This window comes from Hymenobacter lutimineralis, assembly GCF_008271285.1.
Classification (GTDB): Bacteria; Bacteroidota; Bacteroidia; order Cytophagales; family Hymenobacteraceae; genus Hymenobacter; species Hymenobacter lutimineralis.
Genome location: NZ_VTHL01000009.1, coordinates 1 through 115343, shown reverse-complemented (window position 1 = coordinate 115343; position 115343 = coordinate 1). Strand labels below are relative to the sequence as shown.

At 59.9% G+C, this 115343-nt stretch carries 95 protein-coding genes and 1 riboswitch (1 of these 96 running past the window's edge); of the genes, 44 read left to right on the top strand and 51 right to left on the bottom strand.

All coding sequences use genetic code 11. The annotated features are described in order from the left end of the window. From FY528_RS10350 to guaB, 4 genes are all read right to left on the bottom strand, one after another. Nucleotides 1-17, bottom strand: partial view of an ATP-binding protein gene (locus FY528_RS10350; RefSeq protein ID WP_149070928.1) — the 5' end (the start) only. The gene continues 394 nt to the left of window position 1, outside the view; 17 of the gene's 411 nt are visible here — the first part of the coding sequence; its start codon is at nt 15-17; the stop codon falls past the left edge of the window. Nucleotides 18-45: 28 nt separating this feature from the next. Next, nucleotides 46-375, bottom strand: a complete 330-nt coding sequence (locus tag FY528_RS10345; RefSeq protein ID WP_149070927.1) for an STAS domain-containing protein — start codon at nt 373-375, stop codon at nt 46-48. A 14-nt stretch (nt 376-389) separates the two neighbouring features. Beyond that, nucleotides 390-2474 (bottom strand): PP2C family protein-serine/threonine phosphatase, encoded by a 2085-nt coding sequence (locus FY528_RS10340; protein WP_149070926.1) that lies wholly within the window; start codon nt 2472-2474, stop codon nt 390-392. Between the two features lie 197 nt (nt 2475-2671). Next, complete coding sequence (gene guaB / locus FY528_RS10335) at nt 2672-4144, bottom strand: IMP dehydrogenase (protein WP_149070925.1); 1473 nt, start codon at nt 4142-4144, stop codon at nt 2672-2674. Between the two features lie 180 nt (nt 4145-4324). Here guaB and FY528_RS10330 point away from each other — a divergent pair, with 180 nt between their 5' ends. Both FY528_RS10330 and FY528_RS10325 read left to right on the top strand, forming a co-directional pair. Next, the gene (locus FY528_RS10330) at nt 4325-5170 is read left to right on the top strand and encodes an oxidoreductase (RefSeq protein WP_149070924.1); all 846 of its coding nucleotides are present in this window, start codon (nt 4325-4327) and stop codon (nt 5168-5170) included. Between the two features lie 228 nt (nt 5171-5398). Further along, nucleotides 5399-6238 (top strand): FRG domain-containing protein, encoded by an 840-nt coding sequence (locus FY528_RS10325; RefSeq protein ID WP_149070923.1) that lies wholly within the window; start codon nt 5399-5401, stop codon nt 6236-6238. Nucleotides 6239-6262: 24 nt separating this feature from the next. Here the strand turns inward: FY528_RS10325 and FY528_RS10320 are convergent, their stop codons facing one another. From FY528_RS10320 to FY528_RS10310, 3 genes are all read right to left on the bottom strand, one after another. Then, entirely contained in the window at nt 6263-7033 is a 771-nt protein-coding gene (locus FY528_RS10320; protein ID WP_149070922.1) for a DUF2490 domain-containing protein, read from the bottom strand. A gap of 123 nt (nt 7034-7156) precedes the next feature. Then, complete coding sequence (gene hrpB / locus FY528_RS10315) at nt 7157-9685, bottom strand: ATP-dependent helicase HrpB (RefSeq protein WP_149070921.1); 2529 nt, start codon at nt 9683-9685, stop codon at nt 7157-7159. A gap of 98 nt (nt 9686-9783) precedes the next feature. Beyond that, the gene (locus tag FY528_RS10310; RefSeq protein WP_149070920.1) at nt 9784-10107 is read right to left on the bottom strand and encodes a rhodanese-like domain-containing protein; all 324 of its coding nucleotides are present in this window, start codon (nt 10105-10107) and stop codon (nt 9784-9786) included. Nucleotides 10108-10248: 141 nt separating this feature from the next. Between FY528_RS10310 and pnuC the strand changes: the two genes are divergently transcribed. The 4 genes from pnuC to FY528_RS10290 all read left to right on the top strand — a co-directional run bounded on the left by pnuC (nt 10249) and on the right by FY528_RS10290 (nt 12804). After that, a complete protein-coding gene (pnuC, locus tag FY528_RS10305; protein WP_187632075.1) occupies nt 10249-10848 on the top strand; it encodes a nicotinamide riboside transporter PnuC in 600 nt (199 codons plus the stop codon). Nucleotides 10849-10925: 77 nt separating this feature from the next. Then, nucleotides 10926-11480 (top strand): AAA family ATPase, encoded by a 555-nt coding sequence (locus FY528_RS10300; protein ID WP_149070918.1) that lies wholly within the window; start codon nt 10926-10928, stop codon nt 11478-11480. 14 nt (nt 11481-11494) lie between these two features. Next, nucleotides 11495-12367, top strand: coding sequence for an aldose 1-epimerase family protein (locus FY528_RS10295; protein ID WP_149070917.1), 873 nt, complete (start codon nt 11495-11497; stop codon nt 12365-12367). Nucleotides 12368-12387: 20 nt separating this feature from the next. Next, nucleotides 12388-12804 (top strand): GNAT family N-acetyltransferase, encoded by a 417-nt coding sequence (locus FY528_RS10290; protein ID WP_149070916.1) that lies wholly within the window; start codon nt 12388-12390, stop codon nt 12802-12804. A 102-nt stretch (nt 12805-12906) separates the two neighbouring features. Here FY528_RS10290 and FY528_RS10285 read toward each other — a convergent pair whose 3' ends face one another. Next, complete coding sequence (locus FY528_RS10285) at nt 12907-13152, bottom strand: hypothetical protein (protein WP_149070915.1); 246 nt, start codon at nt 13150-13152, stop codon at nt 12907-12909. A gap of 202 nt (nt 13153-13354) precedes the next feature. Continuing rightward, nucleotides 13355-13462, top strand: a riboswitch (TPP riboswitch). A 59-nt stretch (nt 13463-13521) separates the two neighbouring features. Here FY528_RS10285 and FY528_RS10280 point away from each other — a divergent pair. Then, a complete protein-coding gene (locus FY528_RS10280) occupies nt 13522-15987 on the top strand; it encodes a TonB-dependent receptor (RefSeq protein WP_149070914.1) in 2466 nt (821 codons plus the stop codon). 248 nt (nt 15988-16235) lie between these two features. On the opposite strand, the gene FY528_RS10275 is transcribed toward FY528_RS10280, so the two are convergent. After that, nucleotides 16236-17975: an APC family permease gene (locus tag FY528_RS10275; RefSeq protein ID WP_149070913.1), complete on the bottom strand. Its 1740-nt coding sequence runs from the start codon at nt 17973-17975 to the stop codon at nt 16236-16238. Between the two features lie 177 nt (nt 17976-18152). On the opposite strand from FY528_RS10275, the gene FY528_RS10270 reads away from it, so the two are divergent. Further along, nucleotides 18153-19385, top strand: a complete 1233-nt coding sequence (locus FY528_RS10270; protein ID WP_262383966.1) for an acyl-CoA dehydrogenase family protein — start codon at nt 18153-18155, stop codon at nt 19383-19385. A gap of 75 nt (nt 19386-19460) precedes the next feature. Here the strand turns inward: FY528_RS10270 and FY528_RS10265 are convergent, their stop codons facing one another. Both FY528_RS10265 and FY528_RS10260 read right to left on the bottom strand, forming a co-directional pair. Then, nucleotides 19461-19826 carry a hypothetical protein gene (locus FY528_RS10265; protein ID WP_149070912.1) on the bottom strand — a complete coding sequence of 122 codons (366 nt, stop codon included), beginning with the start codon at nt 19824-19826 and terminating at the stop codon, nt 19461-19463. Nucleotides 19827-20070: 244 nt separating this feature from the next. Then, the gene (locus FY528_RS10260; protein ID WP_149070911.1) at nt 20071-20532 is read right to left on the bottom strand and encodes a DUF4268 domain-containing protein; all 462 of its coding nucleotides are present in this window, start codon (nt 20530-20532) and stop codon (nt 20071-20073) included. Between the two features lie 138 nt (nt 20533-20670). Between FY528_RS10260 and FY528_RS10255 the strand changes: the two genes are divergently transcribed. Continuing rightward, the gene (locus FY528_RS10255) at nt 20671-21015 is read left to right on the top strand and encodes an HIRAN domain-containing protein (RefSeq protein WP_149070910.1); all 345 of its coding nucleotides are present in this window, start codon (nt 20671-20673) and stop codon (nt 21013-21015) included. 60 nt (nt 21016-21075) lie between these two features. Here the strand turns inward: FY528_RS10255 and FY528_RS10250 are convergent, their stop codons facing one another. Beyond that, a complete protein-coding gene (locus FY528_RS10250; RefSeq protein ID WP_149070909.1) occupies nt 21076-22038 on the bottom strand; it encodes a hypothetical protein in 963 nt (320 codons plus the stop codon). Nucleotides 22039-22221: 183 nt separating this feature from the next. On the opposite strand from FY528_RS10250, the gene ruvB reads away from it, so the two are divergent. Together ruvB and queG are read left to right on the top strand one after the other, a co-directional pair. Continuing rightward, on the top strand, nt 22222-23271 hold the full coding sequence (gene ruvB, locus FY528_RS10245; protein WP_149070908.1) for a Holliday junction branch migration DNA helicase RuvB: 1050 nt from the start codon (nt 22222-22224) through the stop codon (nt 23269-23271). A gap of 125 nt (nt 23272-23396) precedes the next feature. Continuing rightward, complete coding sequence (queG, locus tag FY528_RS10240; RefSeq protein ID WP_149070907.1) at nt 23397-24362, top strand: tRNA epoxyqueuosine(34) reductase QueG; 966 nt, start codon at nt 23397-23399, stop codon at nt 24360-24362. Here queG and FY528_RS10235 read toward each other — a convergent pair. The 5 genes from FY528_RS10235 to FY528_RS10215 form a co-directional block, all read right to left on the bottom strand. After that, entirely contained in the window at nt 24359-24553 is a 195-nt protein-coding gene (locus FY528_RS10235; protein ID WP_149070906.1) for a hypothetical protein, read from the bottom strand. The genes queG and FY528_RS10235 overlap by 4 nt on opposite strands. Before the next feature lie 223 nt (nt 24554-24776). After that, a complete protein-coding gene (locus tag FY528_RS10230) occupies nt 24777-25679 on the bottom strand; it encodes a ferritin-like domain-containing protein (RefSeq protein WP_149070905.1) in 903 nt (300 codons plus the stop codon). A 16-nt stretch (nt 25680-25695) separates the two neighbouring features. Beyond that, entirely contained in the window at nt 25696-26403 is a 708-nt protein-coding gene (locus FY528_RS10225; RefSeq protein WP_149070904.1) for a ferritin-like domain-containing protein, read from the bottom strand. 216 nt (nt 26404-26619) lie between these two features. Then, on the bottom strand, nt 26620-27489 hold the full coding sequence (locus FY528_RS10220; RefSeq protein ID WP_149070903.1) for a ferritin-like domain-containing protein: 870 nt from the start codon (nt 27487-27489) through the stop codon (nt 26620-26622). 29 nt (nt 27490-27518) lie between these two features. Then, a complete protein-coding gene (locus tag FY528_RS10215) occupies nt 27519-28229 on the bottom strand; it encodes a ferritin-like domain-containing protein (protein WP_149070902.1) in 711 nt (236 codons plus the stop codon). A 275-nt stretch (nt 28230-28504) separates the two neighbouring features. Here FY528_RS10215 and FY528_RS10210 point away from each other — a divergent pair, with 275 nt between their 5' ends. Both FY528_RS10210 and aroC read left to right on the top strand, forming a co-directional pair. Continuing rightward, nucleotides 28505-29998: a BatD family protein gene (locus tag FY528_RS10210; protein WP_149070901.1), complete on the top strand. Its 1494-nt coding sequence runs from the start codon at nt 28505-28507 to the stop codon at nt 29996-29998. Between the two features lie 72 nt (nt 29999-30070). Then, complete coding sequence (aroC, locus tag FY528_RS10205) at nt 30071-31150, top strand: chorismate synthase (protein WP_149070900.1); 1080 nt, start codon at nt 30071-30073, stop codon at nt 31148-31150. Nucleotides 31151-31162: 12 nt separating this feature from the next. Here aroC and FY528_RS10200 read toward each other — a convergent pair whose 3' ends face one another. Then, complete coding sequence (locus FY528_RS10200) at nt 31163-32224, bottom strand: OmpA family protein (protein ID WP_149070899.1); 1062 nt, start codon at nt 32222-32224, stop codon at nt 31163-31165. 212 nt (nt 32225-32436) lie between these two features. On the opposite strand from FY528_RS10200, the gene FY528_RS10195 reads away from it, so the two are divergent. Further along, the gene (locus tag FY528_RS10195; RefSeq protein ID WP_149070898.1) at nt 32437-33039 is read left to right on the top strand and encodes a NifU family protein; all 603 of its coding nucleotides are present in this window, start codon (nt 32437-32439) and stop codon (nt 33037-33039) included. A gap of 101 nt (nt 33040-33140) precedes the next feature. Here FY528_RS10195 and FY528_RS10190 read toward each other — a convergent pair whose 3' ends face one another. From FY528_RS10190 to rdgB, 9 genes are all read right to left on the bottom strand, one after another. After that, nucleotides 33141-34031, bottom strand: a complete 891-nt coding sequence (locus FY528_RS10190) for a DUF5777 family beta-barrel protein (RefSeq protein WP_222931807.1) — start codon at nt 34029-34031, stop codon at nt 33141-33143. A 14-nt stretch (nt 34032-34045) separates the two neighbouring features. Continuing rightward, complete coding sequence (locus FY528_RS10185; RefSeq protein ID WP_149070897.1) at nt 34046-34603, bottom strand: YceI family protein; 558 nt, start codon at nt 34601-34603, stop codon at nt 34046-34048. A gap of 7 nt (nt 34604-34610) precedes the next feature. Then, complete coding sequence (locus FY528_RS10180; protein ID WP_149070896.1) at nt 34611-34976, bottom strand: c-type cytochrome; 366 nt, start codon at nt 34974-34976, stop codon at nt 34611-34613. 42 nt (nt 34977-35018) lie between these two features. Beyond that, nucleotides 35019-35609 (bottom strand): outer membrane beta-barrel protein, encoded by a 591-nt coding sequence (locus FY528_RS21235; protein WP_187632074.1) that lies wholly within the window; start codon nt 35607-35609, stop codon nt 35019-35021. A 925-nt stretch (nt 35610-36534) separates the two neighbouring features. Further along, nucleotides 36535-37131: an RNA polymerase sigma factor gene (locus FY528_RS10170; RefSeq protein ID WP_308418674.1), complete on the bottom strand. Its 597-nt coding sequence runs from the start codon at nt 37129-37131 to the stop codon at nt 36535-36537. A gap of 172 nt (nt 37132-37303) precedes the next feature. After that, entirely contained in the window at nt 37304-40285 is a 2982-nt protein-coding gene (secDF, locus tag FY528_RS10165) for a protein translocase subunit SecDF (RefSeq protein WP_149070894.1), read from the bottom strand. Between the two features lie 107 nt (nt 40286-40392). Further along, the gene (locus FY528_RS10160) at nt 40393-40770 is read right to left on the bottom strand and encodes a hypothetical protein (protein ID WP_149070893.1); all 378 of its coding nucleotides are present in this window, start codon (nt 40768-40770) and stop codon (nt 40393-40395) included. A 144-nt stretch (nt 40771-40914) separates the two neighbouring features. Continuing rightward, nucleotides 40915-41541, bottom strand: a complete 627-nt coding sequence (locus FY528_RS10155) for a uridine kinase family protein (RefSeq protein WP_149070892.1) — start codon at nt 41539-41541, stop codon at nt 40915-40917. 129 nt (nt 41542-41670) lie between these two features. Next, nucleotides 41671-42264, bottom strand: a complete 594-nt coding sequence (gene rdgB, locus FY528_RS10150) for an RdgB/HAM1 family non-canonical purine NTP pyrophosphatase (protein ID WP_149070891.1) — start codon at nt 42262-42264, stop codon at nt 41671-41673. A gap of 315 nt (nt 42265-42579) precedes the next feature. On the opposite strand from rdgB, the gene FY528_RS10145 reads away from it, so the two are divergent. From FY528_RS10145 to hemC, 4 genes are all read left to right on the top strand, one after another. After that, on the top strand, nt 42580-42825 hold the full coding sequence (locus tag FY528_RS10145) for a type B 50S ribosomal protein L31 (protein WP_149070890.1): 246 nt from the start codon (nt 42580-42582) through the stop codon (nt 42823-42825). A 170-nt stretch (nt 42826-42995) separates the two neighbouring features. Next, nucleotides 42996-44234 carry a GlmU family protein gene (locus tag FY528_RS10140; protein ID WP_149070889.1) on the top strand — a complete coding sequence of 413 codons (1239 nt, stop codon included), beginning with the start codon at nt 42996-42998 and terminating at the stop codon, nt 44232-44234. Between the two features lie 71 nt (nt 44235-44305). Continuing rightward, on the top strand, nt 44306-45442 hold the full coding sequence (locus FY528_RS10135; protein ID WP_149070888.1) for a DNA polymerase III subunit: 1137 nt from the start codon (nt 44306-44308) through the stop codon (nt 45440-45442). Nucleotides 45443-45673: 231 nt separating this feature from the next. Next, nucleotides 45674-46618, top strand: coding sequence for a hydroxymethylbilane synthase (gene hemC / locus FY528_RS10130; protein ID WP_149070887.1), 945 nt, complete (start codon nt 45674-45676; stop codon nt 46616-46618). Nucleotides 46619-46770: 152 nt separating this feature from the next. Here hemC and FY528_RS10125 read toward each other — a convergent pair whose 3' ends face one another. Beyond that, nucleotides 46771-47400, bottom strand: a complete 630-nt coding sequence (locus tag FY528_RS10125) for a DUF2238 domain-containing protein (RefSeq protein ID WP_262383965.1) — start codon at nt 47398-47400, stop codon at nt 46771-46773. Nucleotides 47401-47538: 138 nt separating this feature from the next. Here FY528_RS10125 and FY528_RS10120 point away from each other — a divergent pair, with 138 nt between their 5' ends. The 4 genes from FY528_RS10120 to FY528_RS10105 all read left to right on the top strand — a co-directional run bounded on the left by FY528_RS10120 (nt 47539) and on the right by FY528_RS10105 (nt 51381). After that, on the top strand, nt 47539-48177 hold the full coding sequence (locus FY528_RS10120; RefSeq protein ID WP_149070886.1) for a peptidylprolyl isomerase: 639 nt from the start codon (nt 47539-47541) through the stop codon (nt 48175-48177). 51 nt (nt 48178-48228) lie between these two features. Continuing rightward, nucleotides 48229-49128, top strand: coding sequence for an SDR family oxidoreductase (locus FY528_RS10115; RefSeq protein WP_149070885.1), 900 nt, complete (start codon nt 48229-48231; stop codon nt 49126-49128). A 187-nt stretch (nt 49129-49315) separates the two neighbouring features. Continuing rightward, on the top strand, nt 49316-50329 hold the full coding sequence (locus FY528_RS10110; RefSeq protein WP_149070884.1) for a ComEA family DNA-binding protein: 1014 nt from the start codon (nt 49316-49318) through the stop codon (nt 50327-50329). A 179-nt stretch (nt 50330-50508) separates the two neighbouring features. Beyond that, on the top strand, nt 50509-51381 hold the full coding sequence (locus tag FY528_RS10105) for a hypothetical protein (protein ID WP_149070883.1): 873 nt from the start codon (nt 50509-50511) through the stop codon (nt 51379-51381). Between the two features lie 117 nt (nt 51382-51498). Here FY528_RS10105 and FY528_RS10100 read toward each other — a convergent pair whose 3' ends face one another. After that, nucleotides 51499-52911, bottom strand: a complete 1413-nt coding sequence (locus FY528_RS10100; protein WP_149070882.1) for a hypothetical protein — start codon at nt 52909-52911, stop codon at nt 51499-51501. A gap of 360 nt (nt 52912-53271) precedes the next feature. Here FY528_RS10100 and FY528_RS10095 point away from each other — a divergent pair, with 360 nt between their 5' ends. After that, nucleotides 53272-53463 (top strand): cold-shock protein, encoded by a 192-nt coding sequence (locus FY528_RS10095; protein WP_149070881.1) that lies wholly within the window; start codon nt 53272-53274, stop codon nt 53461-53463. Between the two features lie 132 nt (nt 53464-53595). Here the strand turns inward: FY528_RS10095 and FY528_RS10090 are convergent, their stop codons facing one another. Beyond that, the gene (locus FY528_RS10090) at nt 53596-54105 is read right to left on the bottom strand and encodes a gliding motility lipoprotein GldH (protein WP_149070880.1); all 510 of its coding nucleotides are present in this window, start codon (nt 54103-54105) and stop codon (nt 53596-53598) included. Nucleotides 54106-54110: 5 nt separating this feature from the next. Next, complete coding sequence (locus FY528_RS10085; RefSeq protein WP_232066415.1) at nt 54111-55460, bottom strand: PSP1 domain-containing protein; 1350 nt, start codon at nt 55458-55460, stop codon at nt 54111-54113. A 441-nt stretch (nt 55461-55901) separates the two neighbouring features. On the opposite strand from FY528_RS10085, the gene FY528_RS10080 reads away from it, so the two are divergent. Continuing rightward, complete coding sequence (locus FY528_RS10080) at nt 55902-56699, top strand: M57 family metalloprotease (RefSeq protein WP_197748880.1); 798 nt, start codon at nt 55902-55904, stop codon at nt 56697-56699. A gap of 358 nt (nt 56700-57057) precedes the next feature. Here FY528_RS10080 and FY528_RS10075 read toward each other — a convergent pair whose 3' ends face one another. After that, on the bottom strand, nt 57058-61362 hold the full coding sequence (locus FY528_RS10075; RefSeq protein ID WP_187632073.1) for a T9SS type A sorting domain-containing protein: 4305 nt from the start codon (nt 61360-61362) through the stop codon (nt 57058-57060). A gap of 993 nt (nt 61363-62355) precedes the next feature. Between FY528_RS10075 and FY528_RS10070 the strand changes: the two genes are divergently transcribed. Continuing rightward, on the top strand, nt 62356-65244 hold the full coding sequence (locus tag FY528_RS10070; RefSeq protein WP_149070878.1) for a T9SS type B sorting domain-containing protein: 2889 nt from the start codon (nt 62356-62358) through the stop codon (nt 65242-65244). A 39-nt stretch (nt 65245-65283) separates the two neighbouring features. Here FY528_RS10070 and FY528_RS10065 read toward each other — a convergent pair whose 3' ends face one another. Beyond that, the gene (locus FY528_RS10065; protein WP_149070877.1) at nt 65284-67698 is read right to left on the bottom strand and encodes an outer membrane beta-barrel protein; all 2415 of its coding nucleotides are present in this window, start codon (nt 67696-67698) and stop codon (nt 65284-65286) included. Between the two features lie 234 nt (nt 67699-67932). On the opposite strand from FY528_RS10065, the gene FY528_RS10060 reads away from it, so the two are divergent. Together FY528_RS10060 and FY528_RS10055 are read left to right on the top strand one after the other, a co-directional pair. Beyond that, a complete protein-coding gene (locus FY528_RS10060) occupies nt 67933-68976 on the top strand; it encodes a sensor histidine kinase (protein WP_149070876.1) in 1044 nt (347 codons plus the stop codon). Between the two features lie 92 nt (nt 68977-69068). Next, complete coding sequence (locus FY528_RS10055) at nt 69069-69794, top strand: LytR/AlgR family response regulator transcription factor (RefSeq protein WP_149070875.1); 726 nt, start codon at nt 69069-69071, stop codon at nt 69792-69794. A 100-nt stretch (nt 69795-69894) separates the two neighbouring features. Here FY528_RS10055 and FY528_RS10050 read toward each other — a convergent pair whose 3' ends face one another. The 6 genes from FY528_RS10050 to rsfS form a co-directional block, all read right to left on the bottom strand. Further along, nucleotides 69895-72510: a S8 family peptidase gene (locus FY528_RS10050; RefSeq protein ID WP_149070874.1), complete on the bottom strand. Its 2616-nt coding sequence runs from the start codon at nt 72508-72510 to the stop codon at nt 69895-69897. 213 nt (nt 72511-72723) lie between these two features. Continuing rightward, nucleotides 72724-73698, bottom strand: a complete 975-nt coding sequence (locus FY528_RS10045; RefSeq protein ID WP_149070873.1) for a hypothetical protein — start codon at nt 73696-73698, stop codon at nt 72724-72726. Further along, on the bottom strand, nt 73658-74440 hold the full coding sequence (locus tag FY528_RS10040; protein WP_149070872.1) for a UDP-2,3-diacylglucosamine diphosphatase: 783 nt from the start codon (nt 74438-74440) through the stop codon (nt 73658-73660). The genes FY528_RS10045 and FY528_RS10040 overlap by 41 nt, the downstream gene beginning before the upstream one ends. Continuing rightward, nucleotides 74415-75068 carry a LutC/YkgG family protein gene (locus FY528_RS10035; protein WP_149070871.1) on the bottom strand — a complete coding sequence of 218 codons (654 nt, stop codon included), beginning with the start codon at nt 75066-75068 and terminating at the stop codon, nt 74415-74417. The genes FY528_RS10040 and FY528_RS10035 overlap by 26 nt, the downstream gene beginning before the upstream one ends. 147 nt (nt 75069-75215) lie before the next feature. Further along, on the bottom strand, nt 75216-77330 hold the full coding sequence (ftsH, locus tag FY528_RS10030) for an ATP-dependent zinc metalloprotease FtsH (RefSeq protein ID WP_149070870.1): 2115 nt from the start codon (nt 77328-77330) through the stop codon (nt 75216-75218). A gap of 92 nt (nt 77331-77422) precedes the next feature. Beyond that, nucleotides 77423-77809 carry a ribosome silencing factor gene (rsfS, locus tag FY528_RS10025; RefSeq protein ID WP_149070869.1) on the bottom strand — a complete coding sequence of 129 codons (387 nt, stop codon included), beginning with the start codon at nt 77807-77809 and terminating at the stop codon, nt 77423-77425. Nucleotides 77810-77824: 15 nt separating this feature from the next. On the opposite strand from rsfS, the gene FY528_RS10020 reads away from it, so the two are divergent. From FY528_RS10020 to FY528_RS10000, 5 genes are all read left to right on the top strand, one after another. Continuing rightward, the gene (locus tag FY528_RS10020; protein ID WP_149070868.1) at nt 77825-78613 is read left to right on the top strand and encodes a biotin--[acetyl-CoA-carboxylase] ligase; all 789 of its coding nucleotides are present in this window, start codon (nt 77825-77827) and stop codon (nt 78611-78613) included. A 141-nt stretch (nt 78614-78754) separates the two neighbouring features. Next, nucleotides 78755-79369 (top strand): T9SS type A sorting domain-containing protein, encoded by a 615-nt coding sequence (locus FY528_RS10015; protein ID WP_187632072.1) that lies wholly within the window; start codon nt 78755-78757, stop codon nt 79367-79369. A 145-nt stretch (nt 79370-79514) separates the two neighbouring features. Further along, a complete protein-coding gene (locus FY528_RS10010; RefSeq protein WP_149070866.1) occupies nt 79515-82508 on the top strand; it encodes a glycosyltransferase family 117 protein in 2994 nt (997 codons plus the stop codon). 213 nt (nt 82509-82721) lie between these two features. Next, the gene (gene rlmB, locus FY528_RS10005) at nt 82722-83690 is read left to right on the top strand and encodes a 23S rRNA (guanosine(2251)-2'-O)-methyltransferase RlmB (RefSeq protein ID WP_149070865.1); all 969 of its coding nucleotides are present in this window, start codon (nt 82722-82724) and stop codon (nt 83688-83690) included. Between the two features lie 182 nt (nt 83691-83872). Next, nucleotides 83873-84541: an outer membrane beta-barrel protein gene (locus FY528_RS10000; RefSeq protein WP_149070864.1), complete on the top strand. Its 669-nt coding sequence runs from the start codon at nt 83873-83875 to the stop codon at nt 84539-84541. 89 nt (nt 84542-84630) lie between these two features. On the opposite strand, the gene FY528_RS09995 is transcribed toward FY528_RS10000, so the two are convergent. Together FY528_RS09995 and FY528_RS09990 are read right to left on the bottom strand one after the other, a co-directional pair. Continuing rightward, nucleotides 84631-85716 carry a mannose-1-phosphate guanylyltransferase gene (locus FY528_RS09995; protein ID WP_149070863.1) on the bottom strand — a complete coding sequence of 362 codons (1086 nt, stop codon included), beginning with the start codon at nt 85714-85716 and terminating at the stop codon, nt 84631-84633. Nucleotides 85717-85809: 93 nt separating this feature from the next. Beyond that, entirely contained in the window at nt 85810-86787 is a 978-nt protein-coding gene (locus FY528_RS09990; protein ID WP_149070862.1) for a KpsF/GutQ family sugar-phosphate isomerase, read from the bottom strand. Between the two features lie 160 nt (nt 86788-86947). Between FY528_RS09990 and recQ the strand changes: the two genes are divergently transcribed. Further along, nucleotides 86948-89149, top strand: coding sequence for a DNA helicase RecQ (gene recQ / locus FY528_RS09985; RefSeq protein WP_149070861.1), 2202 nt, complete (start codon nt 86948-86950; stop codon nt 89147-89149). A gap of 86 nt (nt 89150-89235) precedes the next feature. Here recQ and FY528_RS09980 read toward each other — a convergent pair whose 3' ends face one another. Further along, nucleotides 89236-89955, bottom strand: a complete 720-nt coding sequence (locus FY528_RS09980; RefSeq protein ID WP_149070860.1) for a GNAT family N-acetyltransferase — start codon at nt 89953-89955, stop codon at nt 89236-89238. A gap of 91 nt (nt 89956-90046) precedes the next feature. Continuing rightward, nucleotides 90047-90469, bottom strand: coding sequence for a BrxA/BrxB family bacilliredoxin (locus tag FY528_RS09975; protein WP_149070859.1), 423 nt, complete (start codon nt 90467-90469; stop codon nt 90047-90049). Between the two features lie 264 nt (nt 90470-90733). On the opposite strand from FY528_RS09975, the gene FY528_RS09970 reads away from it, so the two are divergent. Both FY528_RS09970 and FY528_RS09965 read left to right on the top strand, forming a co-directional pair. Next, complete coding sequence (locus FY528_RS09970; protein ID WP_149070858.1) at nt 90734-91798, top strand: tetratricopeptide repeat protein; 1065 nt, start codon at nt 90734-90736, stop codon at nt 91796-91798. A 13-nt stretch (nt 91799-91811) separates the two neighbouring features. Further along, nucleotides 91812-93860, top strand: a complete 2049-nt coding sequence (locus tag FY528_RS09965; protein WP_187632071.1) for an OmpA family protein — start codon at nt 91812-91814, stop codon at nt 93858-93860. A gap of 546 nt (nt 93861-94406) precedes the next feature. Here the strand turns inward: FY528_RS09965 and FY528_RS09960 are convergent. The 3 genes from FY528_RS09960 to FY528_RS09950 all read right to left on the bottom strand — a co-directional run bounded on the left by FY528_RS09960 (nt 94407) and on the right by FY528_RS09950 (nt 98163). Further along, the gene (locus FY528_RS09960; protein ID WP_149070856.1) at nt 94407-95252 is read right to left on the bottom strand and encodes an ABC transporter permease; all 846 of its coding nucleotides are present in this window, start codon (nt 95250-95252) and stop codon (nt 94407-94409) included. 151 nt (nt 95253-95403) lie between these two features. Then, nucleotides 95404-96480: an ABC transporter permease gene (locus FY528_RS09955; protein ID WP_149070855.1), complete on the bottom strand. Its 1077-nt coding sequence runs from the start codon at nt 96478-96480 to the stop codon at nt 95404-95406. A gap of 3 nt (nt 96481-96483) precedes the next feature. Then, on the bottom strand, nt 96484-98163 hold the full coding sequence (locus FY528_RS09950; RefSeq protein WP_222931806.1) for an ABC transporter substrate-binding protein: 1680 nt from the start codon (nt 98161-98163) through the stop codon (nt 96484-96486). Between the two features lie 747 nt (nt 98164-98910). Here FY528_RS09950 and FY528_RS09945 point away from each other — a divergent pair. Beyond that, entirely contained in the window at nt 98911-100296 is a 1386-nt protein-coding gene (locus FY528_RS09945) for a hypothetical protein (protein ID WP_149070853.1), read from the top strand. Between the two features lie 23 nt (nt 100297-100319). Here FY528_RS09945 and FY528_RS09940 read toward each other — a convergent pair whose 3' ends face one another. Both FY528_RS09940 and FY528_RS09935 read right to left on the bottom strand, forming a co-directional pair. Next, complete coding sequence (locus FY528_RS09940) at nt 100320-101039, bottom strand: LytR/AlgR family response regulator transcription factor (protein ID WP_149070852.1); 720 nt, start codon at nt 101037-101039, stop codon at nt 100320-100322. A gap of 55 nt (nt 101040-101094) precedes the next feature. Beyond that, complete coding sequence (locus FY528_RS09935; protein WP_149070851.1) at nt 101095-101460, bottom strand: Hpt domain-containing protein; 366 nt, start codon at nt 101458-101460, stop codon at nt 101095-101097. A 253-nt stretch (nt 101461-101713) separates the two neighbouring features. On the opposite strand from FY528_RS09935, the gene FY528_RS09930 reads away from it, so the two are divergent. Beyond that, entirely contained in the window at nt 101714-102328 is a 615-nt protein-coding gene (locus FY528_RS09930) for a DinB family protein (RefSeq protein WP_149070850.1), read from the top strand. Between the two features lie 59 nt (nt 102329-102387). On the opposite strand, the gene FY528_RS09925 is transcribed toward FY528_RS09930, so the two are convergent. Then, nucleotides 102388-103107, bottom strand: a complete 720-nt coding sequence (locus FY528_RS09925) for a porin family protein (protein WP_149070849.1) — start codon at nt 103105-103107, stop codon at nt 102388-102390. A gap of 319 nt (nt 103108-103426) precedes the next feature. On the opposite strand from FY528_RS09925, the gene FY528_RS09920 reads away from it, so the two are divergent. Together FY528_RS09920 and FY528_RS09915 are read left to right on the top strand one after the other, a co-directional pair. After that, nucleotides 103427-109699 (top strand): alpha-2-macroglobulin family protein, encoded by a 6273-nt coding sequence (locus FY528_RS09920; protein WP_149070848.1) that lies wholly within the window; start codon nt 103427-103429, stop codon nt 109697-109699. Between the two features lie 140 nt (nt 109700-109839). Continuing rightward, entirely contained in the window at nt 109840-110307 is a 468-nt protein-coding gene (locus FY528_RS09915; RefSeq protein ID WP_149070847.1) for a hypothetical protein, read from the top strand. A gap of 145 nt (nt 110308-110452) precedes the next feature. Here the strand turns inward: FY528_RS09915 and FY528_RS09910 are convergent, their stop codons facing one another. Both FY528_RS09910 and FY528_RS09905 read right to left on the bottom strand, forming a co-directional pair. Next, complete coding sequence (locus FY528_RS09910) at nt 110453-110779, bottom strand: 2Fe-2S iron-sulfur cluster-binding protein (protein WP_149070846.1); 327 nt, start codon at nt 110777-110779, stop codon at nt 110453-110455. A gap of 104 nt (nt 110780-110883) precedes the next feature. Next, on the bottom strand, nt 110884-111897 hold the full coding sequence (locus FY528_RS09905; RefSeq protein ID WP_149070845.1) for an NAD(P)/FAD-dependent oxidoreductase: 1014 nt from the start codon (nt 111895-111897) through the stop codon (nt 110884-110886). Between the two features lie 241 nt (nt 111898-112138). Between FY528_RS09905 and FY528_RS09900 the strand changes: the two genes are divergently transcribed. The 5 genes from FY528_RS09900 to FY528_RS09880 all read left to right on the top strand — a co-directional run bounded on the left by FY528_RS09900 (nt 112139) and on the right by FY528_RS09880 (nt 114880). Beyond that, the gene (locus tag FY528_RS09900; protein ID WP_149070844.1) at nt 112139-112534 is read left to right on the top strand and encodes a hypothetical protein; all 396 of its coding nucleotides are present in this window, start codon (nt 112139-112141) and stop codon (nt 112532-112534) included. 161 nt (nt 112535-112695) lie between these two features. Further along, nucleotides 112696-113046 carry an ArsR/SmtB family transcription factor gene (locus FY528_RS09895; RefSeq protein WP_149070843.1) on the top strand — a complete coding sequence of 117 codons (351 nt, stop codon included), beginning with the start codon at nt 112696-112698 and terminating at the stop codon, nt 113044-113046. Between the two features lie 28 nt (nt 113047-113074). Beyond that, nucleotides 113075-113536, top strand: coding sequence for a DUF6428 family protein (locus tag FY528_RS09890; protein WP_149070842.1), 462 nt, complete (start codon nt 113075-113077; stop codon nt 113534-113536). A gap of 61 nt (nt 113537-113597) precedes the next feature. Next, nucleotides 113598-114371, top strand: a complete 774-nt coding sequence (locus FY528_RS09885; protein WP_149070841.1) for a metallophosphoesterase family protein — start codon at nt 113598-113600, stop codon at nt 114369-114371. An 8-nt stretch (nt 114372-114379) separates the two neighbouring features. Further along, complete coding sequence (locus FY528_RS09880) at nt 114380-114880, top strand: GNAT family N-acetyltransferase (protein ID WP_149070840.1); 501 nt, start codon at nt 114380-114382, stop codon at nt 114878-114880. The last annotated feature ends 463 nt before the right edge of the window (nt 114881-115343 follow it).

Genomic DNA, 115343 nt, shown 5'->3' with positions numbered 1-115343 from the left:
CGGATGGCGTTCTTCATATCCTACGTAGCAACCGAATAAACAAAATCAGAGGGCTGCCGCCTCGGTTTGGGATGGTACAATCGTCATCAGGCTGTCCAGCCCCAGAATCTCAAATACATTATGGACTTTCTCCTGCATGTTGAAGAACACAAGCTTTACGCCGGCATCCTGAAAACGCTGCAGGTGGGAGATAAAGACGCCTAAACCGGCGGAAGAAATGTAGTTCAGGCGCTGACAGTCGATGAGGACTTTCTGGTATTGCAGCACCGTCGGGTTGGAAAGCTCCGTGTCGAGCAACACCGACGAACTGGCATCCAACTCGCCATCAAGCACAAGCGTGAGCGTAGTATCGGAAGGGGTCTGAGTGATTTTCATAACACATGCTTACGTTAAGCTGAACTACCAGGTTGAGCGGTTTTGAACTTAATAACCAGCAGGGTCTGGTCATCATGAATGGGTTGACCGTAGCTGAAGGCGTTCAGGTCGTCGAGAATGGCTTGCTTGATTTGGTCGGCCTCCAGGTAATACGTTTTTTCGAGCATGGCCAAAAGCCGGTCTTCGCCATACTCCTCCTTGTTGCCGTCACGGGCTTCCACGATGCCGTCGGTGTAGATAACCATGACGTCGCCGGGGTTGTAGTCGTAGAACTGATTTTTGATGTGCTTCTCGTAGCCGTCCGTGCGGATGATGCCCAGCCCCAGCCCAGTGGAACGGAAGTACGACACCTCTTCCTTGAGCGAGTGGTAGTACAGCGTGTGGCAGTGGCCGGCGCGGGCAAATACAAAGCCCCCGTTTTCGTAATCGACGATGTAGAGGGAGGCCGTGATAAAGGAGGACGACTCCAGGCAGTGCACCAGCGCGCGGTTGGCCATAGCCATAAACTTGCTGGGCAGCGGGAACCGGTCCTTGTCGTCTTTCGCCAGCGGGTTTTCCTGCATCAGCGCGTGAAAGATGCCTTTCATCTGGGCCATGTGAAAGGCCGCCGTCACGCCTTTACCCGATACGTCGCCAATCAGAATAGCCAGGCGGCGGCCGGGCAAATGCAAAAAGTCGTAAAAGTCGCCGCCTACTTCCCGGGCAGCCTGGGCGTGGGAGCTGATTTCAAACCAGTTGTCGGTAGGCAGCGTTTTCGGAATCAGGCTGTCCTGTACCGAGCTGGCCAGCTTTAGCTCTTCCTTGTACCGCTCGTTCTGAATGGCGGCCTGGGTGAGCTGCAGGTTCTCCACGCTCAGCATGGTTTGGCTGACGAAGGTTTGCAGAATGCTCAGGTTGTCGCGCTCAAAGCCCTGGCGCTGCTCCCGAAACAGGAACAGGGCTCCGTGCTGCTGCTTCTGGGAACGAAGCGGCATCATCAGCAGGGAGTTGTAGGGCAGAGCCAGTTGCTGAAAGCCGCCGCTGCTTCCCAAATCATTGTTGAGGTAATCTATTTCGCTGAGGCTATACGAATCCAAAAGGCCCCGGACGGCTTCCGCTTGTTGCATCTCCAAGTTGTAGAGCTGCCCGCTGTAGTCCGGCGAGTCATCAATGCGCAGCCACGCCGCGTCGGCGCCCAGGGTTTGCACGGCTGCGTCCAGCAGCGTCTGGTACACCTGCTCCTCGGTTTGCCCGCGCTGGATGTCCTGGGTCATGCGCTGCATATTGAGCATCTCTTCCCGCTTCTGCTCAAATACGCCCGCCGTGGGCAGGTTGAACAAGGTGACCAGGATGCCCATCAGGGCGTAAAAGGCCGCGAAGAAAACCGTGAGCAGCAGAAAGGCGTGTTGCGGGGCAGGAGCCACCAGCAACGGGTCGAACTGAATGCGCAGGAAATACAAGCAGAAAATGCCCAGCGAGGCCAGCAGGCCCAGCTGCAGAGAAATAACAACGAACTTCTGCCGGCGGTTAAGGTACGCCACCCAGCGCTGGTGGGTGCTCAGGTACACCCCGAAAGCCGCCACGCCCCCCACCACAATACCCGCCAGCATGGTTGGTACGTTGATGTTCAGCAGCCTCAGCAGCAGGGTAATGCCCAGGATCAGTTCAAACCAGCCCCATTGCTTGTGCACCAGGTAGGGGGCCCGGAACAGGACGAGGGCCCGCCAAGTGTAGCACGTGTACGCCAGAAACACGATAAACAAGCCCAGGTTGAGAGCATAGACGATGGTAAAGAAGGCCGGGTTGGAAGGCTGGGCACTGGTAAGCCGTTGAACCAGATGCAGAGCTACGCAGATGGTGGCCAGCAAGCCTGGCCCCAGCACCAGGCGGCGCAGCAGCCCCACAAAGTCGGTGCCGCGCAGAGGGTCGGGCTGGTAACGACGGTATAGGAATACGGCTCCGGCAAACACGCCCTGCGCTACCAGTAAAGCCCAGTTGGGCAACGTCGCAATTTTAGGGATGCCACCGGTGCGCATCAGCATCATAAACAAGAGCAACAACCAGCTGCCGATGGCCAAGGGAAGTGCCGCTTGTTTAATTATGCGTAGAAATTGCTGCATGAAAACGTGTGGAAGGCCAGCCCGCTGATAGAAGTAGCGGGGAACGAGGGAGCAAGATAAAACAGTAGCCGGTTTTTTGCTTGAGGCCGCTATCAAATCCTGTTCGGGGCGAAGAGGTTCCCGGATGAAAAAATAAAGAGGCAGCCCAGGGTGCGGGCTGCCTCTTTGGCCGAGTGCCGGGGCGCCGGCACCGGTGGTTAGCGGCTGCTATAGTTGGGCGCTTCGCGGGTAATCTGCACATCGTGGGGGTGCGACTCGCGCAGGCCAGCTCCCGTGATGCGCACAAACCGGGCTTTTTGCAGGTCAGCAATGGTGGCCGCGCCGCAGTAGCCCATGCCGGCCCGCAGGCCGCCGGCCAGTTGGTACAACACTTCAGAGGCCATGCCTTTGTAGGGTACGCGGCCCACAATACCCTCGGGCACCAGCTTTTTCACGTCGTCTTCGGCATCCTGGAAATAGCGGTCCTTGGAGCCTTCTTCCATGGCTTCTACCGAGCCCATCCCGCGGTAGCTCTTGTACTTGCGGCCTTCGAACAGGGTGACTTCGCCGGGGGCTTCCTCGGTGCCGGCCAGCAAGGAGCCAATCATGATGGTGCCGGCGCCGGCGGCCAAGGCCTTCACCACGTCGCCAGAGTACTTGATGCCACCGTCGGCAATGAGGGGTACGCCAGTGCCTTCGAGGCCGCGGGCCGCTTCGAGCACGGCGGAGAGCTGAGGTACGCCAATGCCGGCAATGATGCGGGTGGTACAGATTGAGCCAGGGCCTACGCCTACTTTCACGGCGTCGGCGCCGGCATCGGCCAGGGCGCGGGCCCCCTCGGCGGTAGCCACGTTGCCGGCAATAACCTCAAGCCTGGGAAACTGCTGCTTGATAGAGCGCACCGCGTCGAGCACGCCTTTGCTGTGGCCGTGCGCGGTATCTACGCTGACAACGTCTACGCCGGCATCTACCAAGGCGGCAATGCGGTCCATCAAATCAGCGGTGACGCCCACGGCGGCTCCCACGCGCAGGCGGCCCAACTCGTCCTTACAGGCATTGGGGGTGCGGCGACGCTTACGGATATCCTTATAGGTAATGAGGCCTACAAGGCGGCCGTCAGCATCGATGACGGGCAACTTCTCCACTTTCGAGTCCTGCAGGATGTCTTCGGCGTCGGCCAGCTCGGTGCCAGCCTTGGCTGTTACCAGTGGAGCTGCCGTCATCACGTCCGTCACGGAGCGGGTCATGTCCTTCTCAAAGCGCAGGTCGCGGTTGGTAAGAATGCCTTTCAAGCGCCGCTGCTCGTCCACAATGGGGATGCCGCCAATGTTATTATTGCGCATCAGCTTTTTGGCATCGGCCAGGGTAGCGGTTTCCTGCAGGGTGAAGGGGTCGAGAATCATACCGCTCTCGGAGCGTTTCACGCGGCGCACTAACTCGGCCTGGGCCTTGATGCTCATATTTTTGTGAATGATGCCAATACCGCCTTCCTGCGCCATGGCAATGGCCATGTCGGCTTCGGTCACGGTGTCCATGGCAGCCGAGACGAACGGGAGCTTGAGCTGAATGTTGCGGGTGAGCTGGGAGCTGGGGTCGGCGTCACGGGGCAGCGTTTCCGAGTAACCGGGCAGCAGCAGGACGTCGTCGTAGGTAAGCGCCTCGAAGGCAATTTTGGCAGCGTAATCAGCCATGGCAACAAGAAGGTTAGGTGCTACTTATTGCCGGACAAAGCTACGGCGAATATTTGAGTTCCGTGTTATGTAATAGTGGCGAAATACCCGCCGAAGCAAAACCAGCAGGGCCTTTTAGTGGTTAAAGCGCCCAACCGTCGGTTATCCGGTCGGCTTTGTTTCTTCATTTCAACCTACGATATGGCAACTCCTAAAATCTGGTTTATTACCGGCGTCAGCACCGGTTTTGGTAAAGAGCTGGCTGAATACTGCCTTAGCCAGGGCGACTCCGTGGCCGCTACCTTTCGCCAGCCGGCTCAGGCCGAAGAATTCTCCCAAAAAGACAGCGCCCGCGCCCGTGGCTTCGTGGTTGACGTGGTAAACGAGCAGCAGGTACAGCAGGCCGTGCAGGAGGCTATTCAGTTTTTCGGCCACCTCGATGTAATCGTCAACAACGCCGGCTACGGCTCCCTGGGCAGCATCGAGGAAATCGACGAGGCCGAAGTGCAGCGCCAGTTCGACGTGAACGTTTTTGGGCCGCTGCGGGTGCTGCGGGCCGTGCTGCCCCACCTGCGGGAGCGGCGTAGCGGGCACGTGCTCAACATCACCAGCATTGGCGGCCTCAAAACGTTTCCCGGCGTGGGCGTGTACAACGCCAGCAAGTTTGCCCTCGAAGCCATTGGGGAAAGCCTGGCCCAGCAGGTAGCCCCGCTCGGCATCAAGGTCACCAACATTGAGCCCAGCGGTTTCCGCACGGAGTGGGCCGGCTCTTCGGCTACGTATGTTGATACGGCCATTGAAGACTACCGCCCCACCGTGGGCGAAAACCTGAAAGGCATCCAGGGCTACAGCGGCCGCCAGCCCGGCGACCCGCAGCGCGCCGCCCGCATCATGTTCGACTTGGTGCGCCAGGAAAATCCACCTTTGCACTTGCCCCTGGGTAAAGCTGCCGTGAAAGGGGCCCGCGACAAATTTGCGGGGCTGATAAAAGAACTGGAAAGCGTTGCCGATCTGGGCGACTCGGCCGATTACCCGGCTGGGGAGTAACCTTTCTTGCCGTTCGTGAGAAAAGCCCCGTGGCTGTACGCTGCGGGGCTTTTTGCGTGGTTCAAGGCTGCCCTTACGAACATCAGGGGCCGTCATGCTCCGCTCCGCTCAGCAGGCCATTTTGGAAGCTACCCCCAGCGGCGCAAAAATACGCTGCTCCACAATAACCTGCTGCCCCCTCCGCCGCTATACGTCAGCACGTATCTTGCCTGCCTAACTCCATCTGCCGTGCTTCCCACGCTCAATGACCTCGTAGTAAACTCCTGGGCTGATTTGCAGCAAGCCCTGTTCCGCGACACCTGGGACGGGCGCATCGGGCGCTACCGTTCCCCGTTTGTGTACCGGGGCCTGCGTTCCAGCGAATGGTCCCTTACCACCAGCCTGCAGCGCCTGGGTGGCGAATACGGGCAGTTGGAAAACCACCTGCTGCGCAACTTCCGCAAGTATGCCCGCGACTTTGGCCAGCCGGGTACTTCGGTGTGGAACTGGCTGGCCCTGGCCCAGCACCACGGCTTGCCCACGCGCCTGCTCGACTGGACGTACTCGCCCTACGTGGCCCTGCACTTTGCCACCGACGACCTCGACGCCTACGACCAGGACGGCGTCATCTGGGCCATCAACTATGTAAAGGCCTCGGAGTCTTTGCCGGCCGGGCTGCGGGCAGCCCTGCACACGGAAGGCTCCAATGTGTTTACGCCCGAACTGCTGGAGCCACTCTGCACCAACCTGCGCGACCTGGAACTGCTCCAGCAGGAGCCGTTTCTGCTGTTTCTGGAGCCCCCTTCCCTCGATGCGCGCATTGTGCACCAGTACGCTTTGTTTTCGCTGATGAACTCAGCCTCGGCTACGCTACACGAGTGGCTGGAAGAGCACCCCGAGCTGTTTTTTCGCATCATCATCCCCGCCCGCCTCAAGTGGGAAGTCCGCGACAAACTTGACCAAGCAGGTATTACCGAGCGGGTGCTGTTTCCGGGGCTGGGCGGCCTCAGCCGCTGGCTACACCGCCACTACACGCCTACCTTGTCGCAGCGCCAGAACCTTGCCGGCGACGATACATTAGCAGGGTAGAGTCTTTCGCTTCCTCAGCAACTCTCACTTGGTTGGCTGATTGCGAAAGTCAGGAGTGAAGTTCAGGGCTAGCTGCAAGGTGTGGTTCCGTTCGGTTTCGGGGTACTCATCCAACTGGCCCACCTGGTAGAGGTAGCCGATTTCCAGCGCTGTATAGCGGGCGGCCTGATAACCCAGGGCCAGATAGGCGCGGTTCTGGGCCAGAAACTGCTGCCGGGCGCTTCGGCCCAGGTTGAAGAACAGCTCGTCGGAAGCGGCGACGTAGGGCGTGCCGGGCTCCAGCTTGGGGTTGCGGCGCAGGGAGCGTTCCAGCCGCAGCTGGTAGCGGGCCCGGCTGCCATAGCCGTACCGCGGGCCTTCGGGGTGGTGCATCCAGCGCTGCTCCATGCGGTAGCGGTGCTGCATGCGCACGGGGCTGCTGTAGTCGCGCAGCAGCACTTGCTGGTACACGCGGTGCTCCGGCAGCAAGGTCGCCTCCGCAGAAGAAGCGGCCCGGTAGAACTGCCCATAGGAATAGCCCGCCGACAACTGCAGGCACGCAGCCGGGTAAAACGCCAGTCCCGCCCGTAAGATATTCTGCCGCGGCAACCGGCTGGCATTGCTGTGCCGAAGCTGAATTTCGGTGAAAGCACCCCACCGCTCCGTCAGGCGTGCTTCCGTAGCCAGCTGGCTCCACATCTGGCGCCCAGTGTTGATGCCCCCGGCCGGCGTGGCAGTGTTGCTGGTCCCCTGGGCCAGCCCCGCACACGGCAGCAGCCCCCAGGCCAGGCTCAGGATACATAGCAAACGAAGCATGGGGTAGACGTGCGTAATAGGGGCGTGTTATTAAACTTTTACCCCATATTACGGAATTGTTACCAGCCGCAATGTTATGTTTTGCCCTGTTACTGAAATGATAACATTGGCCCTTACCCAACCTCAGAGGCCATTCTGCTTTTTTGTGCCCCGGATGGCCTGGGCGTCTAAGGGATTTTCGGGCCAGTAGTGCTTGGGGTAGCGCCCGCGCAGCTCTTTGCGCACCTCAAAGTAGCTGCTGGTCCAAAAGCTGCGCAGGTCCCGCGTAACCTGGGCGGGGCGGTAACCGGGCGAAAGAAGGTGCAGCGTAAGCGGCACACGCCCCCCGCCCACGGTGGGCGTGTCGAGCAGGCCAAACACCTCCTGGAGCCGCACGGCCAGCACGGGCGCGGCGGGGTCGGCGTAGTTGAGGCGGATGCGGGAGCCGGTGGGTACTTCGAGGTGGGAAGGCGCCAGGCGGTCCAGGTCCTGGCGCTGGCTCCAGCCGCCGGGCAGCCGGCCCAGTAGCGCCTCCCCAAAGTCTACCCGGCTCAGCTCCGCCAACGACTTCGCGGTAGCCAGATAGGGTCCCAACCACTCTTCCAGCTCATCCAGCAACGCTTCATCGGATACCGCCGGCCAGCTTCCCGGCTGTAGCCGGTGCAGAAAGCCCAGCCGCTCCCGAAGCTCAGTAGCCGCTTCCGACCAGGGAAGCCGGGCTATGCCATTGGCTCGCAGCCCTTCTAGAAGGGCCGCCGTTATGGCCGCAGGGTCAGGGTTGGGCAGGCTTCCGTCGGAAAGCACTAAGGCGCCCAGACGGCGCAGGCGGCGGGCCGTAACGCGCCCCGCGGCTTCCTCCCAACGCACCTCGTCCCGGGTTTCCAGTTGATTAGCAAAGTGTTGTTCTAACTCCGCGCGGGTAAGAGGGGCCGCCAGCCCAGCCCGGGGTTGCGCTGCTACGCCCTCCAAGGAAGCTACGGCAAAAAACGCATCCTGCCCGCCAAAATATTCCGCGGGGAGCGTAGCCCGCTGCCCGGTCACGAGGCGCACCCGCTCAGGTGTTTCGCGCTGGGCCAGGCGGTCGGGGTAGGCTAGGGCAGCCAGCAAACCGGCTACGTCCGGCTCAATTCCGCCTTTAGCGTGGACCCGGTTGCGCAGGGCGGCGGCGGCTTCCCGCACCCTTCTTACCGCGGCTGCATCGGGCAGCAGGCCAGGTAAAGGTGCCCGACCAGTTGCCAGGGCTTCGAGCCGCAGCCGCAGGTCAGGTGGGCCAAAGGAGCCGTCAGCGGGCCGCAGAATATCCCGCTCGGTGAGCAGGGCGGCCAGGGCGCAGGCCGTAGCACCATGCCCCAGGGCTTGCCCGCTTACTACCAGATGAGCAAGCCGCGGGGCTAGTCCCAGCCCCGCCAGGGCCCGGCCATGCGCTGTGGGCAGCCCAGCGGGGGTGAGGGCCTGCAGACGTATGAGCAGGTCGCGGGCCTGCGCCAGGGCAGGAGCGGGGGGGGCGTCAAGCCAGCGCAGGGTGCTGGCGTCACGGGTGCCCCACAGGGCTAGCTCCAGGGCCAGGGAGCTGAGGTCGGCGGTGAGTATTTCGGGGGCGAGGTGGTGGGGCAGGTCCCGGAACTCGGCTTCCGTCCAGAGGCGGTAGCAGATGCCCGGGCCCAGGCGGCCGGCGCGGCCCCGGCGCTGGTCGGCGGCGGCCTGACTCACGGGCTCGGTGCCGAGGGTCGTAAGCCCCGAGCGCAGCTCAAACCGCGGGACGCGGGCGTAACCGCCATCCACCACAATCCGCACCCCCTCAATGGTGAGGCTGGTTTCGGCAATGCTGGTGGCCAGCACCACCTTACGCCGGCCAGCGAGGGCGGGGCGCAGGGCAGCGTCCTGCTGCTCGGCGGGCAGCTCGCCGTGGAGGGTATGTACGTCGATGGAAGCGGGGAGCGTAGCCAGCTTTTCGGCCACGCGGCGCTGGTCGGCCAAGCCGGGCAGAAACACCAGCACGTCGCCGGTAGGGTGCTGGTGCAGGGCTTCGCGGATAATGGCGGGGGTAAGGTCCTGCAGCTTTTCGTGAGGGCGGCGGGAAGCCGTGGCGGCGCGTTGCGGACTTAGGTAATGGGTTTCGACGGGGAACATCCGTCCTTCACTGCGCACCACCGGTGCCTGCAGCCACTGTCCCAGCCGGTCGGCATCCAGCGTAGCCGACATCACCAGGAGGCGCAGGTCGGGCCGTAGCACACTCTGGGCATCTAGGGCCAGGGCCAGTCCTAAGTCGGCCTGGAGGCTGCGCTCATGAAACTCATCGAACAGCACTGCCGCCACGCCTTCCAGCGAAGGGTCGTCCTGGAGCTGGCGCGTGAGCAGTACCTCTGTTACTACCTCAATGCGCGTGTGCTTGGATACTTTGCTTTCGAGACGCATGCGGTAGCCTACGGTATGGCCTACCGGCTCCCCCAGCAGCTGAGCCATGCGCGTGGCGGCGGCCCGGGCGGCCAGCCGGCGAGGCTCCAGTACAATGATGCGCCCATCCTGGCGCCAGGCGGCTTCCAACAGCGCCAGCGGCACCAGCGTGGTTTTGCCGGCCCCCGGCGGCGCCTGCAGCACGGCCGTGTTGTGGGTGGCCAGTGTGGCCAGCAGCTCGGGTAGGGCTTCCTGGATGGGCAGGTCGGGTAGGCGCATGGGGTCGGTTCAGTACGTTTTATCTTGCGGCTTGCGTTGAACGGCACTACACCTTCCGCGTATCCTGCAGCGGCTGCTGCGGGCTAAAAAACGGGAGTCTAATAAATAGCTACCGACGCGTCTACCTGCGTGCTCCAGGCATGAATGCCGCCGCGTAGGTTCAGCAGGTTGGTGAGTTCGTGGCGGTGCTGCAGGTAGGCCAGGGCCTGCATGGAGCGCACACCGTGGTGACAGATGAGCACAGCGGGTACCTCCGGGTCTATTTCCTCGGCCCGGCGCGGCAGGTCGCCCAGGGGGATAAGCAGGCTGCCGGCAATGTGGCAGTACTCGAACTCTTCCGGCTGGCGCACATCAATCAGCTGCAGGGTTTCGCCGCGTTGCAGGCGGCGGTGCAGGTCTTCGGGGGTGAGTTCAGGGAGCATGAAAGCAAGGCAGAAGCAGGAAAAAAGCAGCTCTATCCGCAAAAATACCGCTTTGCTCGTTAGCTTTGACCGAGCCGTTGGCCGTAGCCGGTTGCGCTTCCTGCTCATCGTTCCGCTTTGCTACACTCGCTCACTGAATTTTTGACTGCTGCCCTGGGCAACAGCCCGCTGGAATGGCTGGCCGTGCTCACGGGCTTTGCCTGCGTTTGGCTGGCCGCGCGCGAGTCGTTGTGGAACTTCCCCGTGGCCATCTTCAGCTGCGCCCTCTACATCGTGGTGTACTACCGTGCCCAGCTCTACTCCGATTCGCTCCTGCAAGCCATGTTTATTGTGCTGAGCCTGTATGGCTGGTACGAATGGCTTTACGGCGGCCGCAGCAAAACCGCCCTGGTTGTGTCGCGCACGCGAGGCGTAGAGTGGGTGGTGTGCGCCGCGTTTGTGGGGGCTTTCACCCTGGGCTTTGGCTATTATCTGCAGAAGCATACCGATGCTGCTTTGCCGCACTGGGACAGTTTTACCACCGCCGGCAGCCTGGCAGCCCAATACCTGCTGATGCGCAAGCGCCTGGAAAACTGGTGGCTCTGGATTGTGGTAGATGTTATTTACGTGCCCATTCTGTGGTATAAGCAGCTATATCCTACCAGTGCCCTCTATGCCCTGTACCTGGGCCTGGCCGTGTACGGCTACCTGGAATGGCGGAAATCGATGAAGAGCGAAGTGGGCGCCATGAAGCATGCATAATCAGTTGTGAGCTAGCCGCCTCTAGGTCAACTCTTCATTCCTCATTCCTCTCTCCTCATTCTTCAGTCAAGGAAAGAATGCTGCGCATCTCTCTGACCGGCCCCGAGTCAACGGGCAAAACCACTCTTAGCCAGCAACTGGCTGAGCACTACGGTACCGTGTGGGCGCCCGAGTATGCCCGCGAATACCTTACAAGCAAGGGCCCGCACTATACGTTGGCCGATCTGGAAGTTATTGCCCGTGGGCAAATGGCTACGGAGGACTTGGCTGCCGCGCAGGCCAACCGGGTAGTTTTTTGTGATACAGATCTGCTGGTTATCAAAGTCTGGAGCGAGCATGCATTCGGCTACTGCCCCGAGTGGATCCTGATGGAAATGCAGCGACGGCGCTACGACCTAGTGCTGCTGCTGGACGTAGACCTGCCCTGGTACCCCGACCCACTGCGGGAACACCCTAACCTGCGCCAGCACTTCCACGACCTCTACCGGCGGGAGCTGGAAGAAGGCCTTTCACCCTTCGCCGACATCAGCGGCCCGCCGGAGCGCCGGCTGGAGCAGGCCTGTTTTCTGGTCGATGAGCTGCTGGCGGTTTCGTCCGGGGCAACGTCTGGGCCCGCCGCCCGTACCCACTGATTTTTACCCCGGCTATGTACGTACTGGAAAACGAGCAGGCACGGGCCACCGTGCAGACTCGGGGCGCCGAGCTAAGCAGCTTCGTGCGCAAAGATTTAAATAACCTGGAATACATCTGGCCCGCCGAGGCTACGGTATGGGCGCGTCATGCACCGGTGTTGTTTCCCATTGTGGGGCGCCTCCCCGAGGATCAATACCAGCACGCGGGCCATACCTATACGCTCCCTCAGCACGGTTTCGCCCGCGACCTGGACTTTACCCTGGTGCGCCACACGCCCGCCGAGCTGGTGCTGGAACTGCGCGATACCGCCGCCACTCGGGAGCAGTATCCGTTTGCTTTTCGGCTGCTGATCAGCTACCGGCTGGCCGGCCCCATGCTCACCGTAGGCTGGGAAGTGCACAACCCCGGCACCGAGGAGCTGCTATTCAGCATCGGCGCGCACCCGGCCTTCCGGTGCCCCTTGCTGCCCGGTGAGGTGTTTGAGGACTATGCTTTCGTCTTCGATCAGCCCGTGTCCTTTAGCCGACACTTATTAAGTGGGGGGCTGCTTACGGGCGAAACCGAGCCGATACTGCATCAGGCTACGGAGCTGCCCCTCAGCTACGAGCTGTTCAGCCGGGATGCGCTGGTCCTCCAAAACTTCGATTTCACTCACCTCACGCTGCGCAGCCAGCGGAGCGGCCGTGCTGTGCGTATGCGCTTCGAGGGGTTCCCCTTCCTGGGTCTTTGGACCAAAGAGCCCGGGGCACCTTTCGTGTGCATAGAGCCCTGGCACGGCGTAGCCAGCCTCGTGGGCCCGCCCGGCGAGCTGGGCGATAAAAAAGGAATCCTCACCCTTGCTCCTCAACAGGAGTACGCTACATCCTATAGCATCACCCTTGAATAAGCCTCCAGGAGGCTACGCACATGTCCGCTGAAATTCAAATCCGCCCTATTGCTGCCGCCGATACCTATACCCTGCGTCATCAGGTGCTCTGGCCCCAGGAGTCGCTCAACTACGTGCGCCTGCTCAACGACCACGAAGGCCAGCATTTTGGAGCCTTCGAAGGCGCTCAGTTGGTTTCCGTCATTTCCCTCTTTGCCGAGGGCGAAACGGCCCGCTTCCGCAAGTTTGCTACCCGCCCCGACAAGCAGCGTAAAGGCATTGGCTCGAAGCTGCTCCGCCATGTGTTCAACGTGGCCCGCCAGCAAGGAGCCAAGCGCATCTGGTGCGACGCCCGCGCCGAAAACCGTGCCTTTTACCGGGCGTTTGGGCTGGAAGCCGAGAGCGGTATCACGTACCGTGGCACCATGCCCTACCTGCGTATGGGCTGCAACCTGTAGCCTACACACAGCTATTAACCTAACTAAGCGGGGGCCGACCGTTGCTTTTTCCAGATGCGGAAAAGCAACGGTCGGCCCCCGTCGTTAACTAAAGTCAGCAGGCTAGGTGAGTACTGGCTCCCGCGGGCCCACGGGTACGCGAGGCCGGCGGTTGTACTCCGGCTCCCAGTCGTTGATGGGGCGCGTGATGCCGGGGGGCAGGTCCAGATCGGGCAGGCCGTCCCCTAGTGGTTCGCCACCTTCGTCGTCGCCGTCGGTGGAGGGGGGGCGGTGGTAGCGCCGGCGCGGCATTACCACGAAATAAGCTAGAATAGCTAGAACAAGAAGCGTGTAAATGGTGCTAATCATGACGGGGGGAGCGTAAGAAGCAACACGCGCGCGGGCGGCAGAAGTAGAGTACTCTAACGAGTTGGCGGCCAGCCTGGTTGTGCCTCGGTAGAAAGATTTTACAGGTAGTTTTGTTAGGGCAGCTATCCTGATTTCCAGGTAAATACGCGTCATACTGCTGACTGGCTTGCACTGCGTGGGATTAGGGCCTAGCTTTGCGGCACAAACTGTTTAGGGGTGCCCCGCGTCGGGAGTGGCGTAGAGGCTGAGATCATACCCATTGAACCTGCCCGGGTAATGCCGGCGAAGGGAACAAACGATCCGCGAACGAAAAACCTAAGGTGCCGACCCCTGGCACCGGGTCCGTTCCACTTTTTAGTACCCATTTCATTGAAAAATTTCTTGGTTTCCGGGGCGGCCCTGCTGGCGCTGCCTTTCACGGCATGGGCGCAGGGGCCTGTGTCCGGCACCATCACCGATGCCCGCACCGGTACGGCGTTGCCCGGTGCTACCGTGCTGCTGGATGGAACGCCTATAGCGGCGGCTACCGATGGCACGTTTGCCCTGCCGGCCGTAGCCGCCGGCTCCCACGAGCTGCGTATCACCTTTATCGGCTACGAACCCCTGGTGCAGCGGCTGGAAGGACAGGCCGCCTCCCAACAGCTGCGCCTGCTGTTGCAACCGGGCGGGGTACTCACCGGCGAAGCGCTGGTAACAGCTTCCCGCGCCAACGAGCGCACGGCCACGGCCTATACTAACCTGAGCAAGGAGGATTTGGAGAAGCGCAACTTCGGCCAGGATATTCCCTATTTGCTCGACCAGACGCCCTCCGTAGTGGTGAATTCCGATGCGGGCAACGGCGTGGGCTATACCGGCATTCGGGTGCGGGGCACAGGCATCGAGGGCATCAACGTGACGGTGAACGGCGTGCCCTTGAACGACGCAGAAAGCCACGGGGCCTTCTTCGTGAATTTGCCGGATCTGGCTTCCTCTACGTCGTCGTTGCAGGTGCAGCGCGGGGTAGGCACCAGCCAGAACGGCAGCGCGGCTTTCGGAGCCTCACTTAACCTCAGCACGCTGGAAAGCCGACAGCAGGCCTACGCCGAAAGCCAGAACTCCTTCGGGTCCTACAACACCTGGAAAAACACCGTGCAGTTTGGCACCGGGCGCCTGGGGCCAGGCTTTACGGTAGATGGGCGCTTGTCGCGCATTTCTTCGGATGGCTACATGGTGCGCGGGGCTTCCAATCTGAAATCCTACTACCTGGCCGCTGGCTACCAGGGCAAAAGCACCTTGCTGAAGTTCATTACTTTCTCGGGGCGCGAGAAAACCTACCAAGCCTGGAATGGGGTGCCCGAACCGGCCCTCACCCGCAACGCCGCCGGCCTGCAGCAGTACGTGGATAACTACGAGCTGAGCCCCGAGGACGCCGCCCGCGCCCTGCGCGAAGGCCGCCGCTACGCCTACTACACCTACGACAACCAAACCGACAACTACCAGCAAAACCACTACCAGCTTCACCTCACCCAGGTTCTGAGCCCCAACTGGAACGTGGCCACTGCCCTGCACCTAACCCGCGGCTTCGGCTACTACGAGAGCCTGCGCCTCAACCGCAAGCTGGCCGACTACAACCTACCGGATGTGGTGGTGGGCACGGAAACCATCAAGCGCACGGATCTGGTGGACCGCAAGTGGCTGGATAACTATTTCTACGGGGGCATCTTCGCGCTCAACTACCAGCCCGCCGCCGGCAAGGTGCAGGCTACGCTGGGCGGGGGCTGGAACCGCTTCCTGAACGACCATTACGGCGAAGTTATCTGGGCACGCTACGCCTCCAGCGGCAGCATCGGCCACCGGTCCTACTTCAACGACGCCACCAAAACCGACTACAATGCCTACGCCCGTGCCATCTGGCAGGCCCTGGACCGCCTGAGCTTCTATGGCGACGTGCAGGTGCGCCGCATCGATTACCGTCTCGGGGGCATCGAAGACAAGCAGGTGCCCGTTTCTGCCAAAGCTGAGTACACCTTCTTCAACCCTAAAGCGGGCCTGACCTGGCAGCTGACGGACGTGCAAACGCTCTATGCCAGCTACGCCGTGGCCCACCGGGAACCCGTGCGCTCCGACTTCACCGACCGGCCCCTGAACGACGCCGGCCCCAAGGCCGAAGAGCTACACGATATGGAGGGCGGCTACCGCCTGAACCGCACCGTAAACGGCCGAGCCCTGCGCGCCGAGGTCAATGGCTTTTACATGCGCTACCGCAACCAGCTGGTGAACACCGGCCAGCTCAATGATGTGGGTACTCCGCTGCGCACCAACGCCCCGCGCAGCTACCGCGCCGGCGTGGAGCTGACGGGCGCTTACCAGCCGCTGACTTGGCTGAACCTGAGCAGCACGCTCACGCTAAGCCGCAACCGTATCCAGAACTACCGGGCCGTTACCTACGACAAAGACTACAACCCCGTAGTAGCTGAGGTAGGCCGCAACACCACCATTTCCTACTCGCCGGCCGTAGTATCGGCGCACACGCTGGAGGTGATGCCCGTGAAAAACCTGCGGGCCGCCTTGCTCTACAAAACCGTGAGCCGCCAGTTTCTCGACAACACGGCCAGCGCCAACAAAGCCATTGCCGCCTACCAAGTGCTGGACCTGCGCCTGCGCTACACCCTGCGGCCGGCCTTCATGCGGGAGCTGGAGCTGGGTCTGCTGGTCAGTAACCTCCTGAACCGCGAGTACGTGGCCAACGGCTATACTTATGGCTACCCCGATGCCGAGGGCCAGCAGCTTACCTTCAACTACTACTACCCCCAGGCTACCCGTAACTTCCTGGCCTCCGTGGGGGTGAAATTCTAAACCACGGATTCGGGCGGATTTTTCAGATTTCACGGTTTTTGTGGACGATTCGCTTTCAACAGAGAAGCCGCGCACCGTGCGCGGCTTCTCTGTTTTTTGTCATCCTGAGCGCAGCGAAGGACCTTCTCTCATTAGAACAGTTTCGTTCAGGCGTGAGAAGGTCCTTCGCTGCGCTCAGGATGACAGACAATTTGTTCGCGCCATTCACAAAATCCGCGGAATCCGAAAAATCCGCCCGAATCCGAGGTTCAGATAATCAGGCGCACGCCGCCTAGCTCGGAAACGTGGTAGGGAAACTGGTTGCCGGGGGAGCCGATGAACATGAAGTTCTTGGGAATGCCCCATTCCTTGGAAAGCTGGTCGATGAGCTCGGGGCCAAACTGGCCTTCCATCGTTACAAAGTCTACTTCAATTTGCTCGTAGGCGCGGTCCAGCACGCGAATATCGGTGAGAAGCTCTGGGGAATACTGCTCGCCAGGTTTGAGCAGCGTCACAATTTTCAGGCGGGTGGTAAACTCGTTTTCTACCACGTAGGCCATGACTTTGTTGAGGTTCGACACGTTGTCACCCTTCGTAAAGAACACAAACTCCTGCTTGTGCAGCTCCCGCAGTAGGTGCAGCACTTTCAGGCGACTCAGGCGCGAAACGCGGGGCGAATGGGTAGCAAAGGAGTTGGCCGCCGCCAGAATGAGGTTAAGAATGGCCGTGCGGTTCAGCATCACATACACCACCAGCATGGCCGGCAGGAAGTACTGCAGGAACACAATCAGGTAGTCGGGGTGAATTTTGATGTTGCCGTATAACGCCACCAGAATGCCCAGCAGCGCCAGCGTAACGGTGAGGATGCCCGCGTACACCGGGCGCGGCAGCTTGGGCCGCTTGCTCTTGAGCAGAAAGTTGCCCAGGGCGAAGAAGGCCATAACCGACAAAAACGAAATGGTATACACGCCCGACAGCGGCCCCAGCTGCCCGTTGGTAATCAGCAGCACCGACACGCAGAGCACGAAAAAGACGATGAGAATAAGGTAGTTGCTGCCAGCCTTATTCTCTTTCAAAAAGAACTGCGGCAGAATCCGGTCCAGGGTCATGCGCTTCATCAGCCCGCTCACGCCCACAAACGAGGTAAGCACGGCCCCACTCAGCACGGCTACGGCATCAATGGAAATTAGGATGCCCAACCAGCGGCCGCCGGTGGTGTTGCCCAGGTGCGAAAGCAATGTTTCCGTGTGTTCCCCAACTTCCACCATGGGCAGCACGGCTATGGCCAGAAAGGCAATAACGGGGTTGAAAAAGCTGACCACTACCCACATGTTGCGGAGCGTTTTCTGAAATACGCCCGGAGCTTGCTCCTCCACAAAGTTGGCCGAACTCTCGAACCCCGAGATGCCCAGCATAGCCGCGCTGAACCCGAAAAAGAGGGCCCCCAGAATGCTGCCACCTTTCACCGGAAGCTGGAAGTTGAGCGTGAGGTTGTCAACGCCGTGCGTAGCCAGGTACCAGATGGCACAAGCTACCAGCAGCGTGAGCGAAGCCAGATGCACCAGGAAAATGCCCACCGCCACCTTCGCCGACTCCGAAATGCCCAGGATGGTGAGCACCAGAAATAGCCCCAACAGCCCCAGCGTGGCCCCAATAATGGGCAGCCCGTGCCAGAGTGTGTGCAGGTAGTGCATGGCCTCGGAAGCCGAAATAACGGCCGTAGCCATGTACGAGAGGATGGTCAGGCAAGCCGCCAGGGCCGCGTTACGCTTGCTGGTGGTATTCAGTAGCACATTGTAGGCGCCGCCATTCAGGGGCAGGGCGCCCACCACTTCGCCGTAGATTTTGCGGAACAGAAACAGGACGACTCCTACGATGAGCAGGGCAATCCAGGCGTACTGCCCGGCGTAGGCAATGGCCAGGGCTGATACGTACAGGCAGGAAGACGAAATGTCGTTGCCGCAGATGGCGGTGGCTTCCAGCTCGTTCAGCTTTTTTTCGTGACTCATAAACGGGTGGTCGGGAAGGGAAGGAGAGGTGGAATATAGCCAGTACGGTAAAATTGCATAAGCGGCAGAGAAATTTCCTGGCGGGGACTGCCACGCTTCGCAACCAACCACGTCCCCAGGCTGTTCAGCAGGTTGAAACTCCTATCTTTGGCCCCGATTCCCACCCACCCATTTACTATGTCTTCGGAAACCGACGTTCTTTCCCCCAAGGCCCAGGTGCAACGCAACAAAGGCTCCCTAAACGCCGCAGGCTTCACCGATTACTACGACATCGACGACCTGCTCACGGAAGAGCACAAGCTCATCCGCCAGAGCATCCGCGACTTCGTGAAAAAGGAAATTTCGCCCAACATCGAGAAGTGGGCCCAGCAGGCGCATTTCCCCTCCGAAATCGTGCGCAAGTTTGGCGACGTAGGCGCGTTCGGGCCCACTATTCCCACGGAGTACGGCGGGGGCGGCCTCGACTACATCAGCTACGGCCTCATCATGCAGGAAATTGAGCGCGGCGACTCCGGCATGCGCTCTACGGCCTCGGTGCAAGGCTCCCTGGTGATGTTCCCCATCTACCAGTACGGCTCCGAGGAGCAGCGCCGCAAGTACCTGCCCAAGCTGGCCTCCGGCGAGTGGCTGGGCTGCTTCGGCCTCACCGAGCCCGACCACGGCTCGAACCCCGGCGGCATGGTCACCACTATCAAGGATATGGGCGACTATTACCTGCTGAATGGCGCCAAGCTCTGGATTTCCAATTCCCCCGAAAGCCAGGTGGCCGTGGTGTGGGCCAAGGACGACAACGGCCGCATCCGCGGGGTCATCGTGGAAAAAGGCATGGAAGGCTTCACGGCCCCCGAAATCCACAACAAGTGGAGCCTGCGCGCCAGCATCACCGGCGAGCTGGTGTTCGACAACGTGAAGGTGCCCAAGGAAAACCTGCTGCCCAACGTGGAAGGCCTCAAAGGCCCGCTCGGCTGCCTCGACTCGGCCCGCTACGGTATTGCCTGGGGCGCCATCGGCGTGGCTATCGACTGCTACGAGTCGGCGCTGAAATACTCGTTAGAGCGTGAGCAGTTCGGCAAGCCCATTGCTAGCTTCCAGCTGCAGCAGAAAAAGCTGGCCGAAATGATTACCGAAATCACCAAGGCTCAGCTGATGGTGTGGCGCCTCGGTATGCTCAAAAATGCCGGCAAAGCCACTTCGGCCCAGATTTCGATGGCTAAGCGCAACTCGGTGGACATGGCCTTGCACGTAGCCCGCGAAGCCCGCCAGATTCACGGCGGCATGGGCATCACGGGCGAGTACCCCATCATGCGCCACATGATGAACCTAGAGTCCGTCATCACCTATGAAGGCACCCACGACATCCATCTGCTCATCACCGGCGCCGACATCACCGGTATTCAGGCGTTTAAGTAAGCTGATAAGTTTTGCTTGAAAAGCCCCGCTGACACACTCGTCAGCGGGGCTTTTTGTTGGCTGCTACAGGTGTACTTACAGCTTCCGGAGTAGATAAGTGGTTTCATTGATGACTCCCTGATAACTATTGTTCTGCGTCACGCCGATTACGCTCCATCCCTCGGCCGCCAACTGGTTTAATTTGCGCAATTCCAGCTGATGCAGCGCCAGAAACCCCTCCGCTACATTCTTGGGGCTAACCATTTTACTGTCCAGTGCTTCAGTGGTTTGTTCGCCCGATTCAGACGTGACCGTCAGGCTGGCGTTGAAGGAGCCCAGGCCCGCGGTGCGCCCCACGCCGGTAACCATCATGTACCCCGTTGACGCGGCGGGCTTCGGATAAAAGGCCCAGGAAACCGTGGCACTCAGCAATAAGGCGGCGGCGAGAAAACGTTTTTTCATGATAAGGGAAGGAAGAAATAGATTGAGGCAAACAACATAAGCAAAAACCTGCAAGCCGCCTGATTGCTATGGCGGCAGCCGTACCCTAACAGCGCCAAAGCGCCCTTATCGGGCTTACCGCGTCACCTCCAGCAGCCAGTTCTCAACCTAACAGGAAAGGAGACACAAGTGCTGCTGGCCGTGCCACGTATTGGTTGCCAGCTTGGCGGCTACTAGCCAATGGTAGTGGGTAGGATCATTGCTTTCACCGCAGCTCATCAAACGCGTACTGTCCCGTGCTCCAGAAGGCATCCAGCGCCATAATGCGGGGCTTGAAAAAGGAAATCAACCGGGGCCAGTCGTCGCGGCTGAATAGGTTCATAGGGCGCAGCTCCTGGTAGATGCGGGCCACGGGCTGGCCGCTTTCATTCACGGCTTCGGGTTCCCAGGTCCAGGCCTCGCCGGTGGCTTCTTCCAGCAGCAGCCGCACTTCCTGAAACTGGGCATAGAACAACTCCCGCAGGCCGGCGTCGGGGTGGGTGATGTCGATGCCAATGGTGGCGTGGCGGCCGTCGGCGTGCAGGCGGAAGTACACGTGCTTGAGGCCGGTTTTGTAGTTCACCCAGTTCACCCGCTCGCCCTCGGCACCGGGCACGGGCTGCATATACTGGCCAAAGGTGGTCCAGAAGGCTTGGCGGAGCTGGGTTACTTCGGTTTTGCTGTACATAGTGGCGGCAAAAGTATAGCCTGCGGATCGTGCGTCCGACGGCGCGGCACCTGAATTCCGGTAAATTCCAAGGGTCAGCCCTGGCGCACTGAGGGCGTTGGTGTTATACTTACGGCCTCATCCACATCTTGTCGCCCTATGGCTATTGCTGTTTCCCCCACCGGCCGGGAGTTGGTTTTACTGGAATGTCTCGTAGCTGGCACTACCCACCGCGCCGGCCTGCGCGAGTTTGAGCCCCAGCTCCAGCCCGGTCAGGCCCTGGCCGTGGAGCGGGAGTCCGACAGCACCTTCGACGACTGGGCCGTGCGGGTGCTCACCGCCGACCCCGACGCCTTCTGGCTGGGCTACCTGCCCGAAGGCCGTAACGAAACCGTGGCCCGCCTGCTCGACGCCGGCTTTCCGCTGACGGCCCGCCTGACGCACAAAGCCTGGGAAGACGACTGGCTGCACCTGGAAATAGAAGTGCTCCTCCCAGCTCACTAAGAAATAAAGAGTATCATCCTGAGCAGAGCGCAGGATAATACTCTTTAACTGCCTGCGTTCTTACAGGTAATCGGCCAGGGCCAGCACTTCCCGGCGGGCCTGCGCAATGTCGGCGTCGTCGGGGAAGGTTTGCTGTACCCAGCGCGTGAAGCCGCTCACCATTTCGCCCACCGCCTGCCGGTGACTGGCCGGGGAGGGCTCCGATGCCGCGCCGTCCTCAACCGAAATCATGGGAAAGGCGTCTTCCAGGCCAATGCGGCTCATCACATCCGACACAAACACCATCCCGCAGACCTGCATGCCCTGATAGAGCTGCACCAGCTCCGGCATGGTGAGCTGCAGCTGCTCCTGGGCCCGGATGCCGCTCAGCCGCTCAATCAGGGGTTCCAGGGCCGCGCTGGTAAGCTGCGGAAGTTTGCCCACGGCGCGCAGGAAGGGGTGGTCGGCGGCCTGGGGCAGGCTATGTACCAGCAGCAAAGCCAACCGCAGCATCTGCAACTGGGGTTCCGCCAGCCGCAGGTTGGCTGCGGGCAGCTGTGCTTGCTGCCCCGCCAGTAGTTCCTCAAAAGCTTCTTCCACGCGCAGGCGGTGGAGTCCCAGCGAGGCAGAACCGGCCGGAGCAGGCAGGTGCTCCTCTAAGGTAGAGAGAAAGGCGCCGCTCAGCTCCAGACAGTAGGTACGCAATTGCACCAGCTGCTCGGGCGTAATGCTCATCTGGCGCTGCACGTATGCAAGTACGGGCGTAGCTAAATTGGTATCGAGGGTAAGGCGCCCCAGCAAGAGCAGGTGGTAGAGCTGCAGGGGCGTCGTGCGCAGGGCTGTAAGCAAGGCCTCGTGCGTTTGAATCTGGTTGAGTTGCTGAACGGTATCCAGGCCAAGCCCGCTAAGCGCAATAAGGGGCTGGGCAGCGGGTTGGCTTAAGAGTTCAGCGCAGGCCATGCCATGCAGACTCAGGCAGTGGGCCAGCTGATCGTAGAAATCGGCTGGCAGGGCATCAAGCCAGGAAGCAGAGGCAGCAGACATAGGCAAGGGTTTGGAGCGCAAGGTACATAGTCGGCCCAGAATGCCTAATCTTCGATATTTGCCAATTTATTTAGTAAAAACGGTAGTGTTCTGTCGGGATTTGCTAATAAAATTGTGCGTCTTGGGCACAAATCCTGCCGCCGCAGTGTTACCTTGCTACTCAACTTTCCGCTTCTTTTGCACATGCGCGAACAATACCTCACCGGCGGCAATGCCCACATGGATGCCACCGATAAAGACATCGACAAGGCCCTCCGCCCGCTCAGCTTCTCTGATTTCGCGGGGCAGGACAAGGTGGTGGAAAACCTGAAAGTATTTGTGGGAGCTGCCCGGCAGCGCGGCGAGGCCCTCGACCACGTGCTGCTGCACGGCCCCCCCGGTTTGGGCAAAACTACCCTCTCGCACATCATTGCCAACGAGCTGCAGGCCGGCATTAAGATGACCTCCGGCCCGGTGCTCGACAAGCCCTCCGACCTGGCCGGGCTACTCACCAACCTGGAGCCGCACGACGTGCTGTTCATCGACGAAATTCACCGTCTGAACCCCGTGGTGGAGGAATACCTCTACTCGGCTATGGAGGACTACCGCATCGACATCATGCTCGACTCGGGCCCTAACGCCCGCTCCGTGCAGATTTCCCTGTCGCCCTTTACGCTGATTGGCGCCACCACGCGCTCCGGCATGCTCACCTCGCCGCTGCGGGCGCGCTTCGGTATTTCGGCCCGCCTGGAGTACTACGACGCCCCGCTGCTGACTAGCATTGTGAAACGCTCGGCCGAAATCCTGGGCACGCCGATTCACGAGGATGCGGCCTTCGAAATTGCCCGCCGCTCACGTGGTACTCCGCGTATTGCCAACAACCTGCTGCGCCGCACCCGCGACTTCGCCCAGATCAAAGGCACCGGCACCATCACCCAGGATATTTCCCAGTTTGCCCTTTCGGCGCTGGATGTGGACGCCCGCGGCCTCGACGACATGGACAAGCGCATCCTGAGCACCATCATCGACAAGTTTAAGGGTGGGCCAGTAGGCCTGAGCACCATTGCCACAGCCTGCGGCGAGGAAGCCGAAACCATCGAGGAAGTGTACGAGCCGTTCCTGATTCAGGAAGGCTACATCAAGCGCACCAGCCGCGGCCGTGAAGCCACCGAGCACGCCTACCAGCACCTGGGCCGCCTCATGCCCCAGCACCTGCGCGGCAACAGCGGCACTACGGGGGAGCTGTTTAGCTAAGTAAAACGCTGTCATCCTGAGCGAAGCGAAGGACCTTCTTACGTAGCAACAATTTGTTCTACTGTAAGAAGGTCCTTCGCTCCGCTCAGGATGACGTATTTTTGTAGTTCGCTCTTTCAACCGCTATGCTCCCTACCGCCCATTATACTGCTTTCATCAAACGCCGGGCGGCGGAGCTGGGCTTTATGTACTGCGGCATTTCCCAGGCGGGGTTTCTGGAGGAAGAAGCTCCGCGCCTTGAATCCTGGCTGAACCGCAATATGCACGGGCAGATGGCCTACATGGCCAACCACTTCGATAAGCGCCTCGACCCGCGCCTGCTTGTAGATGGCGCCAAATCGGTCATTTCCCTCCTGCTGAACTACTACCCACCCCAGGAAGAGCAGCAGCCCAACGATACGCTCAAAGTCAGCAAATACGCCTACGGCCGCGACTACCACTTCGTCATCAAAGACAAGCTGAAGACGCTGCTGCAGGACATGCAGGAGGAAATAGGGGAGGTAGGCGGCCGTTGCTTCGTGGACTCGGCGCCGGTGCTGGATAAGGCCTGGGCCAAGAAAAGTGGGCTGGGCTGGGTAGGCAAAAACGCCAACCTGATTACGCCCGGCGTAGGCTCGTTCTACTTCATTGCCGAGCTGATCGTGGACATAGCGCTGGACTACGATGGTCCCATCAAAGACTACTGCGGCACCTGCACCAAATGCGTGGATGCCTGCCCCACCCAGGCCATTACCGAGCCTTACGTGGTCGACGGCAGCAAGTGCATCAGCTACTTCACCATCGAGCTGAAAGACCAGATTCCAAGGGAAGTGAACGGGCAGTTCGGCAACTGGGTATTCGGCTGCGACATTTGCCAGGATGTGTGCCCCTGGAACCGCTTTTCGCGGCCGCACCAGGAGCCCCAGTTCACGGCTCACCCCGCCCTCAAAGACCTCACGCGCGGCGACTGGCAGGAAATTACCCACGAGCTTTTCTCCGAACTGTTTCGGCAGTCGGCAGTGAAGCGTACGGGGTATGCAGGGTTGCAGCGCAACATCCGCTTCGTAACGGAAGCTGCGCCATTCATATACCCGGAAGAAAAAGGTACTTAAGCGGTGGCTGCTTGGCCAAACACGCGGTTGAGAATGGTGCGGTACACCCGGGCAAACTGCTGGTAGCACCAGGCGCGCAACTCCCGAAGTTCATCGGGCACTAGCATACGTAACGCTTTACGCAGCTCTTTTTCAAACAGAATTTTGTCGAAGCTAACTTTTACTAAAATAGTTTTGGCGTACTCCAGCATGGTGTTCAGCGCTTAGGGTTGCGGAGTTGGAAAAGAGGACAGGCGACGTATACGCGAGCCATCAAAAAAGGCTAGCTTACCAGGGTCACTGAATTTGGCTTGGTAGTGAAATATACAAGATATCTGGGAGATAATGCAAGCTCCGCCGTAAGAAAATCCCCCCTGCCAGCAACTGCAAGATGCTGACAGGGGGGATTTTGCGTGAAAAGGCTGAATAAGCAGCCTAATAGATGAAAATATTAGCCAATGCGGTGCTCTGAGCGGTGGTTAGCGGCTCATCAAATGCCTCCTGCGCCGAGCGTAGCGCCCGGTCCCGGTCAGAACCAATCCGCAACTCTTCCAGCTGAACGGTTGCCGAATTAGGCAGGGCCTGCGTAAGAGCGTCTTCGCCAACGTAAGCGGCATCGGAGGCCGGCGCGGCCGGGCTACCGCTTAGACCGGGGCCTACCCAGTTACGGATGGGCTCCGCCGCACCAGTCTGGCGCAGACGCCGCAGGCGGCGGATGTGGGAAGCATGGCGCGCTTCTACGGAGTGAATGCGGAAAGCGGCTTCCAGCAAGGCGTTGTCGTTGATAAGGAAGCCAGCTTGACCTTTATAGGCCCGCACGCCGGCATCTTCCAGGGTCTGCGCTACCTGCAGGAAGGTATCGAAGTTGGTGAAAACGTCGGGGAACAGAGCTGCTTGGGCGCCATTGCGGCTGCCAGTAAAATCGAAGCGAGGCCGGGCCGGCACCACTACGCCCGAGTTTTCAAGGGCTGCCTGCAGAAAGGCCACGTGCTGGTCTTCGTGCAGCTGAAGGGTTTCCAGATCGGCACGCAGGCTGGCCGGGACAAAGTCGGCCGAAACCAGACTACCATCGGGGCGAGCCAGCTTGCCCAGCGCAGTGCGGTAAAAGTCGCTTTCCAGATATTCCAGCGTGAGGGCCAGCTGCAGCACATCCAGGAGATTCTCGCGGGTGCCAGCCTTGGCAGCAGAAGTCGAAACGGCCAGCAGCGGCAGGGCCGTAGCCGCCACCCGGCCGCCCAACTGGCTTAGCTGCCGCAACATCGTGCGGCGCTGACTAGCCTGTGTATATACCGCCGGATTGGCCTGCGCCAGATCGGCAAGAAGCTGAAGAAAATTCATAGGACAGAACGCTGAATCAGGCAGTGGGCAGATTGTCGGCCGACACTTTGATGACCAGGTATTTATTAAGCTCCGTGATAACCTCGGTAACCGTGAGGGTGCGCTCGAGGCCGGCAAACGTGCCGGATGCCTCCACTACGCTGTTATCAGCAAACGAGCCGGCCTGTAGCAAGTCGTGCACAAGGGCCGCGTGACGGGCTTCTACCGATACTATTTTGCCCAGCAGCAGCAGGTAAGTGCCATCAGCAAACAGGGGGGCCGCGCCATTGTAAGCTGCCACAATGAGGTCCTCAAACATACGGGCTGCCGTGAGCACCCCTGAGCGGGACGAAAGGGAAAGCGAGGCAAAGGTGAACTCCAGATTGCTGAGCGCCCCGGCACCCGTCACCGACAACGCTTGCAGCAGCAATTCCCGGTGCACTACCTCGTGTTGGTAGATCTGAGTGAGCAAATCTTTGTCTTCCGTGCTCATGTCGGCGGGAGCGGCGGCCAGCACCTGCTGGTAGAAAGCCGCTTCCAGCTGTTCCAGCACGTAGATATAGTTTAGAAGACCGGCATCGGCCTGGCCCAAGCTCAGCACTGAGCTGCCCGTCGGAGCCACGGGGTCGTCGCCGCAACCAGCCAGCGTGAGAGTGGTGGCCGCCGCCACTGCGCCACCAATTCGGAAGAAGGAACGACGGTGCAGGGACCGGGTAAGAAATTTAGTAACTACGGAATCAGACATTCGCAACAAACACAATGCGCAACCAGCAACCCCGAAGCGGAAGTCACCAAACAAAGGTAGCCCGATAAACTCGGATACCCCAACTACAGGAGCCCAAACGTTGCCCTGGCGTTGCACCGGTCCGGGAGCGGGCGTGAGCCGGCCGGCTTATCATACAAAAGGCGCCCTCTGCAGTAGAGGGCGCCTTTTGATAAGCGGTAGTAAGCCAGCAGAGCGCTAGAACGTTACGACAGATTTCGCAATGTTAGTTACCGTGGTATTGTCCAGGCCTTCATCGAAGGCAGCACTAACGTCGGCGGCCGAGTAGGTAGCACCCAGGCCGGTAGTCAGGTTAATGGTAGCCTGGGTCACGTTGTCTTCGGCCGGGAAAGTAGCAGCCGGGTTACCAGCGCCGTACACCGCATCTGGTGCTCCGTTGGCCTCTTTACCTACAATCCAGGGCATGATGTTAGCCTGGGCTCCGGCCGTGACACCCCGCCGCATGTAGCGGATGTGGGCCGCGTGCCGCGCCTCTACCGAGTGAATCTGCAGGGCAACAGTAAGCACGTTAACCGATACGCCACCCACGGTGGGGGTCAGGTCGCGCGGGATATTGGTGGCTTGGCCTTTGTAGGCGCGCACCCCGGTATCTTCAAACGCCTGTGCAAACGTCAGGAAAGTGGGGTAGGTAGCAAAAGCGCCCCCAAAGTCAAAGCCATTGGCGGGAGCTGGCGAGGCAGCAGCGCCCAGGGCTGCCGTCAGCAACGCTACGTGCGCCTGCTCGTGGGCCCGGATGGTTTCAATAGCTGTGCGGGCAGCACCCGTCAGCGTAGCCGTGAGGGTAGGGGCCTTCAGGGCCTGGTCGTAGAAGCTGTACTCCAGGCGTTCCAGCAGCAGCGCATAGTTCAGCACAGCGGTTGGGTCACCCAGATTGTTCTGACCGAGCGCCTTGTTAAAGGCCGAGCCGATGGCAATGGGTGCAGCGGCCAGCGCCATTTTCTTGCCTAGTGAGCCAAGCGCCGAGAGGGCGCTGCGACGGTGGGAAAGGCGGTCCATGATTTCCGGGTCGACCTTCTCCAGCTCCGAGATTATATTGAACAGATTCATATCAAGAGAAAAATGAGAGTGGGAGAGGACTACTTACCTACGTTGTCGCCGTTGATGGTTTCTTTGATGTACTTCTGCGCGGCACCTAGTACGGCGGCAACCGATAGCGCTTGGTCCAAGCCATTGGCGTCTACTACGTCGCTGGCAGAGAAGCTGCCGGGCTGCACCAAGTCGCGGATATAAGCCGCATGGCGGGCTTCTACCGATACAATCTTACCGGCCAGCAGCAGGTAGGTAGGGTTCTGGATCAGGCGGCCGGCGCCGTTGTAGGCGGCTACGCCCAGGTCCTCGAATGTTTTGGCTGCCCCCAGCACGGAGTCGCGGCTGGCGAAGTTGATCGACGAGAAATCGGGGTTGAGGTCCGGAATGCGCGAGGCAGCCGGGATGGCGGCCTTGAAAAAGTCGCGGTGAATTGCTTCATGCTTGGCAATGGCCGTCAGGGCGGTCATTTCGTCGGCCGGCATGCTGGCATAAGGCGTGGCAATTACCTGTGCGTAGAAAGCGGCTTCCAGCTGCTCCAGGGCGTACGCATAGTTCAACACCCCTATATCACCCGAGCCAAGGCTCACCGTGCCTGCGGCCGGGGTTTCGTCGTCATCATCGTCGCAGCCGGAAAGTAGTAGGGCCGTGGCCCCGGCCGTTGCACCGGCATACATGAAGAACGAGCGGCGCTTGATGGGCGCGTGCAGCGGGGTAGTCAGCTCCGCTTCTTCGCCTTCTTTTTTGAGGAAGTTGGACATGGAAAAATTAGAATGGGTGAGGAATAGAAAAGGTGGGCAATACCCCGCCAGCCTGGCCCAAAACGGGGAAGGAGCGGCGAAAAACCCAGTAAAACCTGAATCTGAACTCACATACGGGCTTAGCTGAACTATAGATTGCGCAGTCCCTAATTTTTTGTAAATACCGGATTTGATATAACTTATTTGATGCATGGTTACGCTGGCTCACGCTGGGCTTTTCCGCAGAAAAGCAGCTTTTTACGTAGTTTTAGGAGCTGGCTAAGTTTTTTTCGCACATGCACTTTTTTTTTCGCTGGGTGCTACTGCTCAGCTTCTTTTCGGGCTTGCTTTCGGCCGCCAAGGCGCAGGCACCCACTGCTCCGGCTGCCCCAGCCACCGCCACGGGCCAGGTGCGGCTGGTGTTGGGGCCAACCAGCTTCCCGCTGAATGAGTATTTCACCCTGGCTTTTCAGCTGGAAGGCGCCCCGTTAGCGCGCTATTCGGCCTTTCCGGACATTGAGGGGTTCAAAAAAAGCGGCAAGTCCAGCACTACCACAACCCGCATTGTGGGCGGAAAGTCCTCCACCCAGCTGACCATTACCCAGCGCTATGCCGCCTACAAGGAAGGTGAGTACGTGCTGCCAGCCTTTACCATAAGCGTAAACGGCCAGCAGGTGCGCTCCGGGGGAGCTACTCTGAAAGTACTTCCTCAGCAGGCAGTGGCCACCCCCAGTGCTCCACCCGGCGTGGGGCTGTTAGATCAGCTTTTCGGCAAACAGAAACCGCAGGAGTTTGTGGAACCCCAGGACAACGCCTTTCTGGCCGTGGTTCCCGATAAAACCAGCGTGTACGTGGGTGAGCCGGTACACGTAGGGCTGTACTTCTACCTGACGCCCGCCGACCAGGGCTTGCTCGATTTTTATGATTACAACCGGCAGCTGCCCCGCATTCTGCGGCGGTTGCAACAACCGGCCGTATGGGTTGAGCCCTCCGACGAGCAGGAGGTATTGCCCGAGAATACCACTGTGGGTGGCAAGCCCTACTTGCGTTACCACCTCTACGAAGCCGTTTATTACCCGCTCACGCCCCGTGCGCTGGAATGGCCGGCCGTAGATCTGCAGATGATTAAGTACAAGCTGCCCAAGAAGCCCGACCCGACCCTCGATAACCGCATGACGGGCCTGAAAACGTATATTTCCCTGCCGCGCACGGTGGCGGTCAAGCCCCTGCCGCCGCACCCGCTGCGCGACCAGGCCGTGGTAGGCTCTTACCGCTTGCTGGAGTCCGTGGACCGCAGTCGGTTCCGCACGGGGCAGGCTTTCACGTATACACTGCGCATAGAGGGCGAGGGAAACCTGGCCGCCGTGAATCCGGTGGCCCCTACGGAGCAGGCAGGGGCAGAAATCTTTGGGCCCGAAGTCCACCAGGAGGTAACGCGCGCCAACGGGCGGGTAGGGGGGTACAAAACCTTCCGCTACCGCATTGTGCCCCGGCAGCCCGGGGTGCTGGCCTTGGACAGCCTGTTTGCGGTGCCCGTGTTTGACCCCGCCACCCAAAACTACCAGGTGCTGCGCGCCAGCCTGAAGGTGAAGGTCCTGGGCGCCGCGCAGGCCCCCGCCATCAGCACCCGCACCACCGACCCCTACTACCAGAGCCGGCTGGAAAGCGCCGACAACCAGCTGCTGCCTCTCAAGACGCCCGATGAGGTGCGGCGCTACGCCAATTACCTGCTGGCCGGACTGTTGTTGCTGGCCGCTTTTGGCTGGTGGCGTGGCAATACCGGCGCGTAAGCCGTAGCTTGCGGCTCAGGCTGCTAGTGGCCAGGTTAATTTTAATGAAGTGGCCAGCCAGGCCCTTGGAGAATGAGTAACACGTTTGGGCGGCTATTCCGCATCACCACTTTTGGAGAATCACACGGACCCGGCATCGGGGTTATCGTAGATGGCTGCCCGGCGGGCTTAGCGCTGGAGGCGCAGGAAATTCAAACGGCCCTGGACCGGCGGCGGCCCGGCCAGAGCGAACTAACCACCCCGCGCCAGGAAGCCGACCAGGTAGAAGTGTTAGCGGGTTGGTTTGAGGGCTATACTACCGGCACGCCGCTGAGTTTGCTTATTCGCAACCAGGACCAGCGTAGCCACGACTACACCCACATCCAGCACGCCTACCGCCCCTCCCACGCCGACTATACCTACGACCAGAAGTACGGCCGCCGCGACTACCGTGGGGGTGGGCGCAGCTCGGCCCGGGAAACGGCGGCCCGCGTAGCCGCCGGTGCCGTAGCCGCGGCTTTCTTGCGCCAGCACGGCATTCAGGTGCAAAGCTACGTGTCGCAGGTAGGGGGCGTGAAGGTGCCCGTAGGCTACGAGGAGCTGGATCTGGGTCTTATCGACTCGAATATGGTCCGCTGCCCCCACCCCGAAACTGCCGAGCGCATGGCCGACCTCATTCGCCAGACCCGCGACCGGCACGACACCGTGGGCGGCGTAGTAACGGGCGTGGTGCGCGGGGTGCCGGCCGGCCTGGGCGAGCCAGTGTTCGATAAGCTGCACGCCGAGCTAGGCAAAGCCATGCTGAGCATCAACGCCGTGAAGGGCTTCGAGTACGGTTCGGGCTTCGAGGGTACGCTGCTGTTTGGCTCGGAGCACAACGACGCCTTCTACACCGACGAGGCCGGCCAGGTGCGCACGCGCACCAATCACTCGGGCGGCATTCAGGGCGGCATCAGCAACGGGCAGGATATTTACTTCCGCGTGGCCTTCAAGCCCGTGGCGACCATTCTGCAAAGCCAAGCCACCATCAACGACCAGGGCGAAGCCATTGCTCTGGCCGGCAAGGGCCGCCACGACCCCTGCGTACTGCCCCGCGCCGTGCCCATCGTGGACGCCATGGCCAACCTAGTGCTGGCCGATATGCTGCTGCGCGCCCGCGCCAACCGGGTGTAGCTCACTCCAGGTCTAATCCAGAATCACGAACTCCACCCGCCGGTTGCGCCGGCGGTTGGTTTCGGTGTCGTTGGCCGCTACCGGGCGGGAGGAGCCGTAGCCCGTGGTTTCCAGTCGGGTGGCGGCCACCCCGTATTTCACCAGAAAGGCCTGAATGGCCTGAGCCCGCTGCTCGCTTAGTAACTGATTTTTCTCCTCGGGGCCTTGGTTGTCGGTATGGCCTTCGAGCCGGATGCGCAGCGCGGGCTGGTCGTTAAGAGCTTTGGCCAAGCGCGCCAGCTCGGGTTTGGAAGTACCCAGCAACTCGGGTTTTCCCTGCACAAAAAATACGTTGCGAAGGGCCAGCCGCTGCCCGGCGCGCAGGGGAGTGGCCAGGGCCGCGGCTGCGTCGGTGGCTTCTGAAGTGGCTGTGGCTACCGGGCTGACCGCCGGCGTGACAGGCGCTGCGGTGGGCTCTGGCTCCGGTTCCAGCAGCCAGACGCGCAGATGGCGCAGGCTGGCTTCGGCGCCCAGGTTGGTTTCCAGCCCTAGGCCGTGGCCCAGCATTCGCGTAAGCTGTTGCTCCCATACCCGCGTCCCGTTCACGAAGTACTGCACCTGCGGGCCGCGGCACTCTATCCGCATGGTGTGCCAACTGGTTTGACGACCCACGGCGGCCGAATAGGCATTGTCGCCGTTGGTGGAAAAGAATTTTCCTCCGCGCCAGCCGCACACGGCAAATCGATGCTCGCTCATGGTACCGAACAGGCGCATGTTGTCGCGGCTGCCGGAACCCCAGGCCAGGCAGCCCGCCGAGGTGGTGCTCAGCTCGGCCTCAATGATGAAGTTCTGGCTTTTTTCCAGCTCCGGGATAAACAGCAGGGCCACGCTGGTATTGTTTTCGTTGCCGCGTGCTTTGGCCACATACTCCCCGCGCTTTACTTTATACTCGGCGTTGTTGATGAGGCCCGTAGGCCAGTTGCGGTGGTTGTCCTGAAAGTCTTCTTCCAGAATCAGACGCGGGACCAAGGTCTGGGCCGAGGCTACGCTGGTAAATAGGGTGCAGACCAGAAGCAGAGCGAAGCGAAAAAGCATAAAAAGCGGTCCGAAGGTGAGCTGACAAAACTATCCGCGTGTCTCTGACTGGGCCATACCCACCAGCCCGTATTTTCATCTCCGGGCTGGCCGCATTCTGCTACCTTTGTAACCTATCGGGGGCTCGCGCTGTTGTGAGGGCGTCAGCCCAGGCTAAGCGGCCGGCTGCCCTTGAAGTTTTTGCTTTCTCCGTCATTTTGTTTTGACCGAATATGTCTACCATTTCCATCTACGCCGAAGCTTCGCCCAACCCGGAGAGCATGAAGTTCGTGCTGAACCAGCAGCTGCTCACCGATGGCGTGAGCGTGGATTACCCCAACCTGGAGGCCGCCGCCAATTCGCCGCTGGCCCAGGAACTGTTCAACTTTGATTACGTGGGCCGGGTGTTCATTGCCCAGAACTTCGTAACCGTCACCAAAACCACCGAGCACCAGTGGGCGCAGCTGATTCCGGAAATTCGCACGTTCCTGAAGTCGTACGTGGAGGCGGGCGGGCCCATCTTCACCGTGGACCCCGCTGCTGAGCAGAAAGCCGCCCAAACGGCTGCCGCTACCGGCAACGCCTCGGAGCAGGACCAGCAAACCAGCCAGAAAATCATCGACCTGCTCGACAACTACGTGCGCCCCGCCGTGGAGCAGGATGGGGGCAACATCACCTTCAAGAGCTACAACGCCGGCATCGTAACCGTAAACCTGCAGGGCTCCTGCTCGGGCTGCCCCTCAGCTACCGTTACGTTGAAATCTGGTATCGAGAACCTGCTCAAGCGCATGGTGCCCGAAGTAACGGAAGTAGTAGCGGAAGGCATTACGGTGTAACTACTTGCTTTTAACTAGAACCAGAAAGCCCGGTTCCTGCGAATCGGGCTTTTTGGTTTTTAAGGCCTTGGAGTTGCTCTGCCGCTGTCGAACTCCATCGGTTACTTGTGCTTGACACCAAAGGCGCGCGACACGTTGAAGCCAAAGTAAATGTCACCGTCCCAGAAGTTGCCTTGCGTCTGCGGCACGAAGAATTTCTCTATCATGCCCTGAGAGTTGGTAAAGTGGAGTTGGAAGACGTGGCCCCCGGTTTCTATATCAAACCCCACGGCCAGGGAGTTGCGGAAGTCGTCGGCGGTGGGGCCGGGCAGCAGGTAGTAATACTCCAGGGTAAGGGCCACGCGCTTGCTGAGCTTCTGGCGGCCCGCAATGCCCAGGGCCAGCACGTCGTTGTTGTCACGCTCCGTGGCCACGAAGTTGCGGTGCACCAGCGTGGGCATCAGCTGCAGGGAAAGGCCAGGACTGAATTTCCGGGCCGCCAATGCTTGGTACATATACGTCAGGCGTGACCGGAAAGGCCGCTCGTTGCCAAAGCGTAGCGTGGTGAGGGCTGTACTGCCGAACAAAGTAACGGACACCGGCATGTGAGTGGGCTGCTGGCGGAGCAGGCGGTATTTCACAAACCCGTCGTAGGTTTTTTCCAGGGAGCTGCGTCCCACGCCTACGGCCAGCCGGTCGTTCAGGCCGTATTCCAGGCCCAGGCGGATGGTAGCCTGATCGAGCCCGAAGAAGTTATACGCGCCGCTGTTGAGCGTGCCGAAGCGGTGCGAGATAAGAAAGAGCAACACACCCTGGCCCGGGGTTTCGATGGAGTGCCCATTGCTGACGCGGGTGCCTTTGAACGTAGCGACCACGGGCTCCGGAGTACGAAGACTGTCTTGGGTGGTGAGTTGGTTGAGCAGGCTGTCCTGGGCCACGGCAGGGGCTGCCCCAGCCAGCAGCAAGCTCAGACAGACAATAAAGCACAATACAGAGGGTAGCCGAAAAAGCATAGCCAGCGGTGGTGTTAGGGTTGAGAAGGGCAAGTGAGGGCCACGGTCACGGCCACTGATTTGGCAATATGCTCGCGCACCAGCAGCGGAATTTCAATGTTATAGTCGGCGGGGGCTACCGCAAACCTGGCATTCACGACCAGCGTGCTGCCGCGTAGCTCCAGGGTGCCGGGCACCTTCATGCGCCGCTTCACCCCGTGAATGGTTAGGTCGCCCTCCACCATTACGCTGCGGGCACTCCCGGATGTCAGGGGTTCGGCCGCCGGCCAGTTCAGCAGCTTGCCCGCGAAGGTGGCCCGCGGGTACTTCTCCGACTCCACGTAGTTTTCGTTGAAGTGCTCCTGCATCAGGCTATTCGGAAACACGAAGGCGCGCATGGGAGCGGTGAAGGCCACCTGGCCGGTTTGCAGATCCAGGATGGCAGCCACCTGCTCGTTGCGGGCTTCAATGTCTTCCAGCGGAGAGGAGGAAAAGAAGGTAATGCGCCCGGTGCGCGTGAGGTATTTGCCTTGGGCAAAAGCACTGCATATGGGGCCGAGCAGGAGGCAGAGAAAAAGCCAGTACGCTTTCATGGGAAACTCAATTGTCGGGGGTACCTGCCTCTACCCAGGCCCGGATGGCCGCCACTTCACAGGTGCTCAGGGCGAAGCCACTTTTGGGCATGGCCGGGTAGCCCGAGCCGGGGGTGAGCACGCCCAGCAGGGCGCCGTGCTCCGCGTGGTGCTGCACGGCGGCCAGGTTGTCGAGCACCACATTGCCTTCTGCCTCTCCTCCGCCGTGACAGGCGTAGCAGCGCTGTTGCAACAAAGGCTGAATGGTCCGGCTGTAAGTCACCGCCGATACGTCGCAGGTGGGCTGCGGCAGCAGTTCTTCAGCATTTTCGTAGGCGCAGGCAGGCAACAGCAAGCCTAGCCCAAGCCAATACGGCGGGAAGCGCAGTTTCATGATGAGGAAGTAAATAGAAGAAAGAAAAGCGCGGGGGAGGGGCTAGTGCGGTAGAGCTGCGGCTCTCAGCAGGCGGTATTGCGCCCCGAAAAACACGCCCGCACTGCTCAGGCGCACCTGGCCAGCCCCCACGCCGCCCAGCGGGATTTTCACGAAAGGCTCGGCCCGTAGCCCCCAGCGCGCCGCTACCTGCCGCTCGTAGCCCACCGACAGATTCACCACGCTCAGCCAGTGGTTGCTGCCTTTTTGCACCCGCCATTCGCGTTGCACCGGCCGGTTGTAGTAGTCATAATAGTATACGTACCGCTCGTCCCGCATCAGCAGCGACGACAGCCCCGCGCTGGCAAACAGCTGGTATTTCGGTTGTACCCGCAGGGCATAGCGCACGTTCAGTGGAATGTCCACCATGCGGCAGTCAGCGTCTACCTCATCAATGTCTATAGAGGAAGGCAGGTAAGCCGGGCGGGCGTGGTAGTCGGTGCCGCGGGCCTGGTAGCGTTTCATGGCCCGCAGCACGCCCACATTCACGCTGAGGCGGTTGGTGAAGAAGTATTCTACCTGGCCGCCCACGTTGCTGCCGGCTTTGCTAATGGGTGAAAAGCGCACGGTGCTTACCTCGGGCGCGTACTGCACCAGCAAGCCAAACCGGTAGGCCGGCGGCGTTGCCTTGCGCTTGGGCTCGGGCGCATGAGCAGAATCCGGTAGGGCTGGAGGGGTATCGGCAAGGGCCAGTGAGTTGACAGGCGCTTTGGCTTCTTGAGAAACAGAGTCTGCTGAAATTATGGTGGGGGCAAACTCTGCAGGGGCAACACTGATAGTTGGAGTAGGCTCAGTAGTTGGCTGATCAACGCTGGCTGTATGCCTAGCAGCACTAGCAAGGCTGGGGCTGGATATAGCCGGGGCCGGGAGTGGAGAAGAAGCCGTAGCAGTCGAGGACTCTACTGTTGAGGAGGGTTGGGGAGGTGGGGAAGTCGGATGGCTCACGGCCACGGCAAGTAGACCGGCGCTACTACGGCTTTTTGCGCTTGTCGCCTCAACATCCTCGAAATCTGCGGCAGATGTGTGCTGTACAAGCCTTGAGCGGTGAGGGGAAGGCAGAAGCGGCAGGAAGGAGCGCCGTTGTCTGGGGCGCGGCAGTATTGTAGTTAGCGCTACGCCGCGCGGAGCCGTTTGAGCTGCCGGTTCATTCGAGGCCAGTGTGGAGCCAGCTGTGGGAGCCAATGGGCTTTGCTCAGTCGGCTTAGCTTGGCGGAGGGGGGCAGAAGGAGCAGTGTCAGACCCTGAAGTAGCAGCAGGGCCAGCTGGTACAAGGGGCGTGGCTGAAATTCGAGCAACTGGTGAGGCAGAAGCTTTACCAGACAGGGGATGATAAGTAAACCACACCAACAGCAGCACGGCTACGGTGGCAATTTCTGCGGCAAACCACCGCAGCACTTGCTGGTAAGCGGCCCGGTGCTGGGCCAAAGTGTTGAGTTGATGCTCCATGCCCTGCCACGCGGCCGAGCCATCCTCTGCTGGATAGGCCTCGGTAGCGCGCCGAAACAGAGCATCTAGCTCCTCATCTGACAGATTCGGCGTAGGCATGGTGGTTAATTTTTTTTAGCATTTCCTTTAAGTGGCCCCGCGCTTTCGAGAGGTTGGACTTCGACGCCCCTATCGATATGCCCAGCTGCTGCGCAATTTCCTCATGCGTGAAACCATCCAGCACGTACAGGTTGAATACGGTGCGGTAGGCGGGGGAAAGCCGCTGAATCAAAGCAATCAGCTCTTCATATGCCAGTGTATCCAGGGCACCGGCGCTGTCGTCGGCCTGGCCGTAGGCGTGCTCTGGCAGCTCCTGCATCTGGTGCCGGGCCTGGGCGCGGTAGTGGTCGATGGCCGTGTGCACCATGATTTTCCGTAGCCAGCCCCGAAACGAGGAGTTGATTTCCTGGCGGGCCGGGTCGAAGCGCGTCACGTCCCGGTACACTTTCAGGAAGCCATCGTTTACGACTTCCAGGGCCTCTTCGCGGTGGCGGGCGTAACGTAGGCACACGCTCAGGGCGTAGCTATAGTACAGCAGATATACTCGCCGCTGGCACTCCCGGTCCATGCGGCGGCACCCGGCCAGCAAGGCCAGGAGCAGGGTAGCATCATGTTCGGGCTGGGGCGGCACGGGCGCGGGGTTGTCGGTTTATACCTAACTCGGATGCAAGCCCCGGTTGGGTTGCCTGTCGAAGACAGAAAAGTTATTGAAAGCTAGGGAACAAGTTGATAGCCTGCACACTGGGAAATAAAAAAAGCCCGACCTGCAGGCCGGGCTTTTTAAAATTAGTACGCTGGGCCGTTTAGGCGTGCGTCGTGTTCAACTTGGGCGCATCAGCGTCGGTAATGGTGGTGGTGTGGTCCACACCCCGCTCGCGCGACTCCTTACGGCCGTAGGTATCAAGGATGATGGGCGTAGCAATGAACAGCGACGAGTACGTCCCGAACACCATCCCAATCATCATGGCGAAGGAGAAGGAGCGCAGGGTTTCACCACCGAAGAAGAACAACACTGCCACTACCAGGAACACCGTGGTGAACGTAATCATGGTGCGGGAGAACGTGCTGTTCAGGGCCGGGTTGGCTACCTGGGCGAAGGTGAGGTGCTTGTTCTCGCGCAGGTATTCCCGGATACGGTCGTAGATAACCACCGTATCGTTCATGGAGAAGCCGATGATGGTCAGCACGGCTGCTACGAAAATCTGGTCCATTTCGTAGTTCAGGCCAAACAGACGAGCAATGGGGTAAGCGGCAATAACCAGCAGAGCATCGTGGAACAAGGCAATTACGGCGGCCATAGAGTACTGCCACTTCTCGAAGCGCAGCAACACGTACACGAAGATGCCCAGCAGCGTAAGGCCCAGGCTCAACACCGAAGTTTTCTTGATGTCGTCAGCAATGGTAGCGCCCACTTTCGAGGTGCTCTTGATCTGGGGCTGGTCAGCACTGAACTGCTGCAGACCCTGGTCGAGGGCGGTGCGCACTTTCTGGTCGGCGGCAATGCTTTCGTCATCGGCCAGGTAGCCAGTGGTGATGCGCAGGCGGTTGTTGGCGCCATAGGTTTTCACTTCCGTACCCGCACCGCCGAAGTTGTCGAGCAGGGCCGTGCGCACCTGGTCGGCGGCTACGGCTTTGTTGAAGTCTACCACGTAGGAGCGGCCCCCGCGGAAGTCAACGCCCAGGTTGGGGCCACCCTGCACGGCCATCAGTACAAAGCCGATAACGATGAAAATGGTGGAGCCGATGTAGGCCAGCTTGCGCTTACCTACGATGTCGAAGTTCAGGTTCTGGAACAGGTTGCGCGACAGCGCCGTCGAGAACTGAATCTTGCTGGTCTCTTTGTCCTTGGTCAGGAACTCAATGATGAGACGCGACACGTACACCGACGACAGGAACGAGGTGAAGATACCGATCAGCAGGGTGATGGCGAAGTTCTGCACCGGGCCCGTACCGAAGAAAGTCAGAATCAGGGCAATGATCAGCTGGGTAACGTTGGAGTCGAAAATGGCCGAGAAAGCGCGTGAGTAGCCTTTGTTGATGGCATCCTTGAGTTGCAGCCCGTGGCTCAACTCTTCTCGAATCCGTTCGAAGATCAGTACGTTGGCATCTACGGAAGCAGCAATAACCAGCAGCAGACCCGCAATGCCAGGCAGCGTGAGGGCCGTACCAAACTGGGCCAACACGCCAATTACCAGGAACATGTTGAAAAGCAGGGCAGCATCAGCCACCAGACCGGCACGGCCGTAGTACACAGCCATGAAAATCATGATGATAACCAAGCCAGCCAGCGTAGAGTACAGGCCCTGGTTAATGGCTTCCTGACCAAGCGAAGGACCAACTACGGCTTCTTCCACAATGCGGGTAGGAGCAGGTAGCTTACCAGCCTTCAGTACGTTGGCCAAATCCTGCGCTTCCTCAATGCTGAAGTTGCCCGAGATGCTGGAGTTGCCGCCGGCAATTTCCGACTGCACCACCGGCGCCGAGTACACATAGTCGTCGAGCACAATGGCTACCTGGCGGCCAATGTTGCTGGCCGTGAGGCGCTGCCACTTGCGGGCACCCGCCGGGTTCATCTGCATCGATACCTCGGGGCGGCCGCCCTGGTCATAATCCTGGCGGGCATCCGATACCACGTCGCCACCCATGGGGGCCACGCCTTCGCGGGTTTTGCGGATGGCATTTAGCTGTAGATATTCCTGGCCGTCGATGGTGGTGGGCTTCACGTCCCACAGCAGCGTCAGGTTCGGGGGCAATACAGCGCGTACTTCCTGGCTGCGCAGCAGGGCATTCACACGGGCCGTGTCGCGCAGGTTGGCACCCAGGCCACCGGGCATCGTAAACAGGCGAGCCAGCTGGCTGCTCTGGGCAGGGTTGGCTGAGTCGGTTTTGGCCGTAGCATTCTTCTTGGCGAGCTGACTGGCCAAGGAAGTAGAGTCGCCGGTAGCGGTGGCCGTGGCAGCGGTATCGGTAGTAGCGGCGGCAGTGCCAGTAGCTTTGCCAGCGGCTTCCTGGGCCGTCAGTACTTCGTTCAACTGGTTGAAGTAAGGAGCAAACTCATCGGTGCGCCATACTTCCCAGAACTCCAGCTTGGCCTGGCCTTGCAACAGCTTGCGCACGCGCTCGGGGTTGTCTACGCCGGGCAGCTCGATCTGAATACGGCCGGTGCCTTTCACACGCTGGATGGTGGGCTGGTTCACGCCAAATTTGTCGACGCGGGTACGCAGGATGTTGAAGGAGCGGTCAATGGCTTCTTCCTCTTCCTTGTCGATGGCGGCAATTACCTGCTCGTTGGTCGAGTTGTAAGTCAGGCCGCGGCTTTTGTTGGTCGTGTTGGCAAAGATGCGGGCCAGCTTGTCGCCGGGGGCCACTTCGCGGAAGCTCTGGGCAAACAGCGCCGTGAACTGGGTAGTGGGGTTGGTTTTCTGCAGCTCCTGGGCTTTCTGCATAGCCTGCACGAACTTGGGGTCCTTGGAGTTATTGGCCATGGCCCGCACGATTTCGACCGGCGAAATTTCCAGGGTCACGTGCATGCCGCCTTTCAGGTCGAGGCCCAGGCCGAGCTCCTTCTCCCGTACGTCGCGGTAGGTGAGGGGGCCGAATACGGGCGCGCGCCACACCGAGTCGAGGTAGTGCTGGCGCAGGTTCTGATCTACGCGGCCGTTGCGGGTGGCGTAGTTGACGGCCTTTTGCTGCACGCCCCGGGAGATGAACGTGAGCGTGAGGAAGTAGGCACACAACGCGGTAACAATGACCGTGAGGATGATAATGAGGTTTTTATTACGCATGTAGAAAGAAATGGCAATGAAGAATGAGCAAGCAAGAATGAGCAATGAAGAAGGAAGACTGCGCACTGGCAATTCTTCCTGCTTTATTGCTCATTAATTATTGTCATTTAGGGGGCGTGGGGCGACACCGAGGCGCCCAGCAGGCGCGTGCGGAAGGCATCGGGCACGGCGCAGGGGCGCGGTGCTCCAACAATCGAGGCCCGCGTGGGCAGGGGCCAGCCCGGCAGCACCGGCACGGGCGGCAGCCATGCCTCAGTGGCGGGGGCCAGCCACACGCCCAGCGGAGCCGTGGCTTCCAGGGTTACTTTCTGCTTGACAACTGCTCCCTTGGGGGCGGCTCCTACCCGGGTAGCATGACCGGGGGCCGCAGCCACAACCCGGTACATAGCCACGGCCTGGTGGTTCAGCCCCAATACCCACAGCAGGGTAAGTTGGAGCAGCACCAGCCGCAAGCGAGTAAGAAACGGGTTGAGAGTCAGCGTCATTGCGAAATACGAAGTGCAAATATAACCAAAACCAGCGGGCAGGAAAAACAACCTGCCTGCTTTGGCTAACCAGCTGGCCTGAAAAGCAGCACTGCCGCCTCTTGGGGGAGGCGGCAGTGCAAGCGGGTTTGCGGGGCGGCTTTATTAGGCCCCAACGGCTATTTTGCTTTTCAGGAACGACACCAGTACTTCCAAACCCCGGTCGAAATGGTGGTTGTTGGGAATAATCAGGTCCGCATCCTGCTTGAAAGGCTTGATGTATTTCTCGTAGGTAGGCGCTACGTGGTTGGTGTAGCGGTAGAGCACATCTTCCAGGTCGTACCCCCGCTCGTCCCGGTCGCGCACAATGCGGCGCAGCACCTTCACGTGCTCCCGGGCATCGATGTACACCTTTAAATCGAGCAGCCGGGCCACCTCTTCAAAGTAGAACACAAAAATGCCCTCGACTACGACAATGGGTGCCGGCTTGAAGACCAACTCTTTAACTGGGGCATTGGGGTTGTTGAAAGTATACTCCGGCCGCCGTACCTCCAAACCCTGGCTGATGCGCAGCACATCGTTGGCATAGGCCGCCGAGTCGATGCTGCTGGGCAGGTCGAAGTTCGTGACGCCGTTGCCGTCTACCTGCTGGGTTTCGCGCGGGTGGTAGTAGTTGTCCTGCGAAATCAGACAAATATCCTGCTCCGGGAACGAGGCCAGCAGGCGGCGCAGGAAAGTGGTTTTGCCGGAGGCGCTACCGCCCGTAATACCGACCAGAAAAGGTTTTTGCATGGGGTGGGATGTTGCCCGTTGCAGTGGGGCCAACCCTGCAAAAGTAATACATCGGCAGCTCAACGGGTGCCCCCGGCTTAAACTTTCCTCGGCTACGGCAGGAGCTTGCCGGTGGGCACTAGCGGAGGCTTACGCCGCCGACCACTCCGTCTGCAGGTACGAAACCAACTGCGCAACGGCCCGGCCGCGGTGGCTGATGTGGTTTTTGGCGGCCAGTTCCATTTCCGCGAAGGTCTGCCCGTTGCCCTCAGTGGGCTGAAACACGGGGTCGTAGCCAAAGCCACCGTTCCCCTTTGGCTCTTCCGTAATCAGCCCGCGTACTTCGCCTGCAAACAGCTGGGGTTCCGGCGTGAGGCCTACCAAGGCTACCACGGTGCGGAAGCGCGCCGCCCGGTTACCCTGGCCGTGCAGTTCCTGGAGCAGTTTCTGCACGTTGTCGGCGGCCAGGCGCTGGGGGCCGGCGTAGCGGGCCGAGTATACGCCGGGTGCCCCGTGCAGGGCCTCTACCTCCAGGCCGGTGTCATCGGCAAAGCAGGCCACGCCGTAATGCTCCCACACGTACTCGGCCTTCTGCAGGGCATTTCCTTCGAGCGTATCACGGGTTTCGGGGAGTTCCTCGTGGCAACCAATGGCTTCGAGGCTCAGCAGCTCTAGGCCAGCGGGCAGCAGAGGGCGGATTTCGGCAAGCTTGTGGGCATTGTTGGAGGCAAAGCAGAGGCGCACGGGCGGAATATGGTAGAGGAGAAAACCAGAAGGGAAGAATCGTAAACCAACGAAAAAACCGGGGAACGGCCACCCAACGCCCGCAGAATGGGCCGGGCCGGCTACTGCAGGGAGGGCGCACCGTCCCGGTGCTTGCAGTAGCTGCCCGGCAGCGGCCCAGGGCCTAAAGGGCTGAGGGCGTGGGCTGACAGGCGGAAAAAGCACGAAAAAAGGAAAAAGCCGGCAAAGGCTTTTGAATTATGACGTTACACTGTACCTTTGCACTCCCTTCCGCAAAATCGGCAGGCAGACAAGGTTTTAACGGGAACCCCGACCATGAAAAAAGACATCCACCCCCAGTATCGTGAAGTGGTGTTTCAGGACACTTCAAGCGACTTCAAATTCATTACCCGTTCGACGATGACCTCGAACGAGACGGTTACGATGGAAGACGGCAAAACCTACCCCGTTATCAAGGTGGAAGTTAGCTCGGCGTCGCACCCCTTCTACACCGGCAAAAACGTGTTTATCGACACGGCTGGCCGCGTGGAAAAATTCCGCAACCGCTACCAGAAGAAGTAAGCCTGTGTGGAGCTTGTGGCTACTCGCTGCAGGCTCTGGGTTTGATACGAGACTCCCTCCGACCATCGGAGGGAGTTTTTTATTTGCCAAATTTGACCCCGAGTCCCCACTCATTCCCCTTGCCTTTGTGATGCTGCTGGCTGCCGGCTACCAGCGAAACGCTTTCCCCAATGCACGTTCTGCTTTTCGACGATCCGGCCATCCGGCCGCATTTGCTTCCGTTTACCTTCACGCGGCCGGTGGCGGCCCTGCGCTGCGGCATTCTCACGCTGGCCGAAAAATGGCAGCGCCGCCTGGGCGCAGCGCAGGTAGGCTACCTCACCGAGCCGTACCTGCAGGCTAAGTTTCCCGCCGGCGATACGCAGGGACCCGCGCTGGTTATCAACGGCGCCGTGTGTGCCGATGAGCTGCTGGCCGAGCAGGTACTGGCCCTGCAGCCGGGCGAGGCACTGTTCTGCGAAGAGCTGTTGGTTGCAGCCCATCTGGCCGATGCTACTCAGGTAGCCGAGCTGATTCAGGAAGGATTTCAACGCACCCGGGAGGTAGCCGAGCCGGTAACCGTTATCCGGCAGCCCTGGCATCTTTTCCTCTACAACGGGGCCGAAATTCGCCGGGACTTTGCCCTGCTTACCCGTGGCCGGCAGTCGGAGCCGGTGGGCGACGCGCACACCATTGTGTATGCGCCGGAAAACGTCTTTATTGAGCCGGGCGTGAAAATTCGGGCGGCTATTCTAAACGCCGAGAATGGCCCTATTTACCTCGGGAAAAACTCCCAGGTGCACGAGGGGGCCATCATCAGCGGGCCGCTGGCCCTTTGTGAGGGCAGCCATATCAATGCTGGCGCCAAAATGCGCGGTGACAACACCGTAGGCCCGTTTTCCAAGGTTGGGGGGGAGGTTGGCAACAGCATTATCCTGGGCTACTCCAACAAAGGCCACGATGGGTACCTGGGCAACTCCGTGATAGGGGAGTGGTGCAACCTGGGCGCCGATACGAATACCTCCAACCTCAAGAACAACTACGCGCCCGTCAAAATCTGGAGCCACGCAGCCGGGCGCTTCGTCAACACCGGGCAGCAGTTTTGCGGGCTTATGATGGGCGACCACAGCAAGTGCGGCATCAATACCATGTTCAACACCGGTACAGTGGTGGGCGTGGCCGCCAACGTGTTCGGGGCCGGCTTTCCGCGCACCTTCATTCCAAGCTTCAGCTGGGGCGGGGCCGCCGGCTTCGAAACCTTTAAGCTGCCAAAAGCGGCCGAAGTAGCCGAGCGGGTGATGGCGCGCCGCCAGTTGGAGTTCGACCAAACGGAACAGGACTTGCTGCGCCATGTATACGAACTCACGGTGAAAGACCGGGTGTGGGAGCGTTCTGGGCCGCCGGCGGCCGAGCGTGGCGTGGAGCTTTAAAGTAGACGACGGCAGGAAGATCAGCGGTCCAAAAGCCTTAGCTTGCTCACAACCTGACAACAACGTAACCCATGCGCTTTTCGGATATTCCTGGTCAGCAGGCAGTGAAGCAGGTGCTGCGCCAGAGTGTGCGCCGCAACCATGTGGCCCATGCCCAGCTGTTTCGGGGCGCTGAGGGCTCCGCCGCCCTCACCCTGGCCCTGGCCTACGCGGCATTCCTGAACTGTGAAAACCGGGCTGAAGCGGCCGACGATTCCTGCGGGCAGTGTTCCAGCTGCCAGAAAATTGATAAGCTGGTTCATCCTGACCTCAACTTCATCGTGCCCGTCACGACGACGAAGGCCGTAGCCAAGGATGCCGTCAGCAGCAAGTTTGCGGCCGAGTGGCGGGCCTTCGTCCTCGAAAACCCCTACCAGGGCCTCAACGACTGGATGCAGGCCATCGGGGCCGACAACAAGCAGGGCAGCATATCCAAGGAGGAAAGCCTGCAGCTGCTGCGGCTGGTTTCGCTTAAGGCGTTTGAAGCGCAGTTCAAAATTGTTGTTATCTGGCTGCCCGAGCTGATGCACTCGGCCGCCGCCAATGCCGTGCTCAAGCTGCTGGAAGAGCCGCCACCAGCTACGGTGTTCCTGCTGGTAAGCTACGCGCCCGAGCAGCTGTTGCCTACCATCATCAGCCGGGTGCAGCCCGTGGTAGTGCGGGCCCTGGCCGAGGAGGAGCTTACCCACTGGCTGCGCGACGAGCAGAAAGTGCCGGAAGCCAAAGCGCGTCAGCTGGCGTTGCTGGCCGAGGGCAACATTGGCCGGGCCCTGGCAGCCCAAAGCACTGCCACCGACGACCACGACTATTTTGCCTTGTTTGCGGCCTGGATGCGCACCTGCTACGGCAACAAAGTAAGTGAGATGCTGGAGAAGAGTGACGAGTTCCAGAAGCTGGGCCGGGAAAACCAGAAGGAGTTTCTGCACTACGCCCTCACTGCCCTGCGCAAGGTCTTGCTCTTCGGCCTCGACCCCCAGCTAGTGCCGCACCTGCCCGCCGCCGAGCAGCCGTTCGTGCAGGGCTTCAGCCGCTTTGTAACGCCCCGCAACGCCGGGCCGCTCACCCAGCAGCTCAACGATGCTCACTACCACGTGGAGCGCAATGCTAACCCGCGCATGGTGTTCGTGGATACCTCCCTGCGCCTGGCCGAGCTGCTACGTCAAGCCTGATTTTTTAGCTGAACCCAGCCCGACGAAACCCCGTGTTGAGCGCAGAGCCGTGCTCAAAAAAGGACTCAAATGGCCTCTAGGGGCGAAAAATACATGTTGCTAATTTGCTATAGTACGCGCTAAAAAGCCTATAGCCGGGAAGCCAGCCGACAGGGCGTATCTTTGTCGGATGTAGCCGGCGGCCGCAAAGAAATGCGCCGGCCGGCATAATCCCAACTAGTTCGTTCTGCTGTGCAAACCACCATTCGTATCGGTACCCGAGGCAGTAAGCTTGCGCTGTGGCAGGCGCATCACGTGGCAGATTGTCTGTCGGCGGCTGGGTTCGTACCGGAAATCGTCATCATCACCACCAAGGGCGACGTCGTACTGGACCGCTCCCTCGATAAAATCGGGGCGAAGGGAGTTTTTACCGAGGAGCTGGAAGAGAGCCTGCGCACCGGACACACCACTATTGCCGTGCACAGCGCCAAGGACGTGCAGAGCACCATCCCGGCCGATCTGGAACTGCTGGCTTTTATGGAGCGCGAAAAGGTCAACGACGTTATCGTGAGCTTCGACCCCGCGCTCGATCTGCAGCGGCCCGACTTGGTACTCGGAACCAGCAGCACCCGGCGCAAGGCCATGCTGCGCCGCTTCCTGCCCCACGCCACCACCGCCGAAGCCCGCGGCAACCTCCAGACGCGCCTGCGCAAGCTGGAAGAAGGGCAGTATCATGCCCTGGTGCTGGCGTATGCCGGCGTACACCGGATGGAATACGACCAACTTATTCGCCATGTGTTGCCCGAAACGCAGTATATCCCGGCTACGGGCCAGGGCAGCGTGGCCATTGAGTGTGCCCGCAGTCTGGACCCCGCTTTGAAGGCCGAGTTGCGCCGGGTGCTGGACCACGCGGCCACGCACATGTGCCTGACGGCCGAACGCGCTTTTCTACGCACCATGGAAGGTGGGTGCAGCATCCCTTCTTTCGCGCTGGCTACGCTTTCCGCCGATGGCCGCGAGGTGACGCTGCACGGGGGCCTCATCAGCCTCGATGGGCAGCAGTTTATTGAAGAAACCCAGTCAGCGCCGGTAGCCGGGGCGGAGGAACTGGGGGTGCGGGTAGCCGAAAATGTGCTGGCGCGCGGCGGCCGGGATATACTGGACGACATCCGCCGCGTGCGCGACGAGAACATGTAGGCGTTCGAGCTAGGCCGAAAGCGAGGCCACGAAGCAGGCCTCGCTAACGTGCAGAGCCAGCTAATAGGAAAAGCCCTTACCCGTCACGCACGAGTAAGGGCTTTCTGCTTAAGCAGCGGGCTGGTTTTTCGAACAAATCAGTTCGGTTTCGCTTACCAGTTATTCTTTCTGCTGCTCAGCGCATAAATAAGCAACGCTACCACCGCGCCGCTGGTATCGGCCAGCATATCTTTCTGGGCGTCCCAGATATCACCCTGGCTGCCGAGGAAAGCGGCGCCGGCACTGCCACCCGCTACTTCGGCGTAAACCCACTCAATCAACTCGTAGGCCATGGCTACGGTTCCGATAACACAGAGCGGAAACAGGTAGCTGATAAAGCGGCTACGAATGGTGCCGAAGCGGTCTGTGAGTTCAATAATCGGGAAGGCGTAAAAGCCCACGGAAAAGTGCGCTACCCGGTCGTACATGTTGCGCTTAAACCCAAACAGGTTGTTAAACCAGTCAAAGGGTACTTTCTCGAAGGTATAGTGGCCGCCGACGGTGTGCATGAAAATCAGCACGCTCATCAGCAGGTAGGCCGTGTTGGAAAACCGGATTCCTCGCAGATAAAGCCCAACCAACGCGCCGACGATGAGCAGAATGGGCAAGTTCTCGGCCCACCAGGTGCCGCGGTCGGCGGGGTTGATAGCCAACACGCCAAACTCGATGAGGTAGAGCGCCAGCAGCAGCTTGGGAAACCAGTGAGGAGCAGGGGTAGCCGCGGAGAGCATAGAATCAGGCATAGGGGGACGGGAAAAGCGTACCGGCGCTACATACGCAACTTGCCAGGTTAGCGCTGAATTTGGTGACTTAGCAGTGCTGACCTATGGCTGCCTCCGTAGAAAGCCCGTAAGTTTGAGGCATTCATAGACCGTACAAGTATGCAGATATTCTCTCGGCTCGCGTTGCTATTGCTGGCTTTTCTCCTGAGCAGCCAAGGGCTTTGGGCCGCCAAAAAGCCGCGCCCCAGCAAGAAAGATGAAGTAGTGACCATCAGCACCAATCTGGGCGACATCCGGCTGGTGCTTTCGGAGCTCACGCCCCAGCACAAAGCCAACTTTTTGAAGCTGGCCAAAGCCGGGTTTTACAACGGAACTACCTTCCACCGGGTTATTCCGGGCTTTATGGTGCAGGGCGGTGACCCCAACACCAAAGACGCTGACCCCGGTAACGATGGACTAGGGCCCGCCAATGAGAAAACCATTCCGGCGGAAATTATTCCCCAGCTACGCCACAAGCAGGGCGCCCTGGCCGCCGCCCGGCAAGGCGACTACGTGAACCCCCAGCGGGCCAGCAGCGGTTCGCAGTTTTATATTGTGCAAAACCCCGGCGGTACGCCCCAGCTTGATGGCAGCTACACCGTGTTTGGCCAAGTAATCAGTGGGCTGGCGGTTGTGGATAAAATAGCCCAACAGCCCCGCGATGCCCGCGACCGGCCCACTTCCGACGTGAAAATGACGGTGAAAGTGGAAAAGCTGAAAAAGAAAAAAATTACGGAGCTCTACGGCTATCAATACTAGCGCGTCTGCTCACGCTGCCTCTTCCCTTTGCGCACCGCCTAATTCCTCCTTATGCGCGTACTAATAACCGGCTCCAATGGCTTGCTAGGCCAAAAACTGATAGCGCGGCTACACGCAGAGGAAGGAGTGGAGCTGATTGCTACCTCGCGCGGGGCCAACAAGCTCGCAAAGCTGTATCCGGCTGTACGATTCGTGCAACTGGACGTGACCGATCAGACCCAGGTAGAGCAGGTGCTAATGCAGGAGCAGCCCACCCACCTGATTCACACGGCCGCCATGACCAATGTGGATGAGTGCGAGCTAAACCAGGCGGACTGCTGGAAGCAAAATGTAACGGCCGTGGAAAACTTGGTTGCCGTGTGCGAGCGGCAGCAGGTACATCTGGTCCACGTCAGCACCGATTTTATTTTTGATGGCAAGGAGGGGCCGCTTACCGAAGAAGCGGTGCCGGCGCCCGTAAATTTCTACGGTAAAAGCAAGCTGGCTGCCGAGCAGGCCGTGCAGCGTAGCCGCGGGCCATGGGCCATTGTGCGCACTGTGTTGGTATATGGAGTAGCCCACGAGTACGGCCGTACCAACCTTGTGCTTTGGGTGCGCGACTCTCTGCGAGCCCAGCAGCCTATTCAGGTAGTGGATGATCAGCTCCGGACGCCCACTCTGGCCGAGGACCTGGCTCAGGGCTGCTGGCTGGCAGCCCTGTACAATGCCTCAGGTATTTACCACGTCAGTGGCCAGGAGGTGCTTACCCCATTTCAAATGGCCCTGCGCGTAGCAGATTTCTTTCAGCTGGATAGTCGCCTTATTAGCCGGGTTGATGCCAGCACCTTTTCCCAGCCTGCGAAACGCCCGCTACGAACGGGTTTTATTATTGATAAAGCGCAGCGGGAGTTAGGCTATGCGCCCCACAGTCTGGAACAAGGCATGGCCCTGGTTGCCCAGCAGGCAGGCTAGCTGGCCGCCAACTTCACTACTGCATGGCGGGGGCGGCCGCACGTCGGCGGGTGCCCCCGGTTTTTGCTTATTAAGCAGCAGTACTTATATTGTATTTGCTCTATCTACTATGCCCAACGACCTGCACACCAGTCGGGCGGCGCGCTATTTCCTGTCCGTTTGAATCATTATTTGGCTTGGTGTGCCCATGAAGCGCCTCCTTTTATCTGCCTATCTGCTGGCGCATCGCCAGTTTCGGTTTTCCCGCGTCGAAACGAATGGCTTTGTCTTGTTGCTCTTGCTGCTAGGGCTGATTCTCCTGGCACCCTCCCTACTGCTTAAGGCCCTACCCGAGTACAACCCCGCTCCCGATCAGCACCAGCTCGAGAAGTTTGCCGCGGAGCTGCAGGCTAACCGGGCACCTGCCCGGCAATATCCAGCCCGGTATGCGCGCACCCGCCCGGTCTACGGCAGGAGGGCAGCAGTACCCCAGGTAGCGTTGGCCCCCTTCAACCCCAATACCCTGTCGGCTACCGACTGGGAGGCGCGGGGCGTTCCGCACTATGTAGCCGCGCGGCTGGTACGCTACGGCGCGGCCATCGGCGGATTTCGGGCCAAGGTGCAGGTGCAGAAAGCCTACGGTCTGGAGCCTGCCCTCTACGCCAGGCTGGCACCCTACATCATGCTCCCTGAGGAGTTGCCGGCCCGGGTGAAGCCAGAGTGGGGCAGCAAAGAAAAAGCTAGTCAGCCTGCGGGTGGATTTGCGGGCCACCAAGCGTCGGGTAAGCACTTCAAGCGAAAGCCCACGCACCTGCAGCCCTTCGACCTCAACACCGCCGACACGGCCCAACTGCAGCAGATTCGCGGCATTGGGCAGAAAACGGCGCTCCGGCTGGTTGCGTACCGCGAGCGGCTGGGGGGCTTTGTGCAGCCTAGTCAGCTTACGGAGGTATTTAGCTTTGCTCCCGATCTGGTAGACAGCTTGCACAAGTATTCCTTTGTGCGGGCGGGATACGTGCCCGAGCGGCTGGCCATCAATCAGGCGAGCTTTGAGGAGCTGAAAGCCCACCCCTACGTGGGTGCGCGGCTGGCCCGCGTGCTTGTCTCGTACCGGGCGCAACACGGGCCCTTCCAGCAGGCCGACGACTTACGCCAGATCCGCATTCTGGAGGCCGCTACCCTGGAAAAGCTACGACCTTACCTGGATTTTAAGATGCCTTAATAAGCCAGTTGAAATGACAGGGTGGTTGCTTCGTAGGAAGGCAAGATGAAGGGCAGCAGTCGACGCTGAGCCGGTGCATAATTTTGTCCCACGCATTTTTAGGCGACAAAATTTGCTGGGCTGCGTAAGGCAGCAGCGAGCTGACCTCGGTGGCTGGCTCCCAGTTCTAATTTACAGGCATGAATGCACTCCTTCTACTACGCGACCGGCTAGCTCCCCTGGCTTTCTTTCTGCACGCCATGTTGTGCGGTTGTACCAGCAATACCGACCGTGGGAGCTTTGAGAAAATCAACGAAGCGTATAAGGTAGAACAGGTAGGCCGCATGCGGCGGGAAGATGTGGTGGAAAGCTCGGGGCTAGCGCTGGCCAACGACCACGGCGACCTGTGGACCCACGGGGACGGCGGCAACACCTCATTGCTGTATAAAGTGACCCTGCAGGGCGACTTGCTCACCAAACACCGCGTACCTGATGCCAACAACATCGATTGGGAGGATCTGGCCCAAGATCGGCAGCATGGGTACCTCTTCGTCGGCGACTTTGGCAACAACGGCAATAAACGCCGCGACCTGCGGATTTACCGGCTCCAAGAGCCGGCGCTAAAGCAAGTAGATACCATTGCCTTTCATTACCCCGATCAGCGCACATTTCCTCCGCGCAAAGCTGCCCGCAACTTCGACTGCGAAGCCTTCTTCTACGCCGATGACTCCCTGCACCTGTTTACCAAGAATCGGGGCAAAGGCGGCTGGGTGAAGTACTACAAAGTACCCGCCCGCCCCGGAAACCACGTTGCGGTGCTGGTGGATAGTATTCGCATCAACACCTGGATTACGGCCGCTGATATCAGTCCCGACGGTCAGCTAGTGGCCCTGCTTGGCTACGGGCATGCGTATTTACTGGAGCGTCAGCCCGGCCGTAAGCTCTTCGACGGCCCAAAGAGCTGTCTGCCACTTACCAAAACCGGACAGGCCGAAGGGCTGGTTTTCGTGAATAAGCACGACTTCGTGGTCAGCAATGAAAAAGGCCGGTTGTACCGGGCCAGTTTGCGCTAACCCGTCCTACTCACCACTTTTCGGGGGCTACGGACCGTTTAAAGCTGCATATTCAAAGAAAAAGCCTCTGCTATGGTAGCAGAGGCTTTTCTTATGAGTTGCTAAAAGCAGTAACGCTTAGTACTGGTCGTCTTCGTCGCGGCCGCGGTTGCGGCGTGGGGCCGAGCCGTAGTCGGGCGCATCATCCTGGGGGTTACGATACTGGTTGCGCCGTTCCGAGCCGTAGTTCATGTTCTGCTCCTGCTGGTTGTAGTTGCCGCGGGAAGGGGAGCCGCCGCGCATGCCCTGGTTGCCCGAAGAGTACTCATCATTATACGAGCCGCCCCGGGAGCCGAAGCCTTCCCGGGCGTTGCCCCCATAATTCCCCGAGCCCTGGTTGTAGCCACTGCGCGAATCGTACCGGTCGTCCTCGGAGCGGTTGTAGCCGCCGAAGCCGCCCTGCCCGTCGTACCGGTTCGACTCCTGCCGGTAGTAGCCGCCCTGCTGCCCATAGTCTTGCTGGCTGTTCATGCCACCGCGCTGGCCATGTCCGCGTTGCGAAGGCTGGTAATTGCTGTCCTGGTTGCGTGATTCGCCACCGAAATTACCCCGGTTTTGCTGATAACCCTGGTTTTGGCCTGAGCGGCCGTAGGAGTCATAGCCTCCCATGGAGGAAGAGCCGTAGTCGTCGCTGTAGCCCCGGTCGCGGCCCTGGGGGGAACCGTTGTCGTTCTGGTAGCGGCTGTCGTTCCAGCGTTGTTGATCAGAGTAATGCCGATTGTCGCGCTGGCCGGACCCGCCTTGGTTGTCCCGGTTATACATCGAGCCACCCCCGCGCCGCTGATCGTCTTGGTAATTGCGGTCCTGGCTACCGTAGTTCCCACGCGAGTTGGCCCGGGCCTCGTCGCCCCAGTTGTTCTGGGCGCCGTAGCCGCCCTGGCTGCCGCGCATTTGGTCCTGGCTACCGTAGTTGCCGCGCCCGTCATAGTCGCGGTAGGAATTCTGATGCTCACTATAGCCGCCGGCGGGCTGGTTGCTACCATAATATCCGCCCCGGTTGTCGTGCTGGTTATAGTCGTTGTTGCGGTACTGGTTGCCGTAGCCGCCCTGGGTGTTGCTACCGCCGTGGGCACCAAACTCGCCCCGGCTGGCCCCGCTGGTCATGTTCTCGTTCCGGTCGCGGTCCTGGTAGCTGGGTTCCATGCTATTGCCAAAGTTGCCGCCGTAGTTTGCTTGCTGGCTGTGCTGATCGGACTGGCCGCTGGGCTGGTTTTTCTGGGTACCTGCTTTCTGCGTCCCAGAGCCCTTAGCCTCCGTTGAAGAAGCCGACGAAGCCGTTGTCTTTTTAGCTGAGCCGGAGGTGGCTGCCGGGCTCTTAGTAGATGAGCTACTGGATTTCTTGGCGCTATCCGATTTCAGCGCCGAGGGGTTTACTTCTTTATTGGCTTGCTGGCTCTGCTCCGAGTTGCCCAGCCCGCCACGTCCGGCGCTCATTTCCGAAGAAGCGAGAGCCTGGCTCGACGTAGGGCTGTTGGTAGTGGAAGTATTCATCCCGGAAGCGGGTGTTCCATTTGGTGCTTGGTTTGCTGAGGCAGAGCCGGAAGGGTTGGTCTGATTCTTTTGCTCGTTATCCATAGTGGTGGGTGGTTGGGGAATGAAAAGAAAGATGCAACGCCCAACTTATACGCACTAAACCAAGGCGCTGGCCATAAAACGGCCCGCTAACTCGAGTGTAACATCTTGGCCCCGCTGCATGCATAGGCAGCTTTTGACTGTGCAGCCCAAAGCCAGCAAGCTTAAAATAGCTCGTCCTTGCGCATGTTTTTTATAGAACTAAACAGAGAATAACCTGTAGATTTACCGCCTAAATCTGTCCTCCTTGTTCACTTTACCACAACCAAGTACCCCATTATGAAAACGGGCAAAGTCAAGTTTTTTAATGAATCAAAAGGCTATGGATTCATCATCGAAGACGAGCAAGCACAGGAAATCTTTGTGCATCAGACTGGTCTGGTACACGAAATCCGGGAAAATGACCGGGTTTCCTTCGACGTCATCGACGGCAAAAAGGGTCTGAACGCAGTGAAAGTAGAGCGGATATAACCAGCCTTTACCAAGTACCGGAAGCCTGCTTTGTACCCGTGCAAAGCAGGCTTTCTGTTGGGCTGAAGTAGAAAAAAAAATCCCCTTCCCGACTATCGGAAAGGGGATTTTTCTGAAAACCAGGCAGCGCTTTTAAGGGGCGGCTTCGTGGCGGGCCACGCGTACCCCTACTGCCATAATTCCCGCCAGCGCATCCTGGCGCATGTACTGCTCCAGCGTCAGGCGGTACTCGCCGGGCTGGTGGAAACGCTGCTGGGGCAAGGCCAGTATCCGGTGGTCGAAAATGTCGCCCGAGCCATTGCCCAGCGGTTCACCGGTTTTGGCATCCATCAGCTTCATCTCGTGCAGCAACGTAGATACCCGGCGGCCATCGGGGGCCGTGAGCGTGTGCTTTACATACAAGTTGTAGTAGCCATAGTCGGCGGCATTCCGAATGTTGAAATACACATCGTACAGCTGAGTGGTATCCGTAATAGTGAAGGTGAAGCTGGGCTTCTCCTGCACGGCCCACACGTAGGGCTGGCCACTGGCGTCTTTCAGGTCGATGTTTTGCTCGTAGAGCTCCGAGGAGTCGCAGGAGGCCAGCAGTACTACAGCCAGCATAGCCACCCACCGCCACGGGGAAGAAAGTTGCAGGATCATCGGCATTAGGCTTGAGCAGGCGTTGAACCACTACCACTGCCACCGCGGCGCCCTCCGCGGCGCCCGCCCCGGCCCGAGTTGGGCCGTGCTTCGCCACTACCACCTTCCCCCGATGGGCCTGCGGGGCGTTCCGGCCCCCGGCCTTCTGGGCGGGCCGGGCCCTCGCCGCTGGGGCGGGGTGGCCGATGACGCCGGTTGGCGGGCTTGGCGGCGGCGCCGCGTGGGCGACCATCGGCGGCACTGCGGCCGGAGGAAGCAGAAGAAGTAGCGGGCGCCTCAGCGCCAGCAGCTGGGGCACTGGCTGCTTCGCGGGGAACTGCCGCGGCTACGGGGTCTTTTTCTTTCTTTTTCTTGCGCTTGTTCCGCTTGCCCGCTTTTATCTTGTCGTCGAGGCGGTCGAGGTTGCCTTCCACAATGGCCGATACCTCCGGCTGCCGCTCTTCCTCGCGCATCGGCGGGAGTAAGGACTCCGGCTTTTCTCCGCGCTTGTTCATCTCCTGAATTTCGCGTACCCGCTCGGTCGGCAGCACCACCCAGTTATTATCCCCGCGCAGCGCAAACCACATCTTCTTTTTGAAGATATCCGTCTTCTGCAGGAAAGCGTCGCCCTTCTCCGTTTGGAGCGGGCGCTGCACCTGCGGAATATCCTTTAGCGCGACGAGGTAAGTGTCCAGCTCATAGTTCAGGCAGCATTTGAGGCGGCCACACTGCCCGGAGAGCTTGGCCGGGTTGAGGCTCAGGTTCTGGTAGCGGGCTGCCGTGGTGCTCACACTCTTAAACTCCGTCAGCCAGGTTGAGCAGCACAGTTCCCGGCCGCAGGAGCCAATGCCTCCCAGGCGGCCAGCCTCGTGGCGCAGGGAAATCTGGCGCATTTCTACCCGCACCCGAAACTCCTCAGCCAGGCGCTTAATCAGGTCGCGAAAGTCAACCCGGTCGTCGGCGGAGTAGAAAAAGGTGGCGCGGCTGCGGTCAGCCTGGTACTCTACGTCCGAGAGCTTCATTTTCAGGCGCAATTCCTCCACCACCGAGCGGGCCCGGAACATGGTGCCGGTTTCCAGGTCACGCACGGCTTCCCAGCGCTCTACATCCTGGGGCGTAGCTACGCGCAGAATCGGGCGGATTTCTTTAGAGTCAGTGGGGACCTTTTTCTTCCGCATCTGCAGGCGTACCAGTTCTCCTTTCAGAGAAACATGCCCGAGGTGCCAGCCATTGCCAGCCGCCTCCACCACCACAGCATCGCCGGTGACAAGGGGCAGATACTGCTCGTTGCGGAAAAACTCTTTACGTCCGCCTTTGAAGCGAATTTCGACGAGGTCAAATCCTTTAAAATCACTGGGCAGGTCGAGGTCCTGCAACCAGTCGAATACATTGAGGCGGGTGCAGCCACCGGAGCTACAGCTCCCTTTGGAGCCACAGCCCGGCGAAGTTGTCGAGCAACTTCCACCAGAGGAACAAGAAGTACAAGCCACAGCTTGGAACTATATATAGTGAAACAGCCTTAGCTGTTGAAAATCGGTTTCAAACAAAGATACGCATTTCGGTAGGCGCACTGGAAATGCCTCTTAACACCCAGGCAGCCCACCGAGGTTCAGCAGAAACCGCCTGCGCACTGCTCCAGAGAAGGAACAAGGTAGTCAATACCACATCAGTATCGGGAAGAAAGTTGATCTTGAAAAACGTACATAATATTGCACTTATTCGAAATTAATTTAGTTTTAATTTCGAATTCGACAAAAAAGTCATAGATTTTCAGCACTCTTTTCAATTCATTTCTTTCACACCACCCCCACATTCTTATGAAGTTTTCTTCTTTCTCCTCTAAGCTGGGTATGCTCGCCCTGGCCGGTTCTCTGCTTGCCTCCTGCGCCGAGAAAACTGAAATTGCTAAAGACCAGGTTACGCCGGAGTCACTGGCTAAAATCCAGGCTTTGGGTTTCAGCACGGCTAACGTGCAGCGCGATGGCGACGCATACATCGTAGAAGGAGACATTCGCCTGACGGACCGCGACCTGGCCGCTGCTTACAGCAATGGCAAACTGCTGCGCGTAGGCGGGGAGGAGCAGTACCGCACCACTAACTTGGTAGCCGCTCCGCGCAACATCACGATCAGCCTTTCCAACAAGATGCCTTCTTCCTACGCCGCCGTGGTGGATGAAGTAGTGCGCCGCTACAATGCCGAAAACCTCTCGTTGACGTTCTCGCGCGTGGCCTCGGGCGGTAACATCGTACTCACGACTGCTAACGGCAGCTACTTGGCTTCGGCTGGCTTCCCCACGGCAGCCGGTGCTCCCTACAACCAGGTGAATGTAAATACCCGCGCCATTGGGACGAACCCCAACCTGAATTACGCGGCTACTATTATTGCCCACGAAATTGGCCACTGCATCGGCTTCCGCCACACCGACTACATGGACCGCTCCTATAGCTGCGGTGGCTCTACCTCCAACGAAGGAGCCAGCACCGTGGGCGCTATCCTGATTCCCGGCACGCCCTCGGCCGCTGATCCAAACTCCTGGATGCTGGCCTGCATTGGCAGCGGCCAAAACCGCTACTTCAACGCCAACGACAAGACGGCACTTAACTACCTGTACTAATACCAGGATAGCTTAGCCAAAAAGGGCGCTGACCGTGAGGTCGGCGCCCTTTTTGTTAGGGGGCTGGAAACAGGCTTGTTCTTCACATAGCACCCAGGAGCAAGGGGCTGCCGGCCTAAGACAGCAGACTACCCTTGCCTCGGCCGCTTTCCGGCAATGGGCTCCGGATCCGGAAACCGAATGGTTGTCGGGAAACCCGACTCGTGGCGGATGGTAACCGGCAAGCTACTGTGCCGCTCCCGTTAGGCTGGCCAAGTCCGGGCTGCTGGCTCGGCTCTCTCAGTAGGGCCACGCAGCCTGACGGCATAAAAAAAGGCTCTTCCTGTAAGGAGAAGAGCCTTTTTTGTGTTCACCCTGCTCAATTTAGTTTCACGAGCTTGCTGGTCAGGCGAATTTGTTTGCCTTGAATCAGCACGTTGTAGGTGCCGGCTTGTAAGCTGTTTATATCCAGCCGCAGGGGTTCCTGGGAAGATGCCGCGTGGGTCCGGACTACCCGGCCAAGCATATCGGTAATGATGACCTGGTAGTTACCAGCGGGTAGTTTGCTTAGGTTGAGGGTGCTATGGGCGGTGGCCGGGTTGGGGTGCAGCGTGAGGCCGGGGGGGGCGGGAGCAGCAAAGCTCACGGCGGCTACTTGGGAGTAACGCGTAGTGCCATCTGTATCCACCTGCTTAAGCCGGTAATAAGCCAGGCTGGTCTGCTGACCGATGCGCAGGTCGGTATACGTATAGGTATGCGCGCTGCTCGTGGAGCCGTGGCCTTTTACTTGGCCAATCTGAACGAATTGGCGCCCATCGAGGCTGCGCTCCACCTCGAAGCGGTCATTGTCTCGCTCAATAGCCGTTTTCCACGTCAGCTCCGCCTGGGTGCCCGTGCTTTTCGCGGTGAATGCCGTCAGTTCAACGGGGAGTACAATAACGAACGTGCTCACCTGGTTTACCCCGGCCTCCGAGGTGCCATAAGCGGGCAGGTAAGCCGTAGCCGTAATGTTGTCGCCTACGTTAATGGTGGCCTCAACCTCATCCAGGGTAACGTTGAAGGTGCCATCGGCCGCGGCGGTAATAGTGCCGATGTAGGTTTGTGCTTCCCCGTGCGCAACATTATCACTGCCGCCTACTACTGTAGGCCCGTTCTGATTCGCATCGACGTCGTTGGCGCTGAAAATCTCAATGGTGGCCCCGCCAAAAATCGATTGGCCCGGCGCCGACCCTACGTAACCCGTTATCTGCAGCTTGCCCGCAGACGTTTTTGCAATGCTCGTAATAACCGGGTAGTCCATGCCGGAGTTGGGCTGGTTGGCGTAAGGGGCGCCATTCAGCCAATTCACCCGGCCGTCGTTCGGAGTTACGCCGTCGCCCTGGCCATAATCAGCCCCCCCGTTGCTATTGTTGCCTACAAAGCGGTTGCCGGCCGTGTAATCAATGCTGATCAGCCCTTTGGCGCCGGCGTCCGTTCGGCTGCCGTTGTCGTAAATGGCATTCTGCGAAATCCGGACGTTGCGCTGGCCGACATTGAGCACCACGCCGGACGACTGGTTGCTGACAATGATGTTTTGTTCGATCAGGTCAGAATTATCGCTCAACACACTGGCATTGCGCGCCAGGTAGTGAATACCGGAGCCTTCGAGCCGGGAGGAGGAAAGCCCACCCTCCCCGTTTTCAGAGATGGTGTTATTCCGAATAATGTTATTGGCTATGCTGCCAATCTCAAACTGAATACCGCTGCTATTGGAGAGGCGAATCAGGTTTTCTTCAATCAGCAAGGGCGCTGCGTCGCCAACGGCTGCCACGTCGCCGAAGCTCATGGCATCACCGCCGGCCGTGGTACGGCCGTTTTCCACAAACTCGTTTTGCGTGATGGTATAGCCGCTCCCGCTAATGTTTTTGCCGTTAGACTGCTTAAGGCCTGAGTTGCCCACGTAGGCAACGATGCTGTTTTTGATGGTCCCCGAAATGTTCATCAGGTAGAGGCCATTCGAGGTGGTGGGGTTGGCAGCTGGTGCGGCCAGGGTGTAGGCGTTGATGCCCACCAGAATCCCATCGGCAACGAAGTTGGTTACCGCGGCGCCGCTTGTTTCTACGTTTTGCGTGCCGCCGTGCACGGCAAAGCCGCGCAGGGTGGTGTTGCTGGCCGTTACCACAAACGTAGCGGCAGCCGCGGTCTGCACGATTTCCACTTCGGGGGCATCTACTTTGCGCAGCGGCTTAGCTTCGCGCCCAACCGTCCCGCCAGTACCAATCTGGCCGGTGTTGGAATCCAGCAGTGTGGTCTGCGTAGTGCCGTCGATAATCGTGTTGGTCGTGCTCAGCGTGGGCAAAACGGCGGTGAGGGTGAGCAGCGCCCGACGGTTCCCGCTGGAAGTGAGCGTACCGGCTGCGTCGCGCAGCTGCGTAGCCAGGCCGCTCCGCAAGCCCGGCCGCTCGGTGCCGCCGGGAATCATAAAAATGGACGTTTCGTCCCCGGCTGCAAAGTCGGTTCCGGTGGGCGTGCCATAGTTGTTGAAAGGGCGTTGGTCGAGGTTGGTATTTGCCAGGGCTACGGCATTGGTTATAAACTGCCGTAAGGAACCGTAGCCCGCGTTGTTGGTATTAACTATCACATCGAAGTTGAAGCCAAAGTCTACGCCGGTGGTGGTACTGCCCGCATTTCCAGTGGCGAACTGGTACAGCACCTGCGCATTGGTCAACGCGCTCAGATTTCCCGTGTTATTGCCCGCGTCGGCCAGGGCCGGGTTGGTGCCGCCCACGCGCTCAGGGGCGGTAGGGCCGGCTCCCACGTAGGTAGGCACGCCTACCAGACCACTGCCTCCGCGTACGGAGGTGACGGTGCCGGTAACGACCCGGACAGAGTAGGTAGTGTTGGCCACTAAGTTGGTGAAGCTATAGCGGCCGCTGGTAGTGGCACCGCTAACGCCGGCCGTCGAGGTGGTCGTAGCTTGGTTGAAGGAGCCATCGGCATTGTAGAGCTCTACGCGGGCTCCGCCCCGGCCAATCCGGTCGGTAGCGCCAGTGCCGGTTTCGGTGAGGGGAAACCCTGAGGCAGCGGCACTGGCATTGGCGGTGGCGTAATCTACGCCGCTGCCACCGCCGTAATTTACGTCTTCAAACACCCGGCCGCTGAGCGTGACGGGCGCGGGCGTAATCGTGACCGTGTAGCTGGCCGTAGCCGAGGTATTGCTGCCGTCGGTGGCCGTGTAGGTCAGGGCCAAGGTGCCGCTTGCACCCGTGCCGTTGGGCTCGAAGTAAAGCGTATTGGCTTCGGCTGCAGTAAACGTTTGTAAGCCTGATACGGGCAGGCCACCCGAGGCAGTGCGGTAAAAAGCCCCATAGCTATTGGTGGCTGGCAGTGTTATGGCATAGCCCGTGATGGTGGCTGCCCCGTTCACGTCAGTGGCCGAGAAGGCCTGGAGTTGAGTGCGCGCCGCGTTGCTAAGCAAGCTAGTGGTCTTGGCCACCGCTACGGGCGCCTGGTCGATGGTAATAGAGCGGCTGCCCCCGGCATTGTTTCCGGTGGTGCCAGTGTCATTGTCGGCGGTACCGGTGGTGGTTCCTACCACGGTAGTGGCGGTGGGTACGCTAAGGGAGGCCGGAAACGTAACCGTAGCGGTAGTAGCGCCTCCACTACCGGCCAGCGTACCGGGAAGGGTAAACGTAAACGTGGCCGTAGTGCCCGTCTGGCTATAAGCTACGGCCGCCGAAGGTGTGGTAGAGCTGGTAGTGAAAGCCGACTGGGGCGTGCCAGCGGCAATGTTGGTGAGCACAATGCGCTGCACCACGCCACTGGCGGCTGAGGCATTGGTGGTAGTAGTGGTGGCCGTAAACGAGAGGCTGCCGGTGCTTGCGGCTACCGTAGCGCCCGCAGCGGGCGTACTTCCAGTGGTAGTGGCTATATCAGTACCCGTTACGGCAATGGAGTGGGCTACGGCCCCCGAGGTATTGGTGCCATCCGTTGCCTGGTAGGTGGTGCTTACCGTGCCGACACCCGTACCGCTGGGCTGGAAATAAAGGCTGGCGCCTTCACTTGCGCTTAAGCTTCTGGAGCCCGTAGCTAAAGCTATGCCCCCGGTGCTTGCCAGGTAAAAGGAGCCCAGGGTTGTGCTGGGCACAGTGAAGGTATACCCGCTAACAGTGGCCGCGCCGTTTGCATCAGTGGCGGACAGGGCAACCAGGGTGCGGGCATCCGTGTTCACCATGGAGTAAGCCTTGACGGCTGCCACCGGCGCCACGTTGGCTATGGTAGCCGTAACGGTGCCCTGTGTGCCGGTGGTGGCACCGCTGAGCGATGCGCTGGCGGTAGCTAGCAACTGGGCCCCGGCGGTAAGCGGGGTAGCAAATGTGACGGTGAACGTGCGCGTGGCCGTGCGGCCAGCGGAGCTGCCGTTGAGCCTGCCCAGCTCAAACCGGACCACCCCTGTGCTAGCGGTGTAGGTTCCGCTATTGGAAATACTGCCTACTGTGATGTTGGCGAGGCTGACTTGGCTTGCGCCCGTGCCGCCCAGCGTTACGGTGCCAATCACGTTCGTGCCCTGGGCCGTGCTCGGATTGGCTACTACGGTAAGCGTGTATGTAACTGTCTGCCCAGGGTCCGGGGTGTTGTCGGACACGGCAACCGTGCTGTTGAGGGTCTGCGCCTGCGCCGTGAAGGAGCTAATGAGCAGAAGCAAAGCCAGAAGCCAGCTTCCCAGGTGCCCCGCTCGTGACGAGCTTAGCGTAGCGGACAAGCCTTGGCTCCGGAAAACGGGTAAGGAAGACCGTAAGGTTGTTTTCATGTAGAGAGATGTGCGAAAAAATTTGAAAATCAGCGAAACAGGTAGGTCAGTAAGGCAACCACTGGGTAGCTATGAGTGCAAGCGCGCTTGGACAAGTATGTACAAGGAATTGTCTTCTCCACTAAATCAGCCCTACAAGTATGTCATGGAGCCCAGGCAGGCAGAATGAGGGGTATAAACTAGTAATCTGAACCCCAATCGATTAATAGGAATAAAGCTTGGCCTATCGGGGTGTAAATATAGTAAGGTTATTTTCTTTTACTTTTATATCCAATTGTAATGAGTTGATTATTTATATTTTAACCATATATTATTATATAAAGACACCTCGCCCGGCTAACGTCACCCGCCGCTGGTCTAGCTTTGTAGCTGGGGCGCGCCTAGTAATAGGGTGTTCCAACTGCTCACTAGGCAGGTGGAGCTTGGTTGCTTAAGCTGGTGTCACCCCTGGCGCTGGCCTAGCTGGTTGCCGCCTTACTTTTAGGCCAAAACTTTTACCTTCGAGCTTCAGCTGAGTTGCCACCCGGGCTGAGCATCCGCAGTAGCTACCAGCAGGTAAGCCGATAACGGGTATACACAGCAGGAAATGCGTCTGTTTACGATCAGCGGTCTGGCGCAGCAATGAACTCCGGGTACACTACAAGCTCAGGTTGTTTGGCAGTTTCAGCAAGGCCATGTGCCAGCAGCGGCCGCAGAAGCATACTTACGGACAGTCGACTATAAATTGCGTTTCCTGCTGATGCCCGATGGGCCCCGCGGAGCTTCCCCAAAGTCAGTAGTCATTGGCCCTGTGGTGCGGGCCGCGCCCCATTTCAAGGTGCAGGTGCGCTTACCTAGTATTCATTCTGCTCAGGTGTCCGCAAAGCTCCGGGGCCCTTTCCGTGTGCTATGCCTCTACCGCTATTCTCTGGTCGACTTTTCTGCTGCCTGAAAGCCAGCTGCGTACTGCTACTTCTGCTGCTGGCCGGCCCGGCCCGGGCCACACACATTGTGGGTGGGGAACTGGAGCTGCAGCACCAGAGCGGCGACACCTACCGTCTGACGCTGAACCTGTACTTCGACGATATCAATGGCAGCGCCGGAGCCCTGGACCAGAATCTGACAGTGGGCTTGTTTGCCAAGAGCACCCACCAACTGTTGCAGGCCGTGAGCCTGCCCTTAGCCAGCGACGCCTTTGTGGCCTACACCAACCCCGAGTGTGAGTCACCCTCCCTCCGGACGCGTAAGCTGGTGTACACGCTGTTAGTCGACCTGCCGGCGGCTACCTACGCCGACGCCCGGGGCTACTACGCGGCCGTGGAGCGCTGCTGCCGCAACGGCACCATCAATAACATTGAAAGTCCCGCTGATGCCGCCCAGGTATTCTACCTGGAATTTCCGCCCGTGGTGCGGAATGGGCAAGTGCTCCGCAACTCCACGCCCCGCATTTTTCCACCCCTGAGCGATTATGCCTGCAAGGGGGAGTTGTTCTACTTCAACTTCGGGGGCGAAGATGCCGACGGGGACTCCCTTGTCTACGAGCTGGCTACGCCGCTGAATGGCCGTTCAGACGCCATCGACCCCAAGCCCGATGTGCCCTCGGCGGCGCCCTACCAGCCTATCCGCTGGCTACCGGGTTACAGTACAGCCGCCCAGATTCTGGGCTCCCCGGCCCTGATCATCGACCGTCGCACCGGGCAATTGCAGGTGCGCCCGTCCCAGTTGGGACTGTTCGTGTTCAGCATCAAATGCCTGGAGTACCGGCAGGGCGTGAAGCTGGGGGAAGTGCAGCGCGACTTTCAGCTGAAAGTGCTCAACTGCCCGCCCAACCAGACGCCTTCGCTCACCGCCTGGCTGCCCAACCAAACGCGGGCCTACGTGCCCGGCCGCGATACGCTCCGGCTGGTGCCCGGCCCGGACCGTTGCCTGCCCCTGCGCTTTACCGACCCCGACGCCGCTTCCCAGCTGACGTTGTCTCTGCAGCCGGTTAACTTCCGGGGGCCGCTGCCCACCCTCTCGCTTACCCAAGGCACCGTGCGCACCGCCGGCGCCCCCGATACCCTGGCCTCCGAGCTGTGCTTTGCCAACTGCATTGATACAGGGGGCAAGGTGTTTTTGCTGGATGTGGTAGTCGCCGACAACGGCTGCAGCTTGCCGCGCCGTGATACGGTGCGGGTGGCCTTTATGGCCACGGCCCCCCCCAACGAAGTACCCGCAGTGCGTACCACGACCACTAGTCCCCAGCGCGCCAAGCCCGGGGAGCTGGTAAGCTTCGACGTGTTTGCCCGCGACGCAGACCAGGACCCGCTGACGCTGACCCTGCAGGGGGTGAACTTTGATGCCCTGGCCCTGGGCGCGGAACTGGAAACCACCCCCGTAGGAGAAGAGGTGCGCGGGCGCTTCCGCTGGCGCGTGCCCTGCCCCGTGGCCGGAGAAACGCGGTACGCATTTCGGTTCATTGGAGCCGCCAAACCCTGCGACCGGGTGCAGGCCGACACGCTGGTGGTCGTGGTGGAAATTGACGACACGAATGTCCCACCCCAACTCACCACCACGGCCGGGGCCACCCGCCCGCTGGTGGTACGCCCCGACCAGGTACTGCGCTTTACCCTGGCCGGTACCGATGCCGACCAGGACGCCGTGACGCTCACGATGACCGGCCAGGGGTTTTCGCCCGTAGCCGTGGGGGCCACGCTCACGCAGGAAACCGGCCCGGGCACCAGTGACGGGGTCTTTACCTGGCTGGTGCCTTGCCCACCCATCGACCAGTCGCTCTACACATTCACCTTCACGGCTTCCTCGCGCGCCTGCGACAGCACCCAGGCAACGAGCCTGACGATTCCCATTCAGATAGAGCGCCGCAATGAGCCCCCGGTGCTGACGACCACGGCCAGTACCATAGCCCCCGTGCGCGTTCGGGTAGGGGAGGTAGTGGCGTTCGACTTGCTGGCTACCGACCCGGAAAACCAACCGCTGGAGCTGGGCATGGTGGGCAATGGCTTCGCCGCCGCCGCGGTGGGGGCACAGCTTACGCTGGAGCCGGGCGCGCAGCGGTTGGGCGGCCACTTTCGCTGGCAGGTGCCCTGCCCCGCGCCGGGCCAGACCAGCTACGCCTTCACCTTCACGGCCACCGACCTGCCCTGCGGTGTGCCGGGCACGGACGAGCAAGTGGTGACCCTGCAGATAGACGACCCCAATACGCCCCCGGTGCTGGCTTCTACGCTGTTTACGGCGGCCGCACCGATTACCCTGCTGCCGGGTAGCACTCTGGAAGCACCCGTGTCGGGCCAGGATGCGGAGGGCAACCCGCTCACGCTCACGGCCCGAGGCGTGGGCTTCGACCTGGCGGCCGCCGGTATGCAGTTTACGGCCCGCTCCGCCGGGGGACAGGCCACGGGCAGTTTCCGCTGGACGCCGGCCTGCACCCTGCCGCTGGGAAGGGAGTACGCCGTGGTGTTTGCCCTGCAGGAAGGCGCCTGCCGCCCCCAGCCCCGGGAGCAGACCGTGCGCTTTGCCGTGGCCAACCCCGACGAAACGGCGTTTACGCCCCCGAACATCTTCACTCCCAACCAGGACGGCCGTAACGACTTCTTTGAGCTGCCGACCTTGCCGCCCGACTACTGCGTCCAGCGCTTTGCCGGTATTCAGATCTTCAACCGCTGGGGTAAGCCGGTGTACGAATCGGGCAGCCGCAGCTTCCGCTGGGACGGGGGAGGCCTGCCGGCTGGGGTGTACTTCTACCTGATCCGCTACACCAACCAGCGCCAGTATAAGGGCTACGTAACTATTGCGCACTAAGGGCGCCTGCTTTTGCCGGGCCGTATGGTGCAGGAGACGCTAGTGGCCTACCCGGCCTTCCTCGTCGGCCGAGGCAGCGGCATGGCGGGTTTGGGTTTTGCCACTCCCGATTTTACAGGTCCACACCAAGGACAAGCGGCGGCTTTCCCACTGGTTGTTCCAGGTCTGGTTTACGTTGTTGTAGCGCAACGTGCTGCGAAAACGACTGGTATTGAGTATGTCGCTGGCGCGGAGGCTGAGCGTGCCGCGCTCCGCCCGAAACTGCTTTTTCAGGGCCAGACTGAGCTGACCATTGGCCCGTGTATAAAACAGCCCCATCACGGCAGGGGAGTTGTAGTCGCCGCTCACCGTGAGTTTGTAGCTGCGGGGGAGGCTGAACGTGTGCGTGGAGCTTAGGGCCCAGCTATAGCGAGCCAGGCGCAGGGGGCGGCCTTCCACCGGCGTGCTCACCCGGCTATAGCTGCCACTCAGCTCGTTATCTGCTCCCCACCATTGGGTAATAGCGGTGTGGCCGCCCGAGCTGAGAGTTAGGGTAGTAGTTTGCGCCAGGTTCTGGGGAGTGCTGGTCGAAACATTGGTATTATCATCTTGGGTTACCACCTGATTGACGGAGTTGGTTTCGTGCAAATAGCTCAGGCTCAGTAGCTGGAAGTTCTTATGCAGATAGTTGAGGGCCAGCGACTGTGAGAGGGAGGGCGCCAGAAAAGGGTTGCCGCGCTGGGCTGTGTAGAAGTCGGTATAATTCAGGAAAGGGTTCAGGCTTTGATAGTTGGGGCGGCTGATGCGCCGACTCACAGAGGCACTCACCTGGTCGTGGGCGCCAATTTGGTAGCTGGCGAAGGCGCTGGGAAACAGTTGAAAGTAACGGCGGCGCACCCGTTGGGTGGTAGTAGCCGAGTAGCCACTGGTTTGGGTGAGTTCTCCGCGCAGACCTGCTTTCAGCTCCAGGCGACGGTAGCTGGTGTTGAGACTGAAATAACCGGCGCTGATGTGCTCATCGTACCGAAACTGATTGGTGCGCAGAGCATCGGGCTGCCAGCTGCCGTCCTGGAGTTGCTCAAACCCGATGGCGCTACGGGAGGTTACCCAACTGGTTTTCGCACCCGTTTCGGCCCGCCACTTGGTACCGGCCACGGGATGCGTATAGTCGATTTTGGCGGCCCGAATGGTAGTCTCCGAGGCGGCGGCACTGCGCAGCTGCTCGGCCGGGCTCCACTGCCCGCTGCCCGTGGTAAGGATCATGTTATTGAAGCGTTGGTCGTTGGCGCTAGCGTAGCGCACGTAGTCCGCGTCCGCGCTCAGCTCCCGGCCGGTACTATCGAAGGCAAAGCGGTAAGACACGTTCAGGGCCTGATTGGAGAGCGTACTTTGTTTGGGGTTGGTCATCTGTCGGCGGCTCCCGGGCGTCCCTGCCAGGTCCGTAGCTACCGAGGTGCTGGTGCTCAGGGCAGTGGTCTGGTCGGTGCTGCCACGCAGCTGTAGGCCCAGGCTCTGCCGGGGCGTCAGGGCTACGTCGGCTCCGGCGGCAAAAGTGCCCGTGTAGGTGAGCGGGCGCCATCGGTTTTGCTGGTGAAAGAGGCTGTCCCGGATGGTGCGCCGCATCGTCAGGTAGTTAAAGGAATTGTAGCGGCCCCCATCGAGACGGACAAACAGGCGCGTCTTGCCCGCGTTGTAGCTTAGGTTGGTGCCGCCCCAGGTTTTTTCGTACCGGCCATAGCCGGCCCCCACCGTGGAGGTACCACTCAGGCCGGCGAGCTGGCTGCGGCGCAGTTTAATGTTGAGCACGCCGGCCGTACCGGCGGCATCCAGCGAGGCGGGCGGGTTGGGCATCAGCTCAATCTGGCTGATGGCGGAGGCAGGCAGGGACTTCAAATAAGAGCTCAGGGCTGCCCCACTCAGGTACGTGAGTTTGCCGTCGAGGAGCACGGTAACCCCGCCGCTGCCCCGGTAGAGCACGTTATCATCTTTGTCGAGGGTCACGCCGGGCGCTTTCTTGAGTAGTTCAAGGGCCGTTTCGCCGGCCGTATTCAGACGGGCCACGTTCACCACGGTGCGGTCGGCATGCTGCTCCAGCAAGGGGGGGGTACCGGTTACGGCTACCTCACCGAGGGCCGTAGCGGCGGAAGCCAGGCGCAGCGGGGGCACCGCAACCATTGGTTTATCAACCAGGAAAGCAACGCGGCGGCGGGTGTAGCCCAGCAGCAGCGCCTGCACGCAGTAGCTTCCTGGCTTCACTCCGCTGAACGCGTAGCTGCCCTGCTCCGTGGTAGGCTGGGAATTGATGAGGGTGGAATCGGGCAGCCGTAGCAGCACGGTCGTCGCAAAGGGCAGGGGCTGGCCCGCGGTATCCAGCACAGTACCCGAAACGGTAGACTGGGCGGCAGCCTGCTGCGCAAGTAGCAAGGTCAGGAACAGGAGTAGGCAAATGCGGCGGTAGCGGGCAAAAGAAGGCATCGAAGACAGGCGTTGGCTGAAGGATGGCCGAAGGTGCTTCGCCTGATTTTCAGGGTAAAAAACATTATTTCAACGCCCCAAAACCAGCTGCCAGCGCCTGCCGAGGATGTTTTTTCGCCTTGGCATTCCAAAACCGGTCATTCGCATAAAAAAGGGGCAGGCCCTCGAAGAAGGCACTAGTTTTAACCCCGGCAGTGCGGCTTGCTGCCTTCACCTCGCTATTCTCACCCTACCATGAAAAGCTATGCTCTCCGCTGGCACATACTTGGCTGGCTGGCTTACACCAGCTACGAAGTAGTCGGCAAATTGCTGGAGCGCGCTGGGTCCCCGCTACGGAGCGGCCTCTGGCTCACGGCCTCCTTTATTTTCATCCGGGTAGTGGAGTTCTACTTATGCTACCTGGTGGTGTACCCCCGGTTTCTGCGGGCGGGCCACACGGGCCGGCTGGTAGCCGCTTTGGGGGGAGTAGTGGCACTTTTTATTGGTATGCGGGCCACGCTGGAGGAGGTGCTCTTTCCGGCCCTGCTGGGGTTTCGTAACTACGGCCTGGAAGGTGCATTTGCTTACAGGGCCGGGTATTATATTATTGATAACGTGTACTTTGCCAGCCCGGTAATTGTCATCAGCGCGGCCATATGGGCCGCACAGGCTGCTTTTCGGCGCGAGCAGGAAAACCGTCAGCTGCGCGAAGAAAAGCGGGCTGCGGAAGTGGCCTTCCTTAAAACTCAGATTAATCCGCACTTCCTCTACAACACGCTCAACATGCTTTTCAGCCTGGCCTACCCCGTGGCCAAGCCCGTGGCCGAGGCTATTCTGAAGCTCTCGGAGCTGATGCGCTACATGCTGCACGAAAGCCCCGATGGTCAGGTTAGATTAGAACAGGAAATCGAGTACCTGCACAATTACCTGGATTTGTACCGGCTGCGTTTTCCCAACCACTTCCACGTGCACCTGAGCGTAACGGGTGAGCCCGCCGGTTGCCGCGTAGCCCCATTGCTGCTTATTCCCCTCGTGGAAAATGCCATCAAGCACGGGGTACTGGATGACCCCAACACGCCCGTGCACATTCACCTGCGTATCGGGGGCGGGCAGGTGCAGTTTCAAGTCGACAATCAGCGTAGCGACAACCATAAAGACCATACCACCGGCATTGGCCTGCCCAACCTGCGGCGGCGGCTGGAACTGCTCTACCCGGGCCGGCACGGGCTGGACCTGGCCGCCGGCGAGGGCCGCTTTACCGCATCCCTGCGCCTGGTAAGTGGAGCCGGACCCGCATAAGATAAGTCCAGCATCTTTACGGCTGATTCTTGCCACCGGTCAGTTCCATTCCCCGCCCCGAGAAGACGTCACGCGACTTTCCCTGCCCGCCTATGATTCGCTGCCTTGCCGTTGATGATGAAGCCCCCGCTTTGGCTATCCTGGCCGATTACATCGGTCAACTACCCTTTCTCAGGCTGGTGGGTACCACCACCAACCCCATTGAGGCCCTGACGCTGGTGCAGCAGGGACAGGTTGATCTGGTATTTCTCGATATTCAGATGCCCAAGCTCACCGGCCTGCAATTTCTTAAGCTGGCTGGCAACCGCTGCAAAGTGGTGCTGACGACGGCCTATCCCGAGTACGCGCTTGAGGGCTACGAAAACGATGTGGTGGACTACTTACTAAAGCCTATTTCCTTCGAGCGGTTTGTGAAAGCCGCCCAGAAAGTGCTGGCGCTGGTGCCGCTACCTCAGCCACTGCCCGCGCCAGCCCCAGCGGTGGCCCCTATGGCGGCGCCTGCCGGCCATATGTTTGTGAAGGGGGAGAGCAAGAACAAGTTTTTGCGGGTGAACCACGCCGATATCCTCTACATCGAAGGCTTGAGCAATTACGTGTCTATCCACCTACCCGGGCAGCGCATCGTCACCTACCAAACCTTGCGGGAATTGGCCGAGACCTTGCCCCAACCGCCGTTTCTGCGGGTGCACAAGTCTTTTATTGTGTCGCTCGACAAGATTCGCATGGTTGATGGCAACACGATTTACCTGCACGACAAGGAAATTCCCGTCAGCGACACCTACCGTGAGCAGCTGTATCGGCTCATTCGCGAGGCCTGAGGCCCACGGCAGAGCAGGGCCACGACCATTAGGGTACTTGCCATGTACTTTTCTGTAGCCTATGCCGTTGGCGCCCGATGAGCGGCCCCCCCGGCAAGGCCTAATACACCATGACGTGGCGCGTCCACCGGCGGCCGTCGTTGGCCTCAACGCGTAGCAGGTAGCTGCCTGGTTTCAGGCCCTGCGTGCCCAGCTCATTGATGACGCCGTCGGTCGTCAGCTCCCGGCGCAGGCGGCCCAGGTTGTCGAACAGCCGAAGCTGCAGAACAGGGGCCCCGGTCACCGCTACCCGAAGAGCCTGGCCGGACTGAATGGGGTTGGGGAAAACGGCTACGTCCTGGTCCGGCAGATAATACACGCGCTCAGCCTGGCTGTAGAAGGTGGCGCCGGTAGCGGTAACCAAGCGGATTCGGTAAAGACTGCTACCCTGGGTTGGCGCCGCATCGGCAAATTGCAGGGAGGTTGCCGTAACCGGACTAGCAGTTTGCAGGGCTACGTAGCCGGTGGCGTCCTGCCGCTCCAGCGTAGCGGATACCAACTGATAGGTGCTGGCCAGCTGCACATCAAACCGGAGCGTGGCATCTACTACCTGCCGGGGTAGAAAGCTCACGATGTAGCAGCTGGTTCCTTGCTGATAGTTGAGGGTAAGGCTGCGGTAGCCCGGCTGCCCCTGCACCAATGGCGCTACCGCGTAGTAAGGAGCAGCGCCCTCGGTGTCGGCTATGCGCAGGGTGGTATCGGAGGTGGTGCGCAGGGGCTCCAGGTAGCGGCCGCGTAAGGTGTAGAGCTGGTACTGCTCGGCGCCCGGTACGGCACGCCAGGCCAGCAAGGCCTGCGGCGAACAGTAGTATACGGTGCGCAGCTTAGGGTCGGGGCTAATGAGGAACGACGCGGACTCCTCGCCCCCAGTGCCATTCAGCTGAAGCCGGAGCTGCACGGTGGCGGCGGTGTCGGGTGGTGCCCAGGCGTAATAGCCGGCCTGCACGGGCACGTTGGTAGCCACGGTTTGCCATTGGGTATCATTTGCAAACCGAAACTGCAGCGTAGCCATAGCCGCAGGCCCAAGCCATTGCCAGCGCACATAGTTGGGCTGAACGGCTTCCACTACGCTGCCTGCTACCGGCCACGTCCAGTGTAGGCCCGGGGCTGTAGTTTCGTAGGCCACGTAAAAGGGCTGGCTGCCGCTGGTTACTGCATATCCTTTCACTACGACTTGGTACTGGCCCGGTGCCGGCACAGCCACGGTAATTTGCTCTACATTATTCAGGTGGTCGGCCCCACGCCGGGCCGGTAGCGCCAGAGAATCGAGGCGGGGCGTGGGGCTGAGCACCCAGGGGCGCCACCGCTGGCCCGAGCCCACCGCTACCAGCTCGATGTCTAAGTCATTCACCAAAGCCTGGCTGGCATTGGCGGCTGCGGCGGGGTCGTTCCAGGCAAGGGTAAGTTTCAGCTCCTGGGCACCCGCGGGCACCGTCAGAGGAAAAGTGCGCTGTGTGAGGTTGGCTACGCTGCCTTCCAGGAGGCGCCGCTCGGCTATGGTTTGCACGGCCCCCAGCGCATCCAGCTCGCCAAAGCCCGTGGCAAAATCGGGCCCGGCCGAACCTATATCGTCGGTCGCATTCAGCAAAGCGGCCTTTACCAGGGCTGAGGGCGGCAGCGCACCCGCGTGCTGGGCGCGGTAAGCGTCCTGAACCAGCAGGGCCGCCCCCGATACCAGGGCCGCAGCATCGGACGAGCCGCCGGCGCCGTAGGCTACCAGCTCGGGTTTCAGGCGCCCATCGTAAGCTGGCCCGCGTGAACTGCGGGGCGTAAGCTCTTTGATGGCGTTGGTAGCGCCCACGCTGAGGGTGTTCTTCGACTGCTTGAGCTGGCCGGTGAGATTGGCTACGCCCGCTAAGCCGGCGTAGGGACCCTCGGGGCTGGTTTGGTCGCCGCTGTTGCCCGAGGAAAATACGTGCAGCAACGACGGCAGCTGCTGGGCCTGCTCGTCGTAGGCTACGGCTTCTACGCCATAATAATTTTCAATAGCTACGCCATAGGAATGATTTTGCACCGATACCCCTTGCGCCTGCAAAACGGCCGCATCGTCGGGTAGCAGGTTGGCAAAATCGGAAGATGCGATGCGGGCGTGGGAGGCCGCGCCCCGGCCCAGCGGCCCCGTGTTCCCGGCCCCGGCAATGAAGGTGGCCATTTCGGTAGCGTGGGACGTAATGTTGCGTCCATCCAGAGAAAAGGGCACTGCCCGGCCCCGCAGATCAAGGTCGGTGGTGTCGAAAGCCTGCTCCTTTACCGAAACCGTAAGCCCATCCCCCGTAAGGTCCGGAAATGCGTGCCAGACGGCCGCTAGCGTGTTCAGGGTGAGGTCGGCAGAGGCAACGCTGGTTTCCTCGTGGGCGCGCCGGTTGGGCTGATCCATGAAACGTACCCAAGGGCAGGCAGCTAGCTTCCGCAGGCCGGCCGCCGGCAGATTGCTCACGGTAAGCAGCGCGGGCTGGTTTATACTGGCTACTGCGTGGGCATTTGGCATTTGTTGTTGCAGCCAGCGCCGGAAGTCGGGACCACTGGTGACCTGCACGCGCACCTCCCGCGCTGAGGCAGCGCTGGCCCGCAGGAGGGGGGGAGCCAGACGGCTGGTGCTGGTTGACTTTTGCGCTAAGCCCAACCGGGGAACCACGAAAAGTGCGAGGGAAGCAAAACTCAGGAAAAGAACGCGCATTATGCGAGTTGAAAGGGGTGGTGAGAAAGGCTGTGGGTAGAGAGGAGCTCAAGATACGGAAACCAGCCTGCAAGGGGCAGACCTTGCAGCAGGCCACAGGATGGACTCAGGGACGAAAAAGGCCCGTCGGGTGGACGGGCCTATACTTTTTCGGGGCAGCTGGGGCGGAAATCAGTGGCCGCGTCTTCTTGGCAATGGCGGGAAAAGTGGCTGTTAAAGCTGGTACACCGCAATACCGGCGGCCGTAAATAAGTAGGCGTACTGCTCACCCAGCAGAATCAGGCGGCTGGCCCCGGCCTCGGCGGGCAAGGCCACTGTGCGCTCCGTGAGCGTGTAGAGGTGGAAGAAATGCAGTGCCCCGTCGCGCAGGAAATACAGCTCGTCGCCCCGGAAGCCAACCTGGTTTAGTCCCGCAAAAGGCAGCTTTTTGCGGTACGTGCCCAGGTTGTCGAACACGTAGATGCCGCTGCTATAGTCAACCAGATACAGGTTGTTTTGGTACTGACGCAGAAAGCGGAAATCGGGGCGGGAGCGGCCTACCAGCAGATCGAGCGGGGTGCTGGCCACTAGCCGTTGCGCCCCGGAGTCAAACTGGCGCAGCGTCAGGTCCGATTCGTTGAGCAGCCACAATTTGTCGTCGGGAGCCAGCGTCGCCACCCGGATCAGCCCATCCAGGTAGTCGGCCAGACGGACCTGGGTAAGCGGGGCCAGGAAACGGTCCAGGAGCAGCACTTCCTGCCGGTCGTCGTAAAAGGCCAGCAGCTTGGTCAGGTTCCAGGCTTCCAGCTGGGCTACGTGGCCCGGCAGCGGGGCCGAGTACGTGGTGAGCGGCTGCCCGTCGGGAGTGTATTGATGCAGGTTATTTTGGGCGTCGGCCACGTAGAGCGTACCCCGCCGGTCCAGGGACGCGGCCCCGGGGTTGGGCAGGGCAATGGTGCGCACCAACGACCAGGGAGCCGCTGGCGCAGCAACCGGGGAAGCGGGTGCGGCTACGCGCGCGGCCGGGGCAACTGAGGCGGCCGCCGGAACGGTAGGCTGCGCCTTGGCCCGCAGCCCGGTGCCAAGCAGCGCAACGAACAGGAAAGCTGCCCAGGCTGCTGCCCGCGCAACGCTGGAATGGCGTTGCGCCACCCGGTTGCCGACGGGCCTACCGTTCGAAATACTGCAAAGCCAAGTCGTTCCCATCATACACGGCATACGAGCAATAATTGACCCACTCGCCGAGGTTCAGGTACCGGCTCTGGGACAGCACCTCCACATCCAGGGGCAGGTGGCGGTGCCCAAAAATATAGTAGTCGTGGTGGTGGCGCTTTTCGAGCTCCCTACAATAGACAAGCAGCCATTCATCCTCCCCAAAATACTGCTCATCGGCCGCCCCGTTCTGCAGACGGCTGTGCTTGCTCCAGCGATTGGCTATGCCAATGCCCAGGTTGGGGTGCAGGCGCGCAAACAGCCATTGGGCTACGGGGGAAGCAAAAAGGCGCTTAAGCACTTTATAGGTGTGGTCGCCGGGACCGAGGCCGTCGCCGTGGCCAATGTGAAATTCCCGCTGCCCGATCAGCTGGCTTACCGGCTGCCGCAAAATGGGAATGCCCAGCTCCTGCGTAAAGTAGTCGAACATCCACATATCGTGGTTGCCGGTAAAGAAGGTGACGGGCAAACCGGCGTCCGTGAGTTCGGCCAGCTTGCCTTGCAGGCGGATGAAGCCCCGCGGAATGGCGTGCCGGTACTCAAACCAAAAGTCGAAAATATCCCCGAGCAAGTAGATAGCCGCGGCATCCTGGGCGGCCTGGTCGAGCCAGCGCACAATTTTCCGCTCCCGCTCCAGGGAGTGGGCAGCCGTGGGGGCACCCAAGTGAAAGTCGGAAGCAAAGTACACCCGACGCCCCGGCGTGAGGGCCAGGTCAGGCAGACGGGGAGGGAGTGTCATCCAGCAAAAACAGGGCTATGGCCCGCGGGCCGTGGGCGCCCAGAACCAGGGTTTTTTCGATGTCGGCCGTGCGGCTGGGGCCGGTGGTCAGGGAAAACATGGAGGGCAGCTTGTCGCCCATAGGCGACTGTAGCACCTGCAGGGCGTCGGCAATATCGGCTACCACTTGCGAAGTGCGGGCTAGCACGAGATGCCGTTCGGGGTAAATACTAAGCCGGCGCCCACTGCCCGTAGCGCTACTGACTAATACGCTGCCCGTGCGGGCTACCAGAGCCTCGCAGGTGGTGAGGCTAGCCGCCGCATGCGCAATAAAGCCGGCCTCGTCTCCCTGAAAAACGATGTCACCGGCGTGCAGGAGCTTCTTCAACTCAGGCTCCCATACGTACAGATACTCCAGCTTATGCTCTTTCTTGTAGAGGAATAGCTGGTTGTAGAAATGCTCTATTGACTCGCAATAATAGAAGGCGCCGCCCACCCGCCGGAAGCTCTCGGCAAAGGCAATGGCCAAGTCGTCGGCGGGCACTGGGTGAAGCGGGGCACTAAAATCGGGAGCAGCCGGCTGGGGGGCCGGCTTTTGCAAAGCAGTGCGGATGCGCCGCAGAATTAAGTCGCGAGAAGAGTCCGGCATACGTTGCTCAAAGATAGATGATGCCCGACAGAAGCATGGTATGAGCCGGGCGAAGCTGCGAGCATACTGCAGGAGCATATCGGCCAGGCAAAGCACAAAAAAGCCAGCCTGCTAAATCAGGCTGGCTTTTTTTGGCAAAATGGCTATTTACACGGGCGTTGCCGCCGAGCCGCTGGCAATACCTGAGCCACTGGATTGCTCGGGCTTGTCATCCACGCCCGGCAGGTTCAACTCGGGCAGGTCGTTGCCCAGGGCCACCGGGTGTTCGTTTTTTAGCTCGCTGAGGGTTTCGCTCCGGTCGGTGCCGGCCATGTGCGCCTGGTAGCTGGTCTGGCCGCCATAGGGACGCTTGCCCACCAGTCGTTCCAGATCATCCTGCAGCAGCACTTCCTTTTCCAGCAGTTCTTTGGCTACTACTTCCAGTTCGTGCCGACGCTCCGTCAGCAGTTCCTTGGTCCGGACGTAGGCGTCGGAGATAATGGTGCGTACTTCTTCGTCAATCATCTGCGAGGTAGCTTCCGAATACGGCTTCGAGAAGCCATACTCGTTCTGCCCCTTTGAATCATAGAAGGAGATATTGCCCAGCTTGCTGTTCATGCCGTACATCGTCACGATGCTGTACGCCATCTTGGTGATGCGCTCCAGATCAGACAAGGCGCCCGTGGAAATCTTACCGAAGACCAGCTCCTCGGCCGCGCGGCCACCCAGCGTCATGCACATTTCATCGGTAAGCTGCTCGGTGTTGTAGAGGAACTGCTCCCGCGGCAAGTACTGCGCGTAGCCCAGCGCTGCTACGCCCCGGGGCACAATGCTCACCTTTACCAGCGGATCGGCGTGCTCCAAGAACCAGCCAGCAATAGCGTGGCCGGCTTCGTGGTAGGCCACAATGCGCTTTTCGTCGGGGCTGATGATCTTGTTTTTCTTTTCCAAGCCCCCAATAACGCGGTCCACGGCATCGGTGAAGTCCTGCATGGTCACCATCTTCTTGTCGCGGCGGGCGGCAATAAGGGCGGCTTCGTTGCAGACGTTGGCAATTTCAGCCCCGGCAAAACCCGGCGTCATGGCAGCCAGCTTCTTAGCTTCCACATCGGGGCCCAAGGTAATGGGCTTGAGGTGCACCTGGAAAATCTCGGTGCGCCCGTTGATGTCGGGCTTGTCGATGCTGATCTGCCGGTCGAAGCGGCCGGGACGGAGCAGGGCCGAGTCGAGGGTATCGGGGCGGTTGGTAGCGGCCAGGATAATAACGCCAGAGTCGGTGCCGAAGCCGTCCATTTCTACCAGCAGCGAGTTCAGGGTGTTTTCCCGCTCGTCGTTGCCACCGGGTACGTTACCCCGGCTGCGGCTGCGGCCAATGGCGTCAATTTCGTCGATGAAGATGATGCAGGGCGCCTTGGCTTTGGCTTGCTTGAACAGGTCACGTACCCGCGCTGCCCCCACGCCCACGAACATTTCCACGAAGTCGGAGCCCGAGAGTGAGAAGAAGGGTACGTCGGCTTCGCCAGCTACTGCCTTGGCCAGCAGGGTCTTGCCCGTGCCGGGAGGGCCTACCAGCAGGGCGCCTTTGGGGATTTTACCGCCGAGAATGGTGAACTTGGAAGGGTTTTTCAGGAACTCCACGATTTCCTGGATTTCCTCCTTGGCTTCTTCCAGCCCAGCTACATCTTTAAAGGTGATTTTAACTTTGTCGCCCCCTTCAAACAGGGCCGCGCGCGACTTGCCGATGTTGAAGATCTGACCGCCGGGCCCGCTGCCACCGCTCATGCGGCGCATCAGGAACCAGAAGCCCACCATCAGCAGAATCATGAAGCCCCAGGTGCTGATAAACTCACCGTAGCCCTGGCGCGTGTCTACTTCCAGCCCGATTTGCTGCTCGCGCGGAATCTGGGCCTGAAGCTTATCGTAGTCTTCCTTAAAGGTTTTGCCGTCAATCACGCGGAAGGCGTACTGGGGACCGGCTTCCAGGGCCAGCATGCCCCGACGGCCCAGCTTCTCGGCGTGCTCGGGCTTGCGCAGCGCCGAGGGCTTGAGCATCACCTCTACCGTACGGTCGTTTACCAGCGTCACGCGGCTTACATCGCCCTGCGCCAGCCAGGTTTCAAACTTTTGCTGAGTGGTGTCGAGGGTGGCGTTGCTGCGGGTGAAGTACACCATTCCCAGCACGAACACGACCAGGCCAAGCAGCATCCACAGCTGCATGCCCGGCTTAGGCGACGGGGTAGGCAGCATGGGTTTTTTCTTTTTTTGCGGGGTCTTATCAGACATGAATACAAAGCGTAGTCTAAGACAAAAAATCTGGAGGTACTCGGCAGTACCCGCCTTTCTTGGGCGGCAGACGTATCAGCCGGCCGTTTACCTTACCGGGCGGCTGTTTCTTCCTCCACGTAGGTGATTTCGGCATCACCCCAAAGCTCTTCCAGCGCGTAGAACTGGCGCCGGTCACGCAGGAAAACGTGCACAACAACGTCCACATAGTCCAGCAGCACCCACTCGCGGTTGGTACGGCCTTCCGTTTGCCAGGGGTTCTGGCCGGTGAGTTTCTCTACCTCTTCTTCGATGGAGCGGGCAATGGCTTCAATCTGCGTATCGGAGGAAGCCGAGCAGATAACAAAATAATCTGCTACGGCATTTTTAAGTTCTTTCAGGTCGAGCACTACAATGTCGGAAGCCTTTTTTTCCTGCATGCCGCGTACTACAACATCTGCCAATCTGTCCGAATCCTGCCGAACCAGCGTACTTTTCATGGGGTATTATTAGGTTTGAATATCACAAAGTACGAAAATCAGGTGGAGGCACTACACCCCAAAACCCTCTTCACGGGTCAGCAAGTGATTTGGCTGACCGAATGTGCCTCTACAAACACGGAGGCGCACAATTTGCTTCTCAAAAGCCGCGCCACGGAAGGCTGCGTAGTGCTGACCGACAAACAGACCGCCGGCCGGGGCCAGCGCGGCAACGAATGGGAAGCCGCCCCCGGGGAAAATCTGACGCTTTCCGTTGTCTGGAAGCCCACGTTCCTACCCGCCGCCGACCAGTTTCAGCTCAGTATGGCCGTTGCACTCGGCGTGTACGATTGGGCAGCTGCCCTGCTGAGTGACGGACCGGCTCTGCGGCTGAAATGGCCTAACGACTTGTATTACCATAACCAGAAACTGGGTGGAATTCTTATTGAGAACACCTTAAATAGCGCCGGAATTCAATCCAGCATCGTTGGCATCGGAATAAATATCAATCAAACGCAGTTTGCCGTGCCCACCGCTACCTCCCTGAGTGTGCTGACGGGGCGCAGCTATGCCCTGCCGGCCATGGTGGAGCGGCTGCTGGAGGCGCTGGAGCGGCGCTACCTGCAGCTGCGGGCCGGCAATGTAGCCACGCAGCGGCAGCAATACCTGCGGGTGCTCTACCGCTACCGCGAGCTGCAAGGCTATGAGGTGCGGGGACGCCGCGTTCTGGGCCAGATAGTAGGCGTGGAGCCCGACGGCAAGCTGGCCTTAGAGATTAATGGTGAATTGCACACGTTTGGGCTGCAGGAAATCCGCTACTGCTGACGTGCCCAGAGATTTTGCTGCAGACAGGCAACCTTTGGCCCGCTCTAGCCGAGTAGAAAGACGTAGCGGCCACTCGCAAAACAGGCACGGTGCTTGTCTTAGCAGCAGCCGATGTTCTCTTTCACTCTTTTTCCTCTAGCTATGAAACTCTTTACGCGTGTATGCCTGGTCGCCCTCTTGCTGGGGCAGCAGTTCGTGGCGGCGGCCGCTTCTTTTACCGTCATCGTGAAGGATTTCGCCTATTCGCCTCAGTTTCTCACCATCAACCCCGGCGACGAGGTGACGTTTCAGTGGGAATCGGGCACGCACCCCACGGCTTCCGACAACGGGGCGTTTGAGCAGTTTGCGATGAACACCAATGCGCGTACGAAAACATTGAGTTTTCCCACCGCTGGCGTTTACGGTTACCACTGCACGTTCCACGGCGGGCCGGGCGCGGGCATGTTCGGGAGCATCACGGTCAACACCATCACGCCGGTTGCGCGCACCCAGCCCGCGGCAGCTTCCCTGCAGCTGTACCCCAACCCTTCGCGGGGTATGGTGTTGCTCACCCTGGACCAGAAGCAAGGTCAGGACTACAAGTTGCGCATCACCAACATTATTGGCCGGGAGGTGCGGGTAGTGCCGCTCCGGGCCGACCTTACCGCCGCCGGCCAGCCGCTTAACCTCTCCGATCTGCCCGCGGGCATGTACATGTGCAGCCTCCTGCAGAACGATAAGGTAGTCGGCTCAAAGCGGCTGATACTGCAGAACTGAGGCCTTGCCTGATACTTTATTTCCTGAAAGCAGCCGGCAACCCCGGCTGCTTTTTTTGCATCTGTACCGCGGCTGGCTGCCCGCCACGGGTGCGGCGCGGCCGGATTTATTGCCTACTTTTGGCTCTTCTCTGAACAAGTAAGGAATGCGTCGTTACAAAAGCCTGAATAACTTGGTGGGCTGGCTGGTATTTGCCGTGGCCACCCTCACCTATCTGCTCACGCTAGAGCCTACCGCCAGCTACTGGGACTGCGGCGAATTTATAGCCTGCTCCTACAAACTCCTGGTACCGCACCCTCCGGGGGCTCCCACGTTCCTGCTGCTAGGCCGCCTGTTGTCCTTGCTGTCGTTTGGCGATGCCACCAAAGTGCCCATCCTGATCAACGCTCTGTCGGCGCTTAGCTCTTCCTTCACGGTGCTGTTCCTGTTCTGGATTATCACCATGCTGGCCAAGAAAATAGTCGTGGGCCAGGCTCGCCTAGCCGATGGCCGGGCTGTGGAGCCCACCAGCGGGCAAACCATCCAGATTCTGGGCAGTGGCGTAGTCGGGGCGCTGGCGTTTGCCTTTTCCGACTCCTTCTGGTTCAATGCCGTAGAGGCCGAGGTATACGCCATGTCGGCGGTGTGCACGGCCGTAGTAGTTTGGCTGATGCTGAAGTGGGAAAACCGCGCCGATGAGCCCGATTCCGACAAATGGCTGATTCTGATTGCCTACGCCATTGGCCTGTCGATTGGGGTACACTTGCTGAACCTGCTGGCTATTCCGGCCCTGGGCTTTATTTACTACTTCCGCAAAAACGCCACCCCCACGCTGTTGGGTAGCTTCCTCACGCTGGTTATCAGCAGCGTAATTGTGGGTGTTATTCTGGTAGGTATTATCCCCGGCCTGCCTTCCCTGGCTGGTGGGTTTGAAGTGTTCTTCGTCAATAGCGTAGGGCTGCCGTTTAACTGGGGCATCATCATTTTCCTGCTGCTGTTTCTCACCCTCATCTGGCTGGGCTTCCGCTACGCGGCCCGCACCGGCAACCGCCTGCTGAACACGGCGCTGCTGTCGTTTGTGTTTATTCTGATTGGGTACTCTTCCTACCTGATTGTCCCCATCCGTAGCTCCTACCACCCCACCATCAACGAGAACAACCCCGAGGATGTACTCTCGTTTGTGAGCTACCTTAAGCGCGAGCAGTACGGCGACCGGCCCCTGCTCTACGGGCCCCAATTTAATGCCCGGCCCATAGCGTCGAAGGAAGGAGCTAAGCGCTACGTGCGCAAGGGCGACCAGTATGCCGAGGCCGCTCCGCGCACGGAGTACGAGTATGCGCCCGAGGACAAGATGCTGCTGCCGCGCCTCTACAGCGCCTCGCCCGAGCACCTGTACCAGTACAAAAAGTGGGTAGATATCCGCGAGGATGTGAAGCCGACGATGGGCCAGAACCTGTCGTTTATGGTGCGCTACCAGTTTGGGCACATGTTCTGGCGTTATTTCCTGTGGAACTTTGTAGGCCGCGAGGGCGACATGCAGCAGGCCGGCGTAGTCACGCCGTTCAGCAGCAAGAATGGCCTGCCCGAACGCGTGGCCGAGAGCAACGCCTACAACAACTTCCTCGCGCTGCCGCTCATCCTGGGCCTAGTTGGCTTGTTCTTCCACACCCGGCGCGACGGCAAAAATGCCTTTATCGTGGGCTTGCTGTTTGTGTTCACGGGCCTGGCCATTGTGTTTTACCTCAACCAGCCACCCATCGAGCCCCGCGAGCGGGATTACACCTTTACGGGCGCCTTCTTTGCTTTCTCTATCTGGATTGGGCTGGGCGTAATGGCCCTGGCCGAGGGTCTGCGCACCATCCTCAAGGCCGATGGGCTGCGGGCTGGCGTAGCTACGCTGGTAGGCTTGCTGATTCCCGGCATCATGGTGGCGCAGGGCTGGGACGACCATAACCGGTCCAACCGCTACATCTCCGTCGATTCGGCCAAGAACATGCTCGACAGCTGCGCGCCGAACGCCATTCTGTTTACCAACGGCGACAATGACACCTTCCCGCTCTGGTATGCCCAGGAAGTGGAAGGCTACCGCACCGACGTACGTGTGGCCGTGCTCAGCTACATGAACACCGACTGGTACATCGACCAGATGAAGCGGCAGTCGTATAAGTCGGCCCCGCTGCCGATTTCCTTGGAGCACTCCCAGTACGTAGAAGGTACCAACGACTACCTGCCGTACGTGGAAAATCCGGCGGTGAAGGAAGTAAACCTGCGGGAGTTCATTTCGCTGGTAAAGCAAAACAGCCCCTTGCTGCAGGTTAGCTACGGCGAAGGTGGCCCCATGCTGCTTTCGTTCCCCACCAGCAAATTCTTCCTGCCCATCGATACGGCCGCGGTGCAGAAAATGGGCATCATTGCCCCAGAGCGCCGTAGCCAGCTCGTGGACCGCATGGAGTGGAATATGGGCAAGGGCGCCATTGAAAAGAAAAACCTGGCCATCCTGGATATTCTGGCTTCCAACAACTGGCAGCGCCCGGTATACTTTGGTACTACCGTCAACTCCCAGGACTACATGGGCCTGGAGCCGTACTTCCAACTGGAGGGCATGGCCTACCGTATTCTGCCCGCCCGCGACCCGAACTACAACCCCCGCAGCGGCGACGACGGCTACATCGTGAAGGAGCAGATGGAGAACATCCTGCTGAAAAAGTTTGCGTACCGCAACCTGGATAACCCAGCGGTATACTACGATGAAAACAGCCAGCGCTTCCCGGCGAACTACCACGATAAGTTTGCGCGCCTGGCCAATAGCTACCTGGCGGCCGGCAACGTAGCTAAAGCCAAGGAGGTAGCCGTGCAGTGCCTCACCCGAATACCTGATGCAGCCATTCCCTACGACTTTTACACGCCCCAACTGGTGCCTGCTCTGGTAAAAGGTGGCGAAACGGTGCGGGCCAACCAGATTATGGACTTGCTCACGAACCGCGCCCAGCTGGCGTTGGCGTATTACACGGCCCACAACCCGGCCCTGCACGACCAGGATATTCAGCAGAACCTGATTACCCTGCAGAGTGTGGCGCGGGCTGCCGATGGGGTGGGTGACCAGACGCGGGCAGCCAAGGCATTTGGCCTCATGCAGCAGTACATGCCAGCCCAGCAATAAATTTTAAAACCCTTGTTTCTCACCGGCCCCGTTTTGCCTTGCAAAGCGGGGCCGGTGGCGTTTGGGCAACATCCGGTTTTACTGGCTGACCAGCTTTCTGGGGCCAGTGGGCCCAGCCTGCAAAAGGTTACCGGGTAAACGCCGTACCTTTGCCTTCTACTTTAACATGAATCGGGGCGCCCGGCTTTGCCGCAGAACCGCCGCCGTGGAGCTATGGAAAACCGCAACGACCGTCCTCGCCAGCCGAAGAGCCGCCCTTTTTACGACGCCGACAACCGCCCGGTGCCCCGCCCCGACAACCGCCGTGCCGAAGGTCGTTTCGATGACCGGAATGATAACCGGGGCGAAAGCCGGGACAATAGCCGCAGCGACAATAGAGGGGAAGGCCGGGGAGAGTATAAGCCCCGCTACCCGCACCGCCCGGCCGCCGACCGCGGCATCGATATGCTATTTGGGCTGCGGCCTATTCTGGAGGCCTTGCACGCTCACCGCACGCTGGAGAAAATCTATCTGCTGCGCGGTACCAAAAACAGTATCACCCAGGAAATTACGGAGCTAGCCAAGGAGGCCAACGTGCCCGTGTCCCTGGTGCCGCTGGAGAAGCTCAACGACCTGACGCGCAAAAACCACCAGGGCGCCGTAGCCTTCGTGTCGCCCATTGAGTACCAGCCGCTGGATAGCATCCTGGCGGGCTTGTATGAGGAGGGCAAAACACCGCTGCTGCTCGTGCTGGACCGCATCACCGATGTGCGCAACTTCGGCTCTATTGCCCGCAATGCCGAGTGTATGGGCGTACACGCCATTGTGGTGCCCAGCCGCGGAGCCGCCCAAATCAACGGCGACGCACTGAAAACCTCCGCCGGCGCCCTCAACCTGATTCCGGTGTGCCGGGAGCCCAACCTGAAGGAAACGCTCACCTTCCTGCGCGAATCGGGTGTGCAGGTGGTGGCCTGCACCGAAAAGGCCGATGCCAGCCTCGAAGCGCAAACGGTGGATATGAGCGGGCCGCTGGCCGTGCTTATGGGCAGTGAGGAAGACGGCATCAGCCCCGAGTACCTCAAGCTGGCCGACCACAAGCTGCGCATTCCCATGGCGGGCCAAATCAGCTCCCTCAACGTGTCGGTAGCCAGCGGCATTATGCTCTACGAAGTGCTCCGTCAGCGTTTGAAAAGTGGCCAATAGTTCGGCCAATATGTTTTAACAAGCCCGCGGAAAACGCTTTCCGCGGGCTTGCTGCTTTTTAGCGGGCTGGTTGAGGAAATGCCGGACATGGCTGTTGTTTTTTAAGCGGACTGCAACTTGCGGCCGCAAGTCCGGCTCCTCTGCATAGTTTACAGTAAACTACCCTGTAGGCTTATGTATCTATGCTAAAATTTACGTTGCCCTTCGCGTTGCTTACTGCCCTAAGCTTCGCGGCCAGTGCCCAGGACCAGCCACGGCGCTTCGAAGCCGGGGTCGAACTGCTGAATTATTCACCTTTCGCCAAGCAGACGTACAACTACGCGAGCAGCCAACTCAACAATAAGGCGCAGTGGGCCTCCGGAGCCGTTTTTCGTTATAACCTGGGGCGTCTCGGATTGCGTTCGGGCATTAGCTACACCACTGGCTCGGACAAAACCCAGGAAGTAAATAACTGCAACGACTGCCCCGTAGGTAGCTCTACTGCCCGTGACCTGCGCCTGCGCCTTGGCGTGCAGTATGCTCCCATTGCCAAGGCCCCGTGGCTGTACGTATTCAGCGACTTTTACTACCGCAGATTTGTTTCTGAAGGCAACTACACCGGCGGCCTTTGCGGCTGCCAAGACACGGACGTGACGGTGAAATCCAACGGATTCGGCAACAGCACTGGCATTGGCTTTAAGGTGCGCACGTGGAAGCAGTTTTCTCTTAATCCGGAAGTGTACTACGATGTATTGCGGGCGCCCAACACCGTCAACAACTCGGACCGCAACCTGGGCACGTCGCAGCAATACACTACGCGCACTACTCAGCAAGCCCCGGCTGTGCGTGTAAATGCTATTATTTCCTTCTGACGTCCTTCAGTGCTGAATAGCTCGTAAAAAAGAAGCCCGCTACCTGGTGTAGCGGGCTTCTTTTTTCTTTGTTGCCGGCAGGGAAATGGCTAGTTATACCCCGTTCCCTTTTTCGATTTTACATCGGCCACAAAGTCTTTTACGCGCTGCTCTTCCGTGCGCTTGCAGATGAGCAGCACATTGTCGTACTCGGCCACGATGTAGCCTTCGAGACCCTGCACCACCACCAGCCGTTCGGAGGGCGTTTTGATAACGCACTCCTTGGTATCGTAGAGGAGGGCGTTGCCGTCCACCACGTTGTTTTCCGCGTCGTGGTGGCCCATGCGGTGCAGGGAGTCCCAGGTGCCTAGGTCGCTCCAGCCAAAGTCGGCGGGCAGCACGTACACGTTATCGGCCTTCTCCATCACCCCGTAGTCGATGCTGATGTTGCGGCAGCGGGTATAAGCCTGAGCAATGAACTCCTCCTCCTGCGGGGTGCCCAGCACGTCTTGGCCTTCATCAAATACTTCGGCAATGTCGCTGAGGTACTGATGGAACGCGTGCAGAATCACCTCGGCCCGCCACACAAAAAGACCCGAGTTCCAGAGAAAGTCCCCGCTGTCGAGAAACATCTGCGCCAGCTCCGGATTGGGCTTTTCCGTGAAGGTTTTCACCTTCTTCAGCGGACCAAGCGACGAAGCATCTTCGTCCAGGAACTGAATATACCCGTAGCCCGTGTCGGCGCGGGAGGGCTGAATTCCAAGCGTAATAAGAATGTTATGCTCCCGCGCTGCTTCAGCCGCTTGGCGGATAACCCGCTGAAACACGTCTTCGTGGAAGACCGCATGGTCGGCCGGGGTTACGATGATGACGGCGTTCGGGTCGCGCTGGGCAATGCGGTAGCTGGCGTAGGCAATGCAAGGCGCCGTATTGCGGCCGATAGGCTCGCCCAGAATCTGGTCGGCGGCCAACTCCGGCAGGTGCTGCTGCACCAGGGAAGTATAGTCGCGGTTGGTGACTACCAGAATGTTCTCCACGGGGCAAATGCCCCGAAAACGGTCGATAGTGAGTTGGAGCATGGAGCGGCCTACGCCCAGCACATCGTGAAACTGCTTGGGATGCTGGGTGCGGCTGAACGGCCAGAAGCGGCTGCCAATGCCGCCCGCCATAACGACGAGGTAGGTGTGTGGGTTCATAGAAGCTGACGACGCAGGAACCCGCGCCGGGTGGGAAAACGAAGTGCCGGGAAAGGTACGGTTTTCCGGCGTCCGCTGAGGCCGGATAGCAGCTTATACCAATCCCTCGCGCAGCAAATCGTGCAGGTGAATAAAGCCGCTGAACCGACCATGCTCCAGCACTACCAGCTGGGTAATATTGCGCAACTGCATCCGCGTAAGCGCCTCAGCTGCAAAATCGTCGGTTTCCACCGTTACGGGCGCTTGGGTCATAATATCCTGAGCCCGCACGTCGTCGAGGTGCGCGAAGTTGGTGAGCATGCGGCGCAGGTCGCCGTCGGTGATGATGCCGCACAACGCGTCGGTTCCGGGGTCGAGCACAGCGGTGGCCCCCAGTCGCTTACCCGATATTTCGAGGATGATTTCCTTGAGGGGCGCGTCGAGGCTCACGCGGGGCTTTTCGTTGTTGCGGCTCAGGTCGCCCACTTTCAGGTAAAGCTTTTTGCCCAGCGTACCGCCCGGGTGCAAGCGGGCAAAGTCCTGGGAAGTAAAGTCGCGGCTTTCGAGCAAACACACGGCCAGCGCGTCGCCCAGGGCCAGCGCAGCGGTGGTAGACGTGGTTGGGGCCAGGTTGTGCGGGCAGGCCTCGCGCTCTACCGGGGCGTGCAGCACGTAGTCGGCCTGCTTGCCCAGGTAGGAGTCGGCATTGCTGACCAAGGCGGCCAGGGCAGTGCCTTTGCGCTTGAGCAGAGGCACCAACACTTTTATTTCGGGCGTGTCGCCGCTCTTGCTGATGCAGATCACGAAGTCCTCGGGCAGGATCATGCCCAGGTCGCCGTGAATAGCGTCGGCGGCGTGCATAAACAGGGCCGGAGTGCCCGTAGAGTTCAGCGTAGCCACTATTTTGCTGGCAATGTGGGCGCTTTTGCCAATGCCCGTCACCACCACGCGTCCCTGCAGGGCGAGGATGGCGGCTACGCAGTTGGCGAAATCGGGGCGCTGGTCGAGGGCAGCGGCTACACCGCGGATGGCATCAGCCTCTTCGAGAAGCACTTTTTTTGCCAGGGAGTTGGTATCGTTGTGCTGTTTCAATCTAAATTTGATATCAAATAGAAAGTGGAGGGGTCAGAAAACAGCGGCGGTTGTCTTAATTTTTCGTCCCCTTTCTCTCTACCGTAAAATTGTCTAGATTGAGAAAACAACTGCGTTGTTTATCTCATCTGCATCCCCCAACCGAGAAGTGAGGAAGTCCATGCCAGCCGTTAAACAAGCCGCCGCTCAGCCGGCTGCTGATCTGAAGGGCAAGTTAAAGGAAGTTTTCGGGTACGGCCAGTTTCGGGGTACTCAGGAAGCCATCATCCAGAACGTCATCGAGGGCCACAATACCTTCGTGATTATGCCTACCGGTGCCGGCAAGAGCCTTTGTTATCAGCTGCCTGCCCTGGTGCTGCCCGGTACGGCCATTGTGATTTCGCCGCTGATTGCCCTGATGAAAAACCAGGTGGATCAGCTCAACGCGTTCGGCGTGAACGCGGCTTTTCTGAACTCGACCCTGTCGAAGACGGAAATGAACAAGGTAAAGCGGGACGTGATCAGCGGGGATGTGCGGCTGCTGTACGTAGCCCCCGAAAGCCTGACCAAGGACGAAACCATCGAGTTTCTGCAGAAAGCCACCATCTCCTTTGTAGCCATCGACGAGGCGCACTGCATCTCGGAGTGGGGCCACGACTTCCGGCCCGAGTACCGCAAAATCCGCAGCATCATCGACGGGCTGGGCGTGGATGTGCCCATTATTGCCCTCACGGCCACGGCTACGCCCAAAGTGCAGCTGGACATCCAGAAAAACCTGCAGATGGACGAGGCCTCGGTGTTCAAGACCTCCTTCAACCGCACCAACCTCTACTACGAAGTCCGGCCCAAGCACCAGACCAAAAAGCAGCTGATTCAGTACGTGAAGCAGCGCAAGGGCCAGGCCGGCATCGTGTACTGCCTTTCCCGCAAGAAGGTGGAGGAAATTGCCGAGCTGCTGCGCGTGAACGACGTGCGCGCCCTGCCCTACCACGCCGGCCTCGACCCGCACGTGCGCATGGCCAACCAGGATGCCTTCCTCAATGAGGACTGCGACGTGATTGTGGCTACCATTGCCTTTGGCATGGGCATCGACAAGCCCGACGTGCGCTTCGTGATTCACTACGACACGCCCAAAAGCATTGAGGGCTACTACCAGGAAACCGGCCGCGGTGGCCGCGACGGCCTGGAAGGCGACTGCCTGATGTTCTACAGCTACGACGACATCGTGAAGCTGGAGAAGTTCAACAAGGACAAGCCCGTAACGGAGCGTGACAACAGCAAGCTGCTGCTCCAGGAAATGGCCAACTACGCCGACTCGGCCGTGTGCCGCCGCAAGCAGCTGCTGCACTACTTCGGCGAGACGTTTGAGAAGGACTGCGGCTTCTGCGACAACTGCCGCCACCCGCGCGAGAAATTTGAGGGCAAGGAGTTTGTGAAGCTGGCCCTGCAGGCCGTGGTGCAAACCGAGCAGCGCTTCGGCATTGAGCACCTCACCAGCGTACTCACCGGCCTGACGAACCCGCACATCGAAAGCTACGGCCACAACAAGCTGCCCATCTACGGCGCCGGCCACGACCACGACGCGGCGTTCTGGCACTCGGTGCTGCGCCAGTGCATGATTGCCGGCCTGCTCGGCAAGGACATCGAGAACTTCGGCGTGGTGCGCATCTGCCCCAAGGGCGAGGAATTTCTGGTGGCTCCTTACAGCTTCAAGCTCTCGAAGGATCATAACTACGAGGAGGAAATGCAGGAGCAGGCCGAGCAGGAAGAAGTTCAGCAGGCCGCCGGCCATGATGCCGCCCTCTTCGACATGCTGAAGGCTTTGCGCAAAAAGCTAGCACATCAGAAAGGCCTGCCGCCCTATGTGCTGTTCCAGGACCCTTCACTCAAGGAAATGGCTACCACCTTCCCCGTGAAGATGGAAGACCTAGCCCACGTATCGGGTGTAGGACAGGGCAAGGCCCAGAAATTCGGTGGCCCGTTCCTGGACCTGATCAAAAAGTACGTCGAAGAAAACGACATTATGACGGCCGCCGACGTGGTGGTAAAATCAGCTGTCAACAAGTCGAAAATCAAGATTTACATCATCCAGCAGATCGACAAGAAGATGGACCTGGAGGAAATTGCTTCCTCCAAGGGCATCGACATGCGGGAGCTGATGGAGGAAATTGAGCATATCTGCTACGCCGGCACCAAGCTCAACCTCGACTATTATATCGACTCCGTACTGGATGAGGAGCGGCAGGGAGAAATCTACGATTACTTCATGTCGGCCAGCACCGATAACATTGCCGTGGCTCTGAAGGAGCTCGGTGATGATGAATACACGGAAGAAGACCTGCGCCTGATGCGCATCAAGTTCCTGAGCGAGGTAGCCAACTAGCCTCCCTGTTTTACCGCAAGCGGCCCGAATACCACCTGGTATCCGGGCTGTTTGTCTTTTGAGCGAAACACGATAAGGCTTTTGGCTTAGAGCCAAAGATGGTACAGGTACTCTTCCTGGCTAGGCTGGAATCCGGCGTTTTCGTAGAACTGACATGCAGCCAGGTTGTTGCGCTGGGTAACGGCCGTCAGGCGCTGGAAGCCCCAGGCCCGTACCCGCTGTTGGGCTACCTGGAGCAGCGCCCCCCCAATTCCCTGTTTGCGGGCCCGCTCATCCACCGCCAGTAAGCCAATGGTTACCGCATCGGCCTCGGGGCGCAGCGTAAGCAGGCCCACCTCGGGTGCCGTGGGCGACGCACGGAAAACCAGCACTTCCCGGGCCAGCTCCCCGCGCACCGATTGGCGGATCCAGTGGGTATAAAGCCGCTCAAAAACCTCTGGGGCAAAGCGGTGGTCAGTACGAAAGCGGGAAAAATGGCCGCTCTGGAAGGCCAGAGCCAGCAGCGGTGCGGATAGAACAGTGGTAGGGGCAACCTGCGCGGGTAAGCTGTCGGCTCCGGCTGGGGGCACTGCCAAGGTATATGTTACCCGGTGGTCGGCAATAGGTAGCTGGCTGTCCTGGGCTGCGGCCTGGGAAACGGCATCGGTGGCGGCTACAGACCAGTAGAGGAGCACCCATCCTGCACCTCGGGCTTCGTGGATTGCTGCACGCAACGTTGCTGCGCCGATGGCGCTGCCGTGCAGGCGGCCAACGGCCATGCCGAGGAATTTCGTGTCCCAGGCCAGGGGTTCGATGTGAGGGTGCATAGCAAGAAGGCAGCGTGAGGGCAGTAAACATAAAAACGCCGCCGGCAAATAGCCAGCGGCGTTTTCGGCTCTTTGGGAAGCCTGGGCTTGCTTAGCAGTACTCCGCGAAGGCGCCTTGCAGGTTGTCCACGATGCGCATCATGTCGTTGCCTTCGATGTGGTAACGCTCAATCATGTGCACCAGCTCGCCGTCTTTGAACAGCGCAATGCTGGGCGAGGAAGGAGGGTAGGGGAGCATGTGCTCACGTGCCTTGGCCACGGCCTCGGTTTCCATTCCGGCAAACACGGTTACCAGCTTTGCGGGCTTTTTGTCGGTGCTGGCCAGGGCCAGCTTGAGGGCGGGGCGGGCTTTGGCCGCCGCGCAGCCGCAAACCGAGTTCACGGCAACCAGTACCGTGCCGGTAGTGGGCAGCAAGGCTTCGTCCACTTCCTCGGGCGTCATCAATTGTTCAAAACCGGCTTCCACCAGGTCTTGCCGGATGGGAGCCACCATGTATTCGGGGTACGTTGCCATACTTGTAGGGAAATGCAAAAAAGAAGAAAAGCAGAAGCTGAAAAGATCGGTCAGTAAAATTACGCAAACAATAAGTGCCAGCCCACTCGAAAGGTTTCAGCGGATGGCTGAAACCAGCTAAAAGGCCACGCCCGCCCATGTGGTGGCCGCTTGGCTTGCTAAATTTCAATTGTTGGGAAAGAATCCTGATTGGGTTGGGAGTATTCGGAAAGCAAAGTACATTTATACCGGGTGGCACCACCTGGGCCATTCCTCCACCGAAGTATGAAAACAACGTTTACCGTTACGGCGGCCCTAATGCTGGCGGGTGTGCTGGCACGGCCCGTGCAGGCGCAGGTAGATACCGTGCGGGCCACTACGCTGCCCCCGGCGCAGTTGGCCGAAAAGCTCTACAACAGCGGCATTGCCAAGTTCAACCAGAAAAGCTACCGGGCCGCTATCCAGGACTTTGACCGGGCCCTGGCTACCCGTCCCGACTTTTCCAAGGCCTTCTACAACCGGGCCGCCACCCGCTACGAGCTGAAGGAGTACGACCAGGCCGTGCAGGACTACGATCAGGCCATTAAGCTGGAGCCCGAAAGCTTCACGGCGTACTTTGGCCGGGGCCAGGCCCGGCAGGCCCTCAACCAGGCCGATGCCGCCGAGCAGGACTATACTAAAGCCACGGAGCTGAAAGCCGACTATGCCCCTGCCTGGTACTACCGCGGCGACCTGCGGTTCGAGAAAGGCAACTTCAAAGAGGCCTTAGCCGATTTCTCCGCCGCCGTGAAAGCCGACCCTGCTTATGCTTACGCCTACCACGACCGGGGCAGTGCTCAGCGTCAGTTGGGCAACTACGCCGCCGCCGTGCAGGACTACGACCAGGCCCTGAAGCTGCAGCCGGAACTACTGCCGGCCCTGCTGAACCGGGCCAGTGCCAAGCGCCGGGCCGGCGACCTGAAAGGCGCCCTAGCCGACTTCTCGGCCTATCTGAATAAGGTGACGGACAACCCCGTAGCGTTCAACAACCGCGGCAGCGCCCGGTTTGATGCCGGGGATTACAAAGGAGCAGTGGCTGATTTCTCGCAGGCTATTACCCTGAACGCCGGCTACGCCTTTGCCTACAACAACCGCGCGGCCGCCCACCTAAAACTGGAGGAGTACAAAAAAGCCGCCGACGATGCTAGCCAGGCCATTCGCCTGAATGCCCAGTATGCCGAGGCTTACCTCAACCGCGGCCACGCCCGCGAAATGCTCCGCGACGCCGATGGTGCGTGCCAGGACTGGCGCAAAGCCGCCGAGCTGGGACTGGAAAATGGATCTGCCTACGCTAATGCTGCCTGCGACTAAGGTGAAAAACGCAATGATGTTTACTCGACTGGCCGCGCTGGCCCTGACGCTGCTGCTGGCGGTTTCGGCTTCGGCCCAAAGCGTGGAGTTTAGCAAAGACCGATTCGGCAACGATAAGGAGGGCCTGAAAGCGGCTCAGAAGGCTATTAAGACCGGGGACGAGTGGTATTTCGCCGATCCGCCCAAGTACGAACGGGCGCTGCCTTACTACCTCGAAGCCCAGAAGTTCAACCCCAATAACGCCCAACTCAACCTTAAAATCGGGGACTGCTACCTGAACTCCGGGTTTCGGCCGCGTAGCCTGACGTATCTGCAGAAAGCCTTCGAGCTGGATGAGCAGGTAGATCCGCGGATGCATTACCTGCTCGGCCGCGGCCTGCACCTGAATGCCCGTTGGCAGGAAGCCATTGCCGAGTATAAGAAGGCTACCCCGCCTGCCGGCGCTAAAAATGCCCTGGCCCAGCAACAGGAAATTCGCAAGCATATCACCGAGTGCGAGTCGGGCTTAGCCCTGATGAAAAAGCCAACCCGCGTATTCATTGATAACGTCGGGCCCGGCGTGAACTCCCCATTTCCGGATTACGGACCGGTTATTTCCGCCGACGAGTCGGTTATTCTCTTTACCTCCCGGCGCGACAACTCCACGGGTGGGCAAACCGACCCAGAGTCGGGCGGGTTTTTCGAGGACATCTACCAGGCTACGCGGAACGGTAAAGAATGGGGGCCGGCCAAGGCGTTGGCCGATCCGGTAAATACGGAAGGCCACGATGCCACCGTAGGCTTGGCCCCGGATGGGCAGCGCATGTTGATCTACGTAGAAAACAACGGCGGCGACCTGAACGAGTGCGACCTGCGCGGCAACAAGTGGAGCAAGCCCCAGACGCTGGGCAAGCGCGTGAACACCAACGCCCACGAATCGTCGGCTTCCTACTCGCCCGACGGGCGCATGCTGTACTACGTGAGCGACCAGCCCGAGGGCGGCCTCGGCAGCCGCGACATTTATAAGATAGAGCTGGAAGGCAAAGGCAAGGCCGTAAACCTGGGTCCGGTCATTAATACGCCCTACGGAGAGGAAGGCGTGTTCATGCACCCCGATGGTAAAACCATGTACTTCTCCTCGGAGGGTCACAACTCCATGGGCGGCTACGACATCTTTAAATCGGTATACGAAAATGGCAAGTGGAGCAAGCCCGAAAACCTGGGCTGGCCCATCAACACACCCGACGATGACGTTTTCTTCGTGATTTCCGCCTCGGGCCGCCACGGCTACTACTCTTCCTACCGCGACGATGGGCAGGGTAGCAAGGATATTTACCAGATTACCTTCCTGGGGCCCGAAAAGCCGCCCGTACTCAGCAACGAAGACCAGCTGCTGGCCTCGCGCGTAGCTCCCGTAAAAGAAACCGTGCTGGCCGCCGCCGTACCCGTAGCAACCACTCAGGTAACTATCCTAAAAGGGGTAGTTACCGACGCTGAAAGCAAGCAGCCGCTGGAAGCCACCATCGACGTGGTAGACAACCAGAAAAGCCAGACCATTGCCTCGTTCCGCTCCAACTCACAGTCGGGCCGCTACTTGGTATCCTTGCCGTCGGGCATCAACTACGGGATTGTGGTGCGGCAGGAAGGCTACCTGTTTCACTCCGAAAACTTTGATTTGCCGGCCGGCGCTGCTTATTCGGAGGTGGTGAAGGATGTAGCCCTCAAGAAGCTGAACGTGGGCGTGAAGGTGGTGCTGAACAACATCTTCTTCGACACCGATAAATCGACGCTGCGTAAGGAGAGCACCGCCGAGCTGGAGCGCTTGGTTGCCCTGCTCAACGAAACGCCCAAGCTGCGCATCGAAATTTCCGGCCACACCGACAATGTGGGCAACCCGGCCTACAACCAGAAGCTCTCCGAAAACCGCGCCCGGGTGGTGGTCGATTACCTTATCACCAAGGGCATCGACAAAGGTCGCCTCACCTTTGCGGGCTACGGACTTACCCAGCCAGTGGCTTCCAATACCACCAAAGAAGGACGGCAGCAAAACCGCCGCACCGAATTTAAGGTGTTGGAAAAATAATCCCTTCTTTCCGGCCTGCCAAGCGTCAACGCCGCTCGTTCACTATAAAGTGAGGAGCGGCGTTAGCGTTTTGCGGTCGGGCCAAACGCAAAAAAACCGCAGGCATAGCCAACGGTTTTTCTACACACCTATTGCAACAATAATCGGGTAGTTTATAAAAACCCACCCGTTAAACTTCATCTTTCATCCACTGCCAGGAGGGGGCAGCGGATATCGGCTGGAAACCGGCCGCCTCGCGTTTCGAGGGGGCTTTGCTACCGCCGGGGTTATTCTTCTTTTTTGAGGCCTACTGCTTCAGCAGCTGAAAGAGCAAGGCCGCAAAAGCCAAGAAGAATGTGTGGGTAGCAATTAGTTACTGCCGAATTACTATGCAAGTATAGGGGTGCGTTGAAGGGTTGGAAAGGAAGTATTGGCTGTATTTGTGACACATATAAGCATAAGATTATACCGTGAAAACGGCTTTGGACTATGCTTTAAGTGCTGCCAATAAGAGGTTTGCTGCGTGTTTTGTTGGATCAAATCAGCCGTTTTGTGACGTTCGGTCAATTATTTTAAGTGGCTACCGGCCTTATTTTTTTGACTGCCAGCCAACACGCGGATGCTGAGAAGTGTGAGCAGCAGGCACCCGCCTGGGAAAAGCACTACCCACCATGCTTCCGGCGCCAGGCGGGCAGCGGCCAGCAAGTGGCCCCAGCTGGCGTGCTCAGCTGGTAGGCCAATACCCAAAAACGACAGCGTAGTTTCCAGCGCAATAACCAGGGCCAGATAAAGCAGAAAAGAAGAGAGGACTAGGCCTTTCAGGGCTGGAGCTGCGTGCCGAACCAGGATTTGCGGCTCTGTAAGCCCCAGAGCCTGCGCGGCCTCAATATAGGGCAAGGCGCGTATGCGGCGCATTTCGGCCCGTATCAGCCGCATCATGCCGGGCCAGAACAGAAGGCCCAGCACCAGCACTGCCGAAACCGGGGACAAAGGCAGCACCGCCGCTAGGCCCACCAGCAGAATAAGCCTGGGAACCGAGCTGAGCAAAGCCGCCAAGGTAAGTATCCAAGTGTCGAGTGGGGCCGGCTTCCTGACTTGCCCCCAACGCGTTTTTCCCACCAGAAGCTTCAGTAACGGCATCAGCAGCAGCCAGAGCCCCCACGGCAGCACAACTTTTTCCTCTTGGCCGGTCAAGGGCAGATATAGTAGGCAAATGACAAGCCCGTACAGGGCTGCTACGCCCGTAGCCCGCGGCAAGTACCACCGGTTGTTGCCCCAATAGCCCGCACTCGTTCCAAGTAGCGTTGCCACTACCGTGAGCAACAAGGTAGCGGGCAGGCTCACTTGCAGGAGGGTGCGGGCGCCAAAGAGCAGCTCGGTCAGTACGTCACGGCCGAGAGCATCGGTACCCAACTCGTGCCCGGGTGATGCCCCGGGTGGACTGATAATAGCGTAAACATCCGTTTGCCCCGGTTGATAGGGGAGTGGAAAGAATGGGGCGCTCAGTGAGAGTAGGAGAAGTATTCCCAACCAACCCAGGGCTACCCACCAATACCAAGGTTGTTTAGGCATGAGCGGGCGTGCTGGTGCTGCGTAATCGGGGGTCGGCCCAACCATAGAGTCCATCGGCCAACCAATAAGAGAGCAGCCGGGCCATGGCTATGAGCAGCACACCACCCAACAGTATGGGATGGTCGCGGGTGGCAGCGGCCTCTGCCAACAACCGTCCCATGCCTGGTAGCGCAAAAATGACCTCTACTACTACGGCCCCGGCCAGCAGGGCCGGAAGCAGGTCGGTAAGCAAAGTGATAAACGGCAGCAGGGCGTTACGGAGCAGATGTTGCCGCAATACCTGCTCACTGCTTAGGCCTTTGGCACGAGCGGTGATAGTGTACTGCATGGTTACCTCCCGATTCAGGGCCGCCGTGAGCTGCAGGATAAATCCGGGCACCGTCACCACCAACAGACTACTAATAGGAAGGAAGAAGTAATACATATAGTGAGTGGCTCTGGTCCAGAGCCCGGGCGTCTCAAATAAGGCCTCAGGTGCTCCGTAGGCAGGAAAGAGGTTAAGCGCATCAGGATTGGCAAGTACCAGCACCAGCGTGGTGGCCACTAGAAAAAGCGGAACTGCATCTAGGCCTACGCACAAACCCAACACCCAGCGCTGCCACCAGCGACGGCCCGTCAGGCAAAGCCCCGCCCATAAGGAAAAACCAATCGTGCCAATGGCAGCCGGCAAGGTGAGCAATAAGGTATTGGGTACTGTATCCAGCAGCACTGTAGTCACCGGGCGGCCGTCGCGGTAGGAGTTGCCCAAGCTGCCGGCTGCCAGCTGTCGTAGCCACTGGTGGTACTGGTTACCACTACCATGCCACTGGGCCGAGGGAATCCAACTGCCATAGCGCGGGTGGGGCTGCACAGAATAGTAAAACAAGGGCAGGTCCAGCCCCAGCCGGTGACGCAGGGCCCATTGGGCCGCCCGGAGCTTTTCCGGGGAGGCTACCGAAGCTGTAGTAGGGTGTCCCAGTTGCTCTGTTGGGGTGGGCGCGGCCAGCCGAGTTAGCAGGAAGATAACCGAGACCAGCAGCCAAAGCCAGAACAAGGGCCTGAGCACCCCATACAAAATCCTCCTTGCCATGGGCTAGGGCCTTGGTTGCTCCACAAACCCCGTTACCTCATACCCCGGCGACAGGCTCGATAGCCCCAGGTTGGTAAAGCGCTTGGTTATGGCAATGGGGTTGCGAGTGAAGTACAACACCCGCAGAGGCCGTTCCCGTTGAATGATGCGTTGAAAGTGGCGGAGCAATGTGCGCTTGGTGGCCGTATCCTCGGCGGCCGCCAGTCGCTCCAGTAGCCGATCAGTAGCGGGAGAGCCAAAACCAGTGTAATTGCCGCCCGCTTCGCCGGTACTACGGGAGTGCAGCAGAGGGATGAAGTTGTGGGCAAACGGGTTGCCAACGATTGAGCGCAGGTACAAATCGAAGTTTCCGGTCTGCAGTTGCTGCGTAAGCAGGGAGCTTTCTACAGGCTGTAGCTGCACTGTAATACCAATGCGGGCGGCCGCGGTCCGAAGCTGCAGGGCAATGAACTCATACGCAGCGTTTCCGGCCCGGTAGCTGATGGTGAAAGCCAGGGGGGATACTGCGTACGCGGGGTTCTGCCACTTGCCGTCGGCCGTTTGGCGCCAGCCCGCTCGGCGTAACAGGGCTGTTGCAGCGGCGGGGTCAAAAGTATCGGCCTGCAGACTATCGTTATAGAAAAGGAGTTGATGTGGGCTGATCATGCCTACACTGGCATAGCCCAGGTTGTGCACGGCGCCCTTGAGGATGCCGGGTACGTTGATAAGGTGGCTGATGGCCTGGCGAACAAGGGCGTTACTGAAGGCAGGCTTCCGGGTGTTGTAGCCCGCCACAATCATTTCGTAAGAATCGGGGGTGTAGAGGCCCAGGCGGGCTGTATCAGAGGCGGAGTGCTGAAGCCGCGCAAAATCGGCTGGCGGAATTCCTGCGTAAACGTCTACCTCATTACGACGGAGGGCGAGCAGCGCCGTCGTCTGGTCCGGAATAATCTGAAAGCTGATGCGCTGCGGGCGGGCTAACAGTTGAGGAACCGTGCGCTGCAGTGGATCGGCCCACCAAGCGCGCTTGCGCTCCAGTGTCAGCTGCTGGCCTGGCTTCCAGTCAACCAGTCGGTAGGGGCCGCTACCGTACCGGCCAGGGGAGCGTTCGAGGCCTGCTGCGGCAAGGCGGCCAATTACGGCCGCTACTGCGGGCTGGCGGGTCGCCGCCGAATCCAGGCGGGCCAGCGGAATGCGGCGCAGAATACGGCCTGAGTCGAGCAGGTGTTCCGGCAGAATAGCAAAGTCGCCCGACAGCGTTACGTAGTCCGGGGCGTAGGGGGCACATACCAGGGTGAAGCGGCGCGCATCCTTCGGGGAAATGTAAATATCCTGGATAAACCCGTACTGCGCCTGCATGCGCTCATTGGGCAGGCCGGGGCAGCGCATAGCTCGGAGCGTAAAGGCTACGTCGCTGGCCAGAATGGGCTGCCCATCATCCCAGGTAGCGGACGAACGAATCCGATAGGTGAAAAAAGAAGCCGACTCGTTGCGCCGCACAGCGGGCAACGAGTCGGCTAATAAAGGAACAAACCGCTGGTGTACAGCATCAACTGCCAGCAGGCTTTGATACGTGAGGTTAACGGCCTGAAGGGCCATGGCATTCGCCAGCGTGTGCGGATGCAGCGACTCCGGGTCGCGCGCCCAACGAATGCGTACCTGGGCCGTAGGAGGGGACGGTGCCTGGCAGGAGGCCAACAGCACAAGAAACAACGCCGTGCGAAACCATAATCCGAACATGCCGATGGGGCCGGATTTAGCCGGCTGCGGGCAAGATACCCAAGATTTGGAATGGCGCAGGCGCAGTGCCAGGATTATGGCTTTTTCACCTGGCCTTCACCCCAACTGCCACCACCGGTTTCAGTTGCTTGACCTTCGCCCCAGCTACCTCCACCGGTATTGAGCGTGTTAGTTGGCTTAGGCGCCGTAGTGGTTGCACTAGGATTCGTGAAGAAGGTAGCTAGCTGCAACAGAGCGAGGGCAATAAGTTCTAACATGTCGGACGCAGTTTTGAGAGTGATTGAAGATTTGATCCGAATTTCCTCTAAAAAAATACGTCAGTAAAGGAAGAAAACCTATAATTGAGGACTATAACTTTGATTCATAGAAATTGCATTCTTTTGCTAGGTAAATCTGGTTTAATTGATTTAAGCCTAATAATACTCGATGTAAAATGTGAATCTTTGTGAAATTCATGCTAGGTTTGTGACATCCGGAGGTCAAAAAACCGGGGAGTTTAGGTAGCATGTAGCGCGTTTCTCTTAGACATTAACGGCCTATTCTGGCAGGCATGCACGCCTCACTGAAACTGGAAACGTACTTAGGCAGAGAAGTTGGATGAAGGAATTGACGTCTATTGCCCGCATTGTTACCAATCGGCGCTTAAAAGTAACACCGTTACTGGATTTTACCCAGAAACCAGGTCAGAGTAAAGAGCTGCAGCTGTTACAGTTGTTGCAGACCCGCGACAATATAACCACGCTGCAGGCAGCCCGGGAGCTTTACGGCAGTACCAGCGCTGTTAGCCAGACCGCGCTGCGCAAGCTCAAGTCGCGGGTGCAGCTCAAGCTATTTAGTCACTTATTTTTTCTGGATTACACCGATGCCCGCCACCCGGTATACCGCCGCTATGAGCAGGAGTGCCTGGATTTACTTTATCAGGCCGGGGTGCTGCTGCGAGAAGGGGAGTATGTAGTATCGGAGAAGTTGTACCGCCGGTGCCAGCGGCTGGCCTCCGAAGGCGAATTCACCCAGCATGAGGTAACTAGCCTGCTGGGCTTGCGCCAGATATATGCTGAACAGCGGCAGGTAGGCCATTACCGGCGGGTTATAAAGCAGCTGGCGCAGGCTGAAAACCTCCTGCAGAACGAGCAGGAAGCCAGCCGCATTTTCTGGGAAGCCAAGATGATGCTCTCCGACCAGGTACGTATCCGGCAGCAACTGCTCACCAAGCTGCCGGAGTTTGTGCAGCAAACGGAGGCTTTGTACCAGCGAGCTGCCACCTTTCGGGTGTACGACCACCTGTACAAGCTGCGTCTGATGCAGCAGGAGTTGATTGGGGACTACGAAGGCATCATCCGGACGACCAGTGAATCGGAAACGCTTTGGGAAGCGGGTAAGCTGAACGCCAAGCGCTTTGACCGGCGCTACAATATGTTCTACAGCGTGTTTGCTCACTTGCAGGCGCGGCGCTTGCAGGAAGGGCTCCGCCTGGCGGCGCAGTATCTCAGTGCCTTCCACCGGTCGTCGGGCAACTGGTTTGTGTTCATGGAGCACTACCTGCTGCTGGCTATGCATGCCGGTGAGTACCGCAAGGCCGCCGAGCTGCTAAAGATGGCCCTCGATAATCCGTTTTTCAGTAAGCTGCGCACGGCTGCCCAGCAGCGGTGGGAGCTATACCGCGCTTACCTGAACTTTGTGGCGCCGGAAAACCTACCGGTGCGCAACCTGCATTTTGCCCAGCTGATGCACGTGCTTCCCGAATACAGCCGCGATAAGCAGGGCCTGAACGTGGCCATTCTCATTCTGCAGTTCATGTACTACCTCAAGCAGCGCAACCTGGAAGAACTGCTTTCCCGCCTCGAAGGCCTGCGCAAATATGCCGGTACCCACCTGCGGGAAGCGGCAGCCCTGCGCAGCCGGCTGTTTTTCCGGTTGCTGCAGCTCACGGTCACAGAAAACTTCGATGTGGTGGTGTGTCGGCGTAAAGGGCAGCCGCTACTCGCTAAGCTGGCGCAGACGCCCATGCCTGGTGAGGCCTTTGCCGGTACCGAAATCATTCCCTACGAGAACATGTGGCAGCTGGCTCTGCAGCTGATGCAGCCAGAACAGAGCTGAAAGCTGACCTCAAACAACCTGGCCTAGAACTTATTCAAGCGCTGCGTTACATCCCGCAGGTACGTCTGCCCAATGGGAATGGACTTTTGGTCGATGATAATGGCATTGTCTTCAATAGCCTGAATCCATTTCAGCCCCACGATGAACGAACGGTGTACGCGTACAAACAAAGCCGGCGGAAATTTCTCCTCCACGGCCCGCATGGTGCTGTACACAATGAGCTTGCTCTGGCCCGTGACGATGTGCACGTAGTCGCCCAGGGCCTCCACGTAGCGGACTTCGTCAAACAGCACTTTCACCAGCTTGTTATCTACCTTCACAAAGGTGAAATCCGCCGATTCGGGGGCTGGTTCGGCCTCAGTGCCAGTGCTGGAAAACTGGTCGAGGGCTTTTTGCGCGGCCTTCAGAAACCGAGCATAGCTGATAGGCTTCACCAGGTAATCAACCACTGAAAACTCGAAGGCGGCCACGGCATACTCCTTACTAGAGGTGATGAGTACCACTAGGGGAGGATTGGGAAAAGTGCCCAGCAGCTCCAAGCCCGACATCAGCGGCATCTCCACGTCCAGGAAAAGCAAATCGACGGGGGAAGTGCGCAGGTGCTCGGCCGCCTCTACAGCACTATGGTAATGGCCCACGGCCGTCAGGAAGGGTGTATTGGTGATGCAGTTGCCAACAATCTGTACCGCTAACGGGTCGTCGTCGACGATAAGGCAGCGCATGGGAGCGGGGGAAGAGGGCATACGGGGCAGAGCTGAAGAGAGGCTGCAAGGTACGGGGTGAGCGGGACTTCCGGATTTAAGGTAGTCGTTGGCAGCGTGCCTCTACCAGGGGCAAGACCAGCAGCAGTTGGTGGGCAATGTGCTCGGTTGCAGGCAACGCCCTGGGGTCTGCGGTTTTGGCGGCGGCTTCCAGCTGTTCTAGTTGGCTGACAAGGTTTGCCAGGCCAAAATAAGCCAACTGTCCGCGCAGTCTGTGCGCTTCGCGGGCCAGCTGCGGAAAATCGGCCGCCCGGGCGGCGGCCCGGAAAGCTTGGTAGTGCGCAGGGGCCTGTTGCAGGAAGGTTTCGAGTATCCGCCGGATGAATCCCGGGTTGCTGCCAGCCAGCTCTTCCAGCAGGCTCCAGTCGGGCGTTAGCGCATCGGGGGGGTAGGCAGCAGGCATAGCGTAGAGAGAACAGGTTGGTTGGCGGACCCTGGCACCGCCGGGAGTGGCTGTAGGGCGTCTGGTTTTAACGTTGAGCTCTACCCGGGGGTTGGGAACCCGGCAAGTACGCAAAAAAGTGGGCTGCCACCGTGCCGGAGCCGTATATGCTGGCAAATCGGAGCGGCTCCTGGGCGCCTCGCCGCCGAAAAGGTTGGCTAAACGCGCGGCTTCGCGTACCTTGGTCCGCTGCCACTGCTATTGGTCTGTATCTATGTCTGCCTCGCCCACCCGCACCACCGAATTCCTCGACCAGCTGGAACAAAGCGTCCGCCAGGCGCAGGAAGTAACCAATGCGCGGTTTCGGCCGCTGGATGTGCAGGAGCTGAACCGGCGGCCCGGCCCCGGTAAGTGGAGCGTGGGCCAGTGCCTGGAGCACCTCAACATAATGGGGGGCCACTACCTACCCGATATGATGCGCCGGGTGCGCCTGGCCCGGCAGCAGGGCAGCCGCCCCGCCGAGCAAGTGAAACATGGCTATTTCGGCCGCAAGCTGGTAGAGGCCATGCGCGTGCCCGCCAGCGAAAAGCCCCTGAAAGCGCCCCAGCAGTACGCCCCCAGCGGTTCCCGGCTGCCCCGCACGGTGGTAGAAGTATTTGGGCGCCAGCTTGATGAGCTGCTGCGCATTATTGCCGTAGCCCGGGAAGTAAATGCCAACCGGGTGCGCATTCCCAACCCCGTTATTCCGTTGCTGCGCCTGCGCCTCACCGACCAGCTGGAGGCCCTGGTGCTGCACCTGGAGCGCCACCTGTTGCAGGCCGGGCAGGTGCTCGACAGCAAGCCGGCGGCCGGCGCGGGCCGGCCCGCCACCTTCGAGACCGAGCAGTAAAAACGCCCGCTTCCTCACGTGAGAAAGCGGGCGTTTTTATGCTAAATAGCCGTTAAAAGCTATTTGCCACCGAAAAAGTAAGCCACCGAAAGGTGCAGCACGCGGTTGTGAATTTTGTCGTCTGGCTTTTCCCCACTCTTACTGTTCGTGATGAGGTTACCTAAGCCCAGCCCGTACCCCAGTTGCGCTTGAATGGGCCCGGCCTTGTAGCCTAGGCCCGCGTTCAGGCCGTAATCCAGCCCGCGGAGGTAGTCCTTATCTTCATCGTCGCCGTACTCGTTGGCGAATACAATGTCCGTTTCCTGTGAATCACTGTTTTTCTGGCCGTTGTACTGCAGGCTTATCTCGGACTTGTCTTTGCCGCTGATGCCAAAGCCCACGTACGGCCCGGCAAACAGCTGGAAGCCGTCTTCCTCGCCCAGGGTGTACACGAAGTTCACCGGCAGCTCGAGGTAGCTCAGCCGCGTCGTCGACTTATATTCCACCTTAATTCCACCATCTTCCTCATCTTCCTGAATACGGTAGCCCTTCTGGGCGAATAGCAGGGAAGGCTGGATGGCGAAGCTGCCAAACTGGGCATTCACCGTTACGCCCACCTGCGGGCCCAGAATCATTTTGGGGTTGAAGTCTTCCTCATCGTCCTCATCCTCCAGATTGACGCCAATGGTGGCCGCATTCAGGCCCACGCGCGCGCCAATGGTGACCTGGGCAGAAGCGGAAGAGGCTGCTGCCAAGCAGATGCCCGTCACAAACAGTCCACAGTAAATGGTCTTTTTCATATTAATAAAAGAAGATATATGACAGAAGCCTGTCGCGGGCTAAATGTACACAGGTTTTGTGGTGTAAGCGCAGAACTCAGGAAGCAGCCTGGCGCATTGCCCACCAGGGCCGGCCGGCCCGATGTGCCTGGGGCCGGCAGTGTTGCATAAGCAAGCAGGAATAAGGTGTTATAAAAGAGTTATTTACCGGATGCGGAAGGCGGATAGCCGGCTACGGGAAGGAAAAACCGCGGTAGATTTTTTGGCCGGATGTGTGCTTTTGGCCGGATCCGTGCATCTATGCCAGTACTCAACCATACGTGTCCCGCGTTACTGGCTTATGCGTCCTGTCCTGCTTGCCTGCTTTGCCCTGCTTATGCTGTTCTCCTCGGGTTCTTCGGCGCCCACGCCGCCCGCCGGCCCCGATCCTAAAAAGTGGCAGCAGGTAGATGCTCTCCTAAAGAAAAACCAGACGACCTCGGCGGCTAAAATAGTTGACGAGCTGTACCGCGGTGCCCGCCAGCGCCAGGACGCGCCCGAGTACCTGCGCGCCCTGCTCTACAAGCTGCGCCTGCTGGAAGCCAAGGAGGAAGAGGCCGACCTGAAAGGCATTGCCCTGCTGGAGGCCGACCTGAAAACGGCGCAGTTTCCCGCCCGCCCCATTCTGCACAGCCTGCTGGGCCAGCTCTACGCCGCCTACTATCAGGCGCATCGCTACCAGCTCTACGACCGCACCAGCGGTGCCCCCGACGGTGCCGCGCCCGCCGATACCAGCGCCCGGGACCTGCGCACCTGGGATGCCGCCCGCCTCGGCAGTGCCGTGGTACGCCACTACCGCGCCTCCCTGCTCGACGAGGCCCGCCGCCAGCAGCAACTGCCTCTGGCCCGGCTAGGCTACGCCGTGCGGGGTGGAGACGTGGAGGCCCTCACGCTGGTGCCCACCCTCTACGACCTGCTGGCCCACCGCGCCATTGAGGGCCTCGGTAACGATGAGTACTACGTGACCCGGCCCGCCGAGCAGTTTAAGCTGACCAACCCGGCCCTGTTCGCCGCCGCCGCCGAGTTTGCTCAACTGAAGCTGACTACCCCGCCGGCCGATTCACTCAACGGCCAGTACCACGTGCTGCTAGTGCTGCAGGAGCTCACGGCCTTCCGGCTCCGCGAGGCCGCCAACCCTGCCGCCCTGGCCGACGTGGACCTGGCCCGCCTACGCTTTGTGCGCGAGCATGCCGAAATGGCCGACGAGGATGCTCTGTACGAAGCGGCTCTTGTGCGCGCTATCGGTACGTACCGAGCCCTGCCTATTGTCAGCAGGTTTATGTTTGAGCAGGCCAACGTGCTCCGCGAAACCAATCCTGCCCAAGCCCGTGAGCTGGCGCTGGTTGCCGAAAAAGCCTACCCCAAATCCCTCGGAGCGCAGCAGGCCCGCAACCTGCGCCTTGGCATCGAAGCCGTAGAACTTACCTTCACCACGGAAGCAGTGGTACTGCCCGGCCAGCCCTGGCTGCTGAAGCTGCAGGTGCGCAACGCCCCGCAGCTGTACGCTACGGCCTACCGGGTGAGCAACGCCCAGGCCGTGCGCCAGCTGGAGCAGGTAAACCCGAAACCCCGCACCTGGCAGCAGCGCTACGCCCGCGTGCTGGCCGCCAAGCCCGCCGCCGCCTGGACGCTGCCCATTACAGGCCCCGCCGATTATCGGACGCACAGCGTGCAGCAGGCCGGGCCGGTGCTGCCGCTGGGGCACTACCTGATTGTACTCAGCACGGCCGCCGATGCGCCCACCAAGGAGCGGACCGGCGTGACTACCGCCCACGGCGAGCTGCACGTGAGTGAGCTGAGCCTGGTGCGCCGCAACGCCACCACCCAGCCCGGGCCCGAGGTACTGGTACTCCACCGCCAGAGTGGGCAGCCGGTAGCCCAGGCCGCCGTCCTGCCGTTCTTTCAGTTCTACGACCAGGCCAGCCGCAACTACCAGCAGCGCCGGGGCCGCCTCGCCACCACCGATGCCCAAGGGCAGGCCCAGGTGGCTATGGGCCTGGTGACCGGCGAAAACACCCACCTGCGGGCCCTGCTGCTCACCAAAGGCGCCGACTCGCTGCTGATTGAAGAAGGTGGCTACTACGGCCCGCGCTACCGCCTGGACGAGGAGCAGGTGCAGCTGCGCACCTTCCTGTACACCGACCGCGCCATCTACCGCCCCGGTCAGACGCTCTACTTCAAAGGCATTCTGACGGAAACCCAGGCCGGCAAATCCCGCCTGCTCGCCGGGCAGCCCGTATCCGTGCGGCTGGTGGACGTGAATGGCCAGACCGTGCAGACGCTGCCGTTTACCTCTTCTGATTTTGGCTCCTTCCACGGCTCCTTGGTGTTGCCTACGGGTTTGCTGAATGGGGAAATGAGTTTGCAGACCGACAATGGCAGCGTGGGCTTCGCGGTGGAGGACTACAAGCGGCCCACCTTTCAGGTTACGTTTGAGCCGGTAAAAGGCACGCCCGTGCTGGGTCAGCCGGTGGCGGTGCGCGGCCAGGCCACGGCCTACGCCGGGCAGCCCGTTGATGGGGCTGCGGTACGCTACCGCGTGGTGCGCCGCACGGTGTGGCCCTTGTACCGCCCTTATGGCGGCCGCCTGGGTTTCCCCGGTCCCGGCGGCCGGGCAGAAGTGGAAATCAGCAACGGCACCACCCAAACTGATTCGGCGGGCGGATTTACCATCAACTTTACCGCGCAGAGCGAGGCCGGAGCCAACAAGCGCGGCGGCTGGGGCCCCGGCTACGTGTTTGAGGTGACGGCCGACGTAACGGATGCGGCTGGCGAAACCCGCACCGGCGAGCAAACCATCAGCCTGGGCAACGCGGCCCTCACGCTGCAGCTGGAAGTGCCCGAGCTCCTGAACCGTGACAAGCTGCCGGCCCTACGGCTGTTGACCACCAACGCCACTGGCGAAGCCCGCCCGGCGAAGGGCCAGCTGCGCCTGTACCGCCTCACGCCGCCTGCCCGCGGCTTCCGCCCCCGCGCCTGGGAGCGGCCCGAGCGCGAAGCTTTGGGCCGGGAAGAGTTCAAGCGCCGCTTCCCCCTGGATGCCTACGGGCCCGAAGACAACGACAGCACCTGGGCCCGCACGGAAGTCTTCACCCAGGACTTCGATACCAATACCACGCCCTTGCTGCCGGAGCTGGCCGCCGCTCTGGCCAAGCAGCCGCCCGGCCGCTACCTGCTCGAAGCCACCGCCACCTCGGCCGAGCAACCCACTAAAACCGAGCAGCGCTTCACGCTCTACACTCCCTCGGCCAACGAGCTGCCCGTGCCCACCCCCGATTGGTTTGTGGCCTTGCAGGATAGCGTGGCCCCCGGCCAAACGGCTCAGTTTCTGGTTGGCGGCAGCGAAGCTGGTGCGCGGGTGTTACTGGAAGTGGAAGCCGCCGGCCAGCCCCTGCGCCGCGAGTGGCTGACGCTGAACGCCAACGAGCAACGGCTGATAACCGTGCCGGTGCCCGCCGCCCTCGGCGAAACGCAACTCTATATCCACACCACGCAGGTGCGCGACAACCGCCTGTCCCTCCACCAGGCCGTGGTGCAGGTAGCCGCGCCGCCCGCGCCGCTGCGTCTGAGCATTGCCACCTTCCGCGACAAGCTCCAGCCCGGCCAGAAAGAAACCTGGCGCGTGACCATCCACAACGCCGAGGGCAAACCCGCCAACGCCGAGCTGCTGGCCACCCTCTACGACCAGTCCCTGAATACGTTCCGCCCGCACGGTTTTGCTGATCTGGATTTCCCGAAACCATATCATCCGGCCTTGCTGGGCTGGGATGGGCGGTTCGGCACGGAGGAGTCGAATGTGCTGTTCGACGGCAACCCAGCAACTGAGCCCATTTGGAGCATAGTCTACCCGCATCTGAATATGTGGGGCTATATGGGTGAGGATGAAATGATGGATCAGAAGGAGCTGCGCAGCAAAGGGACTGTAAGTCGTATGCTGCAGGGTAGGGCTGCCGGCGTGCAGGTGGAATCGGCTGCTATGGCGGCCCCGGTGGCTGCCGTGAGTGTAGCTGACACCCAGGACAAGAGCCTGGCCGAAGTGGTGGTAGTCGATGCGCCCGCGCAGTCGCCCAAGCCTGCTCAGCCCGACCTTTCCGGCGTGCAGGCCCGCAAGGACTTCCGCGAAACGGCCTTCTGGCTGCCCGCCCTGCGCACCAACGACCAGGGCGAAACTGTGCTGGAGTTCCAGATGCCCGAAGCCGTGACGCGCTGGCAGCTGCTGGCCCTGGCCCACGACCAGCAGCTGCACACCGGCCTGCTTCGCCGCGACCTGGTAACGCAAAAGTCCCTGCAGGTGACGCCCAACGCCCCGCGCTTTTTCCGGGAAGGCGACCAGCTGCGCTTCTCGGCTAAGATCAGCAACCTCACGGCCCAGCCCCTGAGCGGCACCACCCAGCTTTTCCTCTTCGATGCGCGCACCCAGCAGCCCATTGAAAGCAAAGTGCTGCAGGGTGCGACTCAGCAGGCGTTTCAGCTGGCGGCCAACCAAAGCACAGCCGTGAGCTGGAGCCTGCGCATCCCCGAAACCGCCGAGGGCCAGGTGCCCCTCGAAGCCATTACCTACCGGGTAGTTGCCTCGGGCCAGTTGGCAGCTGCTGGTTCTCAGTTGTCAGGGAAAGAGAAGAAGGAAACCAAGAAACAGCGCCGCCAAAACAAGCTAACAACCGACAACCAACAACTAACAACCATACAGGACGGCGAGGAAAACACCCTGCCGGTGCTGCCCAACCGCATCCTCATCACCGAAAGCCTGCCGCTGCCCATTGTGGGCCCGGCTACGCGGGAGTTTGAGCTGAAAAAGCTGACGAGCACCACGTCGGGCACGCGACGCAACTACTCGCTCACCCTGGAAATGACCCCCAACCCCGCCTGGTACGCCGTGCAGGCCCTGCCCTACCTGATGGAGTACCCCTATGAGTGTTCCGAGCAGGTATTCAGCCGCCTCTACGCCAACCTGCTGGCCGCCCGCATCCTGCAGCAGAACCCCAAGCTGCAGCCGGTGCTGGCCGAGTGGAAGCGCGCCGCTCAGGCCGGGGATAAAGCGGTCCTCACCAGCAAGTTGGAACAAAACCAAGAAGTGAAGGCCCTATTGCTCCAGGAAACGCCCTGGGTGCGCGACGCCCAGAACGACACCGAGCGGATGCGCCGCCTGGCCGAGCTGCTCGATGAGCCCCGCCTGCGCGCCGAAACCGCCCGCGCCCTCAGTAAGCTGGCCAAAATGCAGCAGCCCAACGGCGCTTTCCCTTGGTTTGAGCGCATGCCCGACGACCGGTACATCACCCAGCTTATCGTGGCGGGTTTTGGTAAGCTGCAGAAGCTGGGCGCCTTCGATGCCAGCCAGGACGAGCAGGCCCGCCCCCTCCTGCAAAACGCCCTCCGCTACCTCGACGAGCAGCTCCAGCGCGACTACACCGAGCTGCGCAAGCAGCCGAAAGTCGACCTGAAGAAAGACCACCTCCAGGATATACAGATTCAGGCCCTGTACGCCCGCAGCTTCTGGCTGCAGCCGGCCGTAGCCAAAGCGGCTCAACCGGCGCAGGCGTACTACCAGCAGCAGGCCGCTACGCACTGGCCCGCCCAGACGCGCTACCTCCAGGCCCAGCTGGCGTTGGCTTTGCACCGCACGAAAGCTGCCCCGGCCGCCGTGCGCGACGTCCTCACGGGCCTGCGCGAAAATGCCCTGCACTCGCCGGAGCTGGGTATGTACTGGAAGGAGGTGCGCGGCGGCTACTACTGGCGCGAGGCGCCCACCGAAACCCAGGCCACGCTTATTGAGGCTTTCGATGAAGTGCAGGACGACCAGAAGGCCGTGGATGAAATGAAGCTCTGGCTGCTTAAGCAAAAGCAAACCCAGCACTGGGAAAGTACCCGCGCCACCGCCGACGCCTGCTACGCCCTGCTGTTGCGCGGCTCCGACTGGCTGCAGCCTACCCAACCCCTGCAGGTGCGGGTAGGAGGGGAGCTGGTGAAACCCTCGGCCCAGCAAACCGGCACGGGCTACTTCAAAACCACGTGGTCGGCGGCCGAGGTGAAGCCGGCCCAGGGCAAGGTTTCGGTGCAGAAGTCCGATGCTGGGGTGGCCTGGGGGGCGCTTTACTGGCAGTACTTCGAGCAGCTGGATAAAATCACGCCCGCCACCACGGCCCTGAGCCTGGAGCGGCAGCTGTTTCGGGAGCAGCGCACGGCCAGCGGCCCGGTGCTGGAGCGCCTCACAGCCGCTGCACCCCTGCGGGTGGGCGACGTGCTGGTGGTGCGCCTGGTGCTGCGTGCCGACCGCGACCTGGAATACGTGCACCTGAAAGATCAGCGGGCTGCCGGCCTGGAGCTGATCAGCCAGACCTCGGGCTACCGCTACCAGGGCGGGCTGGGCTACTACGAAAGCCCCCGCGACGCGGCCACCAACTTCTTTATCGGCTTCTTCCCCAAAGGCACCCACACCTTCGAATACCGCCTGCGCGCCGCCCAAAGCGGTGATTTTTCGGGAGGACTTTCGCAGCTGCAGTGCCTCTATGCCCCAGAGTTTACGACGCACTCGGCCAGTACGCGGGTGCAGATTGGGGAGCTTGCAGGGAAGTAAAGTGAAATTGCATTTTTACTTTCAATATCGTGGCGCAGAGGGCTGAAAAGGCCCTTTGCAGCCTGCGGATTGGGGTATGGCTTGTTATTCGGTTCAGGATCTGGTACTTTTGCCCTCCCATCAACCGAAGAAAGTAGCTGATGCGTATCGTATTACTGTGTGTAGGGTTGCTGCTGAGTGGGGCCGGAGCGCTGGCTCAAGGCCAGAAAAAGCCGACCTCTTCCACCCCCGATACGGCCGGAAAAGTGGCCGTACCCGTGCGCCCGGCCTTGCCGGGTGAAGAAAAGCTAACAGCCCAGGAGCGGGTAGAGCGGGACTTCCTGATGCCCGTGCGCCGCAAGATGCAGCCTGTCGCGCCCAAGCCCGAAGCCGCCGTGGTAGCACCGGCCGGCACTACGGCCCAGCACGTGGCCACCACTCCGGCCCTGGAAGCCTCTGCCTCTGCCATAGCCACCGAGAAATCTGCCGAAACGGCTGCTTCCCCCGCTGCTGCCGCCGCACCCCGTCGCCACTACACCCGCAGCCGGCACCGTTCGGCGGCCAGCCGCAAGGCCAGTCGCAAAAAAAGCGTGACCAAGAAAAAGACTGCTGCGCGGCGGCGTCGCTAGAGCTGCCGTCGTAAAGGCCGGTCAAGCTGCGCTTACCCACTTCTCAGCCCATAAAAAAGACGCTGCCCAGCACGGACAGCGTCTTTTTTATGGGCTAATGCCTCTCAGCCAACTCGGTAGCAGAGGCAAGCTAACGGGTAGCGTATTACGCGTTTTGGGGCATCAGGCGCACGACGAGGCCGTCCATCCGCTCGTTGATCCGAATCTGGCAGGAAAGACGGCTTCCCTGCGTCATGACGGGGAGGCTTTCCAGCATGGCCAGCTCATCGTCGCTGGGCTCGGGTAGCTCGGGGCCCGCCAGCACCTCCACGTGGCAGGTGCCGCAAAGGGCCATGCCGCCGCACGTGGCCTGAATATCATAGCCATCGGCTTTCAGGATTTCCATCAGGCTCAGGCCCATATCGGTGGGGGCTATTACTTCGCGGCGCTGACTTGGCGCCTCTTCCACATACACACGTACTTCGTCGGTCATATTAGGTTTGGAAGTGAGACAGCAAGATATGAGAAGTGAGACAGGTATCAGCTTTGCACCAAGTCGGCCATCTCACTTCTCAAGTCTTCTAGTCTCAGGTCTTGCTACAGCGTGGGTACCCCGTTCACGGTGGTGTACTTGAGTACGTACTTTTTGTCGGGATTGATGTATTTGAACGCGCCCTGCGCCATAAGCGCCGCTTCGTGGAAACCGCACAGGATCAGCTTGAGCTTGCCGGGGTAGGTGTTGATGTCGCCAATGGCAAACACCCCGGGCTCAGACGTAGAGTAGTCCAAGGTATTCACTTTGACGGCATCATCGGCCAGGTCGAGTCCCCACTCGCCAATAGGGCCGAGCTTCGGCGTGAGGCCAAACAGGGGAATGAAGTGGTCGAGGGCAACAGATTCGGTTGCTCCCGAGTTGGCGGTGATGGTCACGGCTTCCAGCTTATCGGTACCGTGCACGTGCGTCACGTTGCTGCTCAGCACTAGGCGCACCTTGCCGGCTTCGTGTAGCTTCTGCACCTTCTCGGCCGAGTCGGCGGCTCCGCGGAACGTGGTTCCCCGGTGGACCAGCGTTACTTCCTTGGCTACCTCGGCCAGGAAGATGGTCCAGTCAAGCGCCGAGTCGCCGCCGCCGGCAATGACAAGGCGCTGGTCGCGGAACGTTTCCGGGTCGCGCACCATGTAGTGCACGCCGCGGCCGCCTTCAAACTTTTCGAGGTCCTCAATGGCCGGCTTGCGCGGCTCAAACGAGCCCAGACCACCGGCAATGCAGATGGTCTTGCACAGAATTTCGGTGCCATCGGAGGTGAAGAGCTGAAATGAGCCATCATCCAGCTTGGCGTAGCGCTCCACCCGTTCGCCCAGGGTAAACGTGGGGTGGAAGGGCTCAATCTGGCGCATGAGGTTGCGCACCAGGTCGCCGGCCAGTACTTCCGGGAAGCCCGGAATATCATAAATAGGCTTCTTCGGATAGATTTCCGAGAGCTGGCCACCCACCTGGGGCAGCGCGTCGACAACGTGGCACCGCAGTTTCAGCAATCCGGCTTCGAACACGGCAAATAGTCCTACCGGCCCGGCGCCGATGATGCAGATATCGGTGGAAATGGAATTCATACAGTCAGCAATTGGCAGTGCGAGGAGTTCCGCAGGCGTTAAACACGCAAACCTACTAAAACGTTGGCAGGGCGTATTAAACGGCCGCAAAGGTACAGGGTACAGCGCTGTATTGTGCTATTTCTTCTACATTTGGTAGTGTAGAAGGCCTCGGGGCCGTGTGCCGCCCACTGGTCCGACCCGAAAGCAGTTGGTTAAAATTGTCTGGCTTGCCGGGCGTAAGAACACCGTTGGGAATAGCATGAACTTACCGACCCTGGAGCAAACCCCGTACATCACGATTTATTACGACGAGGAAAACGGCTGGCTGTACAACCAGTGGCGGGGGGAGCAAACCCAGAAAACCGTTGTGACCGGGGCCAACTTCGTGCTCACCCACGCCAAGCGCTTGGGACTGCGTAAGCTGCTAAACGATAATTCCCTGCTCACCACGCCCTGGCAGGGAGCAGCTGCTTGGGTGGAAAAGGAGTTTCTGCCGCGCGCGGCAGAAGCCGGGATAGAGGCCATAGCCTGGGTAGCCCCGCCGGAGTACTTTAATGAGCTTTCGGCCCGGTTGCAGCTGCTGGGCCTGGAGCGGCCCGTTATTTTTCCGTTTGAGCAGGCCGCGCTGGCCATGGCGTGGCTGCGCGACGTGTAAGCCTTTGCTCCTTTAATGGAGCGGCCCGCTAGGCGGGCTGCCAGTGTGGGCACTTGCTTAGTTTAAGGCGCACGTCATCGGCTTTGAAAAAAATAATTGGCTATGGCGTAAACATGCGTCATACTATGTCGTATATTTACGACATAGTTTTCTTCCTGCCGATGACTTACGCCAAAACTTCCGAGTTCACCCCGCAGCAGCAGAACTTGGCCCGGGCCGCCAAAGCACTGGCGCATCCTGCCCGCATAGCCATTGTGCAGCTGCTGGCTTCCAAGCAAACCTGCATCTCCGGCGACATAGCCGCCGAACTGCCCCTGAGCCGCACCACCGTGTCGCAACACCTGCAGGAGCTGAAAGCCCTGGGCCTGATCCGGGGCGAAATTGACGGCCTGACGGTGTGTTACTGTCTGAACTACGAACTGCTGCGCCAGGTCCAGCAGCAGTTTGCCATGTTTTTCCAGGCAGCGGTGGCCAGTCCTGGCTGCGGACCTGCGGGTAAGAGTTCCTGTTAGTTTCCTTTTCTCCTTAAATGCGTTGACCATGAAAATCTCAGAAATGAAAACGTCCCTGGCCGGGCTGCAGGCCGTACGGTTCCGCCTGCCGGATGGCACCTACCTGCCCGACCACTTCCACGTGACGGAAGTAGGCTTGGTAAGCAAGCATTTTATCGACTGCGGCGGAGTAGAGCGGCAGGAAACGGTAGCCAACTTCCAGCTCTGGGAAGCCGGTGACTACGACCACCGGCTGGCGCCTCAGAAATTCCTGCACATTCTGGCCTTGTCGGAGAAAATTCTGGGCCGGCAGGACCTCGACATTGAAGTGGAATACCAGCAGCAAACCATCGGCAAGTTTGGGCTCGACTTCGATGGGACGGATTTTGTCCTGACGCTCAAGCAAACTGCCTGCTTGGCCCAGGAGGCCTGCGGTATTCCCAGCCATCAGCTGCTCAGCCTGCCCCAGCTGCAAGGCGCCGGCTGCTCGCCCGGGGGCGGTTGCTGCTAAAATCAAGCGTTGGGGCTGCTCACCCGGCCCCAGCCTGGGCTACCATCTACTTTTCTGCAGCATGACTATTGCTTTTTTCTCCGATGTGCACGGCAATCTGCCGGCCCTGCAAGCGGTGTTAGCCGATATCGACCAGCGGCAACCCGATATGATCTTCTGTCTGGGTGATTTGGTGGGCTACGCCCCCTGGCCCAACGAAGTAATTGCCGAAATCAGGCGGCGCGGCATTCCCACCATAGCGGGCAACTATGACCAGGGAATTGGACTGGGGAGCGGTGAATGTGGGTGCGCCTACAAAACGGAGGAAGACCAGCAGCTGGGCGCCCAGAGCATAGCCTTCACCAATGCCACCGTGGGCGAAGCCGAACGCCGCTACTTGCGCTACCTGCCCAAGCACCTGCGCCTGGAGTTTGCCGAGGAACCCTGCACGCTAAGTTTGCTGATGGTGCACGGCTCCCCGCGCCGCATCAACGAATACCTGTTTGAAGACCGGCCCGAGGAAAGCTTGCTGCGGGTGCTGGCCGATGCCCGTGCCGATGTGCTTCTCTTTGGCCATACGCACAAGCCCTTTCACCGGGCCCTGGCCTACGAGCATGCAGGCCAGACCCGCTACCGCCACGCCCTCAACATCGGCTCGGTAGGCAAACCCAAGGATGGCAATCCGCAGGCGGCTTACCTGCTGCTTCACCTCGACGAGACGACCGACCTCGGCCAGCCCGATGGCCTGCGCAGCACGCTAGTGCGCGTCCCTTACGACATAGAGCAAGCAGCTCAGGCGGTAGAGGAAAGTTCGTTACCCAATGCCTACGCCGATATGTTGCGCCGGGCTTATTAAATTTCGCTATGAATATTCGTCTGCTTCCTCTCGCTGCTGCGCACTGGCCCGCGGTACGCGCTATCTATGAGCAAGGCATTGCCACCGGGAATGCCACCTTTCAAACGGAGGCCCCCAGCTGGGAGGCCTGGGACGCCGCTCACCATCAGCACAGCCGTTTGGTCGCCCTTGGCGCCGAGGACGAGGTGCTGGGCTGGGCGGCCCTAACGCCGGTTTCGGGCCGCTGCGTGTATGCGGGCGTGGCCGAAGTGAGCGTGTATATTGCTACCGCCGCTCAGGGTAAAGGGGTAGGCCGCCAGCTTCTGCAGGCCTTGGTTACAGAATCAGAACACAACGGCATCTGGACGCTGCAGGCAGGGATATTCCCGGAAAACGAGCCCAGCATCCGCCTGCACCAGGCCGCCGGCTTTCGGCTGATCGGGCAGCGGGAGCGAATTGGGCAGATGCGTGGGGTGTGGCGCAACACGGCGCTGCTGGAGCGCCGCAGCACCACGGTAGGTGTAGAATAACCAGAGCCTGAAAATAAAAAAGGCCTCTAGCGCAATGCTAGAGGCCTTTTTTGTGGTCGCATAAGGAAAATTTCCGGCATCTTTGACCGGGCAATCGGCAAGGCCCTCACAAGGTATAGAACTGCTCAACCGACCGTTTCGCTGAACTGGTAAGCATCCGTACACTCTTTAAGTTAATCCGAAATATGGGCTTGGATATAAGTCATTATGTGCCTTGCCTTCAAACGAATGAGTTTGAGGCAATAAATTATTTTACAGTAGAGGATCTGAGTATTTCACCAGAGTTTATAGTGACCTCCTCCCAATTGCTGGACCGGCTAGAAGTAGAGCATCAGGCGGTTTTGACCTCCTCCCAATTGCTGGACCGGCTAGAAGTAGAGCATCAGGCGGTTTGAAGCTCGACAGTAGCGGCGGCCGCCATTGCCTGATCGGGCGTTAAATTCTGTAACGAACTGTGTGGCCG

Bases quoted from the DNA above. Each gene is read 5' to 3' on its own strand.
- FY528_RS10300 (WP_149070918.1), top strand. From the start codon at position 10,926: ATGCTGCGCATCTCTCTGACCGGCCCCGAGTCAACGGGCAAAACCACT.
- FY528_RS09925 (WP_149070849.1), bottom strand. From the start codon at position 103,107: ATGAAAAAGACCATTTACTGTGGACTGTTTGTGACGGGCATCTGCTTG.
- FY528_RS09905 (WP_149070845.1), bottom strand. From the start codon at position 111,897: ATGAATTCCATTTCCACCGATATCTGCATCATCGGCGCCGGGCCGGTA.
- FY528_RS10230 (WP_149070905.1), bottom strand. From the start codon at position 25,679: ATGAATTTTCTTCAGCTTCTTGCCGATCTGGCGCAGGCCAATCCGGCG.
- FY528_RS10015 (WP_187632072.1), top strand. From the start codon at position 78,755: ATGAAACTCTTTACGCGTGTATGCCTGGTCGCCCTCTTGCTGGGGCAG.
- FY528_RS10275 (WP_149070913.1), bottom strand. From the start codon at position 17,975: ATGAGTCACGAAAAAAAGCTGAACGAGCTGGAAGCCACCGCCATCTGC.
- FY528_RS10140 (WP_149070889.1), top strand. From the start codon at position 42,996: ATGCACGTTCTGCTTTTCGACGATCCGGCCATCCGGCCGCATTTGCTT.
- FY528_RS09975 (WP_149070859.1), bottom strand. From the start codon at position 90,469: ATGGCAACGTACCCCGAATACATGGTGGCTCCCATCCGGCAAGACCTG.
- FY528_RS10310 (WP_149070920.1), bottom strand. From the start codon at position 10,107: ATGCTCCCTGAACTCACCCCCGAAGACCTGCACCGCCGCCTGCAACGC.
- rlmB (WP_149070865.1), top strand. From the start codon at position 82,722: ATGGAAAACCGCAACGACCGTCCTCGCCAGCCGAAGAGCCGCCCTTTT.
- FY528_RS10290 (WP_149070916.1), top strand. From the start codon at position 12,388: ATGTCCGCTGAAATTCAAATCCGCCCTATTGCTGCCGCCGATACCTAT.
- FY528_RS10195 (WP_149070898.1), top strand. From the start codon at position 32,437: ATGTCTACCATTTCCATCTACGCCGAAGCTTCGCCCAACCCGGAGAGC.
- FY528_RS10200 (WP_149070899.1), bottom strand. From the start codon at position 32,224: ATGCTTTTTCGCTTCGCTCTGCTTCTGGTCTGCACCCTATTTACCAGC.
- rsfS (WP_149070869.1), bottom strand. From the start codon at position 77,809: ATGAAAAGTACGCTGGTTCGGCAGGATTCGGACAGATTGGCAGATGTT.
- FY528_RS10330 (WP_149070924.1), top strand. From the start codon at position 4,325: ATGGCAACTCCTAAAATCTGGTTTATTACCGGCGTCAGCACCGGTTTT.
- aroC (WP_149070900.1), top strand. From the start codon at position 30,071: ATGAGTAACACGTTTGGGCGGCTATTCCGCATCACCACTTTTGGAGAA.
- FY528_RS09940 (WP_149070852.1), bottom strand. From the start codon at position 101,039: ATGCCCTCTTCCCCCGCTCCCATGCGCTGCCTTATCGTCGACGACGAC.
- FY528_RS10115 (WP_149070885.1), top strand. From the start codon at position 48,229: ATGCGCGTACTAATAACCGGCTCCAATGGCTTGCTAGGCCAAAAACTG.
- FY528_RS10120 (WP_149070886.1), top strand. From the start codon at position 47,539: ATGCAGATATTCTCTCGGCTCGCGTTGCTATTGCTGGCTTTTCTCCTG.
- FY528_RS10210 (WP_149070901.1), top strand. From the start codon at position 28,505: ATGCACTTTTTTTTTCGCTGGGTGCTACTGCTCAGCTTCTTTTCGGGC.
- FY528_RS10105 (WP_149070883.1), top strand. From the start codon at position 50,509: ATGAATGCACTCCTTCTACTACGCGACCGGCTAGCTCCCCTGGCTTTC.
- FY528_RS10065 (WP_149070877.1), bottom strand. From the start codon at position 67,698: ATGCCTTCTTTTGCCCGCTACCGCCGCATTTGCCTACTCCTGTTCCTG.
- FY528_RS10235 (WP_149070906.1), bottom strand. From the start codon at position 24,553: ATGCTGGAGTACGCCAAAACTATTTTAGTAAAAGTTAGCTTCGACAAA.
- FY528_RS10100 (WP_149070882.1), bottom strand. From the start codon at position 52,911: ATGAATACTTCCACTACCAACAGCCCTACGTCGAGCCAGGCTCTCGCT.
- FY528_RS10125 (WP_262383965.1), bottom strand. From the start codon at position 47,400: ATGCCTGATTCTATGCTCTCCGCGGCTACCCCTGCTCCTCACTGGTTT.
- ftsH (WP_149070870.1), bottom strand. From the start codon at position 77,330: ATGTCTGATAAGACCCCGCAAAAAAAGAAAAAACCCATGCTGCCTACC.
- recQ (WP_149070861.1), top strand. From the start codon at position 86,948: ATGCCAGCCGTTAAACAAGCCGCCGCTCAGCCGGCTGCTGATCTGAAG.
- secDF (WP_149070894.1), bottom strand. From the start codon at position 40,285: ATGCGTAATAAAAACCTCATTATCATCCTCACGGTCATTGTTACCGCG.
- FY528_RS10180 (WP_149070896.1), bottom strand. From the start codon at position 34,976: ATGAAACTGCGCTTCCCGCCGTATTGGCTTGGGCTAGGCTTGCTGTTG.
- FY528_RS09930 (WP_149070850.1), top strand. From the start codon at position 101,714: ATGTCTGCCTCGCCCACCCGCACCACCGAATTCCTCGACCAGCTGGAA.
- FY528_RS10260 (WP_149070911.1), bottom strand. From the start codon at position 20,532: ATGTACAGCAAAACCGAAGTAACCCAGCTCCGCCAAGCCTTCTGGACC.
- FY528_RS10055 (WP_149070875.1), top strand. From the start codon at position 69,069: ATGATTCGCTGCCTTGCCGTTGATGATGAAGCCCCCGCTTTGGCTATC.
- FY528_RS10080 (WP_197748880.1), top strand. From the start codon at position 55,902: ATGAAGTTTTCTTCTTTCTCCTCTAAGCTGGGTATGCTCGCCCTGGCC.
- FY528_RS10135 (WP_149070888.1), top strand. From the start codon at position 44,306: ATGCGCTTTTCGGATATTCCTGGTCAGCAGGCAGTGAAGCAGGTGCTG.
- FY528_RS10060 (WP_149070876.1), top strand. From the start codon at position 67,933: ATGAAAAGCTATGCTCTCCGCTGGCACATACTTGGCTGGCTGGCTTAC.
- FY528_RS09995 (WP_149070863.1), bottom strand. From the start codon at position 85,716: ATGAACCCACACACCTACCTCGTCGTTATGGCGGGCGGCATTGGCAGC.
- FY528_RS10090 (WP_149070880.1), bottom strand. From the start codon at position 54,105: ATGATCCTGCAACTTTCTTCCCCGTGGCGGTGGGTGGCTATGCTGGCT.
- FY528_RS09880 (WP_149070840.1), top strand. From the start codon at position 114,380: ATGAATATTCGTCTGCTTCCTCTCGCTGCTGCGCACTGGCCCGCGGTA.
- FY528_RS09955 (WP_149070855.1), bottom strand. From the start codon at position 96,480: ATGGCAAGGAGGATTTTGTATGGGGTGCTCAGGCCCTTGTTCTGGCTT.
- FY528_RS10160 (WP_149070893.1), bottom strand. From the start codon at position 40,770: ATGACGCTGACTCTCAACCCGTTTCTTACTCGCTTGCGGCTGGTGCTG.
- FY528_RS10265 (WP_149070912.1), bottom strand. From the start codon at position 19,826: ATGAAAAAACGTTTTCTCGCCGCCGCCTTATTGCTGAGTGCCACGGTT.
- FY528_RS10010 (WP_149070866.1), top strand. From the start codon at position 79,515: ATGCGTCGTTACAAAAGCCTGAATAACTTGGTGGGCTGGCTGGTATTT.
- FY528_RS09910 (WP_149070846.1), bottom strand. From the start codon at position 110,779: ATGACCGACGAAGTACGTGTGTATGTGGAAGAGGCGCCAAGTCAGCGC.
- FY528_RS10320 (WP_149070922.1), bottom strand. From the start codon at position 7,033: ATGCTTCGTTTGCTATGTATCCTGAGCCTGGCCTGGGGGCTGCTGCCG.
- FY528_RS09915 (WP_149070847.1), top strand. From the start codon at position 109,840: ATGCGTATCGTATTACTGTGTGTAGGGTTGCTGCTGAGTGGGGCCGGA.
- FY528_RS10295 (WP_149070917.1), top strand. From the start codon at position 11,495: ATGTACGTACTGGAAAACGAGCAGGCACGGGCCACCGTGCAGACTCGG.
- FY528_RS09895 (WP_149070843.1), top strand. From the start codon at position 112,696: ATGACTTACGCCAAAACTTCCGAGTTCACCCCGCAGCAGCAGAACTTG.
- guaB (WP_149070925.1), bottom strand. From the start codon at position 4,144: ATGGCTGATTACGCTGCCAAAATTGCCTTCGAGGCGCTTACCTACGAC.
- FY528_RS09900 (WP_149070844.1), top strand. From the start codon at position 112,139: ATGAACTTACCGACCCTGGAGCAAACCCCGTACATCACGATTTATTAC.
- FY528_RS10070 (WP_149070878.1), top strand. From the start codon at position 62,356: ATGCCTCTACCGCTATTCTCTGGTCGACTTTTCTGCTGCCTGAAAGCC.
- FY528_RS09920 (WP_149070848.1), top strand. From the start codon at position 103,427: ATGCGTCCTGTCCTGCTTGCCTGCTTTGCCCTGCTTATGCTGTTCTCC.
- queG (WP_149070907.1), top strand. From the start codon at position 23,397: ATGCTCCCTACCGCCCATTATACTGCTTTCATCAAACGCCGGGCGGCG.
- FY528_RS09970 (WP_149070858.1), top strand. From the start codon at position 90,734: ATGAAAACAACGTTTACCGTTACGGCGGCCCTAATGCTGGCGGGTGTG.
- FY528_RS09885 (WP_149070841.1), top strand. From the start codon at position 113,598: ATGACTATTGCTTTTTTCTCCGATGTGCACGGCAATCTGCCGGCCCTG.
- FY528_RS10110 (WP_149070884.1), top strand. From the start codon at position 49,316: ATGAAGCGCCTCCTTTTATCTGCCTATCTGCTGGCGCATCGCCAGTTT.
- FY528_RS10285 (WP_149070915.1), bottom strand. From the start codon at position 13,152: ATGATTAGCACCATTTACACGCTTCTTGTTCTAGCTATTCTAGCTTAT.
- FY528_RS10045 (WP_149070873.1), bottom strand. From the start codon at position 73,698: ATGATGGGAACGACTTGGCTTTGCAGTATTTCGAACGGTAGGCCCGTC.
- FY528_RS10035 (WP_149070871.1), bottom strand. From the start codon at position 75,068: ATGCCGGACTCTTCTCGCGACTTAATTCTGCGGCGCATCCGCACTGCT.
- FY528_RS10250 (WP_149070909.1), bottom strand. From the start codon at position 22,038: ATGTCTGCTGCCTCTGCTTCCTGGCTTGATGCCCTGCCAGCCGATTTC.
- FY528_RS10255 (WP_149070910.1), top strand. From the start codon at position 20,671: ATGGCTATTGCTGTTTCCCCCACCGGCCGGGAGTTGGTTTTACTGGAA.
- FY528_RS10225 (WP_149070904.1), bottom strand. From the start codon at position 26,403: ATGTCTGATTCCGTAGTTACTAAATTTCTTACCCGGTCCCTGCACCGT.
- FY528_RS09980 (WP_149070860.1), bottom strand. From the start codon at position 89,955: ATGCACCCTCACATCGAACCCCTGGCCTGGGACACGAAATTCCTCGGC.
- FY528_RS10185 (WP_149070897.1), bottom strand. From the start codon at position 34,603: ATGAAAGCGTACTGGCTTTTTCTCTGCCTCCTGCTCGGCCCCATATGC.
- FY528_RS10050 (WP_149070874.1), bottom strand. From the start codon at position 72,510: ATGCGCGTTCTTTTCCTGAGTTTTGCTTCCCTCGCACTTTTCGTGGTT.
- FY528_RS10040 (WP_149070872.1), bottom strand. From the start codon at position 74,440: ATGACACTCCCTCCCCGTCTGCCTGACCTGGCCCTCACGCCGGGGCGT.
- FY528_RS10220 (WP_149070903.1), bottom strand. From the start codon at position 27,489: ATGAATCTGTTCAATATAATCTCGGAGCTGGAGAAGGTCGACCCGGAA.
- ruvB (WP_149070908.1), top strand. From the start codon at position 22,222: ATGCGCGAACAATACCTCACCGGCGGCAATGCCCACATGGATGCCACC.
- FY528_RS09935 (WP_149070851.1), bottom strand. From the start codon at position 101,460: ATGCCTGCTGCCTACCCCCCCGATGCGCTAACGCCCGACTGGAGCCTG.
- FY528_RS10270 (WP_262383966.1), top strand. From the start codon at position 18,153: ATGTCTTCGGAAACCGACGTTCTTTCCCCCAAGGCCCAGGTGCAACGC.
- FY528_RS09890 (WP_149070842.1), top strand. From the start codon at position 113,075: ATGAAAATCTCAGAAATGAAAACGTCCCTGGCCGGGCTGCAGGCCGTA.
- FY528_RS10190 (WP_222931807.1), bottom strand. From the start codon at position 34,031: ATGCTTTTTCGGCTACCCTCTGTATTGTGCTTTATTGTCTGTCTGAGC.
- FY528_RS10155 (WP_149070892.1), bottom strand. From the start codon at position 41,541: ATGCAAAAACCTTTTCTGGTCGGTATTACGGGCGGTAGCGCCTCCGGC.
- FY528_RS10145 (WP_149070890.1), top strand. From the start codon at position 42,580: ATGAAAAAAGACATCCACCCCCAGTATCGTGAAGTGGTGTTTCAGGAC.
- FY528_RS10095 (WP_149070881.1), top strand. From the start codon at position 53,272: ATGAAAACGGGCAAAGTCAAGTTTTTTAATGAATCAAAAGGCTATGGA.
- FY528_RS10345 (WP_149070927.1), bottom strand. From the start codon at position 375: ATGAAAATCACTCAGACCCCTTCCGATACTACGCTCACGCTTGTGCTT.
- hrpB (WP_149070921.1), bottom strand. From the start codon at position 9,685: ATGCGCCTACCCGACCTGCCCATCCAGGAAGCCCTACCCGAGCTGCTG.
- FY528_RS10340 (WP_149070926.1), bottom strand. From the start codon at position 2,474: ATGCAGCAATTTCTACGCATAATTAAACAAGCGGCACTTCCCTTGGCC.
- FY528_RS10000 (WP_149070864.1), top strand. From the start codon at position 83,873: ATGCTAAAATTTACGTTGCCCTTCGCGTTGCTTACTGCCCTAAGCTTC.
- FY528_RS10215 (WP_149070902.1), bottom strand. From the start codon at position 28,229: ATGTCCAACTTCCTCAAAAAAGAAGGCGAAGAAGCGGAGCTGACTACC.
- FY528_RS09965 (WP_187632071.1), top strand. From the start codon at position 91,812: ATGATGTTTACTCGACTGGCCGCGCTGGCCCTGACGCTGCTGCTGGCG.